Source organism: Micromonospora sp. CNZ295 (genome assembly GCF_004217535.1).
Map to the genome: position 1 here is coordinate 4,050,372 of NZ_SHKZ01000001.1, position 115,343 is coordinate 4,165,714.

The 115,343-nt window shown below is 72.2% G+C and carries 96 protein-coding genes and 1 pseudogene (2 of these 97 cut by a window edge); 44 read left to right on the forward strand and 53 right to left on the reverse strand.

Features of this window, described 5'->3' with window-relative positions:
* The 3 genes and pseudogenes from EV376_RS19030 to EV376_RS19040 form a co-directional block, all read left to right on the forward strand.
* A protein-coding gene (locus EV376_RS19030; protein ID WP_130324601.1) for a tyrosine-type recombinase/integrase crosses the window boundary here: on the forward strand, positions 1 to 66 show its 3' portion. It extends 885 nt beyond the left edge of the window; the window shows 66 of its 951 coding nt (coding positions 886-951); its start codon lies beyond the left edge, outside the window; it ends in the stop codon at positions 64 to 66.
* Complete coding sequence (locus EV376_RS19035; protein ID WP_130324599.1) at positions 63 to 1,052, forward strand: tyrosine-type recombinase/integrase; 990 nt, start codon at positions 63 to 65, stop codon at positions 1,050 to 1,052. Before EV376_RS19030 ends, EV376_RS19035 begins: the two co-directional genes overlap by 4 nt.
* A gap of 99 nt (positions 1,053 to 1,151) precedes the next feature.
* Positions 1,152 to 2,147, forward strand: a pseudogene (locus EV376_RS19040) (IS701 family transposase); the annotation flags it as partial.
* Positions 2,148 to 2,683: 536 nt separating this feature from the next.
* On the opposite strand, the gene EV376_RS19045 reads toward EV376_RS19040, so the two are convergent.
* Complete coding sequence (locus EV376_RS19045) at positions 2,684 to 5,212, reverse strand: GmrSD restriction endonuclease domain-containing protein (protein WP_130325117.1); 2,529 nt, start codon at positions 5,210 to 5,212, stop codon at positions 2,684 to 2,686.
* Positions 5,213 to 5,260: 48 nt separating this feature from the next.
* Positions 5,261 to 5,815, reverse strand: a complete 555-nt coding sequence (locus tag EV376_RS19050) for a Uma2 family endonuclease (protein ID WP_486482693.1) — start codon at positions 5,813 to 5,815, stop codon at positions 5,261 to 5,263.
* Between the two features lie 161 nt (positions 5,816 to 5,976).
* On the opposite strand from EV376_RS19050, the gene EV376_RS19055 reads away from it, so the two are divergent.
* The 6 genes from EV376_RS19055 (at position 5,977) to EV376_RS19080 (ending at position 19,189) form a co-directional block, all read left to right on the forward strand.
* Positions 5,977 to 12,396 (forward strand): DEAD/DEAH box helicase, encoded by a 6,420-nt coding sequence (locus EV376_RS19055; protein WP_130325119.1) that lies wholly within the window; start codon positions 5,977 to 5,979, stop codon positions 12,394 to 12,396.
* Positions 12,396 to 14,564 (forward strand): UvrD-helicase domain-containing protein, encoded by a 2,169-nt coding sequence (locus tag EV376_RS19060; RefSeq protein ID WP_130325121.1) that lies wholly within the window; start codon positions 12,396 to 12,398, stop codon positions 14,562 to 14,564. The genes EV376_RS19055 and EV376_RS19060 overlap by 1 nt, the downstream gene beginning before the upstream one ends.
* A 48-nt stretch (positions 14,565 to 14,612) precedes the next feature.
* Positions 14,613 to 15,878, forward strand: coding sequence for a serine/threonine-protein kinase (locus EV376_RS19065; protein WP_130325123.1), 1,266 nt, complete (start codon positions 14,613 to 14,615; stop codon positions 15,876 to 15,878).
* Positions 15,879 to 15,984: 106 nt separating this feature from the next.
* Positions 15,985 to 17,186, forward strand: a protein-coding gene (locus EV376_RS19070; RefSeq protein ID WP_486482694.1) for an IS3 family transposase whose coding sequence is annotated in 2 segments (ribosomal slippage) — positions 15,985 to 16,251 and positions 16,254 to 17,186 — 1,200 coding nt in all. Because the reading frame shifts where the segments join, the coding sequence is not laid out codon by codon here.
* A 572-nt stretch (positions 17,187 to 17,758) separates the two neighbouring features.
* The gene (locus EV376_RS19075) at positions 17,759 to 17,959 is read left to right on the forward strand and encodes a hypothetical protein (protein WP_130325125.1); all 201 of its coding nucleotides are present in this window, start codon (positions 17,759 to 17,761) and stop codon (positions 17,957 to 17,959) included.
* A gap of 108 nt (positions 17,960 to 18,067) precedes the next feature.
* Positions 18,068 to 19,189 (forward strand): hypothetical protein, encoded by a 1,122-nt coding sequence (locus EV376_RS19080; RefSeq protein WP_130325127.1) that lies wholly within the window; start codon positions 18,068 to 18,070, stop codon positions 19,187 to 19,189.
* Between the two features lie 520 nt (positions 19,190 to 19,709).
* On the opposite strand, the gene EV376_RS19085 is transcribed toward EV376_RS19080, so the two are convergent.
* Positions 19,710 to 20,285 carry a hypothetical protein gene (locus EV376_RS19085; RefSeq protein WP_130325129.1) on the reverse strand — a complete coding sequence of 192 codons (576 nt, stop codon included), beginning with the start codon at positions 20,283 to 20,285 and terminating at the stop codon, positions 19,710 to 19,712.
* Positions 20,286 to 20,575: 290 nt separating this feature from the next.
* Between EV376_RS19085 and EV376_RS30935 the strand changes: the two genes are divergently transcribed.
* Positions 20,576 to 21,406, forward strand: a complete 831-nt coding sequence (locus tag EV376_RS30935; RefSeq protein WP_486482695.1) for a hypothetical protein — start codon at positions 20,576 to 20,578, stop codon at positions 21,404 to 21,406.
* Between the two features lie 76 nt (positions 21,407 to 21,482).
* On the opposite strand, the gene EV376_RS19095 is transcribed toward EV376_RS30935, so the two are convergent.
* Positions 21,483 to 22,679 (reverse strand): FAD-dependent oxidoreductase, encoded by a 1,197-nt coding sequence (locus EV376_RS19095; protein ID WP_130325131.1) that lies wholly within the window; start codon positions 22,677 to 22,679, stop codon positions 21,483 to 21,485.
* A gap of 94 nt (positions 22,680 to 22,773) precedes the next feature.
* Positions 22,774 to 23,715, reverse strand: coding sequence for an RNA polymerase sigma-70 factor (locus EV376_RS19100; protein ID WP_130325132.1), 942 nt, complete (start codon positions 23,713 to 23,715; stop codon positions 22,774 to 22,776).
* Positions 23,716 to 23,872: 157 nt separating this feature from the next.
* Here EV376_RS19100 and EV376_RS19105 point away from each other — a divergent pair, with 157 nt between their 5' ends.
* The 3 genes from EV376_RS19105 to EV376_RS19115 are packed head-to-tail and all read left to right on the forward strand — an operon-like array spanning position 23,873 to position 27,094.
* Entirely contained in the window at positions 23,873 to 24,838 is a 966-nt protein-coding gene (locus EV376_RS19105; RefSeq protein ID WP_207228212.1) for a carbohydrate ABC transporter permease, read from the forward strand.
* Complete coding sequence (locus EV376_RS19110) at positions 24,835 to 25,665, forward strand: carbohydrate ABC transporter permease (RefSeq protein WP_130325136.1); 831 nt, start codon at positions 24,835 to 24,837, stop codon at positions 25,663 to 25,665. Before EV376_RS19105 ends, EV376_RS19110 begins: the two co-directional genes overlap by 4 nt.
* A gap of 19 nt (positions 25,666 to 25,684) precedes the next feature.
* Positions 25,685 to 27,094 (forward strand): ABC transporter substrate-binding protein, encoded by a 1,410-nt coding sequence (locus tag EV376_RS19115; RefSeq protein WP_130325138.1) that lies wholly within the window; start codon positions 25,685 to 25,687, stop codon positions 27,092 to 27,094.
* Positions 27,095 to 27,102: 8 nt separating this feature from the next.
* Here EV376_RS19115 and EV376_RS19120 read toward each other — a convergent pair whose 3' ends face one another.
* The 4 genes from EV376_RS19120 to EV376_RS19135 form a co-directional block, all read right to left on the reverse strand.
* Positions 27,103 to 27,957, reverse strand: a complete 855-nt coding sequence (locus EV376_RS19120) for a glycerophosphodiester phosphodiesterase family protein (RefSeq protein WP_130325140.1) — start codon at positions 27,955 to 27,957, stop codon at positions 27,103 to 27,105.
* A 140-nt stretch (positions 27,958 to 28,097) separates the two neighbouring features.
* The gene (locus EV376_RS19125; RefSeq protein WP_130325142.1) at positions 28,098 to 30,536 is read right to left on the reverse strand and encodes a M14 family zinc carboxypeptidase; all 2,439 of its coding nucleotides are present in this window, start codon (positions 30,534 to 30,536) and stop codon (positions 28,098 to 28,100) included.
* A gap of 290 nt (positions 30,537 to 30,826) precedes the next feature.
* Positions 30,827 to 36,901 (reverse strand): tetratricopeptide repeat protein, encoded by a 6,075-nt coding sequence (locus tag EV376_RS19130; RefSeq protein ID WP_130325143.1) that lies wholly within the window; start codon positions 36,899 to 36,901, stop codon positions 30,827 to 30,829.
* 22 nt (positions 36,902 to 36,923) lie between these two features.
* Positions 36,924 to 37,301 (reverse strand): CU044_2847 family protein, encoded by a 378-nt coding sequence (locus EV376_RS19135; RefSeq protein ID WP_130325145.1) that lies wholly within the window; start codon positions 37,299 to 37,301, stop codon positions 36,924 to 36,926.
* Between the two features lie 378 nt (positions 37,302 to 37,679).
* Here EV376_RS19135 and EV376_RS19140 point away from each other — a divergent pair, with 378 nt between their 5' ends.
* The 3 genes from EV376_RS19140 to EV376_RS19150 all read left to right on the forward strand — a co-directional run bounded on the left by EV376_RS19140 (position 37,680) and on the right by EV376_RS19150 (position 41,738).
* Positions 37,680 to 38,987 (forward strand): serine/threonine-protein kinase, encoded by a 1,308-nt coding sequence (locus EV376_RS19140; RefSeq protein ID WP_130325147.1) that lies wholly within the window; start codon positions 37,680 to 37,682, stop codon positions 38,985 to 38,987.
* Positions 38,988 to 39,149: 162 nt separating this feature from the next.
* Positions 39,150 to 40,712: a family 10 glycosylhydrolase gene (locus tag EV376_RS19145; protein ID WP_486482696.1), complete on the forward strand. Its 1,563-nt coding sequence runs from the start codon at positions 39,150 to 39,152 to the stop codon at positions 40,710 to 40,712.
* A 72-nt stretch (positions 40,713 to 40,784) separates the two neighbouring features.
* Positions 40,785 to 41,738, forward strand: a complete 954-nt coding sequence (locus tag EV376_RS19150) for a TAXI family TRAP transporter solute-binding subunit (protein WP_207228214.1) — start codon at positions 40,785 to 40,787, stop codon at positions 41,736 to 41,738.
* A 27-nt stretch (positions 41,739 to 41,765) separates the two neighbouring features.
* On the opposite strand, the gene EV376_RS19155 is transcribed toward EV376_RS19150, so the two are convergent.
* The gene (locus tag EV376_RS19155) at positions 41,766 to 43,223 is read right to left on the reverse strand and encodes a sensor histidine kinase (RefSeq protein WP_130325151.1); all 1,458 of its coding nucleotides are present in this window, start codon (positions 43,221 to 43,223) and stop codon (positions 41,766 to 41,768) included.
* Positions 43,224 to 43,229: 6 nt separating this feature from the next.
* Positions 43,230 to 43,913, reverse strand: a complete 684-nt coding sequence (locus EV376_RS19160; RefSeq protein ID WP_130325153.1) for a response regulator transcription factor — start codon at positions 43,911 to 43,913, stop codon at positions 43,230 to 43,232.
* A 141-nt stretch (positions 43,914 to 44,054) separates the two neighbouring features.
* On the opposite strand from EV376_RS19160, the gene EV376_RS19165 reads away from it, so the two are divergent.
* The 3 genes from EV376_RS19165 to EV376_RS19175 are packed head-to-tail and all read left to right on the forward strand — an operon-like array spanning position 44,055 to position 47,057.
* On the forward strand, positions 44,055 to 45,068 hold the full coding sequence (locus EV376_RS19165; RefSeq protein ID WP_130325155.1) for a tripartite tricarboxylate transporter substrate-binding protein: 1,014 nt from the start codon (positions 44,055 to 44,057) through the stop codon (positions 45,066 to 45,068).
* 1 nt (position 45,069) lies between these two features.
* The gene (locus EV376_RS19170; RefSeq protein ID WP_207228216.1) at positions 45,070 to 45,531 is read left to right on the forward strand and encodes a tripartite tricarboxylate transporter TctB family protein; all 462 of its coding nucleotides are present in this window, start codon (positions 45,070 to 45,072) and stop codon (positions 45,529 to 45,531) included.
* A 20-nt stretch (positions 45,532 to 45,551) separates the two neighbouring features.
* Positions 45,552 to 47,057 (forward strand): tripartite tricarboxylate transporter permease, encoded by a 1,506-nt coding sequence (locus tag EV376_RS19175; protein WP_130325159.1) that lies wholly within the window; start codon positions 45,552 to 45,554, stop codon positions 47,055 to 47,057.
* 109 nt (positions 47,058 to 47,166) lie between these two features.
* Here EV376_RS19175 and EV376_RS19180 read toward each other — a convergent pair whose 3' ends face one another.
* From EV376_RS19180 to EV376_RS19190, 3 genes are all read right to left on the reverse strand, one after another.
* Positions 47,167 to 49,191: a hypothetical protein gene (locus EV376_RS19180; protein WP_130325161.1), complete on the reverse strand. Its 2,025-nt coding sequence runs from the start codon at positions 49,189 to 49,191 to the stop codon at positions 47,167 to 47,169.
* An 84-nt stretch (positions 49,192 to 49,275) separates the two neighbouring features.
* Positions 49,276 to 49,956: an HAD-IA family hydrolase gene (locus tag EV376_RS19185; RefSeq protein WP_207228218.1), complete on the reverse strand. Its 681-nt coding sequence runs from the start codon at positions 49,954 to 49,956 to the stop codon at positions 49,276 to 49,278.
* Positions 49,953 to 50,372 carry an ATP-binding protein gene (locus tag EV376_RS19190; RefSeq protein WP_165438032.1) on the reverse strand — a complete coding sequence of 140 codons (420 nt, stop codon included), beginning with the start codon at positions 50,370 to 50,372 and terminating at the stop codon, positions 49,953 to 49,955. The genes EV376_RS19185 and EV376_RS19190 overlap by 4 nt, the downstream gene beginning before the upstream one ends.
* A gap of 201 nt (positions 50,373 to 50,573) precedes the next feature.
* Between EV376_RS19190 and EV376_RS19195 the strand changes: the two genes are divergently transcribed.
* Entirely contained in the window at positions 50,574 to 50,939 is a 366-nt protein-coding gene (locus EV376_RS19195; RefSeq protein ID WP_130325165.1) for an STAS domain-containing protein, read from the forward strand.
* Here EV376_RS19195 and EV376_RS19200 read toward each other — a convergent pair whose 3' ends face one another.
* Positions 50,940 to 52,196 carry a PP2C family protein-serine/threonine phosphatase gene (locus EV376_RS19200; RefSeq protein WP_486482697.1) on the reverse strand — a complete coding sequence of 419 codons (1,257 nt, stop codon included), beginning with the start codon at positions 52,194 to 52,196 and terminating at the stop codon, positions 50,940 to 50,942.
* Positions 52,197 to 52,539: 343 nt separating this feature from the next.
* Here EV376_RS19200 and EV376_RS19205 point away from each other — a divergent pair, with 343 nt between their 5' ends.
* From EV376_RS19205 to EV376_RS19215, 3 genes are all read left to right on the forward strand, one after another.
* The gene (locus tag EV376_RS19205; protein WP_130325167.1) at positions 52,540 to 53,358 is read left to right on the forward strand and encodes a basic amino acid ABC transporter substrate-binding protein; all 819 of its coding nucleotides are present in this window, start codon (positions 52,540 to 52,542) and stop codon (positions 53,356 to 53,358) included.
* A 67-nt stretch (positions 53,359 to 53,425) separates the two neighbouring features.
* Positions 53,426 to 54,220 carry an amino acid ABC transporter permease gene (locus tag EV376_RS19210; protein WP_130325169.1) on the forward strand — a complete coding sequence of 265 codons (795 nt, stop codon included), beginning with the start codon at positions 53,426 to 53,428 and terminating at the stop codon, positions 54,218 to 54,220.
* A gap of 5 nt (positions 54,221 to 54,225) precedes the next feature.
* The gene (locus EV376_RS19215; protein ID WP_130325171.1) at positions 54,226 to 55,065 is read left to right on the forward strand and encodes an amino acid ABC transporter ATP-binding protein; all 840 of its coding nucleotides are present in this window, start codon (positions 54,226 to 54,228) and stop codon (positions 55,063 to 55,065) included.
* 46 nt (positions 55,066 to 55,111) lie between these two features.
* Here the strand turns inward: EV376_RS19215 and EV376_RS19220 are convergent, their stop codons facing one another.
* A complete protein-coding gene (locus tag EV376_RS19220) occupies positions 55,112 to 56,356 on the reverse strand; it encodes an outer membrane protein assembly factor BamB family protein (RefSeq protein ID WP_130325173.1) in 1,245 nt (414 codons plus the stop codon).
* Between the two features lie 332 nt (positions 56,357 to 56,688).
* On the opposite strand from EV376_RS19220, the gene EV376_RS19225 reads away from it, so the two are divergent.
* Positions 56,689 to 56,982: a DUF1330 domain-containing protein gene (locus EV376_RS19225; protein ID WP_130325175.1), complete on the forward strand. Its 294-nt coding sequence runs from the start codon at positions 56,689 to 56,691 to the stop codon at positions 56,980 to 56,982.
* Positions 56,983 to 57,058: 76 nt separating this feature from the next.
* Here the strand turns inward: EV376_RS19225 and EV376_RS19230 are convergent, their stop codons facing one another.
* Both EV376_RS19230 and EV376_RS19235 read right to left on the reverse strand, forming a co-directional pair.
* Entirely contained in the window at positions 57,059 to 59,743 is a 2,685-nt protein-coding gene (locus tag EV376_RS19230; RefSeq protein ID WP_130325177.1) for a DUF6493 family protein, read from the reverse strand.
* Positions 59,736 to 61,082, reverse strand: a complete 1,347-nt coding sequence (locus tag EV376_RS19235; RefSeq protein WP_130325178.1) for an SWIM zinc finger family protein — start codon at positions 61,080 to 61,082, stop codon at positions 59,736 to 59,738. Before EV376_RS19235 ends, EV376_RS19230 begins: the two co-directional genes overlap by 8 nt.
* A gap of 302 nt (positions 61,083 to 61,384) precedes the next feature.
* Between EV376_RS19235 and EV376_RS19240 the strand changes: the two genes are divergently transcribed.
* Positions 61,385 to 61,771 (forward strand): DUF2267 domain-containing protein, encoded by a 387-nt coding sequence (locus tag EV376_RS19240; RefSeq protein ID WP_130325180.1) that lies wholly within the window; start codon positions 61,385 to 61,387, stop codon positions 61,769 to 61,771.
* A 26-nt stretch (positions 61,772 to 61,797) separates the two neighbouring features.
* Positions 61,798 to 62,187 carry a DUF2267 domain-containing protein gene (locus EV376_RS19245; RefSeq protein WP_130325182.1) on the forward strand — a complete coding sequence of 130 codons (390 nt, stop codon included), beginning with the start codon at positions 61,798 to 61,800 and terminating at the stop codon, positions 62,185 to 62,187.
* 9 nt (positions 62,188 to 62,196) lie between these two features.
* Here EV376_RS19245 and EV376_RS19250 read toward each other — a convergent pair whose 3' ends face one another.
* The 3 genes from EV376_RS19250 to EV376_RS19260 all read right to left on the reverse strand — a co-directional run bounded on the left by EV376_RS19250 (position 62,197) and on the right by EV376_RS19260 (position 65,090).
* On the reverse strand, positions 62,197 to 62,823 hold the full coding sequence (locus tag EV376_RS19250; RefSeq protein ID WP_130325184.1) for a response regulator transcription factor: 627 nt from the start codon (positions 62,821 to 62,823) through the stop codon (positions 62,197 to 62,199).
* Positions 62,820 to 64,100, reverse strand: coding sequence for a histidine kinase (locus EV376_RS19255; RefSeq protein ID WP_130325186.1), 1,281 nt, complete (start codon positions 64,098 to 64,100; stop codon positions 62,820 to 62,822). Before EV376_RS19255 ends, EV376_RS19250 begins: the two co-directional genes overlap by 4 nt.
* 63 nt (positions 64,101 to 64,163) lie before the next feature.
* Entirely contained in the window at positions 64,164 to 65,090 is a 927-nt protein-coding gene (locus EV376_RS19260) for a hypothetical protein (protein WP_130325188.1), read from the reverse strand.
* A gap of 208 nt (positions 65,091 to 65,298) precedes the next feature.
* On the opposite strand from EV376_RS19260, the gene EV376_RS19265 reads away from it, so the two are divergent.
* The 3 genes from EV376_RS19265 to EV376_RS19275 all read left to right on the forward strand — a co-directional run bounded on the left by EV376_RS19265 (position 65,299) and on the right by EV376_RS19275 (position 67,554).
* On the forward strand, positions 65,299 to 66,414 hold the full coding sequence (locus tag EV376_RS19265) for a sialidase family protein (RefSeq protein WP_130325190.1): 1,116 nt from the start codon (positions 65,299 to 65,301) through the stop codon (positions 66,412 to 66,414).
* A gap of 41 nt (positions 66,415 to 66,455) precedes the next feature.
* Positions 66,456 to 66,707, forward strand: a complete 252-nt coding sequence (locus tag EV376_RS19270) for a MoaD/ThiS family protein (RefSeq protein ID WP_486482698.1) — start codon at positions 66,456 to 66,458, stop codon at positions 66,705 to 66,707.
* Positions 66,708 to 66,915: 208 nt separating this feature from the next.
* Positions 66,916 to 67,554, forward strand: coding sequence for a DUF305 domain-containing protein (locus tag EV376_RS19275; protein WP_130325194.1), 639 nt, complete (start codon positions 66,916 to 66,918; stop codon positions 67,552 to 67,554).
* A gap of 72 nt (positions 67,555 to 67,626) precedes the next feature.
* Here EV376_RS19275 and EV376_RS19280 read toward each other — a convergent pair whose 3' ends face one another.
* The 11 genes from EV376_RS19280 to EV376_RS19330 all read right to left on the reverse strand — a co-directional run bounded on the left by EV376_RS19280 (position 67,627) and on the right by EV376_RS19330 (position 78,425).
* Positions 67,627 to 69,396, reverse strand: a complete 1,770-nt coding sequence (locus EV376_RS19280) for an LVIVD repeat-containing protein (protein WP_486482699.1) — start codon at positions 69,394 to 69,396, stop codon at positions 67,627 to 67,629.
* Positions 69,397 to 69,663: 267 nt separating this feature from the next.
* Positions 69,664 to 69,975 carry a DUF4326 domain-containing protein gene (locus EV376_RS19285; protein ID WP_130325196.1) on the reverse strand — a complete coding sequence of 104 codons (312 nt, stop codon included), beginning with the start codon at positions 69,973 to 69,975 and terminating at the stop codon, positions 69,664 to 69,666.
* Between the two features lie 19 nt (positions 69,976 to 69,994).
* Complete coding sequence (locus EV376_RS19290; RefSeq protein WP_130325198.1) at positions 69,995 to 70,456, reverse strand: DUF5709 domain-containing protein; 462 nt, start codon at positions 70,454 to 70,456, stop codon at positions 69,995 to 69,997.
* Between the two features lie 134 nt (positions 70,457 to 70,590).
* Complete coding sequence (locus tag EV376_RS19295; protein WP_486482907.1) at positions 70,591 to 71,751, reverse strand: D-alanyl-D-alanine carboxypeptidase family protein; 1,161 nt, start codon at positions 71,749 to 71,751, stop codon at positions 70,591 to 70,593.
* A gap of 280 nt (positions 71,752 to 72,031) precedes the next feature.
* A complete protein-coding gene (locus tag EV376_RS19300; protein ID WP_130325200.1) occupies positions 72,032 to 73,600 on the reverse strand; it encodes a GMC family oxidoreductase in 1,569 nt (522 codons plus the stop codon).
* Complete coding sequence (locus EV376_RS19305) at positions 73,597 to 74,223, reverse strand: DUF5987 family protein (protein ID WP_486482908.1); 627 nt, start codon at positions 74,221 to 74,223, stop codon at positions 73,597 to 73,599. Before EV376_RS19305 ends, EV376_RS19300 begins: the two co-directional genes overlap by 4 nt.
* Before the next feature lie 5 nt (positions 74,224 to 74,228).
* Complete coding sequence (locus EV376_RS19310; RefSeq protein ID WP_165438033.1) at positions 74,229 to 74,873, reverse strand: hypothetical protein; 645 nt, start codon at positions 74,871 to 74,873, stop codon at positions 74,229 to 74,231.
* Positions 74,874 to 74,896: 23 nt separating this feature from the next.
* Positions 74,897 to 75,826, reverse strand: a complete 930-nt coding sequence (locus tag EV376_RS19315; protein ID WP_130325204.1) for a hypothetical protein — start codon at positions 75,824 to 75,826, stop codon at positions 74,897 to 74,899.
* 26 nt (positions 75,827 to 75,852) lie between these two features.
* Positions 75,853 to 76,560, reverse strand: coding sequence for a GntR family transcriptional regulator (locus tag EV376_RS19320; RefSeq protein ID WP_207228220.1), 708 nt, complete (start codon positions 76,558 to 76,560; stop codon positions 75,853 to 75,855).
* A gap of 132 nt (positions 76,561 to 76,692) precedes the next feature.
* Positions 76,693 to 77,271, reverse strand: a complete 579-nt coding sequence (locus EV376_RS19325) for a DoxX family membrane protein (RefSeq protein ID WP_207228222.1) — start codon at positions 77,269 to 77,271, stop codon at positions 76,693 to 76,695.
* A gap of 188 nt (positions 77,272 to 77,459) precedes the next feature.
* Positions 77,460 to 78,425: a helix-turn-helix transcriptional regulator gene (locus EV376_RS19330; protein WP_130325208.1), complete on the reverse strand. Its 966-nt coding sequence runs from the start codon at positions 78,423 to 78,425 to the stop codon at positions 77,460 to 77,462.
* A 343-nt stretch (positions 78,426 to 78,768) separates the two neighbouring features.
* Between EV376_RS19330 and EV376_RS30940 the strand changes: the two genes are divergently transcribed.
* On the forward strand, positions 78,769 to 79,413 hold the full coding sequence (locus EV376_RS30940; RefSeq protein ID WP_486482700.1) for a hypothetical protein: 645 nt from the start codon (positions 78,769 to 78,771) through the stop codon (positions 79,411 to 79,413).
* A gap of 22 nt (positions 79,414 to 79,435) precedes the next feature.
* Here the strand turns inward: EV376_RS30940 and EV376_RS19340 are convergent, their stop codons facing one another.
* A complete protein-coding gene (locus tag EV376_RS19340; protein ID WP_130325210.1) occupies positions 79,436 to 80,413 on the reverse strand; it encodes a helix-turn-helix transcriptional regulator in 978 nt (325 codons plus the stop codon).
* A gap of 94 nt (positions 80,414 to 80,507) precedes the next feature.
* Positions 80,508 to 81,563 (reverse strand): diguanylate cyclase, encoded by a 1,056-nt coding sequence (locus EV376_RS19345; protein WP_130325212.1) that lies wholly within the window; start codon positions 81,561 to 81,563, stop codon positions 80,508 to 80,510.
* Between the two features lie 208 nt (positions 81,564 to 81,771).
* Here EV376_RS19345 and EV376_RS19350 point away from each other — a divergent pair, with 208 nt between their 5' ends.
* The 3 genes from EV376_RS19350 (at position 81,772) to EV376_RS19360 (ending at position 86,775) form a co-directional block, all read left to right on the forward strand.
* A complete protein-coding gene (locus EV376_RS19350; protein WP_486482701.1) occupies positions 81,772 to 83,412 on the forward strand; it encodes an alpha/beta fold hydrolase in 1,641 nt (546 codons plus the stop codon).
* Positions 83,413 to 83,491: 79 nt separating this feature from the next.
* Positions 83,492 to 85,009 (forward strand): glycerol kinase GlpK, encoded by a 1,518-nt coding sequence (gene glpK, locus EV376_RS19355; RefSeq protein ID WP_130325216.1) that lies wholly within the window; start codon positions 83,492 to 83,494, stop codon positions 85,007 to 85,009.
* 95 nt (positions 85,010 to 85,104) lie between these two features.
* Positions 85,105 to 86,775 carry a right-handed parallel beta-helix repeat-containing protein gene (locus tag EV376_RS19360; RefSeq protein ID WP_130325218.1) on the forward strand — a complete coding sequence of 557 codons (1,671 nt, stop codon included), beginning with the start codon at positions 85,105 to 85,107 and terminating at the stop codon, positions 86,773 to 86,775.
* 4 nt (positions 86,776 to 86,779) lie between these two features.
* Here EV376_RS19360 and EV376_RS19365 read toward each other — a convergent pair whose 3' ends face one another.
* The 8 genes from EV376_RS19365 to EV376_RS19400 form a co-directional block, all read right to left on the reverse strand.
* Positions 86,780 to 88,618, reverse strand: coding sequence for a glycoside hydrolase family 15 protein (locus tag EV376_RS19365; protein ID WP_130325220.1), 1,839 nt, complete (start codon positions 88,616 to 88,618; stop codon positions 86,780 to 86,782).
* A gap of 143 nt (positions 88,619 to 88,761) precedes the next feature.
* Complete coding sequence (locus EV376_RS30495; RefSeq protein ID WP_207228224.1) at positions 88,762 to 89,685, reverse strand: pectate lyase; 924 nt, start codon at positions 89,683 to 89,685, stop codon at positions 88,762 to 88,764.
* Positions 89,686 to 89,721: 36 nt separating this feature from the next.
* Complete coding sequence (locus EV376_RS19375) at positions 89,722 to 91,074, reverse strand: pectate lyase family protein (RefSeq protein ID WP_130325222.1); 1,353 nt, start codon at positions 91,072 to 91,074, stop codon at positions 89,722 to 89,724.
* Between the two features lie 172 nt (positions 91,075 to 91,246).
* Positions 91,247 to 92,461 (reverse strand): Gfo/Idh/MocA family oxidoreductase, encoded by a 1,215-nt coding sequence (locus EV376_RS19380; protein WP_130325224.1) that lies wholly within the window; start codon positions 92,459 to 92,461, stop codon positions 91,247 to 91,249.
* On the reverse strand, positions 92,458 to 93,948 hold the full coding sequence (locus EV376_RS19385) for a mannitol dehydrogenase family protein (RefSeq protein WP_130325226.1): 1,491 nt from the start codon (positions 93,946 to 93,948) through the stop codon (positions 92,458 to 92,460). Before EV376_RS19385 ends, EV376_RS19380 begins: the two co-directional genes overlap by 4 nt.
* On the reverse strand, positions 93,939 to 95,243 hold the full coding sequence (locus EV376_RS19390) for an enolase C-terminal domain-like protein (RefSeq protein WP_130325228.1): 1,305 nt from the start codon (positions 95,241 to 95,243) through the stop codon (positions 93,939 to 93,941). The genes EV376_RS19385 and EV376_RS19390 overlap by 10 nt, the downstream gene beginning before the upstream one ends.
* Entirely contained in the window at positions 95,240 to 96,661 is a 1,422-nt protein-coding gene (uxaC, locus tag EV376_RS19395; RefSeq protein WP_130325230.1) for a glucuronate isomerase, read from the reverse strand. The genes EV376_RS19390 and uxaC overlap by 4 nt, the downstream gene beginning before the upstream one ends.
* A 28-nt stretch (positions 96,662 to 96,689) precedes the next feature.
* The gene (locus EV376_RS19400) at positions 96,690 to 98,018 is read right to left on the reverse strand and encodes a Gfo/Idh/MocA family protein (RefSeq protein ID WP_130325232.1); all 1,329 of its coding nucleotides are present in this window, start codon (positions 98,016 to 98,018) and stop codon (positions 96,690 to 96,692) included.
* A 237-nt stretch (positions 98,019 to 98,255) separates the two neighbouring features.
* Here EV376_RS19400 and EV376_RS19405 point away from each other — a divergent pair, with 237 nt between their 5' ends.
* From EV376_RS19405 to EV376_RS19440, 8 genes are all read left to right on the forward strand, one after another.
* Positions 98,256 to 99,386 (forward strand): LacI family DNA-binding transcriptional regulator, encoded by a 1,131-nt coding sequence (locus tag EV376_RS19405; RefSeq protein ID WP_130325234.1) that lies wholly within the window; start codon positions 98,256 to 98,258, stop codon positions 99,384 to 99,386.
* 94 nt (positions 99,387 to 99,480) lie between these two features.
* Positions 99,481 to 100,758, forward strand: a complete 1,278-nt coding sequence (locus tag EV376_RS19410) for an ABC transporter substrate-binding protein (RefSeq protein WP_486482702.1) — start codon at positions 99,481 to 99,483, stop codon at positions 100,756 to 100,758.
* Positions 100,759 to 100,843: 85 nt separating this feature from the next.
* Complete coding sequence (locus tag EV376_RS19415; RefSeq protein WP_486482703.1) at positions 100,844 to 101,836, forward strand: carbohydrate ABC transporter permease; 993 nt, start codon at positions 100,844 to 100,846, stop codon at positions 101,834 to 101,836.
* The gene (locus tag EV376_RS19420) at positions 101,836 to 102,708 is read left to right on the forward strand and encodes a carbohydrate ABC transporter permease (protein WP_130325238.1); all 873 of its coding nucleotides are present in this window, start codon (positions 101,836 to 101,838) and stop codon (positions 102,706 to 102,708) included. Before EV376_RS19415 ends, EV376_RS19420 begins: the two co-directional genes overlap by 1 nt.
* Positions 102,705 to 103,319 carry a hypothetical protein gene (locus EV376_RS19425; protein WP_130325240.1) on the forward strand — a complete coding sequence of 205 codons (615 nt, stop codon included), beginning with the start codon at positions 102,705 to 102,707 and terminating at the stop codon, positions 103,317 to 103,319. The genes EV376_RS19420 and EV376_RS19425 overlap by 4 nt, the downstream gene beginning before the upstream one ends.
* Positions 103,316 to 104,167 carry a DUF6807 domain-containing protein gene (locus tag EV376_RS19430; protein ID WP_130325242.1) on the forward strand — a complete coding sequence of 284 codons (852 nt, stop codon included), beginning with the start codon at positions 103,316 to 103,318 and terminating at the stop codon, positions 104,165 to 104,167. Before EV376_RS19425 ends, EV376_RS19430 begins: the two co-directional genes overlap by 4 nt.
* Positions 104,164 to 105,150 (forward strand): sugar kinase, encoded by a 987-nt coding sequence (locus EV376_RS19435; protein ID WP_486482704.1) that lies wholly within the window; start codon positions 104,164 to 104,166, stop codon positions 105,148 to 105,150. Before EV376_RS19430 ends, EV376_RS19435 begins: the two co-directional genes overlap by 4 nt.
* Entirely contained in the window at positions 105,137 to 105,739 is a 603-nt protein-coding gene (locus EV376_RS19440; RefSeq protein ID WP_130325244.1) for a bifunctional 4-hydroxy-2-oxoglutarate aldolase/2-dehydro-3-deoxy-phosphogluconate aldolase, read from the forward strand. Before EV376_RS19435 ends, EV376_RS19440 begins: the two co-directional genes overlap by 14 nt.
* A 21-nt stretch (positions 105,740 to 105,760) precedes the next feature.
* Here the strand turns inward: EV376_RS19440 and EV376_RS19445 are convergent, their stop codons facing one another.
* The 4 genes from EV376_RS19445 to EV376_RS30260 all read right to left on the reverse strand — a co-directional run bounded on the left by EV376_RS19445 (position 105,761) and on the right by EV376_RS30260 (position 107,808).
* Complete coding sequence (locus EV376_RS19445) at positions 105,761 to 106,285, reverse strand: YetF domain-containing protein (protein WP_130325246.1); 525 nt, start codon at positions 106,283 to 106,285, stop codon at positions 105,761 to 105,763.
* 56 nt (positions 106,286 to 106,341) lie between these two features.
* Complete coding sequence (locus tag EV376_RS19450; RefSeq protein ID WP_130325248.1) at positions 106,342 to 107,016, reverse strand: ATP-binding protein; 675 nt, start codon at positions 107,014 to 107,016, stop codon at positions 106,342 to 106,344.
* Positions 107,013 to 107,534: a MarR family transcriptional regulator gene (locus EV376_RS19455; RefSeq protein ID WP_130325250.1), complete on the reverse strand. Its 522-nt coding sequence runs from the start codon at positions 107,532 to 107,534 to the stop codon at positions 107,013 to 107,015. The genes EV376_RS19450 and EV376_RS19455 overlap by 4 nt, the downstream gene beginning before the upstream one ends.
* Positions 107,535 to 107,637: 103 nt before the next feature.
* Entirely contained in the window at positions 107,638 to 107,808 is a 171-nt protein-coding gene (locus tag EV376_RS30260; protein WP_165438034.1) for a hypothetical protein, read from the reverse strand.
* A 139-nt stretch (positions 107,809 to 107,947) separates the two neighbouring features.
* Here EV376_RS30260 and EV376_RS19460 point away from each other — a divergent pair, with 139 nt between their 5' ends.
* Positions 107,948 to 108,352 (forward strand): DUF1622 domain-containing protein, encoded by a 405-nt coding sequence (locus EV376_RS19460; protein WP_130325252.1) that lies wholly within the window; start codon positions 107,948 to 107,950, stop codon positions 108,350 to 108,352.
* A 12-nt stretch (positions 108,353 to 108,364) separates the two neighbouring features.
* Here EV376_RS19460 and EV376_RS19465 read toward each other — a convergent pair whose 3' ends face one another.
* From EV376_RS19465 to EV376_RS19480, 5 genes are all read right to left on the reverse strand, one after another.
* Positions 108,365 to 108,790, reverse strand: coding sequence for a hypothetical protein (locus tag EV376_RS19465; RefSeq protein ID WP_130325254.1), 426 nt, complete (start codon positions 108,788 to 108,790; stop codon positions 108,365 to 108,367).
* A gap of 174 nt (positions 108,791 to 108,964) precedes the next feature.
* The gene (locus EV376_RS30265) at positions 108,965 to 109,123 is read right to left on the reverse strand and encodes a hypothetical protein (RefSeq protein WP_165438035.1); all 159 of its coding nucleotides are present in this window, start codon (positions 109,121 to 109,123) and stop codon (positions 108,965 to 108,967) included.
* A gap of 100 nt (positions 109,124 to 109,223) precedes the next feature.
* Positions 109,224 to 109,523: an STAS domain-containing protein gene (locus EV376_RS19470; protein ID WP_130325256.1), complete on the reverse strand. Its 300-nt coding sequence runs from the start codon at positions 109,521 to 109,523 to the stop codon at positions 109,224 to 109,226.
* 47 nt (positions 109,524 to 109,570) lie between these two features.
* Positions 109,571 to 110,158 carry an STAS domain-containing protein gene (locus tag EV376_RS19475; RefSeq protein WP_130325258.1) on the reverse strand — a complete coding sequence of 196 codons (588 nt, stop codon included), beginning with the start codon at positions 110,156 to 110,158 and terminating at the stop codon, positions 109,571 to 109,573.
* 167 nt (positions 110,159 to 110,325) lie between these two features.
* Positions 110,326 to 111,426, reverse strand: coding sequence for an L-dopachrome tautomerase-related protein (locus EV376_RS19480; protein WP_130325260.1), 1,101 nt, complete (start codon positions 111,424 to 111,426; stop codon positions 110,326 to 110,328).
* Positions 111,427 to 111,557: 131 nt separating this feature from the next.
* Between EV376_RS19480 and EV376_RS19485 the strand changes: the two genes are divergently transcribed.
* Positions 111,558 to 113,993, forward strand: a complete 2,436-nt coding sequence (locus EV376_RS19485; RefSeq protein ID WP_130325262.1) for a molybdopterin oxidoreductase family protein — start codon at positions 111,558 to 111,560, stop codon at positions 113,991 to 113,993.
* A 3-nt stretch (positions 113,994 to 113,996) separates the two neighbouring features.
* Positions 113,997 to 114,455 (forward strand): hypothetical protein, encoded by a 459-nt coding sequence (locus EV376_RS19490; protein ID WP_130325264.1) that lies wholly within the window; start codon positions 113,997 to 113,999, stop codon positions 114,453 to 114,455.
* A 6-nt stretch (positions 114,456 to 114,461) separates the two neighbouring features.
* Here EV376_RS19490 and EV376_RS19495 read toward each other — a convergent pair whose 3' ends face one another.
* Positions 114,462 to 114,701 (reverse strand): hypothetical protein, encoded by a 240-nt coding sequence (locus EV376_RS19495; protein ID WP_130325266.1) that lies wholly within the window; start codon positions 114,699 to 114,701, stop codon positions 114,462 to 114,464.
* A 208-nt stretch (positions 114,702 to 114,909) separates the two neighbouring features.
* Positions 114,910 to 115,343 carry the 3' end of a DNA polymerase IV gene (gene dinB, locus EV376_RS19500; RefSeq protein WP_130325268.1) on the reverse strand. It continues 754 nt past the right edge of the window, so 434 of the gene's 1,188 nt are visible here — the last part of the coding sequence; its start codon lies off the right edge, out of view; it ends in the stop codon at positions 114,910 to 114,912.

A 115,343-nucleotide genomic window follows, 5' to 3' on the forward strand; every position in this document is an offset into this window, starting at 1 on the left:
CAACGCCTCGACGCGGCAGTCCACCAGGACACGCCACCCGAGCGAGGCGAGGTGACCGGGCCGTGACCGCGCTCGCCCCGCTGCTGCAGGCGTTCTTCACCGACCGGCTGATGACCCAGTACGGCGCCAGCCCACACACCATCGCTTCCTACCGCGACACGCTGCGGCTGCTGCTCACCCACATCCACCAGCGGACCGGCAGGCTCCCCGCCCAGCTCGACCTGACCGACCTGGACGCCGTCACCATCGGCGAGTTCCTACACCACCTGGAAACGAAGCGCGGCAACGCCGTCGCCACCCGCAACAACCGGCTGGCCGCGATCCACTCCCTGTTCCGCTACGCCAGCCTGCACGCACCCGAACACGCCGACCTGATCAGCCGGGTCCTGGCCATCCAGACCAAACGGGCCACCACCACGATCGTGAGTTTCCTCAACCCCACCGAACTCGACGCGCTGCTGGCCGCACCCGACACCACGACCTGGCACGGCCGCCGAGATCACGCCCTTCTCGCACTGACCGCACAGACCGGACTACGCGTCGCGGAACTGACCGCGCTCACCGCCAGCGACCTCCAACTCGGCGTCGGCGCGCACGTCTACTGCCACGGCAAAGGCCGCAAGGACCGCTGCACCCCGCTGACCGCGCACACCGTCAGCGTCCTGACCACCTGGCTCACCGCCCACCGGCCAGCCGGCACCGACCCGCTGTTCGTCACCCGTCGCGGCACGCGGCTGTCCCATGACGCCGTCGCCGGCCTCGTCGCCAAACACACTGCCACCGCAGCTCGCACCTGCCCATCGCTGCAGGCCAAGAACGTCACCCCGCACACCCTGCGCCACACCGCAGCGATGAACTTGCTCCACGCCGGCGTCGACATCACCGTCATCGCGCTCTGGCTCGGCCACAAATCCCCAGCCACGACCCGCATCTACCTACACGCCGACCTGGCCCTCAAGGAACAAGCCATCGCCCGGACCACCCCGCCGAACACCGACCCCGCCCGCTACCAGGCCAGCGAGGACCTACTCGCCTTCCTCAAACAACTCTGACCTGGCCCCCACCAGCAGTTATGCCGCGTCCGACGGTGAGGACCCGAACAACCACACGACATTCCCGTCGGCCGCGGCATAACCGCCGGCTCGCCATAAGGTGTGCACACCGTCGGGGTGCAGCGGCAGTACACCGGCACGGCGGGGCGGGTGGAGAACGCGCAGGTCGCGGTCTACCTCGCCTACGCCGCGCCGGGCGGTTACACGTTGATCGACCGGGAGGTCTACCTGCCCAAGGCGTGGACCGATGATCCCGATCGGTGCGCCGCCGCCGGCATCCCGGCTGACGTCGGGTTCGCCACCAAGCTCGTCCTGGCCCGGCGGATGCTCACCCGCGCCCTGGAGGCCAACGTGCCGGCGGCGTGGGCCACCGCGGACGAGGCCTACGGCGGTGACCGGCAACTCCGCCGCGACCTGCAAGACCACGGGATCGGCCACGTCCTCGCCGTGGCCCGCAGCCACCGGGTCACCGCCCGTCCGGCCGACGGCCCGCTGCGCGCCGACCGGCTCGCCGCCGACCTACCCGCCCGAGCCTGGAACCGGCTCTCCGCCGGCGCCGGGTCGAAAGGCGCCCGCGACTACGACTGGGCCTGGATCGCCATCACCGCGCCCGCCGACGAGACCACCGGGCAGCACACCCTGCTGATCCGCCGCCGGATCAGCGACGGCGAGCTGGCCTTCTACCGCTGCTGGTCACCCCAACCAGTCCCGCTGCGCGTCCTCGTCCGGGTGGCCGGAACCCGATGGTCCATCGAGACCTGCTTCCAAACCGGCAAGACCATCGGCCTGGACGAACCCCAGGTCCGCCGCTGGCACGCCTGGCACCGCCACGTCACCCTCGTCATGCTCGCCCACGCGATCCTCACCGTGATCGCCGCCCGCGAACACGCTCACCACCGGCCAGCCGACCACCAGTCGATCCCGATGACCCTGCCCGAAATCCGCCGCCTGTTCGCGAAGCTGATCACCAACACCGTCCACCCGATCAGCCACTGGCTGACCTGGTCACACTGGCGACGCCAACACCAAGCACGCGCCCAGACCAGCCACTACCGCCGCCGCGCGCGGCCAATGCATCAACACGCATCTACATAACAAACCCGGGCTGCCGTACTAGTCAACGGTGATGAGCTGACCAGATGTCAGTGCTTTATCGACCTCGCCTTGGAGGAAGCCAAGACCCAGGTCAAGAAGATCCTCCTCGCCGGGATGGAGGACTGGACAGCTCTGGCCCAGTTCCCGGCCAAACCCTCGGGGGTGGAGGCTGGCACGTACGGAGGCGCTGGTAGCTGACGTACGGCCAGTCGTCTGAGTCCGGCGAGGTCGTGCTTAGCGGGGACCGGTGTTGAGGACCCAGGCGAGCGGCCTGGTCGCGCGGACCGAGTAGTGTTCGCCGTTCAGGCCGTGCATGGTGACCGTCGGTGCCTGGTCCTCGTCGACCCCACGGCACCGTATCCACCGCGCTTGGTCACGGTGCCCACGCCCTCGGAGCCGGGGGGAACGATCTCGACTGCGAGGAGTACGTCGGCCACCGGCAGCAGGATCGAGAGGACTTGCTAGCCGTCCGCCGCCCCATGTCATCACCCCGGTCGGTCGGACCGGTGGCGCCGTTCAGGTCGGTTAGCAAGCCTTTACACAGCGATTGTTTCGTCTGCCTCCTCGGACAGGTGCGCGTGCTCGTAGAACCACCGAAGGTGCTCCACGAGCCCTGCGGCGGCACTGCCATCGGCGAGAACGGTCAGCGGGAAGCCGGGGCGTAGCGCGAGCTTCGCTGCGGCGATGTTCACGCCGGGGACCTGGTTGAGTCGTTGCCGGAACTGCTCGCGCAGCGTGGCATCGTCGAACGGTGCCCGGTTGATCATGTGTTGGAAGACCACCTCGACCTTCCCGCTCGGGTAGAACGTCACAGGCCAGATGTCGCCGTCACGGTGGCCGCGCTCGCGGGCCATGAGGAAGCAGGAGGTTTCCGCCGCGCCACCGTAAAGCAGTGTGCCGCCCATCTCGATCCAGCGGTCGAGCAGCGCCAGCGTGGCCTCGGCAACGGCCTTGTCCTGCAACACACCGAGCTGCTCGGCGAAGCGGTCAGCGCGGGACTGACCCTCACCAGGCCGTGGCCGCGGCAGCCGCCGAGGTAACTCGTCGGGTGCCAGTCCGACCAGCTGGGCCAGCTCATCAAGGTCGATGCGTTGGGTCTGGTCGGCGCGACCGTGCCGGTCGAACACGACCGCTTCAGCTTGCAACACCGCGACCGGGTCGTCCGGGCGCCCGTCGGGCCACTGGAACCCGGTCGCCATCGTTCCCTCCGCCTGCAGAACCCGATGTGCGTTGGGCACCGGGACCGAGCGCAGGCGGTTGCCGACCGGCTGGGGCGCGGTGCCGATCAGCGCGGCGAGGTCCCCGTAGGTCGTCCAGGAGCCGGCCGGCAGAGCGGCAAGAGCGGCCTCCATGAGATCCCAGCGCACTTCGGACTGGTCGGTCGCCTGGGCAGTGGGCCCAGGCCACAGGTTGATGATCCGCTCGGCGAGCGCATCGGCGCGGGCATGGATCTGCGGCCGTCCCCAGCGCTCGCAGGTGACGATGTCACGTGTGAGGCGAACTCCACTCTTGGCGAGCTCAACACGCTTGACCGCGAACGGACTGTTGCCCAGCTCCACGTTGTACCCGGTCAGAGTCAGGTTGCCCAGCGTGTGCTTCAGAGCGTCGTGCACCTCGGCGACGTTCTCGTGCGGTTCGAGGTCCGCTGCGAGCATGCGCTGCCACTCCGGGCCGATCTTCTGCGGTAGCACGTGCTCGATGGTCAGCTTCGCCAGCGTAACCGGCTCCTTGCTGCCGTACGACTCCTCAAGCCAGCGCAACACCAGCGAACGTTGCGCCGCCCGTCCGTTGGTGTAGAACGGCAGCGACCGGACGGCATGACGGACATCGCCATCCGTCGCGTAGTACTTTCGGCCGGCGGACAGGTAGGCGTGCACCGCCTGGTCGACCGGCAGGTCCTTGTCCATCTCCGTGACGATCGACAGCAGGTTTCGGTTGATGTTCGCGGTGGCACGGCCGATCAGCAGCCGCCGGACGAGGAAACTCTCCACGTAACGCATCGCGGAGGCGACCTCTGCGTCGGTCGCGGTGCCCAGGCTGCGCCGATCCAGCAGGTGCAGCAGAACCGGATAGACGGTGGTGGTACCCCAGGCCTGCAGCCGTTCCAGCCGGAACCGTACGTCCCGGTCCTGCTCCTTCTCGGGACGCAGGATGAGTTCCAGCAGGTTGCCGAGGCGGGCGAACCGGCGCACCTCGGCCTCGATCTCGTCCTCGCTGGTCAGCCGGTCCAGCCGCGCCTGCTGCCGGGCGTACGTGTCGCCCTGAGTGATCCGTGGGTCGCGGTGTACCAGGTCCAGCCAGAACAGGAGTTCCATCTCGGACGAGCTGAGCCGCTCCTGCAAGGGCAGCCAGTGCGCGTCGTAGATGGCCTGGCTGCGAGTCGGCAGCCGCATGAACAGGTAGTTGCGCAGCAGGTCGGCCTGGGTGAGCTGGAGGCCAGTGTTGTTCAGCGACTCGAAGATCCGGTAGACGTTGTCGTCGGCGTGCGCGACGACCGAGACCATCGCCAAGCCGAAGATCACTGCGTCTTCCAGACGCTGTATCTGCTCCGCGAAGGCCGGTTCCGCCAGCTTCTTGCGGAAAAACTGGTATGCGGCGCCGACCGCGCCCCCGCCGGCCTGTGCGGAGGAATCCACACAGGCCCGGTACGCGTCGAGGTCTGCCTGGGTGGGAACGAGCTTCAACCGTCTGCTGGGCGCGTACTTGTTGATCAGATACTGGTCGGTGAGGCGGTCGCGGTGCTCGTCGCCTTCGTTGGCCACCCGATGATCCCGGATCGCGCAGAGCAGGATGGAGAGGGTCGTCAACCGCTGCTGCCCGTCGACCACGAGGAACTCGGTGACCCCGGCGGGACCGTTGTCGGGACTGGGCGCCAGCACCAGCGAGCCGATGAAATGGGTCGTCTTCGGGTTCTCGGCTCGGTCCTCGGCGAGCCGGACGATGTCCTCCCAGAGGCGTTCCAGTTGATGGTCCTGCCAGGAGTACGTGCGCTGGTAGAGCGGCACTTGGTATTGCTTCGTCCCTTCGAGTAGGCCCTGCAGGGTGGTCTCTGCCGCTGCGACCATCCCTCACCGCTCCGCGAAGATGTGGATACCCGATGTCGGTCTGCCCGATCAGGCGAGATCGTGCTCCACAGGGTCGGTGTTGAGGACCCAGGCGAGCGGCATGGTCGCACGGACGACGTAGTGCTCGCCGTCCAGGCGGTGCATGGTGACGGTCTGTGCCTGATCCTGGTCGACCATCCAGTACTGCGGGATGCCGGCGGCGGCGTACTCGCTGCGTTTGGTCACGGTGTCGATGCCCTCGGAGCCGGGAGAGATGATCTCGACGGCGAGGAGCACGTCGGTGACCGGTAACCAGACACCGTCGGCCTGTGCCTTGCTCCACACAACCAGGTCGGGGATGCGGCCGCCGACGCCGCCGTGCCGCCCCGGGATGCGCAGCCCGACCGCCTGGGCGATCCGGTCCGCCGGGACACCGCCCTGGGCGAGCCACACCATGAGCCGGGTCGCGATGATGGCATGGGCGTATCCCGGCGGCGGCATGATCGAGAGGACTCCCTCGGGGCTGATCTCGTACCGGTGGTGTTCGTCCGCGGCCATCATCGCGGTGAGGTCATCGAGCGTCACGACCGTGGGCATGTGCCTGCCAACCGCCTCTGAGCTCATGTGGGCATCGTACCGGCCGGGAGCCTCGGACCGAGTGCACCGCGAGCCTCGCCGGCTGCCGCCGCTGAGGGTGTCGCGAATCCGACTCGCCCTGCCATCGCGGCCGGTTGGCCAGGTCAGAGCCGGTAAGGAGTGAAGTAGCATGCGGCGGTGATCCGCTCATGAGACCCACGATCGCGGCCGACACCCTGCGCCGGACCCTCACGCAGTACCTGACGACCACCTTCGGCCTGACCGAGGAGGGCGTACGCCAGGGCCTGGAGGGCTTCCTCTCCCACCCGGAGCAGGGCATCTTCCGTGGCCCGTACCTGCGGATCCGCACCCCCTTCCGCCCAGCGGAGGGGGACTGGCGGGCGTGCCTGGACTGGGCGCCGGCCGACTTCACCCCCTACCTGCACCAGGCGAAGGCCTTCGCCCGGCTGTCGACCAGGGGAAAGGTGGCCGAACCGACCCTGATCACCACCGGCACCGGCTCCGGCAAGACCGAGTCCTTCCTGATTCCGGTCCTCGACCACTGCCGGCGCGAGCGGCAGCAGGGGAAGGCCGGCATCAAGGCGATCCTGCTGTACCCGATGAACGCCCTCGCCACCGACCAGACGCAGCGCATCAACGAGCTGCTCGCCGACCCGGCGCTGGCCGGGGTCACCGCCGGCCTCTACATCGGCGACGTCGCCGCCATCGAGTACCCGCACGTGTTCACCAAGCGGTCGGAGATGCGCCGCACCCCGCCGGACATCCTGATCACCAACTACAAGATGCTGGACCTGCTGCTCCAGCGCGCCGACGACCTGCCGCTGTGGGAGGGCGCCGAGCCGGCGTACGTGGTGCTGGACGAGTTCCACACCTACGACGGCGCGCAGGGCACCGACGTCGCGATGCTGCTGCGGCGGCTCGCCGCCGCGCTCGGTCTCGACCAGCCGGACCGGCCGCTCGGGCCGATCTGCCCGGTCGCCACCTCCGCCACCCTCGGCGAGGGCGGTGGCCGGGACGGCCGCACCGCGATCCGAGAGGTCGCCGAGCAGGTCTTCGGCGTCGCCTTCGACGGCGACTCACTGGTGGGGGAGGACCGGTACGAGCCGGGCGAGTTCATCACCCGCCAGGACTTCAACCTGCCGCTGCCCAGCCCCGAGCAGCTCGCCGCCGTCGACGACCGCAACGCCGAGCGGATGATGGCCGAGGTCGCCGAGCTGGTGGTCGGCGAGCCCTGCCTCCACGACCCCACCCGGCTCGGTGAGCTGCTGCGCCAGCATCCGCTGACCAAGGCGGTGCTCGACTCGCTGCAGGCGCGGCCGGGCACGCTCGACGAGATCATCGACGTGCTGCCCCGCAAGAACGCCACCGGCTGGGGCAGCGCCATGAAGACCCGCCCCGAGGTCACCGCGAAGGCCCTCGCTCGCTTCGTCGGCCTGCTGTCCATGGCGCAGAACCCGGACGCGCCGGGCCGTCCGCTGCTGAACATCGAGACCCACCTGTGGGTGCGCGCCGTGTCCCGGTTGCTGCGCGGCACCTCCCACCAGCCTGCCTTCGGCTGGTACGGGGAAGCACCGCGGGAGCCGGACCCGTTCGCGCCCGACGCGGACGTGGTGGTGGCCGACAACCGCTACCCCCGGCTGCCCGCCATCTACTGCCGGCACTGCGGCCGCTCCGGCTGGATGGCGCTGTCGCCGGAGAAGGACCCGCAGGAACTGGAGACCGACCCGGACAAGATCTACCGGGCCAGCGTCGGCCGGGACAAGCGCCGGGTCCGCGCGCTGGTCGCCGCCACCGCGGACGAGATCCGCCAGCGCCCCGCTGGGCTGCTGGTTCTGGAGTACGGCCGCCGGGTGCGCCCCTTCGACCCGCAGCGGGACCGGGAACCCAACGAAGACGAGATCCTCGTGCTCGGTGACCTCTCCGCGATCGACGCGGCGGAAAAGGACCGCTGCCCCTCCTGCCAGATGGACCACGGCATCCGCTTCCTCGGCGCCGGCCTGGCAACCCTCGCCTCGGTGGCGATCACCCAGCTCTTCACCGGCGGCGAGCTGGACGAGCGCGAGCAGAAGACGCTGCTCTTCAACGACTCCGTCCAGGACGCCGCGCACCGCGCCGGGTTCGTCGCCAACCGGTCGTACGCCTTCTCGTTGCGCTCGCTGCTGGCCGACCAGCTCACGTCCGGCGAGCCCGTCGGGCTGGACGAGCTTGTCGCGAAGATGGTCAAGGAGGCGGCGCAGCCGGAGATCCTCTCCACCGTCGTCCCGCCGGACCTGCACGACCAGCCGGGCGTCGACAAACTACTCGCCGGTGAACACACCGGCAGCCGGGAGACCTGGTCCCTGATCAGCGAACGGCTCGTCTTCGCCACCGTGATGGAGACCGGGCTGCGCTCCCGGCAGGGCCGCACCCTGGAGCTGACCCGCAGCATCGCCGTCGAGGTCGCCCTCGACGACCCCGCGACGGCCGCCGCGATCTGCCGCGACGTACACCTCACCGGCCCCGGCCAGCTCGGCGGCGAGCCACCCGACGACGCCCGCTACCTCGCCTTCCTGCGCGGCCTGCTGGAGCGGTTGCGGACCCGGGGCGCGGTCTACCACGAGTGGCTCGTGCCGTATCTGAGGCGGGGTGGCACCCGGTGGCAGGTCTGGGGTGGCCGCCCGGCCGGCATGCCCGCCTTCCCGAAGGGCGTGTCGGCGCCGGCGTTCCTGCTGGCGACGTCGAAGTCCCGCTCCGAGTTCGACGCGATCAACGCGCGCGGCAACTGGTACCAGGACTGGACCTCGCGGTGCCTCGGCATGGACTCCGGCGACACCGGCGCCTACCTGGCCCGGCTGCTGCCGGCCCTGGCCGCCGCCGGCATCGTCGCAGCGGGCGACACCGAGGACGGCAACACCGTGTACGGGCTGATGCCCGGCCACCTGCGGGTCACCCGGCTCGACGATGCGCAAGCCGTACGCGCGGGGGTCGGCTGCGACACCTGCCACTGGCAGCAGACCGCCCACCCCGACCGGATGGCCGACTGGGCCGACCAGCCGTGCCGGCAGTACCGCTGCCGGGGCCGGCTCCAGGCCGCCCACGACGACACCGCCCCGGACGACTACTACCGGCGGCTCTACCTGGAGAGCTCGGTCTTCCGGGTCGTCACCGGCGAGCACACCGGCATGCTGACCCGCGCCCAGCGGGAGACCGTGGAGAAGGAGTTCCGCGAAGGGCAGCGGTACACCGACCCGAACGTCCTCTCCTGCACGCCCACCCTGGAGATGGGAATCGACATCGGGGCCCTCTCCGCGGTCGTGCTGGCCTCCCTCCCGCACGGGCCGGCCAACTACGTGCAGCGGGCCGGTCGCGCCGGCCGCAAGAGCGGCAACGCCCTCGTGCTCACCCTGGTCGGCCGCAGCGAGCGGGACCGTTACTACCTGACCGAGCCGCGCGACATGATCGCCGGGCAGATCGTGCCGCCCGGCTGCTTCCTCTCCGCCGTGGAGATCCTCCGCCGGCAGTACCTGGCGCACCTGATCGACCTGGCTGCCCGCGGCCGGCTGCCCGGCGTACTGCCGATGCCCCGGCGGGCACACGTCCTGTTCGGCGCGAGCGGCTGGCTCACCAACCTCGCCGAAGCCGGCCGCCGCGACGGCGCCCGGCTGGTCGAGGACTTCCTGGCGCTCTTCGGGGACAAGGTCCTGCGGACCGCCGCCGACCAGCTACGCGAGTTCGCGATCGACGGGATCGTCCACCGGGTGAAGGAGGCCGACGAGGCCTGGGAGGAGCGACTGGCCGACCTGCGACGCCGGCTCCAGGAGATCGCAACCGCCCGCGGCACGCTCGTGCAGAGCGACCCGGACCACGCCCGCGAGATCAGGATGCTCAAGGCGGAGGAGGGCGCGGTCCGTCGCCGCCTGCGGGAGGTGAGCGCCGCCGCCGCGCACGGCACCCTGGTCGAGTTCGGGCTGCTGCCGAACTACGCGCTCATCGACAGCCGCACCGACCTGGAAGCCACCCTGACCTGGGAGGAACAGGCCGACGGCGACCGCCGGTTCCACAGCGAACTGCGCGAGTACGCCCGACCGGCCCGCCCGGCGTTGGTGGAGATCGCACCCGGCAACAGCTACTACGTCCGCGGCTACAAGCACGAGATCTCCGGACTCGACGTCGGCCCGCCCGACCGCCCCGCATATGAGCAGTGGCGGGTCTGCGCCCAGTGCGGCTACGTGCGCGCCCACCTTGCCAAGGAGGACACCAGCTCCTGCCCGCGCTGCGGGGACCGGGGCATCGCCGACCACGGGCGGCTCTTCCAGGTGCTCAGGCCGACCCGTGTTTACAGCCGCGACAAGCGCGACGACGCCCGGATCCGGGACGACAGCGACGATCGTGACCGCCGCTTCTACGCGACCACGGTCGCGGTCGACATCGACCCGGCGAAGGTTGAGTCGTCCTGGCGGCACGCCCGCGATACCTTCGGCGTCGACTACAGCCGGTACGCCATGATCCGCCACTTCAACCTCGGCGCCCAGCGCTATGACCGTGCCGCCGAGCTCTTCGCCGGCGACGAGGTGCGGATCAACCGGTTCCATACCTGCACCTCCTGCGGCGGCACCACTGTGGACGGTCGCCCGGCGGCCAGCCAGGAGCTCGCCGCCCAGGCGTCCGGCGCGACCGTCGTGCAGGGTGCCGAGCACCACCTGCCCTGGTGTCCGTACCGGCGCTCACCGGCGGCACCCGACACCCACGTCGACCTGATCCTCGCGCACCAACTGGAGACCGAGGCGCTGCGCATCCTCATCCCGGCGGCGACCGCGATGGTGCAGGAGCGACTGCTGTCCTTCGCCGCCGCGGTCCGCCTCGGCATCGCGGCCCAGTACGGCGGCGAGCCGGCCCACCTGCAGACTGTCCCGGCCACGATGCCCGACGGGCAGAGCGACGGCACCCGCAACTTCGTGGTCGTCTACGACACTCAGCCGCAAGGCACCGGCTACCTTCACCGCCTCGCCAAGCCGGAGGAGTTCCGGGCCGTCCTGGAGCTGGCCCGCCAGCGCATCGCCGACTGTGCCTGCCGGCACGAGGCGAAGCCGGTGTGCCACCGGTGCCTGCTGCGGTACGCCCGCAACGAGCACTTTGCGCTGATGAGCCGCGACGAGGCGCTGGGCATGCTTGACAAGCTCCTCGACACCTGGGACGTCGAGGAGGGCACCCGCACCGATGAGATCTCGCTGATCCACCAGGTGGAGAGTGAGCTGGAACTGCAGTTCCTCACCAAGCTGCTGAAGCTCGGTGAGACGCCGGGCTCCGGGCTGCGGGTCGACCCGCGCCGCGACCACGACGGCGCCAGGATCGCCGACCTGCGGTTCGTCAGGGACGGTGGGCAGAGCGTCACCCACTGGCAGATGAAGCTGCAGAACACCGTCAAGGGCACCCGACCGGATGTGCACTTCAAACGCCTCGACGCATCGTCACCGGAGGTGGCGGTCTACCTCGACGGCTTCAAGTACCACGCCACACCGCAGTACAACCGGCTGGCTGACGACGCGGAGAAGCGAGCCAGGTTGCGCGCCCACGGCTACCTGGTCTTCGCCGCCACCTGGGACGACGTCAAGACCTGGGGGAACACCGAAGGGCAGGGGCGGTGGACTCCGTACGGCGGACTCAGCAAGCAGACCGCTAGGAGCAAGTTCCGTGACATGCTTCCTGGTGCCGATCCCGTGGAGCTGGAGCAGACGATCTGGGTCAACCCCATTGATCAGCTCATGGGCTTCCTTGCCGACCCTGACCTGACCCGCTGGCAGCGGCGGGCGGAAGCCGCGCTGTGGGGCATGCTCAAGCAAGCCCGGGACAACAGCAGGACCGACTCCAGCGGAGTCGCGGAACGGTTGATCCCTGCTCTGCGCGGAGATCCCCTGCCCACGCCGGCCCCAGGGCGCATCGTGGTCGCTCGTGCCCGGGACAACGCGGACTGCCCGGTGACGATCGTCCTCGACGCGCGCACCCAGCCGTTGCCGACCTTTTCGGCGCTCGCGGTTCTCGATGACCTGCCCGCCGCGGTGGCGGGCGAGGGGCACAAGGATCGCTGGGCCGCCTGGCTCGCCTGGGGCAACGTCATTCAGTTCCTCACCAACGGCGGCGGGGACGCCGGCCAGCTCGCGGTCTCCACCGTCGCCGCTTTCGACCCGGCCTCCATGGCGGTCACCGAAGGAACTGGACTGGTTCTCACCCAGCGTGCACTGCCGCTGGACGAGGAGACCGCCACCTGGCTCGGTGTTGCGCCGCAGCAGGCCGGGCCGGCATCCGTCGACGACGAATCGCCGTGGCGGGACGTCCTGCGGTACGTGGACCCGGACGAAGCCACTCTGGAGGCGCTCGTACAGCAGCTCGCGCGGCAGGACCTGCCCACGCCGGTCGTCGGCTACGAGCTCGGCGACCAGGGTTGGCAGGCCGAGTTGGCCTGGCCCGAGCATCGGATCGCGATCGTGCTCACCGGCTCGTCAGGTGATCCGGAGATCGAGGATCGCGACCGCGCGTACGCCGAGGCAGGCTGGCACGCACGGACCGCCCGGGAGTGGTCGGCGGAGGAGCTGGCAGCACAGCTCATGTGGACGAGTGGGGGAGAGAGCTGATGAACACCGGAGCCACCCTGCGGATGCTGGACCGGGCCGACAAGGAGGTCATGAAGCTCACCCGCGCCGACATCGGGGCGGTCTACGAGTTCATGCACAAGTTCCGGCACAACCCGGAGAGCCCCGGGCTCAACCTCAAGTCGCTCAATGGCGACTCCCGGTTGATGTCCGCCCGCGTCAACAGGGACTACCGGGCGCTGCTCCTGCACATCGCCGACCGTGACTATCTGCTCGTCTCGGTCAAGCACCGCGGCGAGGTGTACGACGACCTGTCGCGGTACGCGTACCGGATCAACCGGGTCACCGGTGGGATTGAGGTCGTCGACCTGGCGCCGGTCGGCGACAGCATCGTCGGACGGGTGGTGCCGCCGGACGCCGAGCCGGAGCCCGCGCAGAAGCCACTCTTCGACGCGTACACCGACGCGCAGCTGCTGGAGCTGGGCGTTTCCGAGCCGCTGCTGCCGCAGATCCGCGAACTCACCACCGAGGCCGAGTTGCTCGAACTGCTCGACCGGGCACCCCAGCTCACCACCGACGTGCTCTTCGCACTCTTCGACGGCACTCCCTACGACGAGGTGCGCAAGCAGGTCACCGACCCGGTGCGCGCCGAGGAGCCGGTCGACCCGGAGGACTTCGAGGCGGCCGTGGAACGCCCGGCCACGCAGGTCACCTCGGACGACGAGGCGCTGCAGGCGGTCATCGGCGAGGCCTTCGAGCGGTGGCAGATCTTCCTGCACCCGACTCAGCGCAAGCTGGTCGAGAAGAAGTACAACGGCCCCGCCCGCGTCGGCGGCGGGCCCGGCACCGGCAAGACGATCGTCGCGCTGCACCGGGTCGCACACCTCGCCCGACAGTTGCCGCCCGGCACGGACAAGCCCATCCTGCTCACCACTTTCAACCGCAACCTCGCCGCCGATTTGCGCACCCGGCTGCTGGCCCTCGGTGGGCAGGAACTGGTGGCCCGCGTCGACATCGTCAACATCGATCGGCTGGCCAGCCGGGTCGTGACGGAGGCGAAGGCGGGCGGCAGCCGGCGGGTCGTCGACGACAACCAGGTCCCCGACCTGTGGGGCGAGTTTCTCCTGGAGACCGGTGAGACCGGGTGGGACGCGGAGTTCCTCGCCGCCGAGTGGACCCAGGTGATTCTCGGCCAGGTGCTCAACTCGCGGAACGAGTACTTCAAGGCACGCCGACCCAACCGGGGCCGCAGCCTGACCCGGGTCGAACGGGACCAGATCTGGCAGCTGACGGAGCGCTTCACCACCTGGCTCGAAGCTCGGGGCGTCTGGACGTGGCGCCAGGTCGCCCAGCGGGCAGCGCGCCTCGAGATGGACCGTGCGGCCGCCGGTGGCGAGTCCTCGGGTGGCTTCTACCGGCCGCGCTACCGGCATGTCGTGGTCGACGAGGCGCAGGACCTCAGCGCCGCCCACTGGAAGATGCTGCGGGCGATGGTCGCCCCCGGCCCGGACGACATGTTCCTCACCGGCGACACCCACCAGCGCATCTACGACAACCACGTCACGCTGGGCAGCCTCGGCATCAACATCCGTGGTCGCTCGTCCAGACTCACGCTGAGCTACCGCACAACGCGGCAGATCCTGGCCGACGCCCTCCAGATCATGACCGGCGAGGTGTACGACGACCTGGACGGCGGCGAGGAGGACCTGGCCGGCTACCGCTCGCTGCTGCGGGGAGCCCGACCGGTGTTCCGGGGCGCCCCGACCTGGTCGCAGGAGCGGGATCTGATCGCCGGGCAACTGCGAGCGTGGGACAACCCGACCGACGGTTCGGTGGCGATCTGCGTACCCACACGGGAACTGGCGGCGGACGTGATCAGCCGGCTGGAGGCCGACGGACTGCCGGCCGTCGAGATCGGCCCCGACGGCCCGAAGCAGCCCGATGGCATCCACGTCGGCACCATGCACCGATTCAAGGGCCTCGAATACCAGCGCATGATCATCGCCGCAGTCAGCGATGGCCTCGTGCCCCGGCAAATGATCAACCGGTATCGCGACACCGACCCGAAGCGTTACCAGCGTGAGCGCCAGCGGGACCGGTCCCTGCTCTTCGTCGCCGCCACCCGCCCCCGCGACGAGTTGGCGGTGTTCTGGCACGGCACGCCGAGCCCGTTCCTCACCAGTCGACTCGTGCAGCGACAGCTACCGTGAGGATCGGCCCCGGGAGGCGGGGCCGGCTCGAATGCCTTGGAGGCGAGCGTGCAAGCGGGGGACCGCATCGGGGACCGGTACGAGCTGACCTATCCGATCGGGCGCGGCGGGATGGGCCAGGTCTGGGCCGGCTTCGACGAGCGACTCGACCGCCCCGTGGCGATCAAGTTCCTCCGGCAGATGGAGGTGCCGGAGGACGAACGTGAGGTGGCGGTCAAGCGGTTCCGGCGCGAGGCGAGAACCACCGCCCGTCTTGAACACCCCGGCGTACCCGCCGTACACGACCTCGGTGAGCACGGCGAGGACCTCTACCTCGTCATGCAGCTCATCCGTGGGATCGTCCTCGCCGACCACATCGCCGAGCAGGAGCAACTAGCCGTGGGTGAGGCGGCCTCGATCGGCGCGCAGATCTGCTCCGTGCTCGCCGCGGCCCATGCCGCATCCCTTGTGCACCGCGACCTGAAGCCCCAGAACGTCATGATCACTCCCACTGGGACGGTGAAGGTTCTGGACTTCGGCGTCGCCGCCCTGCTCGGTCCGGCCGAGGCGTCGCGCCTCACCGCCACCGGTCGTACCCTCGGCACTCCCGCCTACATAGCTCCCGAACAGGCCACCGGTGGCCCGGTGGGACCTGCCACGGACCTTTACGCCCTGGGATGCGTGCTGTTCGAGATGCTTGCCGGGAGGCCACCGTACGAGGCCGCGAACGCGCCCGACATGCTGCGCCGACACCTTCACTCGCCGGTCCCGATCATCACCGATTACCGGTCGGACGTGCCGGACGACTTGGCGCATCTCGTGTTCTGCCTGCTCGCTAAGGAGCCTGGGGACCGGCCGGCCTCAGCCCTCGAAGTCGAGCAACTTCTGACACCCTTCCTCGGCGATCACGCCATGGCTGCGGCGATGCCGGCAGCGCTCGGTCCTCGGCCCGTGTCTGACGCCGTGCCAGCTCCGCGGACGCCTCTGGAGCTGACTGAGTTGCGGGCGAGGGCGCACGAACTGGCCGAGCAGGAGCGGTTCGTGCAGGCGGCCGGTGTGCTGGAGCAGGCCCTGCGTTCCATGCCTGCTACCGATCCGGCAGCGGCAGAGAAAGCCGTTCTACGTATGGATATCGCTAACCTGTACATGCTTGCCGGCAACTTCAGGTGTGCAGGAGCAGCCTTTGAGGCACTGGAGCAAGATCTGGACCAGTCAAAGGACGAGCAGGGCCTGGCAGAAGAGTGCCGCAGACAGGCAGCCGCCTGCCGGCTGGAGATGGGCTTGACCGGAACCGCAGCAACGCCCATTCGCCCTGGTTTGGACACGACCGCATAGCCCGTCTGGTCTGTGCCCCGTATGCTTGCGCGCCGCTCGATGGGTTTCCCCCTGAGATGTGGACACCCTGAGACTGGACGTTGGTCCAGAGGAAGGGGTGTCCCCGTTGGGGCGTCCATCGAAGTACACGGAAGAGTTTCAGCGTGACGCGGTTGACCTGGTGCGTTCGTCGGGTCGGCCGATCAATCAGGTCGCTCGTGAGTTGGGGATGAGTCACGAGACGCTGCGGAACTGGGTCCGTAAGCAGGAGCGGCAGACCGGCACGGGTTCGGCGTCGGGTGGGGAGACGCCGTCGGTGGCGGACAAGGACGCTGAGATCGCCCGGCTGCGGCGTGAGGTGGCTGAGTTGCGGCAGGAGAAGGAGATCCTGCGTAAGGCAGCCGCCTATTTCGCGAAGGAGATGGATCGGTGACCAGCCGCTTCCGGTTCATCTCCACCCACCGCGCCACCTGGAGCGTCAAGCGGCTGTGCCGGATCCTGGCCGTGTCCCGCGCCGGGTTCTACCGGTGGGCCGCCAGCGAGCCCGCCCGTCAGGCTCGCGTCGCCGCCGAGGACGCCCTGGCCGAGCAGATCACCCAGGTTCACGCCGACTCCGGCGGCACCTACGGCTCCCCACGGGTCACCGTCGAGCTGCACCACCAGGGCGTGCGGGTCAACCGCAAGCGGGTCGAGCGGATCATGCGGCAACGCGACGTGGTGGGCCGGCACCTACGCCGCCGTAAACGCACCACCATTCCGGATCCGGCCACCCCGCCGGCACCCGACCTCATCGGCCGGGACTTCACCGCCACCGCACCCGACCAACGGTGGTGCGGCGACATCACCTACCTACGCGTCGGCGCCGGCTGGCTCTACCTGGCCACCGTCATCGACATCGCCACCCGCCGACTGATCGGCTGGTCGATCAACACCCACATGCGCACCAGCCTGATCATCGACGCCCTCGACGCGGCGGTCGCCGCCCGCGGCGGCCGGGTCGACGGCGTGATCTTCCACAGCGACCGCGGAGCCCAGTACGGCAGCGCTGATTTCGCCGACGCCTGCCAACGGCACGGCATTCGCCGCTCCATGGGACGGATCGGCTCGTCGTACGACAACGCCCTGGCCGAGTCGTTCTTCGCCACCTGCAAGCGTGAACTCGACGTCGACCACCGACGGTGGGCCACCGAACCCGACGCCCGCCACGACGTGTTCCGATGGATCGCCTTCTACAACCACCGCCGCCGCCACTCCGCATTGGGCTACCTCAGCCCCGCCGACTACGAACAGACCCTCACACCGACTACGCTGCATCAGGTCGCGGCATAACCCGGTGTCCACATCCCGGGGGGAACCTCACGATACCTATGGGTCGGCGCGTGTCCAGGCAACTGGGAGTTGCTGCGCGAGGATCGCACCGTTCGCGACCGCCAGGAGGATCGAAAGGCTCATCACAGGCGGTGGTGGTGGCGACGGCGTTTTCGCCGAATGATGCTGATGGGCGACTCCGACGGCCCAGGAGTCTGGTTGTGCGGCCACGTGAACAACCACTCTTCGCGGCGTTCACAAAGGCGGACCATGCCCTTGGCGTAAACCCGAGCCAGTCCTTCCTGATTCTTGGAGTCGCGGACGGCAACGACGCCGGGGGCGATCTCGACAGCGCCTCGCCGAGCGTCCGTGCATCCAACCCCCCCTGCCTGCGGACGTGCTGGCGATGAACGCCTTCGACCTGTCGCCCGCGCAGATTCGCAACCGGCTGATCCTGCAGGCGCAGCGGGCGGCGCTGGCCGCCGTGACCGGACCGCAGCCGCCGGCGCGCCCACATGGCCACGCCGAGGCGGCCCCGTCAGCAGTGGCCCGGGTACCGGTTGTCCCATGCGTGTCCGTCGCCTCCCGGGGACGTGGTCCAGATCGCCGAGTCCGACTACCGGTACGCGGACGCTCCGCTCCGGCTGCGGATCGTCCGGGTCCGGCCGGACATCGGTGAGTGGTACGACGGCGAGTGGGCGTGGCTCGAAGGCGTCGAGATCTGCCCGAACGGCCAGGATGGGGCGGTCCGGCCGGTGCTGGCCCGGGTCGCCGCGCTGCGGCCGGAGAGGTGAGAGGTCAACGTAGGCCCGCGGCACCTGACACCGTCCTCGACGGGGCAGCAAGATTGTGCAGAACCTGGCAACCTTGCCAGGCGCTGAATCGCCCCGGGAGGACCTGCCATGACCGAAGCCACGAAGGACGCTGTCGACGACGACGCCGGAGACGATGCCGACCGGAAGGTTGTGGAGCATGAACGGGCCGAGATCCGGGAGTTCATCAAAGGGCTGAGCCCGGACGACATCAAGTCAGGCGGCTGGTTCACCAAGCTCATCGCCCAGAGCCTGCGCTCCTACACGGAGAAAGTCGACTGGCAGTACTTCCAGAAGCGGTACAAGGGCGTACCCGCGGATGCCATCGTCGATCAGCGGATCAAGATGGCGGCGCGGTACGCCGCGCTCGAAGGTGGGCTCTCCGCCGGGGCCTACTCGGCGGCTATCGTCGCCACCCTCGGGAGCTTTGGTGGTGCCTCGCCGGCGACTGTCCCGGCCGCTGTCGCGACCTTCATGGTCGACGTCGCGTACATCACCCGGCTCCAGCTCCGGCTGGCCTATGACATTGCAGTCCTCTACCGAGTCCCGCTAGACCTGTCCGACCCCGATGACATGTGGAAGCTCATCCGAGTGGCCTTCACGATCAAGGGCGGGGAAATGGCCCGCGAGGGCGTGGTCAAGGCGGTCCCGGTCGTAGTGCGACCGCTGATCAAGCGCTTCTACTCTGGGGCGGTCCTGAACGCCGCGAAGAGCGTCCCCATCGTCGGAAAGTTCCTCCTACAACGCAACGTCATCAAGATCGGTATCCCCGTGGTCGGCGTTCCCCTTGCGGTGGTCTTGAACCGCTATACGACGCTGCTCGCCGGGCGGCACGCGCGAGCCGTCTTCCGGAACGAGGCGCGGGTGATCGAACTCGCCGAGGGCCTGAGCAAGCGGAGTCAGCACCCCGAGTTGATGCTGTGGGTCGCGTGGCTCGTTATCACGGCGGACCACAAGATTGCGGACGACGAGACGCTGTTGATGCGGCACCTGGTGAGGCTGGTCCGGGATCAGCATCAGGTGATTGATAGACAGCTCGAGCATGTTGTCGACATCGACCCCGCCGAGGTGTGGCGACGCCTGGACGCCGAGCCAGGGGACCTGAGTGACGTCCTCGAGGCGGCCGACATCGTGGCCGCTGTGGATGGTGCCGCCAACGGTCTCGAGAAGGCGGTCATCTCCGAGCTTCGAGATCGCTGCCGCCGAGTCTGACGCACTGAGACGGAATGCTGACGGCGCTGATCAACCGAGCATCTCCATGACGGTCGTGTCGATTTCGGGACTGGCACGGTGTCGAGCGAGTTCGGCTCGGACCGGCCAGCGTCGCTTCCCGGCAGCCCGGCTCGGACGCCGCGGCCTGAACTTTGACGAGGTGTACGTCTTCCTCGACCGGGTCGCCGTCTACGACGTCTAGAGCCGACGGGAGACTCTGCGGATCAAGGTGGGGCTGCGCCGGTGGCGTCCGAGCAGGCCGAGGACGGCCGCCGGCGAGTGGACGGTACGTGGTCCACCTGCCCGTTGTCGCCGCCGACCACGACGGCGAGTGCTCTCGCCGGCTCCGCCGTTGACCGTTTCCTTGGCTTTCGGTTTGCCCCCGCTCCGCGAACACGGCGAGCGACGTCCGCTTCTCCGGCTTGCGTGGGGGATCTCGTCGGGCGTTGTCCGAACGAGATGAGACACCGGGATCCCTCGAATGCCAGCAGCGAGCGAGGGCCTGCGATCTCGAGCTGGGTTACGCCGCGCGGATGAGTTCCAACGCCTGGATTGCGATCTTCACTGATGCCGGCGGAAGGTGCGGGGCCTGCTCGTCACTCACCGGGGTTGGCGCACCTAACCGGACCTCCACGATCACGTTGGCGTCCAGTACCTCAACCATCGTATCCCCGGAGACCTCCTGGTAGCGTACGGCATCCGCCGCGATGTCGGAGCCGCCCTCGAAGGGTTGGGCCGCGCTAGCAGGGGCGCTCTGCTCGAACCCGGTGCGCGCTGCGTCCCTGCTGTCGAACGTCTGCACGCTCACAAACACGAACCCGCCCGCGTACCCGTCACCGCCGAAGAATCCCTGGACGCATCGGAAGTTGGGGCCCCGGTCATGGTCCGTCGGGGGCGTCGGCATCGCCTCGCGGAAGGCCGGGTTGGCAAGCGTGTAGTCGATGCGGTCGCAAAGGTCGGCCGGCACAGTGTGCATCAGGCCGGCCGGTACCGCAGCCGCCGGCTCATCGTCGCTGGCACAGCCGCTTAGCAGCAGGACGGGCACTGTGGCGCTGGCAGCTGCGATCAGCGCTGCTCGGGAAGGCAAGATCGTCACGGCGGGGGAGTGTGCCAGGCTAGTCGGGCTGCTGGCAACGTGCCGCGGACCCCTGGCTCGACCCGGTGACTCCGAGATGAGCGTCCGTAACCGCCGCCGTCGGCGACGCGCTGCCTGCTGCCAGTCCGAGCAGGCCAAGGGTGGCCCCCGGTGGGCGGACGGTACGGAGAGTGCTCACGTCGCCTGCGTCGCTGACGCAACCCGACGATCCGTCTTTCCAACTGCCCAACCTGCCGAGTGCGGTCGTGATCATCAGGCGGCTAACGTGCGCAGCACGGGAGGTGGTCAAGGTGGCACGCTGGGATGCCTGGTTCGAGGACGGGCAACTTGTCGTCCGGCGTGGGCGGTGGCTGCCGTGGCTGAAGGCGCAGGTCCGGTGGATACCGCTGGCCACGGTTCTTCACATCGGGTCGCTCACCGTGGCCGACCATGCGAAGCGGCGCGGGCAGGTCACCGTTCAGGACCCGTCGGCACCGCACCTGACCGAGGTCATCCCGGTCCGGTTCACGCCCGAGCAGTGGGAGATCGCCGGCTGGTTCGTGCGGGAACGGCAAGGGGCACCGACCGAACCGCCCCAGGAAGGGGACGTCCCGCCCCGCCCGGCTGCCGACGTTCCGGCACAGGCGCGGCGACGGGTGCAGCCGCTGGCCGCTCTGCAAGCCCACCTGGCGGCCAGGCCGGCGGCGCCGCCAGCCACCGCCGGTCCGACCCGGGAAGCCCCGCCGCACAGCGCGACTACTCCGATGATGCGGGCCGGCGACGGCAAGCGGTCGGTCTGGCTGTGGCAGCAGAACGGAGAGATCCACGCGTCTCTCGTTCCGGTGGGCAACACCATCCCGCGCAAGCTGAGCCCCGCCGATGTCGCCCAACTCCTGCTTGCTGACCCGGCCAGGGCGATGCCGGCGATCCGTGCGTTGACCGGCTTCGCCGACAGCCGGCAGGCGTTGGCCCGCCTGCGGAGCTGGCAGGCGGCGGATCGGGTCGTGGTCAACCTGAGTGCCTCCGACCTGGCCGGGCGGCGGGTCACCGAGGCCCTGCAGAAGCCGGGCCGCAGCAACCCGGACGGCACCGTCCGGACCGTGTCCGGCGGCCTGCCAAGTCTGAACAAGCGACGCCGTTGAGTCCGAGCCACGGAAACGCCAGGCGCATCCGACGCAGGCGCCTTCCCATCGAGGGCACCCGCTCCGCATCGTGCCCCTACGCCAGCGTCTTGATGGCCGAGCCTGCGCCGGCCCGCTCCTGCACAACGCGGCGGCGCCGGGCCGGCAGCCCGAGCGTCGGGTGGGCGACGCCCCAGGCCGCGCTCTTGCAGACCACTTCCTTGTAGACGGCGGCGAGCCGTCCGGTCAGGGCCGCCCGCTTGGCGCGGTCGTCGGCGGTGACGTACTGGATCAGACCCTCCTTGCGGCCCAGCGAGATGCACTGGTTGAAGTAGCGGATCGGCAGGTTCGGCAGCTTCCCGCCGGTCAGACGCGCCACGATCGCGTCGGCGGCCTGCCACGCGGTCGGACCTCCCGAGGCGCACGACATCCGCAGCGGCTTGTCCCCGGGGCCCATCGCCATGGCCGCGTCGCCGACGGCGTACACGTCGGGGTGGGAGACCGAGCGCATGGTCCCGTCGACGACGATCTGACCGATGCCGTTGATCTCCAGAGCGGTCGTCTTCGCGATCGGGTGGACCGCGAAGCCGGTGGTCCACACGGTGACCGCGGCGGGGATGGCGGTGCCGCCGGCGGTGGTGACGCGGTCGGCCTCGACACCGGTGACGGCGGTGTGCTCGTACACGGTGATCCCGAGCTTGCCGGCGACCTTCCGCAGGTGCTCGCGGCCCTTGGGGGAGAGCCAGTCGCCGAGGCCGCCGCGCACGGCGAGCGCGACGTCGAGGTCCGGGCGGGCCTCGGCGATCTCGGTCGCGGCCTCCACGCCGGTGAGACCGCCGCCGACGACCACCACGGTCTGGCCGGCGTCGAGGCGGGCCAGGCGTTCGCGCAGCCGGAGCGCTCCGGGCCGGCTGGTGATCTCGTACGCGTGCTCGGCGGTCCCGGGGACGCCGGCCGCGTTCCAGCCACTGCCGAGGGCGTAGACCAGCGTGTCGTAGGCGAGTTCCTCGGCACCGCTCGCGCCGGCGATGGCGACGGTCCTGCGGTCGACGTCGACGCCGGTGACCTTCGCGAGCCGCAGTTCGACGCCGGTGCCGGCGAACATCTCGCTGAGCGGCCGGGGCTTGAGGCCCTGGCCGGTCGCCAGCTGGTGCATGCGGACGCGTTCGACGAAGTCGGGCTCGGCGTTGACGAGGGTGACGGCGACGTCCTCGCGACGGAGCCGCTTGGCGAGGCGACCGGCGGCGAAGGCCCCGCTGTACCCGGCCCCCAGAACGACGATGCGGTGCTGCATTTCCCTGCTCCTGTCCTGCCGCGGTTGTGCCACCTGAACCGGGCCGCCCGCCGTTTCCTGACAGGAACGCGATATGAAGCACCTCACAGGGCGGTCAGAGGGTGAACAGGGGCTCCCCGTGGTCGGTGGCCGCCCAGCGCGCGGTCGCGCGTTCGAGCTTGTCGGGGTTGACCTGGTTGCGGACCGCGGCGATGCCCTCGGCGGTGACCTCCAGGCACATGACCCCGACGACGCGGCCGTCCACGACGGCGACGACGGCGGGCTCGCCGTTGGCGCTCCAGGCGTAGACCTCGGCTTGGCCGCCGAAGATGGCGCGCTTGCCCTCGCTCGGTTTGAACAGGCCCCGCAGGAACTTCGCGACCGCGACCGCGCCCTCGAACGCCTTGGCGCGGGCCGGGACCTTCCCGCCGCCGTCGCCGACCGAGACGGCGTCCTCGGTGAGCAGGCGTACGAGCCGGTCGACCTGGCCGCTGGCGGCGGCCGTCAGGAACTCCTCGACGACCCGCCGGGCGGCAGCGGCGTCGATCTCGGTACGGGTCTTGCCGCCTGCGACGTGCTTCTTGGCGCGGTGGAAGATCTGCTGGCTGGCGGCCTCGGTGAGGTCGAGGATCTCGGCGATCTCCCGGTGCTGGTAGTCGAAGGCCTCCCGCAGCACGTACACCGCCCGCTCGTTGGGGGAGAGGCGCTCAAGGAGGGCGAGGACCGCGTACGAGACCGATTCGCGCTGCTCGGCGGTGTCGGCCGGGCCGAGCATCGGGTCCCCAGCGAGCAGCGGCTCGGGAAGCCACTGGCCGACGTAGGTCTCGCGGCGAGCCCGCGCGGAGGTGAGCTGGTTGAGGCACAGGTTGGTGAGGACCTTCGTCAGCCAGGCCTCGGGCACCTCGACGCGGTCGACGTCGGCGGCCTGCCAGCGCAGGAACGTCTCCTGCACGGCATCCTCGGCCTCCGCGACGGAACCGAGGAGGCGGTAGGCGATGGCCGCCAGGCGCGGTCTGGCGGCCTCGAACCGGTCGACGTCGTTCGCGCTCCAGGGCATGGCTCGATCCTAGGCCGCGCGCCGGGCACCGATCTCGGGATGGTGACGACGCACTGGTCACGGGTGGGGAAGACGGCTGGTTGTGGAAAGAACTTCCAGCTCCGGGTGCTGCATGGAAGGATTTCTTTCGGCCGATGCCGTTGGTACTGTGCTGCCCGTGCATCCCCCTCCCACGGTCACCGCCCCACCGGATGGCCCCGCACCGACCTCGGAGTCCCCCCGCTCCACCGCCCGGAAAGGGAAGCCGGCGCGCTTCGCCGAATCCGGCCTCGGCTGGCTGCTGCTGCTGCCGTCGGTCGTGGTCTTCGCGCTGTTCGTGTTCTGGCCGCTGGGGCGGACGCTGTACCTGTCCGTGCACGGCAACGACCTCTTCGGAGCGCCGTCGGTGTACGTCGGCGCCGAGCACTACCGGGAGATGCTGTCCGCCGAGTTCGGCAAGGTGCTGGCCACGACGGGCCTGTTCACGCTGTTCTCCGTGGTGCCGGCCGTCCTGGGCGCGCTCTTCGTGGTGCTGCTGCTGGAGGCACGCATCCGCGGCGTACGGGTGCTGCGCACCGCGTTCGCGCTGCCGTTCGCGTTCTCGGTCGCGACCGCGTCGGTCGTCTTCGCCGTCATCTACAACCCCGCGATCGGCGTGGCGAACGGGGTGCTCGGATCCTTCGGGATCGACCGGGTCAACTGGCTCACCGATCCGGCGATCGCGCTACCCGCCGTCTGCGCCGCGACGGTGTGGATGAACCTCGGCTACAACGTCCTCGTGCTCTCCGCCGGCGTCGCGGCGATCTCACCCGAGGTGGTCGAGGCGGCGCGGCTGGACGGTGCGACCGGCTGGCGGCTGGCGTCCCGGATCACCGTTCCGCTGCTCTCCCCGCAGTTGTTCTTCCTGGTCGTGGTGTCCACGATCCACGCGTTGCAGAGCTTCGGACAGATCCACATCCTGACCAAGGGCGGCCCCGACCAGGCCACGACGACGCTGGTCTACTCGATCTACGAGAAGGCGTTCGCCTTCGGGTCCTCCGACTTCGGGTCAGCCAGCGCCCAGGCCGTGGTGCTGCTGATCGTCATGCTCGGCTGTACGGCTGTCCAGTTCGGCATCCTCGAGCGGCGGGTCCACTACCGATGAAAAAGTTCCGTTTCGGGCAGGCCGCCGTCTACGTCGTGCTCGGCCTGTTCCTGATCCCGGTCCTGTTCCCCATCTACTACGGCTTCGTCGGCGCCGTGATGGGCCCCGGTGACCTGGCGACCTACCCGCCCGCGCTGGTGCCGCACCAGCTGTACTGGCAGAACATCACCGACGTCTTCCGCTCGGTGCCGCTCGGCCGCTTCTACGTCAACTCGGCGGTCCAGGCCGGGGCCATCACGGTGGCGCAGATCGTCACCAGCATCCTGGCCGCGTACGCCTTCGCCTTCCTCCGCCTGCCGGCGAAGGCGGCGACGTTCGGCCTGTTCCTGGCCACCCTCATGGTGCCGTGGGAAGCGATCATCATCCCCAACTACCTGGCCATCTCCGGCTGGGGGCTGGCGCGGGGCGGGTTGACCTACCTCGGTCTCGTGCTGCCCTTCCTCGCCTCGGCGTTCGGCACGTTCCTGCTGCGCCAGGCCTTCCTGCAGTTCCCGAGCGAGCTGCGGGACGCCGCGGTGATCGACGGGTGCGGGCACTGGCGCCTGTTGTGGCGGGTCATCGTGCCGCTGTCCAAGCCGTCGATCGCGGCGGTCGGGGTCTATGTCTTCCTGTCGGCGTGGAACCAGTACTTCTGGCCGCTGATCCTGATCCGCGACTCCGAGTACCAGACCCTGCAGATCGGCATCTCCCAGCTCAACGACGCCGAGGCGGCGCAACCGGGCCTCGTCCTCGCCGGCGTCGCGCTGTCCCTGCTTCCCACGCTGGCCGTCGTGCTCTTCGGCCAGCGCTACATCGTCCGCGGCCTCACCGCCGGCGCGCTGCGTTAATTCGTCAAGAGGAGAACTGGTGAGACAACTCAAGCCCCGCCGGGCAATGACGGCATTCGTCGCCCTGGTAGCCGCCGCCGCGCTGACCGCGTGCGGTGGTTCCGGGTCCGGCACCGATTCCGGTCAGGACGCCCTCGAGGCGCCCGGCGCGGAGGTGCTCGAGAAGGCCACCGACAAGACCACCATCGAGTTCTGGCACGGGATGAAGGGCGCCAACGCCGAGGCGATCGACAAGCTGGTCGCCGAGTTCAACGCCCAGAGCGGTGGCAAGGTCGAGGTCAAGCCCATCTACCAGGGCAACTACGACGAGACCATCGCCAAGTACAAGGCCTCGGTGCAGCAGAAGAGCACTCCGGCGCTGGTGCAGATCTACGACATCGGCTCCCGCTTCATGGTCGACTCCAAGCAGACCGTGCCGATGCACAAGTTCATCGACAAGGACAAGTTCAACGCGGGCGACATCGAACCGAACATCGCCAACTACTACTCGATCGACGGCAAGCTGCAGTCGATGCCGTTCAACACGTCCACCCCGCTGCTGTACCTGAACAAGGAGGCTTTCGTCCGGGCCGGCCTCGACCCCGCGAAGCCGCCGCAGAACCTCGACGAGATCGGGGAGATGGCGAAGAAGCTGACCGTCAAGGACGCCGGCGGCAAGACCGTCCAGTACGGCTTCGGCGCCGCCATCTACGGCTGGCTGGTGGAGCAGCTGATCGCCACCGACGGCAAGGAGTACTGCGACAACGGCAACGGCCGCAAGGGCCTGGCCACGAAGGTGCAGTTCGACCAGGAGACCGGCGTGCGCGTCGCACAGTGGTGGGCGGACCTGGTGAAGGGCGGCTACGCGACGAACACCGGCCGCAAGACCGACGACGCCCAGGCCGCCTTCAAGGCCGGCACGGTGGCGATGCACCTGGAGTCCACCGGCGCCATGCGCGGCTACATCGAGGCGGCCAAGGGCAAGTTCACCGTGCTCACCGCGCCGTACCCGAAGGCGAGCGCCGCCTCGACGGGCGGGCCGATCATCGGCGGCGCCTCGCTGTGGATCAACGGCGTCGGGCACAGCGACAAGGAGAAGCGGGCCGCCTGGGAGTTCGTGAAGTTCGCCCTGACCCCGGCCCAGCAGGCCAAGTGGCACACCGGCACCGGGTACGTGCCGGTCAACGCCAAGGCGCTCGACGAGCAGATCGACAAGGACTGGGTGGCGCAGTACCCGCAGTTCAAGACCGCCGTGGACCAGCTGCACGCGCTGCCGCCGTCGGTCGCGTCGGCCGGCTGCCTGCTCGGCGTGATGCCGCAGGCGCGCAAGGCGTCGGAGGACGGCCTGGAGGCGGCGATCGTCGGTAGCAAGCCGGCCGACCAGGCCATGAAGGACGCCGCGGCGAGCGTGCAGGCCGCGATCGACAGCTACAACAAGTCGGTCAGCTGACCACAGCGTCACCGCCGAGGGGACACCTCGGGAAGCGGGGCCGGCTCCGTCGGAGCCGGCCCCGCTTCGTCGATGGGGCCGTGCAGCATGGTCCTCAGGGCGTACGGGTAGTCGGTGATCATGCCTTCGACGCCGAGGTCCAGGGCCCACCGCCAGAGCTCCGGCGAGTTGACCGTCCACGGCACCAGGGTCATGCCCGCCTCGATGACGCGGGCCGCCTCCTCGGGCCGCAGTCGGCGGATGTCCGGGTTGACCGAGAAGATCCACCCGGCGAGTTCGGTCAGCTGCCCGCCCGCCGGCACGTCGTAGCTGATCAGCGAGACCGGGACATCGGGCAGCTGCGGGTGGAAGTCCCGGAGCGCCTGCTCGTCGAAGGACCCGACGATCAGCGGCTGCAGGCGGTCGCCCGGCTCGATCCGGTCGCGACGCCGGCGCAGCCGAGCGACGACCGCCCGCGCCAGCCCGGGATGCACGGCGGGCGACTTCAGCTCGAGGTTCAGGCCGACCCGGTCTCCGATCAGGTCGAGCAGTTCGTCGAGGGTGAGGATCTGCTGGCCGGCGAAGTCCGCGTCGTACCACGCCCCGGCGTCGAGTTTCTTCAGTTCGGCCACGGTGAAGTCGCGCACGTTCCAGGGTGCGCGGTCCGGAAACACCAGCGCTGCGTCGGTGGTGCGGGCGAGCGTCACATCGTGGATGAGCACCAGCTCCCCGTCGGCGCTGAGCTGCACGTCGGTCTCGATGTAGTCGGCGCCGTCGGCGATCGCGAGCTCGAAGGCGGCCGCGGTGTTCTCCGGTGCCAGGCCCGACGATCCCCGGTGCGCGTACGTCGCGGCGCCCCGCCTCGATGCCGGATTCGTGTTCATTCAGGAACTCCGTGGTAGGGGGGTGACGGCGGCTGTCCCACTCAGGATCGGGCGGGCGACCGCCCGTCGGCGACGAGGAGTTGGCTCCGGTCCCGCCCGACATTCATGCCGGGCGGGACCGAACCGGACTGACGCCGTTGTCAGCCCTGGATCGCGGCGAGCGAACGCCGTAGTTCCTCGGCGAGGTCCGTCAGCGCCGCCGGGTCCGAGCTGTCCCGCTCGACGTTCTCCACCTGACGGATCAAGGCGGCGAGCACCGGGCGAGCGGCGTTGGCCCCTGGCCCATTGAGCAGGTTCTCCACCACCTCCAAGCGGGAAGCCACCGTCGAGGCGGTCGGCTCGGCCACCCGGCGGCCGTCGACCAGCTCGGCGAGCAGTTCCCGCGCCGGGGCCAGGCGCGGGTCGCCGGACGCACAGTACGAGCGAGGCTGCGCGTCAGCGACCACGGTGTCCGCCCGCGCGTCGAGGAGCAGCGGGATCATCCGGCGGTGCGCCTGCGCCAGGGACACCGCGACGCCGTCGGGCCGTTCCCGCACCGCGATCCGGTGCGTACGCAGCAACTCGGCGAGCTGCGTGTCGTACTGCTCGGCCGGAAGCAGGTAGCCGCAGACGTTGGTCTCCAGCGGCCGGGTCCCGTTCTCGTCGAGGTAGACGGTGCCCTGGCCGGCCTTCGCCTCGGCGGTCGACTGCGCGATGGCGGTGCTGATGTCGGCGCTGTGCCGGGTGAAGTGCCGCAACGTCGCGTCGAGCACGAAGTCGAAGGCGCGGACGGCCCGGTGGCGCAGGTTCAACGTCCGGTTCGGGTCGCCGGTCTGCTCCTCGAGCCGCCCGGCGATGGCCCCGGAGCGCACCTCGTTGAGCAGGCCCAGGGTGTTACGCAGCCCGGAGTAGTTGCGCATGATGGTCGCGTCGCCACGGGTCGCCAGCGTCGACCGCTGGGCGGTGTAGCCGACGGTGGTGGCACCGCCGATCAGCGCCTCCTGCACGAGGGCCTGCGCGTGGTCCTGGACGGGCTGGCCGACGTTCGGGTGCTGGGCCCAGTTCGGGACCACCGAGTGATCGCAGCAGTTGTGGCCGTCGAGCACGACCTCCGGCTGGTAGCGGTTCAGCACCTCGACCGCCGCCCGCGCCTCCGGGGACTGCAATGCGAGGTAGTCACGGTTGACGTCGAGACCCTGGGCGTTCTCGCGCCGTCCCGCGAAGCGTCCGTCCGGGTTGGCCGTCGGGTTCACGAGTACGGCGTGCTCGGCCAGCACCCTGGTGACGGCGGGATCCTCGGTCAGCGCGAGATCGCGGATGAACCCCAGGCACGACTCACGCGGCGTCCATTCGTTGCCGTGGACGGTGCAGTTCACGAAGAGGGTCGGGCGCTGGCGGATCTCCTGCTCGTCGGGGGCCGTCGGGTAGCCGATGCGGGCCAGCTGGATCGGCCGCCCTTCCACGCTGGTCCCGATCCGGTCGACGGCGACCCGCTCCGACCGCGTGTCGATGTCGGCGAGGAACTGCTGTTCCTGCGCGTACGTCGTCAGCTGCCCGCCACTGGCCTCGAACGGCGTGGGGGTGTCCGCGAAGGCGTTCGGCGGAGCGGTGACCACGAACGGTTGGGACCACGTCCCGGGGCCGAGCAGCGCCGACACCCCACGCACCCGGTAGCGGGCCGCCGCGCCGGGGGCGACCAGCGGGTCGGCGTACGCGGCCAGGGTCCAGGGCGACGCGATGAGCTTGCCGTCCCGCTCGACCTCGTACCAGTTCGCGCCGTCGACCTCGGCCCACCCGATGGAGATCTGCTTGGCGATCGGGCGGCTCTCGACCGACGGCGGGCCGGGGACGACCGGCTTGGCGACGATCCCGTCCGGGGCGCGCGGGGCGCTGCCGGCGGTCGCCACGCCCAGGTACGCCCACTCGGTCACCGTGTCGCCGCCGGTGGTGTGCCCGACCCCGATCCGGCCGCTCTGGTGCACGGAGTCGGTGACCTCGATCATCCAGCCGGCCGGCTCGTCGGCGCCGTACGGCCACACCTTGAACCGCAGCACGTTCTGCTGGCGCTGCAGCACCGTCTGGTACCACATGTTCGGCACCGGCGCGGCGGCCAGGTTCGGGCCGTTGCGCAGGGTGCTGAAGACGCCGTTGTGGTAGCGGTTGATGCGGTACCTCGCGCTACCCGACTCGCCACGGAAGTCCACGTAGTACGCGTTCTCCGCGCCCGCCGCGCCGCCGGCGTGCAGGAGCAGGACGTTCTGTGTACCCGAGGTCGAGAAGATCCGTACCAGAGCCGAGACCTCGACGTCCCCGCTGACCTCGCCCACGACGTCCGGGCTCAACGCCTGCCGGCCGGAGGTCGTGGCCCGGTGGACGAGCCGGGCCGGATCCGTCTGGACCAGGTACTCGGAGTTGCGCCACACGCTGGACCAGCCGGCGGGTGGCGCGCCGGGGGTCTGCCCCCGGAAGTCGATGGCGTGCGGCGGGGCGTCCGCGGCCGCCGCCGGCGCCGCGGCCACCGAAGAAAGGGGTACGAGGAGGGCGGTCATGAGGATGGCGGTGCGCCGGAGCCACCGCTTGACTGTGAACTGCGATCCCATGGGCAAACTTCCGTCGGGGGCACGGAGATGGGCGGACGCGCACGTCCTCCACGGCCGGATTCCGGCTCGGGTTCCACCTGTCGGGCGAGACTACGATCATCGTCGTGCCTGGTCAGGCGAGTGACTCACTCTTGAGGAACTCCTGAGACAACTACCGCCCCAATTGCGCCCAACGCCGACATGACGGGCGGCCGTGAGCGGCCGGCTTCGACGGCTAGCCGGCCGCGGCGACCGCCCGTGCCCCGGAGGTCCGACGCCCGGCCTTGCGGGTCGACCGCCGACGGAGGCCATCATTCGTCCCCACTGACCTCCGTTGGTTCTGACCGATCGGTGAGGTCTCCGGAGCGGGGCGCGGGTGGTCGCACGATATCGGGCGTGACGCCGTTCGGCCAGGAGTCCAGCAGCGCCTCGACGGCCTCCGGGGCGATCGTCCGTAGTTGGTCGTACAACGGCGTTTGCAGCACGTCAGTTGGCTGGAGCAGGGGTGCCGCGGCACGGAGTTCCGCGATCGCGCGGTCGGGGTCTCCGGCGATCAGGAAGGCTATGGCGCGGAACTCGGCGCGTCGGAAGGGCGTGATGCCGTTGTCGACGCCGTGGGTCAGTGCCTGTCCTGCCAGCGTCACGCTCTCGTCCCGGTCGACGGAATGGACGGCTACGGCGAGCAACACATCGGACTCAATAGGGCTGGGCGCGCCCAGGCGGATCGACTCCCGCAGCTCCACCGCCGCCTCCTCCACGCGGCCGCACAACAGGAGAGCCTCGCCCCGGTTGGCCTTGACCAGGCTGGATGTGGGGTTGATCGTCGCGGCCCGGGTGAGTGCCTCCAGAGCCTCCGCGTACCGGCCCATGTTGTTGAACACGATGGCGGCCATGCAGTGCGACCGGTAGTCGTCGGGATCGACGTCGATGCCGGTGGTGATCGTGGTTGCGGCCTCCTCGAAGTGGCCAGCGGCGCGGAGCGCCTCGGTGAGCACCTGGTAGCCGACGCTCGCGTCAGGTCGGTGTTCGACGGCTTCACGGCCGAGCGCGATCGCCTCGTCGTGGCGGTGCAGGGCTCCCAGCTTGAGTCCGAGGTTGGTCAGGTAGACGGGATTCTCCGGGGCGATCCGGAGCGCCTCCTTGTAGGCGACGACCGCCTCCTCGTGACGGCCCAGACTGCTGAGGATGTAGCCGTGCATCCCGTGTGTTTCATGGCCGGCGGGATCGAGTTCCACAGCCTTGCTGATCTCGTACCGGGCCTCCTCGGAACGCCCGGCCGCGTGGAGCGTCTCGGCGAGCATGCCGCGGCGATTCGCGTCATGGGGATTGCGTTCGACCGCCTTCCGGTACGCGTCCACCGCCTCGTCGAGGCGCCCGAGGCGACGCAGCACGCGGCCGAGATTCGTGAGGTAGAGCGGGTTGGACGGAGCCAGCTCGTGTGCCTGGCGGAGCGCCACCACGGCGTCCTCCTCGCGGCCGAGCCGGTCGAGGATGGCGCCGTGGATCGCGTGGGCGACGGGATCGGACCGGTCCATGGCCAGGGTGAACGTGATGGTCTCCAGGGCTTCGGCGGACCGGCCGGCCGCATCCAACGCCCCGGCGAGAGCACGATGGCGGATGGCGACATGCGGCTCCAGGGCGACCGCACGTCGGTACGCTTCCACCGCGTCGTTGTGCCGTCCACTCTGCTGCAGCGCGATACCGAGGTTGAACTGGTACTGCGCGGAGTCTGGTTGCCGTTCCACCGCGCGCTCGTGATCGGCGAGCGAGCCCCGCAGGCCTTCCTGGTACGCGGTGCGGAACGCCGAGGCGATCTGCTCGCTCCACCCGAGCTTGGACCGGAAGTGTTCCAGGATCGTGACGCCGTCCTCACGCTCGCCGGGCGGTCGGGTTTCACCCGCCTGCCGCACCAGCCTGAGGGCCAGCTCGTGGTGGTCGTTCTGTTGCGCGCCGACGGCGGCGTACCACCCGCTGAACTCATGCTCCGGGTATCGGAGGACGGCGTACGCACCACCGAGATAGAGCGCGGTGAAGTCGTCGTTGTCGAACCGGCCCTTGAGCCAGTCGAGCAGCGCAGCCGAATCGTGGAGCAGGTTGCTGTCCGGGTCACCGCTCGCCACACGTTCGGCGACCCACAGCGCCGCCTCGTGTGGGCCCCACAGGGGGTCGACCGCGATGCTCAGCCGGAGTATGCCCCGCGCGAGATCGGAACCGATCAGCATCGCGTTCTTGGCCGTGAACACCCGCCACGCCGTCCACCGCCGGGTCTCCGCGTAGGTGATCCACTCGGACAGGACCGACGCGACCTTCGAGATGCTGTCCAGCACGCTGTGGTCGACCGGCTCCGGCGGCCTCAGCCTCCCGTCCCGTACCTCGGCCTTCAGGTCGGCGAAGATTTCCCGAACGACCTGCCGGTACTCGGGGAACGACGTCTCCAGGAAATCGAGGGCGGCGACCTCATCCTCGGCCTCGACGTAACTCTCGAACTCGTCGCGTTGCTCGTCGAGCATCAGCTGGGCCAGCCGCTTGCCGACCCGCATCTCCATGGTGTCGTAGAACCACTGCGCGTGCTGGCGTGCCTCCGCCTCCGAGCGGACCGCGAGACCGAGTTCGGTGAGCAGATCCCGGTCGATGACGATGCCGGGGAGCTCGGGCGAGTCGTCCTCGATCGTCCCGCCGTCCTGCAGCCCCCGTGCCGTGGTCAGCAGACGCTCGACGACACTGCGGTCCACGGGCGCGCGCTGCAGGAACTCGAAGATGATCGGATAGCCGCCGTGCTGCCGTCGCGCCAGCGCGTCGAACGCATCCAGGTCGGGGGCGACTCCGGCGCGAGCGAGGCCGAGGACGAGCCGGTTGCGCCACATGGTCGGCATCTCGTGGGCGACCTCCTCGGTGGCCGCCGACAGGGCGCCGCCGCCCAGGGTCTTGCCGAGACTCAGCAGCGCCTCGCAGCGCAAGGCCCAGTCCAGCTCCGGAGCCCGCGCGACCGCCTCCAGACATCGCTGGCCGGCGTCGCCACTCTCGGCCAGCCGCATGAAGATGTCCGGCCAGGACAGGAAGCTGTCCTCCTGGCCGTCACGCACGAGGTTCATCATGAGGTTCTCCGCCGCGGGGAACCCGTGCCGGATCATGTCGGTGACCAGGTCCACGCGCGACTGCGCCGGATGTTCCTGGGCGGAGGCGAGCTCGATGAGGGACTCCTCGTCGGCGAGCCCCGCGTTGTACCGGAGCAGTACCTCGGCCATCCGCATCCGGATCCATTTGTGCACTCCCCGGTCGCTGTGCAGGTGCAACGCTGCGTTGCTTCCGTGCGGGTCGCGTACCTCGACCAGGGCGCAGATGTGCCGGACCTTGAGGTCGAGATCGATAGCGCCGTGGTTGAGTTGCGCCACCAGTAGGTCCCGGCCCGCCCGTCCCTGTCGGGCCAGCGCTCTGGCGAGGGCCTCCCGCATCGTCCAGTGCACGGAGGGGTTGCTCAGCAGCAGCGCCGCCTCGGGAATCGCCTCGGTGGCCCCGTCCTCGACAAGTGCGAGGGTGAGCTCCGCCCGATCCTTGTACTGCGGGTACGGGTTTGCGAGGAGCCGCAGTGCCGGTGCCGTGACATCGGGCACGGCGGCGCGGAGCATCTCGGCGTACAAGCGGCACCTGATACTCCAGGTCATCGTCCGGTCGTCGGCGACCTCGCGCACCCCGTCGACTCCAGCCGGGCCGCACTCGAGCAGCGCCCGGCCGACCTGGACCCGCGCCGTGACGACCAACTGCCGATTGCGCAGCAACCGAATGGCAGCGGCGACCGCCAGATGGGCGTGCGGGCGCAGCGCGGACAGGAACGCGGCCAGATCCTCCCGGGCCGCCGACTTCCGTTCCAGCATCCCGAGGACCATGTCGGTGGCCTGACGCGTATTGAGCGCGACCAGGCCGGCGATCAGCCGGAACCGGACATTCGGCGGGCAGCCCGGTGCGACAACCACGGCCCGCGCCACTCGTACCGCAGCCTCGTCCCGCGCTTCGAGGAGGCTCGCTACGATCTCGTAACTGATTTCCGATGCCGCGTCGCCGTGGCCCTGTTTCCGTTCTTCCTGGACGTCAGCGGCCTCGTCGATCCGCTGGTGGGCCCATGTTCGTAGCCGGCGTGACCGGGATCGGAGCAGGGTGCCCAGCGCGCTGACGGCCCGTCGCCGTTCAAACACCAACGGGGATTCGGTGCCCGCCAGGATCGCGTCGAGAACCGCCTGAGCGGTGGTGTCGTCATCGTAGGCGGGCGCCGCGGCGATGACCTGGGCGGCCAGCGTGCGCTGGGTCACCCAGGGGTCGTTGCCCTCGGAGATGATATGAGCAACGAGTGGCGCGGGATCGGGCACCAGAGCGGCCGCGGCGACGATGACCCGCGTCCAACTGGTGTCGAGCCAGCGGTGCCGATCGATGCACGCGAGTTGACCGTCTGGTGGCAGGTGCAGCACATAGGTGGCGAGCAGCATCTCGCGCAGGATCGGGTGGATGAACCGTACGGTCGGGCGCAGTGGGGCGTCCGCGGCCTCCACCAGGATGCCGTCGTACAGGAACTCCCACAGCACCGGCTCGACGGCATCGGCCCGGGCCCGGTTCGCCGCCGAGTTGGCGCTCATCCGGACGGCCGCCGTGGCGGCCACGGCGTCGTAGTGGGGATGACGCCGGATGGCGGCGCGAAGATCCGCTTTCACGATGTCCTCGGTGCCTCCCCGCCAGCTGTCCTGCAGGTTCCCGATGACCTCCGCGAGCAACTGCATGCGCAGCACCGGATCCGGCATCGCCTCGCTCTCCGCCGGCACCCGGTTGCCGTGCCAGCGTCCGGACAGCAGGTGGCGCGCGACGTCGTGATAGAGCTGGGGGAGAGTGCTCCTGCGGTAGTCGCGGTGCTGGAGCGGGTCGGCCAGCCGGCAGAGGAACGACAGCAGCAGTGGGACCTGGGCAAGCTGCGCCAGCTCGGCCCGGTCGGTGATCGAGCTCAGGAGCGAGTCCGCCGACTGCGGCCGCTCCCGCAACCAGGTCCGGACGAAGTTGACCGTCTCCCGGGGGGTGAACCCGACCAACTCGAAGTCCTCACGATTGCCGATCGCGATCTCCTCGATGATCGGCAATGCCGCCGGTCGTGAGCACATCAGCACCGCGTTGTTGAGTGAGAGGAGTGTGAGCAGGTTCCTCTTCAGACGTCGGTGATGGCCGGTCGGCATCTCGTCGAGACCGTCGAGGCAGATGAGCATGCGGCCGTCGACCAGGGCGCGCTCCACCGCCGCCAGATAACCGCGCTCGTCGTTCTGCTCGGTCAGGCCGCTCGACAGGTTGGCCGTCAGCAGGGTCCGCGCCAGGCTGCTGACGTCGCTGCCGCCCTCCCGGTCGTCGCCCAGGGTTGCGCAGGTGAGGCGGGCGGGGATGATGCAGTCGTCGACCGATCCGCCCTCGTCGAGGTGATGCAGCGCCTGCCGCGCGACCTGGGATGCCTGGTGCGCGATGAGCCATGATTTCCCGAATCCCGGGTCTCCGGACACGACCGTGAGCCCGGACAGGGGGCGTTGGCTGCGCCAACGCTGGCGGAACGACAGGTCGGTCACGCTCATGTCGCGCTTGCCGCTGTCCGGTAGCCGGCGACGTAGCCAGATGGTTTGGTGCAGCGCTGCGGCGTCGACGCCCTCCGGCAGTACGTCGTGGCGTGATTCCGCTTCGCGGATCACGGCTTCGGCTACCGCCCGTGTCGCGACCACCGGGTCGGGGCCCTTGAAGTCGCCCGTCTTCGCCGCCTGCCAGGTCGGGTTCGCCCGGTGATGGAGCTCGCTGAGTCCCCAGGTGGGGTGTTCGTATCGCTGCAGCTCCGACATGGCGACGACGTAAGCGCCGTACGGCTTTCCGGCGCCGCGGGTCGCCTTGACGTAGCCGACGATAGCGCCGGCGGCGATATCGAGCACGGGGCCGCCGCTCATGCCGGGATCCACCGTCGCCTGTTTGACTTTGATGACGTCCACGCCCTGCACCGGAATGATCCCCTCGTACTCGAGGCGGGCCAGGTCGGGAGCGAACGCGTGGCGTGGATCGATCGACTTGCTGTAGCCGAAGGCGAGCAACTCCGTCGCCGGCCCCGGGTGACCCATCAGGACACAGGGCGTGTCCTCGAAGGTGCCGGGAGCGGCGTCGAGAATCGCGAGATCGGGCAACGGATACGGCTCGACGCCGGGTGCGACCGTCGGCGGATGTTGCACGCGTACCACCAGCGGCCGTTCGATTCCCTGCCGGTCGGGCGCGAACACCCGGCGTTGGACGGCACGGTCCACGACATGCGCGGCGGTGACGGCCAGGCCGGGCGCGATGAAGAACGCGGTGCCCAGCAACTGCCCGGCGGCGTCGGTCAGCGGCACGGTCGCCTGGCGGACCAGTTCCTCAAGCCGTTTCGTCACTATTCGCCTCCGGCCCGAATTGCCACCGCAAGGTGACCTTCACCGATGCCTCGGCCGCGGCTGCGCCGAAGAGCACGAGGAGTTGGCCGGTGTTCGCGTTGAGGCCGAGCCCCAACTCGACCTCGGCCTCCCGGGGCGCCAATGGTCGTATGGCGTTGCTGATCAGCTGGCCCACCTCCTGGAGCGTGGCGGTGATAATCCGGAAATCGATCGAACGGAACCGGACGTCCTGGACGACCCCCACGTCCTCGTCCGCCTCGGCGAGGGCGTCGTCGGTGGTGCGGAGCAGTACGGTCCGGCCACTGGGCAGCCGAGCTTCGGCCCAGAAGACTTCCTGTACGGAATCACTCGTGGTGGTCATGCGGGACCTCCAGACCGGAGTCACACTTGCCGGAGTCGTGCCGGGACGTAATGCCGTTGTGGATCGAGACTCACATGAGAGCGCAGGAATGCGCCCGGCGGCGATTCCACGAACGGGCTGATCATCGTGTCAGAAAGTGAGAGACGTCATCCGATCAAACGATGATCAGCCAGATATCCGACAGGTGCTTGCCGCTGCTATCTGCGCTCAGCTAAGGCCCGGAAAGATCTGTCGTGGGTGGCGCACGGCGAGATGGCACCGGGACAGCCGTATCCGCGCACGCCGGAGCGCTCCGGCAGCGGCTACGACGAGGCGCGGCCGTCACCCGGACCCGGCGGCCGGGGCGTAAGAAAAGAACTCCCGGGGTACGGGGATCGAATGCCGGACGTGGGGGACCTGATCGGAGACCGCTACCGCCTGGCCGATCGGATCGCTGCCGGCGGCATGGGCGAGGTGTGGCGCGCCGTCGACGAGACGCTGAACCGCACCGTGGCCGTCAAGATGCTGCACACGCGGTTCATCGAGGAGGCCAGCGCCGGCGAGCGGTTCCGCCGCGAGGCGCGGGCCATGGCGGCGTTGCGGCATCCCGGCGTCGCGGAGGTCTACGACTACGGCGAAGCGCCGCTGCCCGGCGGGTCCGGGCTCGCCTACATCGTGATGGCGTACGTGCAGGGGCAGCCGCTGTCGGAGCGGATCGCCGAGCTGGGCCGGCTGGACGTCGCCGAGACGCTGTCGATCGTGGCGCAGACCGCCCGCGCCCTGCAGGCCGCCCACGACGTCGGCGTGGTCCACCGCGACGTGAAGCCGGGCAACCTGATCATCGAGCCGGACGGGCACGTCGTCCTCGTCGACTTCGGCATCGCGCACTCGCCGGAGGCGACGGCCCTGACGGCGGCGAACCAGGTGGTGGGCACCGCCCTGTACATCGCGCCGGAGCAACTGACCCGGAGCGCGATCACGCCGGCCGCCGACGTGTACGCCCTGGGCGCGGTCGCCTACCACTGCCTCGCCGGGCATCCGCCGTTCCCCGGCGAGAACCCGGTCGCCGTGGCCGTGCGCCGCCTCGACGAGGAGCCGCCCCCGCTGCCCGACGACGTCCCGGCGGCCGTACGCGACCTGGTCGCGACCGCGATGGCCCGGGACCCCGGTCACCGGTTCCCGACCGCCGCGGCCCTGGCCGCCACCGCGGAGGCGGTCGCCGGCTCGCCCGGTCCGCCGACGCTCCCGACGCTCCCAGTGGCGGCGCCGGCGGCCACCGTGACGCAGGCACCGGAGGGCCGTACGCACCGAGGGGTCGGCGGGCGGCGGGCGGTCACGGCGGTCGCGCTGGTCGTGCTGGCCACCGCGGCGGCCGCCGTGGCGCTGGCTGACCGGACCGGCTGGTCACCCGGCCCGTCCGGGGTGCCGTCGCCTTCCGTCGTCACGTCCCGGCCGGACTCCGGCGGGGGTGATCCGGCGAACGCTCCCAGCGGGGCGCGGACGGCGGAACCCGATCCGGACCGGAGCGCGCCCGCCGCCGACGCCTCCGAGCCGGCGACGGAACCGTCGAACGACCCGCCGGGTGCGACGCCGTCCGCCACGGCCCGCCCCACTGCGGCGCCGACCGCGACGACGGCCGAGCCGACGCCGGACGCGACGGGCGACCCGGACAGCGGTTCTCCGTCGCAGCCGGCCCCTACTCGCTGAACCGACGGCTGCCCGGCCTTCTGCCCGCCGGGCCGCGAAGCGGACGCCCGGAGCGGCCGCACGTCCCGATCCCTTGCCTCCGGAGCGGCGCGTAGCTTACCTTCGCCTTTACGGTAATCGCTGTAGTTATCCTTCAGCGCACCTTCCGCCATGGAGGGCACCTTGAGAAGACGAGTGCTAGCCGCCCTGTCCGCCACCGTCCTCGCGTTGAGCCTGGCCACCCCCGCGAACGCCGCCCCGGAGACCGAATCCACCCAGCAGTGGCGCAGCTACTGGGTCGACGCGTTCAACGAGGGCATCTACACCCCCGCACAGGTCACCAAGCTCGTGCAGGACGCCAAGAAGATCAACGCCAACGCCCTGATCGTCCAGATCGCCCGGCGCTACGACTGCTTCTGCAACCGGGCGCTCTACCCGCGCACCGACGCGGCGATCGCCCCGGCCCCCTACGACCCGCTGGACGAGGTGATCGCGCAGGGGCACGCGGCGGGCCTGGAGGTGCACGCCTGGGTCAACGTCAACACGATGTGGAACTCGGCCACCCCGCACTCATCACCCGAGCACGTCTTCAACAAGCACGGCCGGTCCGCCACCGGCGCCGACCGCTGGCTCAACAAGCGGTACGACGGCCTGGAACTGATGGGCGCCAACGCCTACATGGACCCGGCCAACCCGGCCGCGACCAACTACACCGTCTCGGCGATCCAGAGCATCGTTCGTGAGTACGACGTCGACGGCATCAACCTCGACTACGTGCGCTACCCCGACTTCAACTCCACCACCACGCACAGCGACTGGGGCTACAGCGAGACCTCGCTGGCCCGCTTCCGCGCCGCCACCGGCCGCACCGACACCCCGCTGCCCTCCGACCCGCAGTTCTCCGACTGGCGGCGCACCCAGATGACCAACCTGGTGCGCAAGATCTACCTCGGCATGTGGGAGGTCAACCCGCAGGCGCGCCTGTCCATGGACGGCATCACCTACAGCTTCGGCCCGCAGAGCATGGGCGGCTGGGAGAAGACCCGGCCGTACGCCGAGGTGCTGCAGGACTGGAAGGGCTGGCTGGCCGAGGGGATCATGGACACGGTCGTCGCCATGAACTACAAGCGCGACTGGATGCCCGACCAGAAGCAGATGTACGACGAGTGGACCGAGGTGCTCGCCGACTGGCAGGGCGACCGGCAGTCGGTGATCGGGCCGGCCCTGTACCTCAACGACATCCCGGACAGCATCGCGCAGGTGCGCCGGGCGCTGGCCCCGACCGCGGCGGGCAACACCGCCGCCGGCTGGAGCGGCTACTCGTACGCCAACCCGACCATGACCGGGGTCAACCAGCCGCTGTCGGTCCGCAACGCGGAGCGGGACCGGTTGGCCGAGGCGCTGACCACCGGTCCGGACGCCCCGTTCGCCGACGAGGCGGCGGTGCCGGTGATGCCGTGGAAGGCGACCCCCACCGAGGGGCACGTGTCCGGCCGCCTGGCGCTGCGCACCGGGGCGCCGCTGGATCAGGCGACCGTCACCCTGCGGCCGCTGACCACCGGCGGCGAGCCGATCGTCCGGCGTACCGACGGCGACGGCTGGTTCGGCTTCGTGCACCTGCGTCCCGGCACCTACCTGGTGCAGGTCGACCTGCCCAACCGCGTGGTCGGCCCGCCGGTCGCGGTGGCCCAGGTCCGCGCCGGCGGGATCGCCGAGGTCGACCTGACCCGGTACGTCAAGTTGTAGCGGCCCCCGTTCCCGCCCGTCCGCAACGCTCGGACGGGCGGGAACCGCCGCCGCCGTCCGTATCATCTCGGCATGGCGCCGACGGTACGGATCACCCGGCGGGCGGTGCTCGCGGCCGCCGGCGGGCTGCTCGCCGGTTGCTCCCGGCGGCCCGAGGCCGGCGCGGTGCACCTGCGCCTGGCCACCGGGCCGGCCGGCGCGGTGTACCGGCGCATCGGCGGCGCGCTGGCCGAACACATCGCCGAGCAGGTGCCCGGCGCCACGGTGACCACCGTGCCGAGCGGGGCGTCCACCGACAACATCCGGATGCTCCGGGCCGGCACGGTGCACCTCGGACTGACCAGCCTGGACGCGCTGATCGCCGCCGACGGCAGCACGCCCGAGGGACTGTCGGCGATCTGCCGGCTCTACGACAGCCACCTGCACCTCGTGGTCCTGGCCGGTTCGGCGATCGACGAGTTCGGCGACCTCGCCGGCCGGCGCGTCTCCCTCGGCGCCCGGGACTCGGGCACCGAGTTCACGTCCCTGCGGGTCCTGGAGATCGGCCGGGTGAACGCCGACGGCCGGTACCTCAGCCAGGCGGATTCGGCGGCGGCACTGCGCGACGGCGCGATCGACGCGATGTTCTCCCTGACCGGCGTCCCGACCCCCGCCATCACGGAGCTCGCGCAGCGGCACTCGATCCGGATGATCCCGTTGGACGCGCAGGCGGGCGCGCTCTTCACGGCGTACCCCGGTCCCTACGCACCGGCCATGATCCCCGCGACCGCGTACGCCGGTGTCCCCGCCACCCGCACGGTCGCCGTGCCGAACGTGCTCCTGGCGCGCAACGACCTGCCCGACGACCTGGTCTACGCCATCGCCGACACGATCTTCACGCACACCGGGTCCATCACCTCCGCGAGCCGCGACGACGCCGAAGCCGTTCCCGAGGCGTGGCACATCAACGTGCGTACCGGAATCTCCACCGGATCGGCGCCGCTGCATCCCGGCGCGGCCGCCTGGTTCCGCGACCACAAGCGCTGACCGCGGATCGGCGACCCGGCCCGGCCCTCAGGCCGGCGCCGGGGCCTCGGACGACGACGCCACCCGCGGCACGGCCGGCAACGCGACCACCGCGGCGAAGCCGTGCCCGGACCCGTCCGGACGCGGCAGGCCGTCCGCCAGCCGCAGCTCGCCGCCGGCCGCCCCGACCAGGTCGGCGCAGATCGCCAGTCCCAGGCCGGTGCCGGACACGTTCTGGTGCCGCGGTGACCGCCAGAACCGCCGCAGCGCCTGGGCCCGCTCGGCGACGTCGATCCCCTGCCCGTCGTCCCGAACCGCGATCGTCACCACGCCGGCGGCCGGATCGCCGGCGTCCGCGCCACCGGGAGCGGCCCGGGCGGTCACCTCCACCACCCGCGCGCCCGACAGCCGCAACGCGTTGCTGATCAGCTCGTCCAGGACGCTGCCCAGCCCGCCCGGCGGCTCCAGCAGCCGCAACCCCGGCGGCACGTCGACCGCCAGGCTCTGCCCGGCCTCCGCCGTCAGCGCCCGCCACCGGTTCACCCGGGTCGCCAGCACCGCGTCGAGATCGACCGGCGACGCCGTGCGCATGCTCTCCATCCGTGCGCTGGCCTGCAGCGAGTTCAACATCCGCTGCATCGCCTTCAGCTCGTCGACGGCGACGTCATACAGGTGCCGCCCGTCGGGGCGCAGCTGCGGCTCCAGGCTCTCCACGGCCAGCCGGAGACTGGTCAGCGGGTTGCGCAACTGGTGCGACGCGTCGGACACGAACGCCCGCTGCCGCTGCACGGCGTTCTCGACCGCGTCCATCATGGTGTTGAACGATTCCGCCAGCCGCCGCAGCTCGACCGGGCCGGCCTCGGCATCGGCCCGGATGGTGAGGTCGCCCTGGGAGATCCGGGAACTGGCCGCGTCCAGCTCCCGCACCGGCCGCAACACCCATGCCGACACCGGCCAGGCGACCGCCACCAGCGCGATCAACGGCAGCAGGCCGAGCCCGGCGAGCCGGGCCCAGCGCACGAGGATGCGCTCGCGCGTCCCGGACAGGTCGGAGATCGTCACGACGGCACCGACGACCTCGCTGTCCCGGCCGACCGGCTCCGCGACCACGAGCGCCGAGTCGTCCCACGGCGCCCATTCCCAGGACGGTTCCGACCGGGCCCCGGCCAGCGCCGCGGTCACCGTCCGGGCCACCGCCGGCTCGGCCCGCGCCGCCTCCTGGTACGCGTCGGCCGGTCCCAGCAGCACGGTGCCCGACGTGTCGATCAGCGCGGCCGGGATGCCGTAGAGCCGGTGGTAGCGCGTCAGCTCCTGGTGCAGCGCCTCGGTCCGCCCGGTCGCCAGCGCGGTCTCGGCCAGCGACGCGAACCGCCCGACGTCGCCCAGCCGGTCGACGTAGGTCTCCTGCATCTCCCGCTCGGCCACGGTGACACTCAGCGGCACCCCGAGCGCCGCGACGAGCAGCACCGCGAGCGGCACCAGGACGACGAGCAGGCGGCGGTGCACGGCACGTCAGCCGATCAGCTCCGGCTGGTCGGCCAGGAGCCGATAGCCGACCCCGTGGATCGTCCGGATGAGCACCGCCGGCCGCAGCTTCTGCCGCAGGGCCGCGATGTGGGTGTCCAGCGTGCGGCTCGAGGCCTCCCAGGTCGCGCCCCAGATCTGGTCGAGGATGACGTCCCGGCTCACCACGTTCGGCGCCCGGCGGGCCAGCAGCAGGAGCAGCTCGAACTCCTTGCGCGTCAGTGGCACGGGCGCGCCGCCGACGGTGACCTCCCGGGTGCCGACGCAGATCCGCATCGGGCCGAGGACGAGCGGCTCGTCCGGATGGCTCAGCGCCCGGGCCGCCCGGGTGCGTCGCAGGACGGCGTCGATCCGGGCCAGCAGCTCCGGGATGCCGAACGGCTTGACGATGTAGTCGTCGGCGCCGGCGCGCAGGCCACGGACCCGCTCGTGCTCCTCCGACCGCGCGGTCACGGCGATGACCGCGGTCTGCGGGCGGTCCCGCAGCCGGCGGATGACGTCGAGGCCGTCGCCGTCGGGCAGGTTCAGATCGACCAGGACCACATCGGACGGGGCGGCGCGGACCGCCTCGGCGGCGGTGGCGACGCGGTGCACCTCGAAGCCGGCCTGGACCAGGACGGTCACCAGACCCCGCGCCACGCGGTCGTCATCCTCGATGACGGTGATCCGCATACCGGCGAATTGTACGGCCCGGCGCAGCCCCTGTCGGCCCGTCAGTTCTTGGGATTTCTCTGACACCATCCGCGTCCCCGCCAGCCGAGACTGAGGCCCACGCACCGACGGATGCGCATGCGTGGAAGAGGAGGCCCCGACATGACAACGACCAGGCACCGGGCCGCCGCGCGGGTGATCGCCGCGTTCGGCGCCCTCTCGCTGCTGGCCGCCTGCTCCGGCAACGGCGGCGGCGGAGGCGACGCCGGGAACTACCCGGACCGGAACATCACCTTCGTCGTGCCGTTCAGCGCGGGCGGCCCGACCGACACCGTCACCCGCATGATCGCCGAGCCGATGGCCGCGAAGCTGGGCGCCAAGATTGTCGTGCAGAACGTCGAGGGCGCCGGCGGCACGGTCGGCGCCGGCGAGGTCGCGCGGGCCGAGCCCGACGGCTACACGGTGCTGATGCACCACATCGGCATGTCCACCGCGCCCGCCCTCTACAAGAACCTCGGCTACCAGCCGCTCGAGGACTTCGAGATGGTCGGGCTGGTCACCGAGGTGCCGATGACCATCGTCGCCCGCAAGGACTTCCCGCCCACGACGCTGCCGGACCTGGTGACCCACGTGAAGGCCAACGCCGGGAAGGTCACCCTCGCCAACGCCGGCGTCGGCGCCGCGTCGCACCTGTGCGGCCTGCTGTTCCAGGACGCCGTCGGCGTCAAGCTCCAGGAGGTCCCGTACAAGGGCACCGGCCCCGCGCTGACCGACCTCGTCGGCGGCCAGGTCGACTTCATGTGCGACCAGACGACCAACACCAGCGGGCAGATCTCGGCGGGTCAGATCAAGGCGTACGCGGTCACCACCCCGGAGCGGGTGAAGAGCCTGGCCGATCTGCCCACCACGGCCGAAGCCGGGTTGCCGCAGTTGCAGGTCAGCGTCTGGCACGGCCTCTACGTGCCGGCCGACACCCCGCAGGAGATCGTCGACAAGCTCTCCGAGGCGCTGAAGGTGGCGCTGGCCGACCAGGGTGTGGTCGACCAGATGGCCAAGCTGGGCACCGCGCCGGTGCCGGCGGAGGACGCGACCCCGCAGGCCCACCGGGCGCACCTCGAGGAGCAGCTCGGCACCTGGGCGAAGATCATCGCCGATGCCGGGGTCGAGGCCTCCTGAGGTGGAACGCCGACGGTCCTTTCCGGACGTCCTCGCCGGCGGAGTCTTCGTCCTCATCGGCGCCGCCTTCGTGGTGGGGTCGCTCAACTACGAGTTGGGCACCCCACTGCGGATGGGTCCGGGCTACTTCCCGCTGCTGATCGGCGTGATCCTGGCCGTGCTGGGCCTGCTGATCGTCGGCAAGGGGCTGGTCGCCGGCGAGGTGGTCGCGTTCGGGGCGGTCCCGTGGCGCGCGATCGGCGTCATCGTGGTCGCGGTCGTGTTCTTCGGCTACACCGTCCGGCGTCTCGGGTTCGTGCCGACCTCGGCGGTGACCGCCCTGCTCATCACCCTGGCCAGCCGGCAGGTGCGGTGGCTCACGGCGCTGGCCGTGGCCGCCGGGCTGACGGCGGCCAGCACGCTCATCTTCGTCGTCGGACTCCAGCTGCGGATCCCGCTGTGGGGCCCGTGGCTCTCGTTCTGACGCCCGGTCCGGATTGAGGCATGGAACTTCTCGACAACCTCGTGCTGGGCTTCTCGACCGCCTTCCTGGTCCAGAACGTCCTCTACTGCTTCGTGGGCGTGCTGCTCGGCACGGCGGTCGGCGTGCTGCCCGGCATCGGGCCGACCGCGACGGTGGCGATGCTGCTGCCGATCACGTTCAGCTTCGAGCCGGTGACCGCGCTGATCATGCTGGCCGGCATCTACTACGGCGCGCAGTACGGCGGCTCGACGACGGCCATCCTGATCAACCTGCCGGGTGAGTCGTCGGCGGCGGTCACCGCGCTCGACGGGCACGAGATGGCCCGGCAGGGCCGGGCCGGCCCGGCGCTGGCCGCCGCCGCGATCGGGTCCTTCATCGCGGGCACCCTGGCCACCGTCGCGCTGGCCGTCGCGGCCCCACCGCTGGCGCGGGTCGCGTTGCAGTTCGGCCCGGCGGACTACTTCTCGCTCGTGCTGTTCGGCCTGATCGTGTCGATCGCGCTGGCGCGCGGCAGCGCCCTCAAGGCCCTGGCGATGATCGCGCTCGGCATCCTGCTCGGGGTGGTCGGCCAGGATCTCTACACCGGCGTGCCCCGGTTCGTGTTCGACCAGCGCGAACTGTACGGCGGGATCGACTTCGTGTCGGTCGCCGTCGGCATGTTCGGGGTCGCCGAGATCCTGCGCAACCTGGAGAACGAGCAGACCCGCACGGCCGTCGTGAGCCGGGTACGGAACCTGTGGCCGACCCGCGAGGACCGGCGCCGGATGGCCGGCCCGATCCTGCGCGGCACCGGCCTGGGCAGTGCGCTCGGCGTCCTGCCCGGCGGCGGCCACGTGCTCGCCTCGTTCACCTCGTACGCGGTCGAGAAGCGCATCTCGAAGCGGCAGGAGGAGTTCGGGCGCGGGGCGATCGAGGGCGTCGCCGGCCCCGAGTCGGCGAACAACGCCGCCGCGCAGACGTCGTTCATCCCGCTGCTCACCCTGGGCCTGCCCGCCCACCCGGTGATGGCGCTGATGGTCGGCGCGTTCATCGTCCACGGCATCACCCCCGGACCGAACGTCATCACCGACGAGCCGGCGCTGTTCTGGGGCCTGATCGCCTCGATGTGGATCGGCAACGTGCTGCTCGTGCTGCTGAACCTGCCGCTGATCGGCGTCTGGGTGCGCATGCTGCGCATCCCGTACCAGGTGCTGTTCCCGATGATCATCCTGTTCGCCGCGATCGGCACCTACTCGCTGAGCTTCAACGCGTTCGACGTCTACGCGATCGGGTTCTTCGGGATCCTGGGCTACCTCCTGATCAAGTGCGGGTGCGAGCCGGCGCCCCTGCTGCTCGGCTTCGTCCTCGGCCCGCTGCTGGAGGAGAACCTGCGGCGCGCACTGATCATCTCGCGCGGTGACGCGTCGGTCTTCCTGACCCGCCCGATCTCCGCGGTGCTCCTGGTCCTGGCCGTGGCCGCGCTCGTCGTCGCCGTCCTCCCGGCGATCCGCAAGCGCCGCGAGGTGGTCTTCGCCGAGGACGAGTAGGAGAGCCGCACGACGGCCGGCGCGGAGGCCCGGGCCACGCCGGGCCTCGCGTCGACGCTGCGGGCCGGGGACCCCGGCCGCGCCGGGCGGGCGCGGCCGGGGTGACCCGTCACGGGCAGGGCCGTCCCGCGCAGACGTCGATGACCTTGCCGGTGAGCAGGAACGTCGCCTTCTGCAACTGCGCGCCCGGCTGGGCGCGCGGGAACTCGTGCGAGTCCTCGCCGAACTCCGGCCCGAGCGGGGCGAGGTTCGTCGGCGGCGGCGCGTACGCGGCCCCGCTGTTCCAGATCACGATCGCCGAGCCGCGGTACGGGTAGGCCCGGATCGGCTTGATCCCCCAGTACGGCCGCACGTCGAGGGACCAGCCGTCGGCGAGGGCCGGGGTGTGCAGGCGGGCGCCGATGGTGCGCGCCTGCACCTCGGCTGCGGCGGGGGAGACCTGCTGGTCGCCGAAGGCCACGTGCATCAGCACCTGGTGCGCGGGGGTACCCGGCAGCGGCCGGTCGGTCATGTGCTGGGCGTACCCGTTGGCCTCGGACCGGTCCCACAGCATCTGCAGCAGCGCGAAGATCAGCTGCTGGTCGACCTTGGCCGGGTAGTACCCGTCCATGATCTGCTGGAAGGGCGCGAAGTCGACGCTGCGCTGCAGCAGCGTGGAGTAGTTCATCGCCGGCACGCCGAGCACCGACCGGGTCCAGTCCTGGGCGACGGCGGTGAGCGCGCCGCCGTTGATGCCGCCCTGGCTGTTGCCGTCGTAGTGCAACCCGCCCGCCACGTCGATCAGCGGTCGTCCGTCGGCGTCCTGGAACGCCGGGTCGGCGGCGAACCCGCCCCGGTGGATCATCGTCCGGCCCAGGAACAGGAAGTTCAGGAAGCTCTGCTGCAGCCGGTCGGCCACCGCGGGGAAGGCGCTGAGGTCGGTGAAGGCGCCGGCGACGTACGGGACGTCGGCGGCGGCCATCCCGATCCAGCTGGTGGCGCAGAAGGTGAAGTTGTGGGTGGCGGACATGGTCTTGACGTTGCCGGCGTTGATCTCGGTCGGGCGGCCGAGCAGGCCGTGGCCGTAGAGCGAGAGGTGCGCCGGGGCGGCGGCGGAGGCGCTGCGCGGGATGTTGCAGACGAAGTCCGCCTTCAGGGTCGCGCCGGACGGCGTGGGCGGGGCGTCCGCCCGGGGCGGCGTGCCGTCGCCGCCGGCCGGTCCGTAGTGCAGCCGCGAGCCCGGCCCGCCGTCGCCGGTCAGGTAGGACGGCACGTCGACGGTGCCGGTCACCTGCCGGGCGATCCGCGCGTCCTGCTGCTCCGGGTAGTCGGTCACCTGGGTGACGGTGAACGACGGCGCCGCCCGGCCCAGGTCGGCGAACGCGCCGTCGCGGACGGCCAGCATCCGTCCGGTCAGGCCCTGCCGGCTGGCCACAGTGAAGTCCCAGGCGAGGTGGAGGCTGTGCCGCTTGACGCCGACGCGGGTCAGCTCGGCGAGGATCCGCTTGACCCGCGGGCCCCGGTGGTCCCGTGGGCCGAGGCCGTTGCCGGTGACGTACCCGCGGAACGCGGCCGGCGCCGGGATCAGCCTGCCGTCGCCGTCGCGCATGCCGCGCAGCGCCACGACGTACCGGGTGCCCTCGGCCAGGGCGACGGCCGGCCGGATGATGAGCAACTGCCGGTCGGGCTGGCCGGCGGCGTGGGCGTCCAGCTCCGCCCAGTACGGGGTGCGCTGTCCGGTGGCCGTGTTGAGCAGCACGATCGGCGCGTCCGGCGCCAGCGAGCGGCCGATGTCGGTGACCGGGGCGATCCCGGTGGCCGTCGCGTCGAGGCCGGGCACGCGCACCAGGATCGGCGAGCCGGGGCTGAACCCGTCCTGCCGGTTCCACTCGGTCGGGTCGATCGGGACGCCCTGCACGTTGGCGGGCATGGCGGAGGCCGCGAACCGCACCCGCTTGCCGGTGGGACTGGTGCGGTCGGGCACGGTGAAGTAGTCGTTCGGGAACGGCAGCAGGCACGCCGTCGGGTCGATCGGGTCACAGGCGTCGTGCGCGGGGGGCGCCGGAGGTCCGGCGGCGGCGCCGGTACCGAGCAGTACGGCACCGGCGGTCACCAGCACGGACACGGCGAGACGGAGCCGTCTGGGGGTGGTCACACGCATCTCCTTTGACGGTGGACGAAGTGGACGGGTCCACGAGCCGATGCGCAGGGGTGGCACGTGGTCTTCTTCCTACGCCGATCAAGGAGTCTCGGCAAGGGTCCCGTCGTCCGGTACGGAGAGCAGGTCGAGGACGTCGGCCGGCCGGTGGGCCACCAGCGGCACGTCCCGCACGTCCGGGGAGGTGACGCCCCAGCGGGCGTGCACCGCGACCGCTCCCGCCGCCTCGGCGCAGGCGAGGTCCACCGCCGCGTCGCCGACGTACGCGGTCTCGGCGACGTCGACGCCGAGCCGCCGGCAGGCCAGCCGCAGCCCGTCCGGCGCGGGCTTCGGCGCGGCGACCTCGTCACCGCAGACCATGACCGGGAACCGCCGGTCGAGCCCGGTACCGGCGAGGACACGGCTGGCGGTGCGGCGGGTGGCGGCGGTGAAGACGCCGAGCCGACAGCCGGCCCGGCGGAGACCGTCGACCAGGTCGATGACGCCGGGAAAGGGCCGTACGTCGGGGACCGTGGCCTCGAAGCGGCGGTGGAAACACTCGACGTCCGAGGCGGTGACGGGCCGGCCCAGGAAATGGGCCAGCACCACCGGCGTGGAACCGATGTGCCAGGTGGCCACGACGGTGGCCGGCGAGACGTCCGGCCCGCCGAGGGCGCGGATCGTGTCGGCGTACACGGCCGGGGCGATGGTCATCGTGTCGACCAGGGTGCCGTCGAGGTCGAACACGACCGCGGCCGGGGCGACGCGGGGCGGCCGGGTCACGCCCGGGGTCCAGGTAGGCCGGAGAGGTGTTTGGTGATGCGTAGCAGCACGTGGCCCGGTGGCCCGGCGGCGAAGGCGGCGGTGTCCGCGAGCGCGGCGATCAGGGGCAGCCCACGGCCGCCGATGGTGAGCGGGGCGGGCAGGTCGGCGTCGAGCCCGGCGCCGTCGGGAACGTTGCCGCGGTTGCCGACCTCGAGCAGGCAGACGTCGTCGTCGATCACGATGGTCAGGTCGACCGTGCTGTCCGGGTCGGCGTGCAGCACCGCGTTGGCGCATGCCTCGGTGATCAGCACGGCGAGATGGCCACAGGCGTCCTCGGCGGCGTCGGTGAGGCTCAGCAGGGTGGTGAGCATCTGGCGGGCGCGGGTCACCGAGGACGGTTGCCGCGGGAGTGACAGCGTCATGGCCACGCGCATCGCGCAGTTCCTCCTCTGCCCGTTGCGTGACCACGCCGGACCACTGTGCCACACGCCAGCGCGCTGAAGCGGCCTGAACCGGATGTGACCATTACTACCCCGGGTTGCTGAGCGTCGTGTCGGCTCAACGTACGCCGGTCGGCGGCGGCCCGCTCGCCGGCAGCATAGGGTGAGCGGGGTCATGGGCGTGGGGAGGTTGTCGTGGATCTGCTGTTGTCGGTCCGGCCGGGCCGGGGCTGCACCGTGCTCGAGGTGCACGGCGAGCTGGACATGGCGACGTCCCCGCACCTGCGCGAGGGTCTGCAACAGGTGCTCGACGCCGGTGACCGCGAGGTGGTGGTGGACCTGGCCGGGGTGGGGTTCATGGACTCCAGCGCGCTCGGCGCGCTGGTGGTGATGTTCAAGGCGTTCCGGGCGGCCGGCGGCCGGCTGTGTCTCGCCGCGGTGCAGCCCGCCGTGCGCAGCGTCCTCACGGTCACCTCGGTGGACCGGGCGATCCGGGTCTATGACAGCGTGCCGGCGGCCGAAGCCGACGTGCCGTCCACCGACGACGCGAACGGCCGGTAGTCAGTCGGGCTGCCCGGTGCTGGCGCGCGTCGGGTCGGCACCCGCGCGGGTCCGCCGATCCTCGCTGTGCCCGCCGTGCCAGTCGAGGATGAGCAGGGTGGCGTCGTCGGCCAGGGTCGGGCCGCTGGCCTCGAGCACGGCATCGGCCAACGCCCGGACGGCCTCGCGTGGATGCAGACCGGTGATCGACCGCAACATGGCCGGTAGATCCAGGTTGGCGGCGTTGCGCTCGCGCATGCCGTCGGTGACCACCACCAGGCGGTCGCCCGGTCGCAGCGTGATCTCGCCGGCGCGGTAACCGCTCTCGGCGAACATGCCCAGCGGGTAGTTGGCCGGTAGCCGCAGCGTCCGGGTGTTCCCGTCGCGTACCAGCAGCGGCGGCACGTGCCCGGCGTTGACCAGCGCGCACCCGCCGGTGCGCAGGTCGAGCCGGCCGAGGACCGCGGTGAGGTAGCTGCCCGGCACGGCGGTGTGTCCGGCCACGTCGACATTCGCGGCCTCGGCCTGCTCCACCAGGCCGGCACCGCGGCGGCGGTTGTTACGCAGCCTGCCCACGCCCAGGGTGGCCGTCAGCGCGCTGGCCACCCCGTGGCCCATCGCGTCGGTGACGCTGAAGTGCAGCATGTCGCGGGCGAGGCTGTAGTCGAAGGTGTCCCCGCCGATACTGGCGGCGGGTTCGAGCCAGCCGGCCAGGGTGAACGCACTGCCCTCACAGGTGAACGAGCTGGGCAGCAGGCGGCGCTGGATCTCCGCCGAGAGGGTGAACGGGGTCGTGCGTTGCCCCCACTCGAACAGGTCGGTGTACCGCCGGTTGGCGATTACCACGTACGCCAGCACGTGCGCCGTGCGGGCGATCTCCGCCAGTGCCGGCGGCTCGGGTTCGTCCGGCAGGACCATCTCCAGCAGGCCGATCGCCTCGCCACGGTCGGTCACCGGCGCCAACACCGTCCACCCGTCCGGCTGCGCGACAACCTGCACGGTCTGGCTGCGGAGCGTCTGCTCGCCGGGGCCGCCGTCGAACGGCAGCACCGTGGCGACCTCGTCACCCTCCCGGCGTCCCGCACCGGCCCGGTCGAGCGGCACGTGAGCCAACCGGACCAGGGCCCGGCCGCTGAGGTCCGCGATCAGGAACGCGACGCTCCGGGCCGCCAGGGCCACACCGAGTTCCCGGGTGACCGCCTCGACCGCCTCAACCGGGGAAGCGTTCTCCGCCGCGTCCAACATATGAGCCATGATCCGCGCTCGACTGCTCGCCACCGTCGGAGCCTACGAGACGCGCCGGTCGATGGGCACGCGCGAACGTACGCCCGGTGCGTGTCGAGCGGGGCCGCCTCCTGACCGGCGACGTCCAGCTCGTGGGTCACTCACCGAGCGTAACGATCTTGGTGCGCGGGGTTTCCGGGTTTCCGGTGCTGGCGGCGGGCGTCCGGTTGCGGGTCGACTGCCGGGTTTACCGACCGTGATGGCTACAGCATGGCCACAACCGGCCAACTTGATCTAGGTTGGGCGGGGCCGATCGGGTAGCGTCCCCTGGCACACCGTCTTTGCACCAACACGGGCGACCCGGCACGGGTTGCCGACATCGGGGAGGGACACCGCAGTGAGGTTCCACAGCGCAGTCCGCAAGGCTGGCTTGATCGCGGCGATCGCCGCCCTCGCCGTGAGCGCGGGATGCGCCAAGAAGGATGAGGGCGAGGTCCAGGAGAGCGGCGTCAAGCTCATCGAGGCGGGCAAGCTGACCGTCTGCACCCACCTGCCGTACGCGCCGTTCCAGTCGAAGGACACCAGCGGCAAGGTCGTCGGGTTCGACGTCGACGTGATGGACCTGGTCGCCAAGGAGCTGGGCGTCGAGCAGTCGATCGTCGACACCCCGTTCGAGGGGATCAAGTCCGGCCAGGACCTGAACACCGGCAAGTGCGACGCGGCCGCCGCCGGCATGACCATCACCGAGGAGCGGCAGAAGGTGATGGACTTCTCCGACCCGTACTTCGACGCGACGCAGGCGCTGCTGGTCAAGACCGGCAAGCCGTACAAGTCGCTCGACGACCTCAAGGGCAAGAAGCTCGGCATCCAGGCGTCGACCACCGGCCGCGACTACGCCAAGAAGTACGAGCAGGAGAAGGGCCTGCAGCTCGTCGAGTTCGAGGACCTCGCCGCCCTGCAGCAGGCCCTCGCCAACGGCCAGATCGAGGGCGCCATCAACGACCTGCCGGTCTGGACCGAGTACATCAAGGAGAACCCGGGCGGGTTCGAGGTGACCGCCGAGTTCGACACCGGCGAGCAGTACGGCGTCTCGGTCAAGAAGGACGGCAACCCGGAGCTGCTCAAGAAGATCAACGAGGTGCTGGCCAAGGCCAAGCAGGACGGCACCTACGACGAGATCTACGAGAAGTGGATCGGCAAGCAGCCGGCCAAGTGATCGGACCTCGTGGCAGGAGGGCGCGCGCCCGGCGCGCGCCCTCCCCGTGGGCAAGGAGCATCCAACCGTGAAGCTGCGACGCCGCCAGCGCGAGCGGCTGTCCCTCTGGCTCCAGTACCTGGCCTTCCTCGCCGTCGTCGCCGTGGTGATCTACGCGGCGGACTGGGGCCGGCTGAAGGAAGCGTTCTTCCGCGTCGACATCATCCAGTCGATGTTCCCGACGGTCATCACCGTCGCGCTGCGCAACACGGTCCTCTACACCCTGGGCGCGTTCGCCTTCGGGCTCGTGTTCGGCACCCTGCTCGCGCTGATGCGGCTGTCCCGGGTGGCCCCGTACCGCTGGGTGGCCACCGCGTACATCGAGCTGTTCCGGGGTCTGCCCGCGCTGCTGGTGCTCTTCCTCGTCGGGTACGGCATCCCCATCGCCTTCCCCGAGCGGGAGATTCCGGGCGGCGTGTTCGGTTCGATCGCGATCGGTCTGGGGTTGACCGCGGCGGCGTACATGGCCGAGACCATCCGCGCCGGCATCCAGGCCGTCCCGAAGGGGCAGATGGAGGCGGCCCGTACCCTCGGCATGTCGCACTTCACCGCGATGCGCACCATCGTCATCCCGCAGGCGTTCCGGATCGTGATCCCGCCGCTGACGAACGAGCTCATCCTGCTCACCAAGGACTCGTCGCTCGCGTACGTCCTCGGCGTGACGGCGTCGACCATCGAGATCACCAAGTTCGGCCGGGACACGCTGAACGACCGGGTCAACGCCACCCCGCTGCTGGTCGCCGGCTTCACCTACCTGATCATCACCCTGCCCCTGTCGCAGGTGGTACGACGCCTCGAACTCCGCTACGCCAAGGCTCGGTGATCCACATGACGACCACTCCGTCCCGGCCCGCCGTCGAGATCCGCGACCTGCACAAGTCGTTCGGCCCGATCGAGGTGCTCAAGGGCATCGACTTCGAGGTCGGGCACGGCGAGGTCGTCTGCGTCATCGGGCCGTCCGGTTCCGGCAAGTCGACGCTGCTGCGCTGCGTCAACCTGCTGGAGGAGCCCACCGCCGGCAAGATCTGGGTCAACGGGGTCGAGATGACCGACCCGGACGTCGAGATCGACTCGGTACGCCGCGGCATCGGGATGGTCTTCCAGTCGTTCAACCTCTTCCCGCACCTGACCGTGCTGGAGAACCTCACCGTCGCCCAGCGCAAGGTGCTGCGGCGCGGCCGCGCCGAGGCCGAGCGGATCGCGCGGGAGAACCTCGACCGGGTCGGCCTGGCCGAGAAGGCCAAGGCGTTCCCGGCCCAGCTCTCCGGCGGGCAGCAGCAGCGGGTGGCGATCGCCCGCTCGCTGTCGATGGAGCCCAAGCTGATGCTCTTCGACGAGCCGACCTCGGCCCTCGACCCGGAACTCGTCGGCGACGTGCTCACCGTCATGCGAACGCTCGCCGAGGAGGGCATGACGATGATGGTGGTCACCCACGAGATGGCGTTCGCCCGCGACGTCGCCGACCGCGTCGTGTTCATGGACGGCGGCGTCGTGGTCGAGCAGGGGCCGCCCCAGGAGGTGCTCGGCGCGCCCCGGCACGAACGGACCCGCTCCTTCCTGTCCCGGGTCCTCGACCCGACACACGTCGCGCAGCTCGGCGAGCCGGAACAGTCCCCGGAGCCGCCGGAGCCGCCGCGCCTGCCGGCCGACGACCGCCACAACCTGTGACCCTGCCGGCCGCCGCGGACGCGGCCAGCGGCCGCCGGTGTCGCCCTCACGCCGCGGGCGGCACCGCGAAGACCCCGTCCCCGCGGCCGATCTCCGCTATGCCCACGTACTCGTTGACCAGGAAGGGCGCGGCCCCGGCCGAGATCTCGCGGTCCGCGCCGGTGCGGGCGTCGAGCACCAGGGGACCGTTCTCCGTCGTGCCGTACACCGCGCCGTGCCAGGCCGCGGTGACGGCGGGGGCGATGCGGTTGGCCTTCTCGTCCGGCAGCCGCCACACTTCTTCGCCGGTCTTCGTGTCCATGGCGAACAGCAGCGGGCCGGAACACACGGTTATCGAGACCTGGTCGAACCGGCAGGTGTAGTCGAGCGTGGTGCGCGCCGGCTGCGGCTCACCGGCGCCGGTGCGGACGTCGGCGAACCGGTAGTAGCCCTTGCGGTAGTCCCGGCCGTCCACTCCGATGATCAGCAGGCGGCCGGGGCCGGCCGACTGTACGCGCAGCCGGGACGTGCTGGTTTCGGCGTCCGACCACTGTTCGCCGCCGTCGGCGATCCGGATCGCCATCGCCTTCCTGAAGTGCCGGCCCTCTTGCGCGACCCCGATCGCGAGGCCGTCCTCCACCACGGTGACGTGGAAGTCCTCCCGCTGCCAGCGCACCTTGCCGGTCTGCGGATCGATGCCGTAGACGGTGCCGCCCGTGCCGTAGGCGTCGAGGCCGCCGTTGAGGAGCAGCATCTCGTCGGAGGCGGCCACGACCGCGGGGCTGCCGGCGTAGACGGGGACCTCCACCGAGAACAGTTCCTTCCCGTCCTCCGCCGCCACCGCGTGGATCTCCAACGCCGGGCGGGACGGGGTCGTGCCGCTGCCCGGAACGGTCACCCCGAAGGGCACCAGGACGGCCGGTACGCCGCCCACCTCGGCCAGCAGCGGCCGGTGGGAGTGGGACGTCCACGGCTCCCGGTGACCCGTCACCGTGCCCACGATCTGCCCGGTGCTCGTGTCCACCCGCAGCAGCCCCTGCCTGGTGGGGACGTAGAGGGTGGTCTTGTAGAGCACCCCGGGCGGGTCTCGCCGAGCCTCGGCGAGCACCGCCACCTCGTCCGGCAGCCGTACGGCCGCCGCGGGATCGAACCGGGTCGGTGGATCGAACGTGCGCCGTTGCGGCTGGCTCGTCCCCGGCGAACCGGTTGCCGGGTCCGCGCCGGCATCAGGGGGGTTGTCGCACCCGGCTACCAGCAGTCCCGTCAGGATCGCGGTCGCCATCAGGAGCGACCGCCGTGTCCGTGGGTCCATGCGTCGCTCCCTTCGACCGGCCCCCAGGGGGCCATCGGGCGGAGTCGGTCGCGCTGCCAGCCGCCCGGCACGCCGTGCCGCGATGGACGACGGCCGAACGGCTTCCAACCTGCTCAGGTAGGCGGGACACCCGAGTCCGGCGGTCGACGACTCCGCTGTGGACAGACTACTGCCGCGGGTGCCGCGACGAACATCGTCGATGTGGTTGGTGCTGGCCTGGAGCGGATCTGCGGTCGTCTCGCCGTGGTGCCACCACCTGCCCGGCGCCCACCTTCGGGACGTGCGAGGATCGCGCTCGAGGTCGGACCGCGCGGGAGCAGGAGACACGGACGATGCCGAAGGCCTACTGGATCAACACGTTCCGGTCGATCACGGACCAGGACAAGCTGGCGGCGTACATCGAGCTGGCCGGGCCGGCGATGCGGGCCGCCGGCGGGGCGTTCCTGGCGCGCGGTCTGCCCGCCGCCGCCTTCGAGTCCGGCGTGGTGGAGCGCACCACGCTGATCGAGTTCGACAGCGTCGAGGCGGCGATCGCCGCGTACCAGAGCCCTGGCTACCAGGAGGCGCTGCGCGCTCTCGACGACGGCGCCGAGCGCGACCTCCGCATCATCGAAGCCGCTTCCTGACCGGCCCACCCCACCATCTTGGCGATCTTGCCCTGCCGCCCGGCCGAAACCTCAGGATCGGCGCGGCGCGGGCCGGTCAGGGGAGGGCGGGGTCGGGGTTGCGGGCGGCGAGTCGGCGGGCGGCTTCGGTCAGGCGGTTGCGGCTGGAGCTCGCGGCCAGCGCGGCCAGGCCGGGCAGGTCGGCCGCCGGGCCGCCGGCCGGAGCGGCGTTGGCGGCGAGGTCGACGAGGTCGGCCAGACCCGTCCGCGGCCCGGCCGGCAGCAGGACCGCCAGCGCCGCCGAGACCACCCGCCAGACCGCGTCGCGAGCGCCGGCCCGGTGGGCCTCGGTCAGCGGCTGGACCACCCGCTGCAGCACGATCCGGCCCGCCCCGGCGAGGCCTCCGATCTCGGAACCGACGCCGGTGCTGTCCCAGTCGGGGCGCGCGGCGAGTGTGCTGAGCGCGTCGCCGGCGGCCAGGCGCACCGTCTGTCGGTGGTTGGCGAGCGCGTACGCCAGGGTCGACGACATCGCCGGGCCGGCCGGGCCGTCGGCGGCCGCGAGCCCGGCGAGGAAGGCGGAGCCGAGGTTGCCCTGATCCACCATGGCGGCCAGGTACGGCTGGACGTGCGCGGCGATCGCCTCACGGTGTGACGGTGCGACCATCGGCCACAGCGCCAGGGCGGGGATCGGCCGGACCGTCCGGGCCCGTTCCCGAGCGCCGCGCGGATCGGCGAGTTCCGCCGGAAGGCCGGCCGGGTCCAGCATCGCGACACTCCGGCCACCCGCCTCCTCGATCCAGGTCTTCGGCTCGACTTCGGTCGCCAGCCAGGCGGCGAACCGGCGGCCCGCCGGCGAGACCAGGCGGGTGGCGGCCGTCCGGACGGCGCCGTCCACCTCGCGGGGCAGGCGCAGGACGGCCTGCGTCAGGTCGGCCTCCCCGGGTTGCCAGCCGTCCCGTTCGGCCTGCTGGAGAAGGTCGAGCACCCGGACCGGGTCGACGTGTCCGGCGACCGTGGCCGGCGTGGCCAGCAGCGCGGCCGGTGGGGCGCTGACCAGCCGCGCGGTGAGTTCGGTGACCCGGCGTTCCACGAACACCGTCACCGGATGCGGTTCGGGCCGGTGCCACGTGTGGTGCCATCCCGGATCCGGCGGCGCGTCGCGGCCGATGGCGGCGGCGACGAGGGACGGCCAGAGCCCGGGCCACTGCGGAAGCAACGGCGCCAGCACCCGCGCGGCCTCGGCCCGGTCCGCGCGTGCCGCCCGCGCCAGCCCGTCGAGCACCAACTCGTGCCGGACCGGATCGTCGTCACCGCGGCGCAGCAGGATCGCCAGTTCGCCGGCGAGTGCGCCGAGGTCCAGCGGTGGCGGCAGCTCGGCGGGTGGCTCCGCGACGAGTCGGGGAGCCGGTGCGGGGGCCGGCGCCGGTGCGCCGAGCAGCGCGGCGAGTCGTTGCGCCACGACACCCTCGAGCGCGGGAACCTCGGCCCGCAGCCGTCCGCGGGCCGCCTCCGACAGCGTCGGCAGTCGCGTCTGGACGAGGTCGGCGGTTCGTGCGGCGAGCTCGGGCACCGGATGGTGCAGCCCGACCAGCACGCCGTCCACCAGGTGCTCCAGAGGGAGCTTGCGCAACCAGGCGAGGTGGGCGCGGACGAGCTTCTTCTCCTGGCGGGACAGCATGCTGACGGTGATCTCGGTCAGCGTGGCCCGGTCCAGCTCGCTCGCCCGGTGCAGCGCCTGCAGCGACGTGTACGCGAACTCGGCGACCGTCGACATCGGAGCCGTCAGCAGGCCGGTGAGCTCCTGCCGGTGGCCGGCCAGCTCGTCGACGCCCGGCTCGAGCTGCTTGAGCAGGTCGAGGTACGGCTGCAGCAGTGCCTTGCGCCCGCCGGTGCGCAGGCGGCGCAGGCAGCCCGCGATGAGCACGGCGCGGTCGACCCGCCCGGCGGCGGTCAGTTCCAGCAGCGCCGGGGGCCAGGCCCGGCTGGCCACCCCGGTGGCGAACTCGACGGCGACCCGATCCTCGTCGAAGAGGTAGGGCAGGACGTGGTCCAGCCACGGGTCGGCGGCGAGGAACGAGGCGAGGGCTGGCCGGGGCGTGGCCACGTACTGTGCGACCGCGTGGGCCGTGTCCGGGGGCCCGGCGTCCACGGCACGCATGAGCGCCTCGGTGAAGGGCCACCGGTTCGGCCAGCGGCGGACCCGGGACCGCCGCATCATGCCGCGGGCCAGGGCCGCACCCCAGGTCGCCCCGCGTACGCGCAGCAGCGCCGGCACGATCTCGGCCTCGGCCCGCAGCGACGGGCCGGCGGACCACGGCCGGTGCAGGCGTTTGACCGCGTCGGTGGCCGTCGGCGCGCACGCCACGACGGCCAGCGCGTGGGCGGCGTGCCGACGTTCGGTCAGCCGCTTGGCGGCTTCGGCCGCCTGCCATTCGAGGCGGAACTTCTCGCGATCCCACCGGCGCTCCCGCTCGCGTGCCCGCTGGCGGCGCAGGTGCGCCATGATGCCCGCCGGATCGCGGGGCGGCGGTCCGTCGTTCGGGGACCAGAAGAAGGCGAAGCCGCCGGAGGTCGGCAGTTCCGGCTCGGGCTCGGGTTCCAGCGGCGGCGGGACGACCGGCTCCGGCTCGGCACCGGCCGGGGTGTGCGCCTCCAGCGCCGGCAGCAACGCCGCCCGCCCGGCGGCGTCCAGACCGGCCAGAACCTCGGCGAGCGCGTCGACGTCCGCGTCGTGGATCCGCGCGAACACGTCGCGCCGGATGTCGGTCCGGTCAGTCATCCTGCTGTCCCGCCTGCTCGACGACGAGGGCCGCCACGACGTGCTTGCACGGCCCGCGCCGGCCCTGGTGCTCGACCCACCAGGCGCAGGTGCAGGCGTACTCGTCGCCGCGCCGGTGCACCAGGTACCTGGACTCGCCGGAGGTCACCTCGACACCGGCCGCGGTCCGCCGCACGCCGCCGGACGCGGTCAGGATCCGGGCCGCGGCGAGCCGGGGATGGAGCGCGGCGACCAGATCGGCCCGGTACGGCAGCGGGCGGTGGAACGACGACGCCTCCGCCACGTCGTACCCGACCTGGCCGGCGGTGGCCAGCGCGGCGAGGGCGGAGCTGGCCCGCGCGGCGTCCCAGCCGGTACGCGCGGCGACCGAGGCACGGTCGATGACCGGATCGGTGGCCAGCAGCGCGGCCAGCGCGTCGGCGTCGGTGACGGCCGACCCGGACCCGAGGTCGGTCAGCAACTGACCGTCGCCGGCGAAGCCCTCGCTCGCGGCCGCGGACAGCAGGAGCGTGAACCGGGCCGTGCCGAAGCCCAGCACCCAGCCGCTTACCTGGGCGGATGCGCCGTTCACCGGCGGTGCGAAGAGGGTCACCGTCCGGGCCAGGGGGAGCAGCGGCCGCAGCACCGACAGCCGGAACCCGTCGGCGGCGCAGACGGCACCGGGCACCGGCCGGGTGGTGGACCGCCATCCGGAGCCGGCCGCCACCAGCCAGCGGGACTGCCGGCCGGTGCGCGCCGACAGCTCGGTCAGCAGCGCGACGGCGCGGGCGGCGTGGATCTCCAGTCGCGGGTCCATCGGCAGGGCGTGCGCCGCCACCTCGGCCAGGCCGCGTAGCCACCGGGTCGGCAGCGGCACCCGTTTCTCGACGATCCGGCCGTCGAGCGTCGACACGGCCAGTTCGTCCTCGCCCACCGCGACCCGCAACGGATCCTCGCCGCCGACCCGGGTCAGCGCCTCGTACAGGGGTGGGTTGATGTCCACGTTGGTGGTGCCGCGCCCCACCGGTGCGCCGTCGAGCTCCGCGGCGGTGAGGTCGAGCCGCCCGTACAGGCCACCGCAGGTCGACAGCGCCTCGAAGCGCAGCCGTTCGCCGTCGCCGGTGACCACCGGGTCGCGGCCGCGCGCCGGGTCCCGGGCCGGCCGGAAGTTCGCGCCGGCGATGTCCGCCAGCGCCAGCAGGCCGCCGGCGACCACCCGCGGCGTACGCAGGAAACCGGCGAAGATGCGCTGTTCGTCGACCCGGTCGGGTGCCGACGTGGCGAGGGCCAGCCTGCCGTCGGCCAGCGCCGACGGGCGCCGGTAGATGCGGGTGTCCACGGCGGACGCGGTCGCACTCACCTCGCGGGTCCCTCCGTTGGTGCCGGCGGATGATCACGCGAATGGTGCCATGGGACGGGAGCTCACGCTGCCCCGTGACGCGAACCCACGCCCTGCGGGGCCCTGGTCGGCGGCGTCGTGACCGGGGCGGGGGCTCCATTCGCCGGAGGTGGGCGGACCCCGTCATCGGCGACCACGGCGGTCCGTTCCACGACAAGCGGGACGTACCTGGACAGGCTAAGCCGGGTTCGCCGCGCGGTGATCGGCCGTTTGCCGCCGGGAGCCAGGGGTAGCCAGCCCTGTCCGGAGGGGAGGACGGGTGCATGGTCGAGCTGCAGTTCTTCGAGAAGGTGGCCGCGCGGGCGGGCGTTCCGTCGGACACGGCGAGGTCGCTGACCGAGGCCACGCTGCGGACCCTCGCCGAGCGGATCAGCGGCGGTGAGGCGGCGGACCTGGCCGATCGCGTGCCGTACGAACTCCGCGATCTTTTGATCAAGGGCACGGAGGAGCCGGAGGCGTTCGGGTACGACGAGTTCCTGCAACGGGTGGCCCTACGCGCGGGCGTGGACCGCTACTCCGCCGAGATCGGCGCGCGGGCGGTCCTGCAGACCCTGCCCCGCCCGGTCGGGCGCGCCGAGTTCCAGGAGGCGATGGCGCAGTTGCCGAGGGAGATCCGCGCCCTGGCGACGCCGGTGCCCCGTGAGCCCTGACCGGCCTGCGACCGGAAGGATGACCAGTGGACTACGCCGAGTTCCTCGAGGCGGTGGGGAAGCGGGCCGGGCTGCTGCCGGCGGAGGCGGCCATCCTCACCCGGGCCACGCTCACGACCCTGTCGGAGCGGCTCAGCGGCGACGAGGCCGGCGACGTGGCCGGGCAGCTCCCGGAGGAGCTCCGTGGGTGCTTCCGCAAGGGCGTGGACTTCGCGGAACCGCTCGACCTCGTGCAGTTCCGCAGCGAGATCGGGGCCCGGGCGGGAATGGACGGCGAGCGGGCCGGTGAGGCCGCCCGAGCGGTGCTGACGACCCTCCACGAGGCGGTGAGCGCCGACGAGGCCGCGGACCTGGAAGCCGAGCTGCCGAGGGACATCCGGGCACTGCTCCATCCGGCCGGCGACGGCGAGGCGTGACCGGGCCGGTCAGGCGCCGTGGGCGAACAGGGCCAGGCGTACCCGGTTCGGGCTGCCGGTCTTCGTCATCAGGCTGGTGATGTGGGTCTTGACCGTCGTGACGCCGATGTGGAGGCGCTCGGCGATCTCCGCGTTGGACAGGCCCTCGGCGACGAGATCCAGCACCTCCTGCTCGCGGGCGGTCAGCCCGTCGACCGGCCGGGGCGCCCCGGCGCGGGCGTGCACCGCGCGCTGCACCAGGCGCCGCAGGACATCCGTGCTGAACGGGCTGCCGCCGGTCGCGGCCCGCCGGATGCCGTCCAGCAGGTCCGTCGGCGGGGCGTCCTTGAGGAGGAACCCGCACGCGCCGGCGCCCAGCGCCGGGTAGAGGTGGTCGTCGTCGCCGAAGGTGGTCAGCACCACGACCCGCGTGCCGGGCCGCTCGGCGAGGATCCGGCTGGTCGCGGTGATCCCGTCGACACCCGGCATGCGCAGATCCATCACGACGACGTCGGGGACGAGCCGCGCGGCGAGCGAGATCGCCTCCCGGCCGTTGTCGGCCTCGCCGACGACCTCGATGTCGGGCTGGGCCTCGCACAGCATGCGCAGGCCCGCGCGGATCAGGTGCTGGTCGTCGACCAGCAGGACGCGGATCATGCCGGCCCCACCGGACCCCGCGGCCCCACCGGCCCGAGCGGCCCCACCGGGCCCCTCGGCTCCGGCGTCGGCGAGGGCGGCACCGTTCCGGCGGCGGGCGCCGGCACGGCGGCCGGGGCCGGCAGGACGGTACGCACCCGCCAGCCCGAGCCGGTCGGGCCGGCCTCCAACCGGCCGCCGAGCACCTCGACGCGCTCGCGCATCCCGGTGATGCCGTGGCCGCCGCCGGACGGCATCACCGCCGGCACCCGGCCCCGGCCGTCGTCCACGACCGACCAGTGGACGGCCCCGTCGACCACCCGGACCGACAGGCGCGCCAGCGCGGACGTGCCGGCGTGCTTGGCCACGTTGGTCAGCGCCTCCTGGGTCAGCCGTAGCACCGCGAGACCCCGCACCGCGTCGAGCGACACGATCCCCGGGTCGATCTCGGCCTCGACGGCGACACCGGCCCGCCGGGCCCGGTCGACCGCCGCGCCGAGCGCCGCCGGAAGCGCCGACGGCTCGATCGCGGTCAGCGCCGCGTCGCCGCGTACCCCATCGGGGTCGCGCAGGACCGCGACCAACCGGCGCAGGTCGGCCAGCGCGGCCGTGCCGGTGCCGTGCACGTCGTCGAACACCTCGGCCACCCGCGGATCCAGATCGGTCAGCACGTGCCGGGCCACCCCGATCCGCAGCACCATCGACGCCACGTGGTGGGCGACCACGTCGTGCAGCTCGCGGGCGATCGCGCTGCGTTCGTCGGCCCGCGCGGCCCGGCTCTCCGACTCGCGCCGGCTCCGGTCCGCCGCCGCCCGCTCCTCGGCCTGCCGGGCCAGCTCCTGGGTGGTCCGGATGACCAGGCCGAGCAGCAGCGGGATGCCGACCTCCACCAGCAGGCCGAAGACGCCGGAGAGGACCCGCCGCAGCGGGTCCCCGATCGAGTCGGTCAGGTCGACCACGGCCAGCAGCCCGGCGGCCAGCCAGATCGTCCGCCGCCGGTCCGTCCGCATGGTCAGCTCGAACAGCGCCCAGCTGGCGCCCACCTGGTTGATCGTGAGGTCGTCGATCAGGCAGATCGCCACCGCCAGCAGCGCCGTCTGCACCAGCAGGTTGACCAGCACCCGACGGTGGAACGCCAACCCGGCGGCGAACGCCGGCACCGCGAGGGCCCACTGGGTGCCGGTCGGCGGCACCCCGTCGTGGCCGCTGAGGACCAGGTAGCCGACGCCGCTGAGGTCGAGCAGGAGCATCCGTACGAGGCTGTCGCGCGCGTCGAACAGCCGGCCCGCCCACCCCATGGGATCAGCCTAGGCGCTGCGGACCGGGGGCACGAGCGGCCACCGGTCGGCCCGGCGCGGCGGTCACGCCACCAGCTCCACGGCCGGGCGGCGCCGGGCCACCACCAGAGCGGCGGCGGCCGCGGTCGCCACCACCAGGGCGGCCGCGGCCGCCAGGGTGAGCGCGTCCGGTCGCAGCAACGGCTGCCCGCGCAGCGCCTGCGCGGTGACCAGCAGCGTCAGTCCGCCGTACGCGGCACCCGCGACGAGCAGCAGCCGTGCCTGCGTACGTGCGTCCAGCCGGGCACCGGCGAACCGCCTCAGCAGGATCGCCAGCAGCGGCAGCGCCTGCAACGCGTGCATCCCCACGAAGTGCCCGATCCGCAGGTCCCCGCCGGTCGTGCTCCACCCGACCAGGGGCAGGCCCGGCCCGCCGTCCGGGACACCCACGCTGTGCGCCCCGGCGATCCCCGCCACGCCCGGGTCCTGGCCCGGCAGCACCATCGGCAGCGCCACGGCCATGCCGAGCAGGGTCAGCCCGAGCCCGAGCGCCACCGCGTACCGGGCGGACCGGTCCGCCAGCCGCTGACGCAGCACGACGATCCCGATCAACAGGTGCGCGGCGAACAGCACCATGATGGCCGCGCCCATCAGCTGCCACAGGGCGGCGTTCAGCGGGGTGGTCTCGTTGTAGTGGCTGGCGGTGCCGCGCAGCACCTGGCCAACGATGATCATCATCTCCACCACCGACACCCCGACGATGACCGTCGCCGCCCGCTCCGCGACGCGACTGCGGCGCGGCAGCAGCGAGAGCATCCAGGCCAGCGTGCCGCCGTACAGCACGAAGGACACCGAGAACTTCAACGGCTTGAGCCAGATCGGCACGCCGGTGAGCATCCGGGGGTCGGCGACGACACCGACCGCGGAGACGACGGCGAGCGCCGCCATCGCCGAGACGAAGACCATCAGTGGGCGGTGCCAGTGTCCCGCCCGGCGCAGCGAAATAGTCATACCTGCAGGCTGCTGCGCCGGGGAGCGGAGTGCGCCCGACCTCGGGCCCCGGTCGCGACCGCCGGTCGGAGCGTCGCCTCCTACCGCGGTAGGAGATCGACACGTTGGTTTGTCGTACCCCGGGGTTAAGACTGGCCAGGACCGATGAGTTTCGGCGTCGCCGGCGGTCTGTCCCGCCGTACCGTCGACACAACGGAAGGACGAGGAGATGAGCGGCGTACGAGTGCTCGTGGGCACACGCAAGGGCGCGTTCACACTGACGGCCGACGGCCGGCGCGACGACTGGACGGTCGACGGGCCGCACTTCGGCGGCTGGGAGATCTACCACCTGACCGGGTCGCCGGCCGACCCGGACCGGCTCTACGCGTCCCAGTCCGGGGGCTGGTTCGGGCAGCTGATCCAGCGCTCCGACGACGGTGGCCGGACGTGGAATCCGGTCGGCAACGACTTCGCGTACGCGGGCGAGGTGGGCCAGCACCTGTGGTACGACGGCACCCCGCGCCCGTGGGAGTTCAAGCGCGTCTGGCACCTCGAGCCGTCCCGTGACGACCCCGACACCGTGTACGCGGGCGCCGAGGACGCCGCCCTCTACCTGTCCAACGACGGCGGCCAGAAGTGGACCGAGCTCACCGCCCTGCGGACCCACCAGACCGGTCCGACCTGGCAGCCCGGCGCCGGTGGCCTGTGCCTGCACACGATCATCCTGGATCCGGTCCACAAGGACCGGATCTACGTGGCCATCTCGGCGGCGGGCGCGTTCCGCAGCGACGACGGCGGCGCCAGTTGGCTGCCGATCAACAAGGGCCTGCGCTCCGGCGAGATCCCCGACCAGGACGCCGAGGTCGGGCACTGCGTGCACCACATCACCCAGCACCCGTCCCGGCCGGACACGCTCTTCATGCAGAAGCACTGGGACGTCCTGCGCAGCGACGACGCGGGTGGCACCTGGCGCGAGGTCAGCGGCGACCTCCCGTCCGACTTCGGGTTCCCGATCGCCGTGCACGCGCACGAGCCGGAGACCATCTACGTCGTCCCGATCAAGAGCGACTCGGAGCACTACCCGCCGGAGGGCAAGCTGCGCGTCTACCGCAGCCGGACGGGCGGCGAGAGCTGGGAGCCGCTGACGAACGGCCTGCCGCAGTCGCACTGCTACGTCAACGTGCTGCGCGACGCCATGGCCGTCGACACGCTCGACCCGTGCGGGGTCTACTTCGGCACCACCGGCGGCCAGGTCTACCACTCGGCGGACGGCGGTGACAGCTGGGCGCCGATCGTCCGTGACCTGCCGCCCGTGCTCTCCGTGGAAGTCCAGGTGCTGCGGTGATCCGGGTCGTTCTCCCGGCCCATTTGAAAAACCTGGCGCACGTGACCGGCGAGCTGCGGCTCGAGCTGCCCGGGCCGGTGACCCAGCGCTCGGTGCTGGACACGATCGAGCAGCGGTACCCGATGCTGCTCGGCACGATCCGCGACCGCCACAGCGGCAAGCGCCGCGCGTTCGTCCGGTTCTACGCCTGCGAGCAGGACCTGTCCAACGACCCACCCGACACCCCGCTGCCCGAGGAGGTCGTCGCCGGAAAGGAGCCGTTCATCATCCTCGGAGCCATGGCCGGCGGATAGCTCTCGCGCTGGCCCGGGGGAGCGGGCACCCGACCGGCCGGTAGGCCGGTCCGGTCGTTCGGTCGGATCGCCATCCGTTGGCCGGTCGCCGATCCGTCCGTCGCCGGTCGGTGCCCTGGTGAGGCCGGCGGACATGAGGCACTATGGCCTTCACTTCTGCGCAGCTCAAGCTCGGATTGGTACGGAAACCATGCCGCTGTCTCGTCGCGTGATCATCTCAGCCGCGGTCGCCGCCGTCGCCGTCGGGTCGGGCGTGGCCGTCGCGCTGTGGCCCGACGACGAGCCGGCGTACCGTCCGCCGAGTTCGCGCGTGGTCCAGCCGGGCGCACCGGGTCAACCGGGCCGGACCCTGTCGGACAAGGACGTGGCGCAGCTGTCGTCGCCGGGGTTCACCGCGGCCGACACCCTCTTCATCCAGGGCATGATCCCGCACCACGAGCAGGCGTTGAAGATGACGGCGCTGGTGCCGGACCGGACGACCAACCCGGATCTGGCGCTGCTCGCCAAGCGGATCGACCTGTCGCAGCGGGATGAGATCACGCGGATGCGGGGCTGGCTCACGGAGCGGGGCGTGCCGACCGCGGGACACGCGGCCCACCAGCTGATGCCCGGGATGCTCACCGACGAGCAGTTCGGGCAGCTCGAGCGGGCGCGCAACGCGGAGTTCGACCGGCTCTTCCTGACCTTCATGATCAGCCACCACGAGGGAGCGCTCGCGATGGTGCGGGAGCTCTACGCGGCCGGCGGTGGGCTCGAGCCGACCACCGACCAGTTCGCCCGGGAGGTCGACGCCGACCAGACCATCGAGATCCGCCGGATGCGGGAGCTGCTCGCCAAGACGCGTTGACGTCCCGCGCAGAGGGGAGGGGCGCCTCGGCTCGACGGCTTCGAGCCGAGGCGCCCCTCGTTGCGGGGACGGCTACAGCGACGCCGCCAGGTCCAGGACCGCCTCCTTCAGCGCCCGGTGCTCGGGAGCACCGAGCTTGTTGGACAGTGCCCGCAGCTGCGCGACAGCGGCGGACCGCTTACCGTCGGCCGCGAACCGCTCGGCCCGCTCCAGGAACATGTCGACCTGGAACATCAGCGGGTGGCCGATGGCGTCGGCCCGCACCGCCTGGTCGTAGTGGGCCCGCGCGACCGCGAAGCTCGGCGTCCAGGTGATCTTCGGCTGGTGCTGCGCGTTGAACTCGTCGAACCGCACCTGCGCGGCCGCCTCGATCTCCGCCGCCGACAGGTGCGCGCTGGGCTTCAGCGCGAACGTGTCGAGACCACGGGCGATCTCGTTGCCGAACAGGTGGCCGTTGTACCAGTACGCCGACCAGAACCCGCCGAGCACGAGCGCGTTCGGGTTGATCGGGCCGCGGTCGTAGAACGCGATCTCCTGCGGGTTGGCGGAGTCGGTGAAGTCGAACACCGAGAGTCCGCCCTGGTACCAGGCCTGGACCATGATGTCGCGGCCGGGCACCGGGATCAGCGAACCGTTGTGCGCCACGCAGTTCTCCTGCAGCGCCTGGGGAACGGGCAGCTTGAAGTAGCTCTTGAACTCCATCTCCCCGTCGACGATGTCGAAGATGGCGTTGGCGCCCCACTCGGGCTGGTCGGTGTCGCGGCAGCGCGCGGCGGTACCGCCACCCCACTCGTCGGTGAAGATCACCTTGGTGCCGTCGTTGTTGAACGTCGCCGAGTGCCAGTACGCGAAGTTCGGGTCGGAGACCTCGTCGATCCGGACCGGGTTCGCCGGATCCGAGATGTCGATCAGGATCCCGTTGCCCTGGCACGCGCCGGCGGCCAGGCCGATCTCCGGGTAGGCGGTGATGTCGTGGCAGGCGTTGGTGTTCGGCGACGGCGACCAGGTCGAGCCGGACGGGTGGCGCGGCGTCTGCGGGCCGTTCTGCAGGCCGTCGATCCGGCCGGTCTCCGGGTCGGTGAAGAGCCTCGGCTCGTTCACCACGGCGGCCTGCTCGGGCGCCGCCACCGGAACCTTGATGACCTCGATCCGCCACCGTGACGGGTTCTCGCCCGACGCGGTGTCGTTGTTGCAGCCGGCCATCGTGGACGCCGGGCGCACCGAGGTGGTGCCCGAGACGTAGACGTAGACGTTGCTGGCGTCCTGCGGGTCGGTCACCACGGTGTGCGTGTGCGAGCCGCGGCAGAGCTGAACGGCCGCGACCTGCACCGGGTTGAGCACGTCGCTGACGTCGAACACCCGGACGCCCTGGAAGCGGGTGCCGGCGGTCGGGTCCGTGCCGCAGTCGACCCGCCCGCGCGACTCCTCCACCGACATGAAGAGCAGGTTGCCGTGGACCGAGATGTCGCCCTGCCCACCCGGGCACACGACGCTGGTGACCAGCGCCGGGTCGGCGGGGTCGGAGATGTCGACGATGTTGAAGCCGTTGAAGTTGCCGAGGAAGGCGTACTTGCCGCCGAGGGCGAAGTCCGACGCCACGTACGAGAAGTTGCCGGGGTTCGCCGGGTCGACGAAACCGGCGGGCTTGTCGCGGTGCGCCAGGTGCTCCAGGTTGCTGATCGCGGACTGTGCGTCGAGCCACCCGGCACCGAGTCCGATGCGCGGGTCGGGCTCCGCCGCCGATGCCGTGCCCGGCAGCAGGCCGGCCACGAGCAGCCCTGCGGCCAGCAGGGCGAGCGTTTGTCGGCCTCTGCGGGGCCGGGACGGAGATCGAGCTGTCATATGCCTGCCTTTCGATCGAAAGACTGACGCCGTCCAGGTGGTGGGACGCGCCGTGTGAGTAAGGACCGTACTGGCGACCAGTCGTTCAGCGTCTCCGCCGTTTGGCCGGAGAGGACACCGAACGGGAGCGTTCACAACGCGGTGCGCAGCGGGTTGCGACAGGTACCGGAACGGGGCGGCGACATCGCCGCCGGATGTTCGCCATTCGTCGAATCGCTGGGTGGGCCGTGCCGCGGCGTCCCCGGCCCGCACCTCGAACCGGCCCGCTCACCGGAGCGAGTCGGCGAGCTCTGCGATGACCTCGGCGTGGCAGCGCTCCGGCACACACCAGCAACCGAGCCGGCGTCCCCGCAGCCCGGGGAGGAGGGCGAGGAGATCGGGCCGGCCGAGCAGGTACGCGCGGTACTTCTCGACGACCTCCTCGCGGGTGCCGTCGCGGCCGGGGCGGTACGGGCAGGACAGCGGGGAAGCCGGCAGGTGCCAGCCACCGCGGTGCATGGCGCGTCCGACGTAGACGACGTCCGCGTACGCCGGATCGTCGCGGTGACCCTTCAGGTTGACGACGGTCGTCCTCGGCACGGCACTCGACCCGCCGACGTCAGCGGAACGGGCCCTCGCCCGGGCCGTCCGGGTCGGCGACCAGGTGCATCGCCGCCTCCTCGGCACTGGCGGCGCCGCCGTCGATCCCGGCGTCCCAGGCGACCGGCTCGGCCTCGTCGTCCTCGCGCAGGCCCTCGTCGTACGCGACCAGGCGGCCGGCACGCACCTCGCGCTCGTACCCCCGGCGGGTCAGCTCGTCCTCGTCGTCGGTCGTGTCCGCGTACGGGTCGACGTCGGGCTCCTCCTGGGCCAGCAACTGCGCGAGCGACTCGCCCGCCCGCTGCTCGGCGACGGTCGTGCCGAAGCGGTTCGCCGCCGTCCAGTGGTCGGCCGCGACGATGCCGGTGTCGAGCGGATCGTGGACGCGGTCGTCGTCCAGCGTGTCCGAGGCGTCCAGAACCCCGTCGTCCTCGGCGACGTTCCAGCCGTCGACGGCGTCGGTCCGGTCGGTCTGGCTCATGGTCGTCGCTCCTTCCGCCCGATCCCCGCGCTCGCCCTCAGCTTATGGCGCGGCGGCCGGCCCGGCATCGGGGCGATGGGAAGCGTTAACAGGGGATCCTTCCCCTACCGGAGACGTCAAGAAGGGCCCCGTCCTCACCGGCGGGCGCGGCGGCGGCCGGCGACCACGCCGAGCAGGACGGCCAGGAGGACGGCACCGAAGCCGAGGGCGATCGGCGCGACCGGCGTCGACGATCCACCGGCCCCGGCGCCCTCACCGCCGGCGGCGACCACGAGCCGGTCGTCCTTGCGCTTCTTCTCCTCGGGCGGCACCAACTGGCCGACCGACTTGTCCGGGGCGAGGCCGAAGCCCCAGTTCAGCAGCGCGGTCGCCTCACCCAGGCTGCCCAGCGGGGCGGTCTCCGCCCCGAGCAGGGTCACCACGAGCGTCCGGCCGTCGCGCTCGGCGATGCCGACGTACGTCTGCCGGGCCAGGTCGGTGAAGCCCGTCTTGCCGCCGAGCATGCCGGGGTAGCGGCCCATGAGCCCGTTGTCTCCGGTCAGGGCGAGCGCGGGCCGGCCCGGCTGCGCCGACACCTGCGCCGCCCGGGTGCCCAGGTAGCGGCGGAAGTCCTCGCGGGCGAAGGCCGCGCGGGTGATCAGCGCGAGGTCGTAGGCGCTGGTGTACTGGCCGGGTCCGTCCAGCCCGGACGGGGTCGCGGCGTGGGTCTGGTTGGCGCGCAACCGACGTGCCTCGTCGTTCATCACCTGCACACCGCCCGCCCGTCCGGCGGCACCGCCGCCGACCCGGGCCAGCACGTTGGCGGCGTCGTTGCCGGATTCGAGGAGCAGCCCCAGCCACAGGTCCTCGACCGTGTACCGGCCGCCCGCGACGACGCCCATCAACGAGCTCTCCGGGTCGAGGTCGCGCAGGTCGTCGCGCTTGACCTCGACGACCTGGTTCGGGTCGAGGCGGGGCATCAGGGCGGCGGCCAGCAGCAGCTTCTGCACGCTGGCCGGGGTCCGGTGCTGGTGCGGCCCACAGCCACCCAGGACCTGGCCGCTGCCCAGGTCGGCCACCACCCAGGAGGTGGCGGTGACCGCCGGCACCCGCGGCGCGCCGGCCGGGGCGGCCAGCCCCGGGGTGGCCAGCGCCGCCCCGCCGACCTCGGCGTCCGCCCGTTCGACCGGTGGGGGCGACGGCGCGGCGGGCGGGCGTACCGGTGGCTCCACAGTGGGGCATGGCCGGTGGGCGGCGCCCGCCGGCGTGCCGGTCACCGCCGCGCCGACGGACGACGCGAGGACGGTGCCCGCCAGCACGGCGACGACCCGGACCGGAAGCGTGACGCGAGTATGCAGCACGTAACGGACGGTAGTGCCGGTCGGTGCGGGCCCGTGGCGGTTGGGGAAAGCGCGGCGTATCGACGCTCGGGTGCGCCCTGGGCTGGGACGCCCCGCCTGTTCGCCATCGGTGCGGACGTCGGCAACCGCCGCCAATCCGGCCGTTTTCGCTGGCCAGGCCGGCCTTGCGTCGCTTCGGCCGAGTCGTGGGGCGCGTCCCGGATGGGCCGGAAATTGCTCCCCTCGTGCGCCGGAATCAGCTCGGTGGGGGGATTTCCCGGCGCCGGGTGACGCCCAGGGCGGCCAGCCGGGCGATGATCGCGACGCTGGCCCGCTCGGCGAGCGCCGCCACGGTGAGCGACGGGTTGACCGTCAGCGCCGCCGGAACGGCGGCGGCATCCGTGACGAACAGGTCGGGGTGGCCGCGCAGCTCGTGGTCGGGGGTGAGCGCGGAGGTCGCCGGGTCGTCGCCGAGCCGACAGCTGCCCAGGGGATGCGCGGTGACCACCCCACCGACCTCCTCCGTCCACGGCTGCACGCGTGCCAGGTCGCCGAAGATGCGCCGCACGGCGTCGTCCGACCGGGCCCACCCGCCGTGGGTGGCCGGCGACGGGAGGTACGCGAAGCCGCCCCGGCCCAGGCCCGGTGCGACGCGGGTGAACGACCCGGTCAGCGGGGCCGCTCCGAAGGTTCCCTCGTTGGCGTCCTCGGTCATGGCGAGAACGGTCAGCCAGGAGCGCCATCGGGAGCGCAGGTCCTTCTTCGCCGGCCCGTACCAGCCGGGCGCGTCCGCGAGCACGTTGGTCAGCGCGGGGAACGCGAGCTGCTGCAGGCCGAACCGGCTGAACTCGGGACGCCCGCCGTCGAGGTAGTCGTACGTCATCGCGGTGATCGACCGGCCGATGTGGTGGGCGTCGTACGCCTGCTCCGGGGTGCGTCGCAGCCCGAGCCGGCCGGCGACGGCGGCCTCGTCGACGTCGGCGACGCTGATCCGGTCCCCGTTTCCGGACAGGTGCCGGCCGACGGCCGCCGGCACACCGCCGAGCAGCGGCGCAGACCGCCGCAGCACGACCGGGGTGCCGACCGCGCCCGCCGCCAGGACCACGACCCGTGCCTCGACGAAGCCCGCCGACCGGACGACCCGGTAGTCGTCCGGGTCCACGACCGTGTAGGTGACGCGGTAAGGGTGGTCGGGCGCGCCGGTGGGGGAGATGGTCTGCACCTCGTGCAGCGGCCGGACGTCCGCGCCGTGCGCCGCCGCCCCGGGCAGGTAGGTGAGCGCCATGGACCGTTTCGCGTCGACGTGGCAGCCGGAGAGCATCCAGTTGCAGTTGGTGCACCGCGGCAGGTCGACCGCGACGGGGACCGGGTTGGCGGTGTGGCCGGTGTGCCGGCACGCGGCGGCGAAGACCCCGCCGGCGTACGAGACGTCCGGCCAGTCGGGCGTCGAGACCGGGAGCGCCGCCTCGACGCGGTGGTAGTACGGGTCCAGGGCGGCGCGGGTGATCGCCGCCGGCCACAACCGCCGCCCGGTGCCGCCGGTACGGCCGAAGGTGGCCGAGGGCGCGCGCAGCGAGGCGGCGAAGTAGACGACGCTCGAGCCGCCGACGCAGTTGCCGGCGATGACGGTCAGGCCGTCGCCCTGGATGGTGTCGACGACCCGGGTGAACGTGCCCAGTCGCATGCTGTGGCGTACGTCGGCCGCGCTCAGGTGCGGTCCGCGTTCCAGCACGACGGTCCGGGCGCCGGCGGCGGCGGCGTAGTAGGCGGGGATGGCGCCGCCGAAGCCGGAGCCGATCACCACCACGTCGTAGCGTTCGGTCATCGCGGGCTCCCCTCTCGAGTGGTGTCCGGGTGCCGGTCGGCGAGCGCCAGCCGGTAGGAGAACTCGGGGTAGCGCCAGAAACCGTCCGGATCGGGTGCCGGGAAGCCGAGGGTGGCCAGCCCGGGATGCCGGTCACGGACGGCCTGCGCGGTGGGCAGGTGCGCCGCGGCGTCGAAGGCCAGGCTGGCGGCGAGGGCCAGCACGGCCCACAGGTCGCGGTCCGGGTCGTCGCGCTGGAACAGGCGCGCCACCACGGCCGACCGGTGCCGGTACGGCAGCGCCACGAACGCCGGCAGCAGGGGCGACGGGAGGAGCCCGTGGCTGACCGCGTACGCGAAGGCGCGGGCGTTGAGGAGGACGGCGACCAGGGGCAGCAGCGGTCCGGCCCCGGCACCGGTGAGCAGGGTCCGGAACCCGGCGTCGGCGCCGCCCGGGCCGGTGGCCACCCCGGCGACGGCGACGTCACCGGGGAACCGTTTGGCACCGGGGATCAGCGTGTCGGTGAACGCGTCGAGCGTGTCCACCGTGGCGGCCGACGTCGCCGCCGCGGCCCGGGGCGCCGGGCCGAGCAGGGGCAGCGCGGCGCCGGTGAGCGTGGCGGTGAGCAGCCGGCGGCGGTCCATCCCGCTCACCGGCACCGGGTGCTGTCCGGCAGGGTCACGGTCAGGCCCGTCTCGCCGGGGGACGCGCCGTAGGCGGCGAGGGCACGGGCCAGGTCGGGGAAGTCGTGGGCGAGGGCGGCGACCACGTCGCCGATGCCGGCGGTGCGGCCGGCGACGCGGAAGTTCGTCAGGCGCAGCGCCGTCCGACCCTGCCGGCGGTCGAACCAGTAGCTGCCGTCCCAGGCGACGTACGGGGTGGCGCCGGTCGTGGACTGGACGCTCCAGTGGTCCTGCTGCCAGTACCGGCAGGTGGTGGCGGCGAGGGCGAACCGGGACGGCTCGGCCAGCAGGAAGCGCAGCGCGCCGCCGTTGTCGGCGGTGATGTCCCGCTTGGCGTACTCGACGCAGAGCGGCTCGGTGAACCACAGCCAGAGCGGCGGCCACTCGGCCTCGCCGAAGCGGTGGACGACGCAGCCCTCGGCGAACGGCGGGGGCGTGTAGCCGCCGGCGGTCGCGGTGCTGGTCCGGGCGGCGGCGGGCGGTGTGGCGTGCGCCGGGCCGGCGGTGGCGGCGAGCAGGGCGGCGACACAGGTGACGGTGGCGAGGGTACGGCGCATGGCGGTCTGCCTCTCGGGGGAGCGGGCCGAACGGTGGACCAGTGGCTGAGCCACTGCGGACACGATGGATGGCGGCCTCAGCGCAGGCCGACCTCGGCGTGCGCCGTGCCCTGCAGGCGCCACCGCCGCTCGGGTCGCCAGCCGGCACCGGTGCGGCGTTCCAGCAGGATCTCGGCATCGGCGCGTTCGGAGTTGTGGCAGACGCACCGGGAGCCGTCGGGGTCGGTGAACTCCACGCTGAGGGTCCGCTCGGCGGGCTGCCGGACCGTCGCCGACAGGCGGAGGTCCCCGTGCCGGCCGGTCACCCGCCACTCGGGCAGGGTCAACACCCCGCGGAACCGCAGCGCCGCGACGAGCGGATCGCCGTCCGGCCAGTCCGCGCCGTCGAGGCGGAGCCGGACGAACGGGAGGACGGGCAGGTGCCGCCAGCCGCGGCGCTTCGCCACCGCGGCCACGACCTCCAGCACATCTCCGCCGCCGAGGTCGGCGTGCAGCCAGCCCCAGCGTCGTGCCATGCCGTGCCCGAAGATGCGTCCGGTCGCGCCCGGGGCGTCGGTGAGCCGCACGAGACGGTCGCCGTAGCGCAGCTCGCCGTCGTGCAGCGCCCGGGGCGCCGGCACGATCTGCGCGGCCGGCAGCAGGCCGTGCCGCCACGCCCAGCGCGGGAACGTGTAGATCGGCCGGCTCCCGTCCCGCCAGCGCACGTCCCAGGAGACGTCCTCGACCCGGCCGGTGAACCGGTCCCGGGTCATCCGGACGTCGCCGGTGGCGAACACGGCGCCGCCCGGCCGCCACGGCAGGTGCGGCAGGCGGCGCAGCAGCGGCCGGCCGTCCGGTGGGAAGACGCCGACCAGGCCGTGCGCGTACGGGGCGGTGCCGCCGGTGGGGGCGACCAGCTCGTGGTGCAGCCAGAGGCCGGTCCCGGTCACCGGGTCGGTGATCGTGGTGTACCAGATCTCCTTGCGCCCGGCCTGGCCACGCCACCGGGATGCCAGCAGGTCGTCCACGTCCCACGCTCCTCACAGTCAAGGGGTCAGTGCTCGCCGAGCATCAGCTGCCGCGTCCGCGCCAGGTACGTCCCGGCGGCCGCCCGCGCGGCGTCCGGGTCTCCCGCGCAGACGGCGTCGACGAGCGGCGCCAGGCGGGCGCCGGCCGTCGCCGGGACCGCGAACGGCGCCCGGAACAGCGACCGCACCTCCAGGTACGCCTTCAGCAGCGAGTTGACCAGCAGCTCGTACACCCGGTTGCCGGCCGCCGCCGCGAGCATCCGGTGCACCTCGGCCTCGGCGAGCTGGGCGGCGTCGGCGTCGCGCGCCGCGGTCACGACCGCCACCTGCGCCCGCAGCGCGTCCGCCTGCCCGGCGGTGCGGTGGGTGGCGGCGTGGGCCGCGACGAGGGCGCCGACCTCCTGGCGGACCTCGAAGATCTCGGCGAGCAGGCGGCCGTCGGCGCCCTCGCCGAGGGCGTGCGCCAGCAGCATCGGCAGCAGGTCGGGGCCGCCGTGGCGGCGGTAGTCCAGCACGGTCGTGCCGACGCCGTGCCGGGTCTCCACCAGCCCCGCCTGGGCGAGCCGCACCAGCGCGTGCTTGAGCGAGGTGCGGGTCACGCCGTACGCCGCCGCCAGGTCGCGCTCCGGCGGCAGCCGGGTGCCGGCCGGGTACCGCTGGGCCAGGACGTCGTCCCGAAGCCGGTTGACCAGGGCGTCGACGAGGGTGTCGTGGGCGATCGGGGTGCCGGTCACGGATGCCGTCCTCCGGATTGGACCAGTGGCTCAGCCACTTTGGATGACGGACACTCTGCCATCGACGGCGGCTGATGGCAAGACGGCGATGGGGCACCGCCGCCGGCGGTGCCCCATCGGGTGCGAAGGTGGTTACTTGAGGAAGGGCAGCTTCTGCACGATCGGGAGCTTCTCCCAGAACTTGCCGAGGCCGAGGGTCTTGCCGGCGCCGATCAGGGCCAGGCCGACCAGGACCGCGGCGAAGATGAGGTGCTCGTCCATGAAGGGGTTGGTCTCGGGGGGAAGCGCCACCGACCACATCATCACGTAGAGGGTCGCGCCCGCCGCGGCGGCGATCCGCATGCCGATGCCGAGGGTGAGGGCCAGGCCGATGCCGAGCAGGCCGAGCATGAACGCCCAGTTGGCGAACGCGGTGCCGGCCAGGTCCTGGTAGAGCCCGGCGAACGGGCCCTCGGCGCCGCTGAGGAAGCCCTTGGTCGGGTTGCCGCCCTCGACCCAGGCGCGCTCGGCCGGGGTGGCGAATCCGAGGCCGAAGACCTTGTCGATGAAGGCCCACAGGAACGTCCAGCCGATCGCCAGCCGGACGCCGGCGAACACGTAACGGGCGGCCTTGTGGGTGGTGGCGGCGGCCGTCTCGGTCCTGGCGGTGCCGACCGCAGGAGCGGTCGTCTCCGGGGTGTACCGCTCGGCAATCGCGGTCATGGCGTCCACGTCCTCTCATCTTCCGGTGTGCCCCCGTTGGGCACACACCAATTCCACCGCGATGAAGGGGTGGGTAGCAGGGGCGGTGGTCCGCCTTCCGGCGAGCAAGGGTCCCGTCCCGGTCGGGACCTTCGGCCCTGCGCCGGCCGCCACCACCGGAACTCGGCAGTCGTGGTCGGGCTCGGTCCCGCGGACGGTCAGCGGTACAGGGTGCGGCTCGGCGGTACGCCGAAGGCCGCCCGGTACCGGGCGGTGAACCGGCTGTGGCTGAGGAACCCCCAGCGCAGGGCGATGCGGGACACCGTCTCGCGCTCCGGGTCGGCGCGCAGGAGATCCTGGTGGGCCCGGTGCAGCCGGATCCCGCGCAGGTACGCCATCGGCGTCGTGTCCAGGTGGGTCCGGAAGGCGAGTTGGACGGCTCGCGGGGTGACGTTGGCGGCGGCGGCGATGTCGGCGGCGCCGATGTTCTGCTCGGCGTGCTGTTCCATGAAGGCCAGGGCCCGGCGGACCGTTGCGGCGCCCGCGTCCCGCCGGTCCTGGGCGGTGGCGTCGCCGGCGACGGCGTCGGTGACGATCGTCAGCGCGGCGGCCGCGACCATGCGGACGGCCGCGTCCACCACGAGCGGCTGGCCCGCCGTCTCCGGGTTGCCGAGCACCGTCTCCCGCAGGTACGCGGTGGTCGTCCGCCAGTGCCGGACCAGGTGCGGCGGGGCGGGACCGAGCGCGGCGAACCGTAGCCGCGGCGCCGGCCCGCCCGACGCGGCGCCCGCCACCTGGGTGAGCAGGTCGAGGTCCAGCACGCAGGTGGTGATCGCTCCGGCCGGCCAGCGTACGGAGCACGGATGCCGGGGCGGTGCGAGGAGGAAGGCGTCGCCGGCCTCGAACCGGTGCGGCTCGTCGCCGACGGTCCGGTCGATCCGGGTGGTGACCGCCTGGCAGATCACCAGCGCCTCCGGTCCGTCCACGTCGAGTTCGAGGTCACCGGAGTGCGCGGCCTGTGCGAGGCGTACCGGACCCAGGTCGACGCGGTGCTGCCAGAGCCGGGGGTGGTCCGTCCCGACCCGGACGCGGACCGACGTGCCGTAGGACTCGGCCAGGTGGTCCTGGATCAGGGCTGGATCGCGGCTGTCGAACCGGTGCGTGACGGGCGCCTGTGCACTCACTCCGCCTCCCCGCGGAACAAGCAACCTGTGGCCCGCGAAACGGGAATCCCGCGTCGCGCAATTGTCTCGCCACGCAGTGTACGCGGATGCGGCGCGGGCGGCAGCGGGACGGGAAAGCCCTTGCCGTGCGGTGCGCCGCACTCCGCCGGTGAACCGGGCTCGGCTTCGCAAACGGGCTAGACCCCGCGCCGCTCGTGCTAGGCGGCGTCGGGCGTCAACAGTGAATCTTGAGCGGGTACGCGTAGCGCTCCGTCCGTCCACACCGGTGCGTGGTGTGGCGTCCGGTTGGTGCCCGGGTCCGGCGGAGCGCCGACTCAGGCCGACGCGGAATGGGGTGGGGACAGTGGACAGAGGCACGCAACAGATCGCCCGGGCGGTGGCCGCGCGGACGGTACGCCGACTGGTCCGGGATGCCGGTACCGGCGCCCTCGACGCTCGGGCCGCCGAGTTGGAGAGCTGCCTGCGGACCGTCGTGCGTGACCTGCTCACCGACCGGCCGGCGCGATCGGACCACCTGCTGGCACTCTGCCGGGACCTCCGGATGAGCCGCGCCGCGTTCGACGCGCTCGGCCACCACCTGCTCACCACGCTGCTGCCGCACCGGGTCGGGCCGGACGCGCTGATCCGGGTAGGAGCCCTGCTCACCGACGTCCGGGCGCGGCTCGAGCCGGAACCGTCCACGTCGCCCAACAGCGGCCCGACCCGCGGTGGCCGCCCCGCGGCCAACAGCGGCGCCCGGCGCTACCGGCCGGAGCGGCTGCCGGAGCACCTGCCCAGCACACCCGGATGGGAGTGCACGACGTGCGGGGTGGACTGGCCGTGCGCCACCAAGCAGAGCCAACTGCTGGCCGAGTACGGCGGCGCCAGCGCCGGCCTCGCGGTCTATCTCGGCTCCTGCCTGGTCGCCGCCGCCCAGGACCTGCCCGCGCTGCCGCTGTCCCGGGCACGTACCCGGTTCCTGGGCTGGCTGCCCCGGACCCGGTTCTGAGTCCGGCGAGCGCCCTACCCGGTCAGCTCCGCAGGGTGTGGCTCGGCGGGACGCCGAACTCGGCCCGGTACAGCCGGGTGAAGCGGCTGTGGCCGGCGAAACCCCAGCGCGCCGCGACCGCACTGACCGTGGTCGCCCGTGGATCGGCCGCGAGGAGTTCGCGGTGCGCCTCGTGCAGGCGGGCCCGCCGCAGGTACGCGGTGGGGGTCGTGCCGATGTGCCGGCGGAACGCGAGCTGCACGGCCCGGATGCTCACCCGGGCGGCGGCGGCGAGGTCGGCGACGGTCAGGTCCAGGTCGGGGTGCTCGTCGATGACCGCCATGGCCCGGTGCGCCGTGCGCAGGCTGGCGTCGCGGCGGTCCTGGACGGTCGGTTCGGTCACGGCGGTGGTGGGGAACGCCGCCAGGGTGGCGGCGACGAGCAGCCGTGCCGCGTTCGCGACGAGCAGCGGACTGGTTCGCACGTCCGGGATCGCGAGCACCCCGTAGCGGACGTAGGCGTAGGTGCGCCGCCACGCGGCGGCGGCGTTCCGCGACAGTGGACGGGAGTCGAGGAAGACCACCGGCGCGCCGCCGGGTTCCGCCGCGGCCACCTCCTGCACCAGGCCGGGAGCGAGGACGGCGCCGTAGCCGGCCGCGTCGCGGACCGTGGCCGCGTACGGTTGACCCGGTGGCGCGGCGAGGAAGACCTCCCCCGGGACGTGCCGGTGGTGCCGGCCGCTCCCGCGGAACCCGACCTGCCCCGCGGTGAGGACGCCGACGTGGAAGGCCGCCAGCGGCTCGGCCTCCGCCTCGAAGTCCATCCGGAACGTCAGCTCCTCGAGCCGGACCGGGCCAAGCCGGGCGTCGGCGACCCGCATGACCTGCGGCCCGTCGCGGGCGGTGAGCCGCACGCGACCGTAGCGGCGGCTCAGGTGGATCTGTACGGCCTCGGCCCCGGTGACCTCCAGCGCCGGGCGGAGCAGCCCGGAGGGCGGCGGCGACCCGTCGCCGTGCGGCATTCAGGCGTCCGCGCGGGATGGGCGGCCGGGAGCCGGGCCGCCGACGGACCAGGGACCACCGACCGTCGGACCGGTGTCAGCCATGCGACACACCCTACGCCGTCGCGCGCGGAACCGGGCCCGGTGCCGGTGCTGCCCCGGCCCACGGCACGCCCAGGGGGCCCGGCTGGCGGGGTGCCGGCAGCCCGGCGCCCTCGACCCGGTGGCGCTCCTGCTTGACCCGGTACAGGCGTTGGTCGGCGGCCTGCATCAGCGCCTCCAGGGTCGTCCCGTCGTACGGCGCGGTGGCCCACCCGATGCTGACGCTGGCCTGCTGACCGACCGCGGCGTCGACGCGGGCGGCCACCGACTGCGCCAGGGCGGCGTCGGCGTCGGCCAGGACCACGACGAACTCGTCCCCACCGATGCGGGCGACCACGTCGTCCGCGCGCACCGTCCGGCGTACGGCGGCCACGGTCGACTGCAGCAACTGGTCACCGACGGCGTGCCCATGCAGGTCGTTGACCTGCTTGAAGTCATCCAGGTCGAGGCAGAGCAGCGACGGGCCGGGCCGACACCGGGGCGCGAACAGGGTCGCGGCGAACTCGGCGAGACCACGCCGGTTGAGCGCTCCGGTGAGCGGGTCCAGGGTGGCCAGGGCGCGCAGCTGGGAGCGCTGCCGGGCCAGCTTGCGGGCCTGCGTGGAGCAGACCGAGATCAGTCCCACCATGCCGGCGACGTTGATGAAGAGGTGGCCGGGCCGCAACGGTTGGCCCATCGCGGCCACCACGACGTACGTGCCGACGATCAGCACCTCGACCGCGATCATCAGCCGCAGGCGGGGGGTCTGGGTGGCGACGAAGACCGTGGTGGTCAGGAAGCCCAGTGCGGCGGGGGCGTCGGCGCCGCCGTCCCAGTGCGCGCCGAGAGCCACCGCGGCGAGCGTGACCAGCAGGATGCTGAACGAGACCCGGTACCCCACCGTCTTCCTGGTCACCCGCCGGGCGGCCCACAGGCCGACCACGCCCGCCGCTATCCCGGCGAAGTACACGGCCAGCATCCGGTCACGGTTCGGCTGGTCGAGGGTCAGCAGGCAGTAGAGGACGGCGACCCCGTGTGAGACCACGTGCAGGGCCGCGCTGAGCCGCATGCGGCGGCGGCGCTCGTTCACCGACTACCCTCCGCACATACCGCGCCCGGTTTGCGTTGCCGGGGTGACGCACGAGCGAAATCGGTCGAAGTGGCGGGGTCCCTTGGCGAGGCCGCTCCGACGTGGCACCGTGCCACCTGCACATTGAATGGTGTGGCGGAGGTCACCGTCAAGACCCATTGCCGGGAATGGACACCGAGAGTCACGGCGACCGGGCATTCTACGCATGATGCGACTCAACGGGCCCGGCCGTCATGGTGCCGGACTGCTGCTGCTCGCGGCGGTGCCGCCGATGGTGGAGATGGCGGCCCTGGTCGCGCTCGGGTTCTTCGCCGCCCAACCGCTGGCGCCCCAGGCGACCGCGGTCTGGCCGTACGACTCGTACCACGATCTGCGCTGGCTGCTCGTCTACCACAACTCCTGGACGACGTTCGTGCTCGGCCTGGTGGCCGTCGTCGTCGCTCGCGGCCTGCTGACCGCCTGGCTGACCGCGCTGGCCTGGCCCGAGGAGCAACCCCGGCCGCCGGCGCGCTGGCTGGTGCGGCGCAACCTGGAGGTCGCGGCGATCGCCATCCTGATCATCTCGCCGTGGGCGGCGATCTCCGTCGCGTTCTCCGCGGTCGCGCTCTCCTGGTACCTGTTCGCCTCCGTGGTCCCGATGATCCTCATCGCGCCGTTCCTCCAGCGGGCGGGCGTCGTGCACCGCTGGTGGAAGGGCCTGCCCTCGGTCGCGCTGCTGGGCTGGTCGCTGCTGAACTTCGTGGTCCTCACCCTGGCCGGCGCCGTGATCATGACCGTGCCGGACTGGTTGCGGATCCTGGTGGCCGGGCTGGCCGGCGTGGTGAACGGCCTGCTCTGGCGGCGCACGGTGCTCGCCGCCGTGCGGCACCAGAGCCGGGTCCGCTGGGCGCGGGTGCCGGTGGCGCCGATCGCGATCGTCCTGACGATGGTCGCCGCGGTCGGGGCGCCGCCGCTGATCGGGGTCGCCTCCGGCACGACGGGCGTCTGGACCCCGCCGTTCGTCCGGCAGCCGCTGCCGGAGCGGGTGCCGCACGCGGTGATCGTCCTGGCCGGCTTCGACTCGAGCTGGGACGGCGAGCCGGCGGTGGACCCCCGCGTGCAGCGCTTCTCGTACGCCGGGATCGACGCCTCGGGCCGCCCCCTGCCGTACCGGTCGAAGGACACCCACCGGTCGCTGGACTCCAGCGCGGCGCTGCTCGACGCACAGGTCAACGCCCTGCACAAGCGGACCGGCCGGCAGGTCGCGCTGGCGGGGGAGAGCGAGGGCGCCCTGGTCATCCGAACCTATCTGGACAAGCTGCCGGACCGGCCGGTGTCGGCGGCGCTGCTGTTCAGCCCGCTCATCTGGCCTGCCCGTGCCTACTACCCGCCGCCCGGGTACGAGGGGTGGGGGGTGGCGGCGGGCTGGGAGCTGCGGGCCATCGCGGCCGTGACGAACCTGTTCAACAAGGTCGACACCGGGCCGGACGAGCCGTTCATCCGGTCCGTGATCGTCGAGGCGCCGTTCTACCGCAACCGCATCCTCTGCCCGGCGCCCGGCGTCCGCATGATCGCGTTCCTGCCGCTGGTCGGCGCGGCCGAGGCACCGCCCGGCGAGTACAGCCGGATCCCCGTCGTCGAGGTCCCCGCCCTGCACGGTGGCCTGCTCAACCGGAGCGACGTCTACGACGAGGCCGTCGACTTCCTGGCCGGCGAGCCGGTGGACCAGCCTCTCGGCGTCTACGAGGTGCTGCAGCGGCTCAGCGCGGCCTGGCAGGCGCCGCCGCTCGTCCTCGACCTCAACCCGCTCTGGACCGACATCCGGGAAGGGGACCCGGCGCTGAGCGGCCGGATCTGCGAGGCCCGCTGACCGGCGTGCCGCCGGGTTGCGCCACCCGGGCCCGGTCGCGTCTGATCGACGGATCCCCTACGCAGAGGAGACCTCCCGGATGGCTGACTTCGTCGGCGCGGTGGACCAGGGCACCACCAGCACCCGCTTCATGATCTTCGACCACGGTGGCAACGAGATCGGCCGCCACCAGCTCGAGCACCAGCAGATCCTGCCGCGGGCCGGGTGGGTCGAGCACAACCCGGTGGAGATCTGGGAGCGGACGCAGACCGTCATCCAGACGGCGATGAACGAACGCGGCCTCGCGGCCGCCGACCTCGCCGCGCTGGGCGTCACCAACCAGCGCGAGACCACGGTGGTGTGGAACCGGCGCACCGGCCGGCCGTACTACAACGCCATCGTCTGGCAGGACACCCGTACCGACCGGATCGCCGCGGCGCTGGAACGCGAGGGCAAGGGCGACGTGATCCGCCGCCGGGCCGGCCTGCCGCCGGCGACCTACTTCGCCGGCGGCAAGATCCAGTGGATCCTGGAGAACGTCGACGGCGTCCGGGCGGCCGCCGAGCGCGGCGAGGCCGTCTTCGGCACCACCGACACCTGGCTGCTCTGGAACCTCACCGGCGGCACCGACGGCGGCGTGCACGTCACCGACCCGACCAACGCCAGCCGCACCATGCTGATGGACCTGGAGACGCTGGACTGGGACGACGAGCTGCTGTCCTTCTTCGGCATCCCCCGCGCCATGCTGCCGCGCATCCGGCCCTCGTCGGACCCGGCCTCGTACGGGACCACCGCCCCGCACGGCCCGTTCACCGGCCCGGTTCCGCTCACCGGCGACCTCGGCGACCAGCAGGCGGCCACCGTCGGGCAGGTCTGCTTCGCCCCCGGCGAGGCGAAGAACACCTACGGCACCGGCAACTTCATGCTGCTCAGCACCGGCACCGACATCGTCCGGTCCCGGTCCGGCCTGCTCACCACGGTCTGCTACCGGTTCGGCGACCAGGCGCCGGTCTACGCCCTGGAGGGCTCGATCGCCGTCACCGGCTCGGCCGTGCAGTGGCTGCGCGACCAGCTCAAGATCATCAGCAGTGCGGCGCAGAGTGAGATCCTCGCCCGCCAGGTGGACGACAACGGCGGGGTGTACTTCGTACCGGCGTTCTCCGGGCTGTTCGCGCCGTACTGGCGCTCCGACGCGCGGGGCGCGATCGTCGGCCTGTCCCGCTACAACACCGATGCCCACATCGCCCGCGCCACGCTCGAGTCGATCTGCTACCAGAGCCGGGACGTCGCCGAGGCCATGGAGCGGGACTCCGGCGTACGCCTGGAGTGCCTGAAGGTCGACGGCGGCGTCACCGTCAACGACCTGTGCATGCAGTTGCAGGCCGACATCCTGGGCGTGCCGGTGAGCCGCCCGGTGGTGGCCGAGACCACCGCGCTCGGCGCCGCCTACGCCGCCGGCCTCGCCGTCGGCTTCTGGCAGAACACCGACGAGCTGCGCGAGAACTGGAACGAGAGCCGGCGCTGGCAGCCCACCTGGTCGGCCGAGCAGCGGGAGAGCGGGTACGCCCGCTGGAAGAAGGCCGTGCAGCGCACCCTCGACTGGGTCGACGTCGACTGAGCGCACCGGGTTGACCGGGCACTTCCCCGACCGCAGGCGTCAAGAAGGGGCCCTTCCATCGGTTTTTCCGCATCGCGAGTGGGAACGCCCGGTCCGTGTCGCAGCACGATCTGTCCACCGCCGTGCCGAGGCGGCTCACGCCCGTGGCCGGCGCGCCGCTGTGGTGCGACGCCCGCGACCACGGGCTGAAGGGCGACGGCGTGACAAACGACCAGCCCGCCCTCGCGGCGCTGGTGGACCGGCTCGGCGAAGGGTACGCGGCCGACGGGCGGGCACGGGTGATCTACTGCCCGCCCGGCATCTACTCGATCCGCGACGCCGGAACGGTGTGGCGCAGCGGCGTGTCGCTGATCGGCGCCGGCCCGGCGGCGACCCGGTTCCTGCTCAGCAACGCGGGAGACCGGTCCAACCCGGTGCCGCTGGCGTACTGGACGACCGTGCAGCACGGCGCGGACCGGGACCGGCACGTCGCCGAGTGCACCTTCGCCGACTTCGAGATCGACGGCTCCGGTGTGGCGATGACCGAGTACAGCTACCTCGCCAAGGGCCTCGGCCTGCAGTACGTCGTCCGGGGCCTGTTCCGCAACCTGTACATCCACCACACCGGCGCCACCGGGCTCGGCTGCGACTTCCTGCAGGACACGCTGATCGACGGGGTCGTGGTGGTCGGCTGCGGGCGCCTGGACAACGGCCTGCAGATGGGCGGCGCCGGCATCGGTATCGGCGTGGGCGGCTGGGGCGAGATCGAGCGCTGCACCATCGCCAACTGCACCACGATCGGCAACGGCACCAACGGGATCTTCCTGGAGCTGCAGAAACCGGACTGGACGCCGCCGCGCGGCTACCGGATCGTCGGCTGCCACAGCCAGGCCAACCGGTTCGGCATCTCCGACTGGGGCGCCGACGGACTGGTCGTCTCGGCCTGCACCCTGACCGGCAACCTGGAGGCGGGCTTCGACGTCTCCGCCAACGGCACCGCCGGCGTCGCCGGCCGCGGTGGGCTGCTGGTCGACTGCGTCATCGACCGCAACGTCGGCGACGGCATCAGCATGGGCAACACGCCGGGCCCGTACACGATCCGGGGCAACCGGATCTCCGGCAACGGCGGGTACGGCTACCACGAACACGACCTCGGCAACGGCTACCGGGGCCCGGCCAGGGCCGTGGTGATCGAGGGCAACGACCTCGCCGACAACAGCCTGGACGCGATCCGGGTCGACCGCCCCATGGTCGACGCGTTCGTGGTGGGCAACCGGATCCGGGACAACGGCCGCCGCTGCGCCCCGGCCGGCAGCGGATCCGGGGCCTCGGTCCGGTACGGGCGCAAGAGCATGACCGACGTCGGGGCGGACTGGCCGCCCGACGGGCACCGGGGCAAGGTGCTGCGGGTCGGCAGCCGCACCGCGGTGGTGGCCGGCAACACCGCCACCCAGCTCATCCTCGCCGAGTCGCGGCCGGACGCCGCCACCGCCTGGAACGAGGACGTGCCGCCGCCGGGCAGCCGGTACGACCTGCCGGCCCCGCCGGCACCGCGGGCCGGGATCACGATCAACGCGGCGGTGGACGCCGCGACGGTGCGCGGCAACCGGGTGTGGGACAGCGGCCACGACACCCAGACGTACGGGCTGTGGGTGACCGGGCGGGGCAGCTGCGTGGACTGCCGGATCGAGGACAACGACCTGGCCGGCAACGCCGGGGAGGACGTCCGCCTGGACACCCCGCCGGTGGGCGGCCGGTGGAGCCGCAACCACACCGACGACGGCTGACGGCCTACCGCCGCCACCCCCGGGCGTCGAGCAGCTGGTCCAGCGTCACCGCGGTGGTGATCAGGGCCAGGTGGCTGAACGCCTGCGGGAAGTTGCCGATCTGCTGCCCGGTCAGGGCGATCTCCTCCGCGTACAGGCGCAGGTGGTTGCTGAACGTGAACATCTTCTCGAACACCAGACGGGCATCCTCCAGCCGGCCGGAGCAGGCCAGCGCGGCCACGTACCAGAAGGTGCACATGTTGAACGTGCCCTCGTCGCCGGGCAGCCCGTCCGGCGCCTCCGACGGCTTGTACCGGTGCACCAGGCTGTCCGAGACCAGGCCCTCGTCGATCGCGTGGAGCGTGGACTGCCACAGCGGATCGCTCGGCGTGATGAACCCGACCGACGGCATGATGAGCAGCGAGGCGTCGAGCACGTCCTCCCCGTACGCCTGCACGAACGCGCGGCGGCCCCGGTGGTAGCCCCGCGCCATGATCTGGTTGTAGATGGCGTCCCGGTGCTGGTACCAGCGGGACAGGTCGGCGGGCCGGCCGGAGCGGAAGGCGAGCCGGATCGCCCGGTCGAACGCCACCCACGACATCAGCCGGCCGAACGTGTAGTCGCGGGGGTGGCTGCGGCTCTCCCAGATGCCCGCGTCGGGCTGGTCCCAGTTGTCGCAGAGCCAGTCGACCATCCGCACCGTGCTGCGCCAGACCTGGTGCGAGGCGCGGATGCCCTGCTCGTCGGCGAGCAGCATGGCGTCCAGGGCCTCGCCGTGGATGTCGAGCTGGAGCTGGTCGGCCGCGCCGTTGCCGATGCGCACCGGCCCCGAACCGAGATAGCCCTCCAGGTGGTCGAGGACCTCCTCGTGCAGGTCGGAGGAGCCGTCCACCCGGTACATGATCTTCAGCGGCGCGGCGCTGTTGCCGGCCTCGCGGACCCGCTCGTCGAGCCAGTCGGTGTACCGGGTGGCCTCCTCGGTGAAGCCCAGGCCGAGCAGGGCGCGCACCGAGAAGGAGGTGTCGCGGATCCAGGTGTAGCGGTAGTCCCAGTTGCGGGCGCCCCCGAGCTCCTCCGGCAGCGAGGCGGTCGGTGCGGCGATCATCGCGCCGGTCGGCGCGTACGTCATCAGCTTCAGGGTGATCGCCGACCGCTCCACCATGTCCCGCCACCGGCCGGTGTACCGGGACCGCTCGAGCCACCGGCGCCAGTAGTCGCGGGTCGCCTCGAACAGCTCCTGGATCTCGCCGAAGGGGATGATCCGCGGTCCGTCCGGGCAGGCGGTCTCCATGACGACCGCCGCGCTGTCGTTCTCGTGCATGGTGGTGAAGGCGAGCAGGTCCGCGTCGAGATCCTGGATCGTCTCGACCGGGAGGGTCCGCCCGTCGGGACGGGACAGGTGCAGGGTCAGGCTCCCCGACGGGGCGCGAAAGACGGCGCCGTCGGGCAGGATGGCGAGTTCGTGCTGTTCCCGGCCGTAGTCGAACCGGGGGCGGCACAGGGTGCGGAAGCGCATGTCGCCGCGGACCATGTTGATGATCCGCACGATCCGGTGCCGGTCGGTGGCCTGCTCGCCGGTCACCGGCATGAAGTCGACGATTTCGCCGACGCCGTCGGCGCTGATGAACCGGGTGATCAGGATCGGGGTGTCGGGCAGGTAGAGCTGCTTGCTCACGTACCGCACGCCGTCCGGCACGATCGAGAAGTAGCCGCCGCGCACCCGGTCCAGGAGCCCGGCGAAGATGCTCGGCGAGTCGAACCGCGGGGCACAGAACCAATCGATCGTTCCCTTGCGGGTGACCAGGGCGGCGGTCTGGAGGTCACCGATGAGGCCGTGGTCCTCGATGGCCGGGTACTCCTCCAAAGCCGGCCTCCCCGCTCGCTCACGACACCCTCGACCGGAGGCTAGACCGGCACGTCGCGAGTCGGCCGCGGATCCGGGGACGGGCCACCCGGACGGGGGGACGCGGTGCCCGGCGGCCGGCGCCGCCGGGCACCGCCGGCGCCCTACCGCCAGGTGATGTCCGAGGCCGAGTAGCGGCAGTTGACGCCGTCCGCTCCGGAGCCGATCTCCGTCGGCTCGTCGCCCTTGGGCACACCCCGGTACTTGACGCAGATCCGCGTCTTCCGGTCGGGGTCGTCGAGGACGGTGATCCGGCTGAACCGGGCGGTGTCGCCCCAGTTGGTGTTGATGCCGGCCAGCGCGCCGGTGCGCGTCGCGGTGACGTTGTCCATCACGACGTGCCGCTGGTACGACGTCGAGCAGTTGCCGCAGGCCCGGTAGAGCTTGCCGGCGTTCTCCACCCGGAAGTTGCGGATGTAGACGGTGCCCGAGCCGTTGTGCTGGAACACCTTGTCGCTGGCCGCGCGGGCGCCCCCGCCGTCGACGGTGTACGTGGTGCCGCCGCGGAAGGTCGCGGCGTCCTCGCCGTTGACGAACCCGCGGATGGTGCTGCCGCTGGTCTCGATCCGCAGCGTGTACCAGGTGCCGGTGCCGGCGCCGACGGACGCCGATCCGATGACCCGGATCTGGCTGCCGTTGACGGCTTGGAGCTCCGCCCGGCCGGAGCCGAGCAGCGCCAGCCGGTACATCTTGGTGCTGCCGGCCGCGCGGGCGGCCAACCCGACCAGGCTGCTGGAGGAGCCGAACGACAGCGGCTTGACCCGGGCCTGGACCTGGTAGTCGGTCCAGCTGGTCTGGCCGGCGAACTGGCGGGCCAGTTCGCTGTCCGCCTTGGACTGGCGGAGCACGCCGGAGCCGTCGGTGACGACCGACCAGTCGCCGCCGGACTTCGACCAGCCGCCGGCGTCGCCGTCGTCGAAGTTGTCGGTGAAGACCGTCGCGGCGAAGGCCGACGAGAGGCCGACGGCCAGGACGGTGGCGGTGACCGCCGCGGCCAGCGCCCGTCGGGGCGTACGTCTCAGGTGCACGGTTCTCTCCCGGGGCGGTGGTGGACGGGGAGCGGTTCAGCGGAGCAGGCGGTCGGCGCCGGCGAACGCGCCGACCACGAACGGCACGGCCACGGCGGGTAGCACCGGCCCGTGCCGCAGGACGGGTGTCCAGCCGGCGTCGCCGGACAGGTCCGGCTCGTGCTCGGCGTTGTACGCGGCGACCAGGTCGACCGGGCGGGCCCGCCCTCCGGCCGGGTCGACGACGTTGCCCCGGGTGGTGACCGCGGTGCCACCCCAGTCGTGGAGCAGGTCCGCGGCGGTGATCCCGGCACCGAGCGTGAAGTGGTTGTTCTCGACGTGGGTGGCCGACTGGACGCCCACCCCGATGGCGTACTCGAAGCCGTCGCCGGCGAGCCGGTAGTGGTTGTTGTAGACATCGACCTGGCCGAAGCGGACCCGGGGCAGTCGCTGCAGGGTGCCGTCGAAGAGGTTGTGGTGCAGGGTGACGTTCAGCCGCCCGACGTCCGGGCCGACCGTGTTCGACGAGCCGATCAGCAGCACCTTGTCCCGCCCGACGAACCGGTTCCAGGACGCGGTGACCAGGCTCGCGGTGTGGGTGACGTCCAGCGAGCCGTCGTGCACCTGGTACGGCCGGCCGAAGTACACCGGCTGGGCGCTGTCCGGGTTGTCGCCGTCGGTGAAGGTGTTGTGGTCGATCCAGACGTTCTCGCTGCGGCGTACGGAGACCTGGTCGAACTGCGAGTTCCAGTTGCCGGCGTCGCCGTCGGTGGGGGACCAGGCGGGGAAGCAGTCCCGGGCGTCGTCGAAGGTCAGGTTGCGGACGATCACGTTGTCCGCGCTGTCGATCATCAGGGTCAGCCCCCTGAACCGGGCCCCGCCCAGCCCGATGATGGTGGTGTTCGGGCCGACGTTGATCTGGGTCTGCCGGGTCTGGTTCGCCACCGAGCGGACCCGGGCCGCCTCCAGGGGCCCGCTGGGCGCCACCCGCCCCCACACCCCCGGGTCGTACGCGGCGAGGTACGCGGCCAGCGAGTACTCCGGGTCGGCCAGGTCGGCGCACTCCAGCACCGTGCCGTCGGCGGCCTCGAAGCCGTTCACCTCGCCGTCCACGTAGATGATCTTCGGGGTCGCGTTGGCGCGGTTCGTCGCGTTGTCGCCGCCGAGCGCGTCGACCAGCTCGGCGCGGGTGGCGACGACGTGCACCTGGTCGGAGGCGGCCGCCGCGCCGCCGGTGGTCCCCGGCCCGGCGGCGGCCCAGCCGTCGGCGGCCGGCAGGGCCTGCCGGCCGAGCATCCGGGCGACCGGTCCGAGCCGGTCCCCGGTGGCCTCCGGAGCGGCCACCGCCGCACCGGGCACCAGCACCAGCGTCGCGACGACCAGCGTCGCGGCCACTCCGGGTCTCCGCATGATTCCACCGCCTGTTCCTGTCGTAGGGTCCAACAGGAGTACGGTAGGTTTTCTCATCAAATAGAATCAATGCACTGGATGTGCAGGTTCGTTGCAGTTGTCGGACCCAGCGCGGACCGCCCCCGTCAGGAGTTGTCGGGGTAGGGCAGCGGACATCCGATTCGTCCGGCCGTCACCTCACGAGATCGTTTGCACGCGTTTGCGGTTCCACGGCGTCCGACAGGCGCACCCGGTGCGGCTCCGCCGCCCACGGCACGCCGAACTCGGACGGCAGCTCACCGCGCTCGGCGGCGTGCCGCAGCACCTCGTTCACGCCCCGGATGGTGAGCACCCGGTCCAGGCCCGCACCGCCGGCGCTCACCCGGTCCGCGGTCAGCAGCGCCGGGTCCGGCGCCGACCGGATGACGTCGAGCAGCGCGGTGAACGGCGCGGTCCGCGTCAGCGGGGCGATCAGCGGCACCCGGCCCGGGTCGGCCCGGTGGTCGAGCAGGTTCTCCAGCAGGCCGCGGCGGCCCGGCACGCTACGGGCCACGACGTCGCCCGGCAGCGCCAGCCGGTCGGTCGGGTACTCCAGCACGGCGCGGCCGGCGGGACCGGTGACGATCACCTCCCCGGGGATGAACTCCTCCCCGGCGAGGGTCACCGCCGCCACCACCGGCGGTCCCGCGCGGGGGGTCATCCGCAGCACGGCGGTGTCGTCCACCTCGATCGGCCGGACCCGGTAGCGCTCCAGCTCGACCAGCTCCGGCTCGACCGGCCCGCCGGCGGCCACCGCGGCGACCGCCAGGCACTGCATCACCGCGTGCGCGAGCGGGTTGGCCAGGACGCCGTCCAGCACCGGCCGGCCGTGCAGGCTGCGCCGGCCGGCCCAGGGCGCGCGGGCGTAGTAGCCGTCGGAGCGCTGCCAGGCGGCGACCGTCGCGATCCGGGTGAGCGGGCCCAGCCGGCCCGCCGCCACCGCTCCGGCCAGCTCGGCCAGGGCCGCCGAGCCGAGCGCCTGGAACCCCACCTGGCAGGCCCGGCCGGTGTCGACCAGGGCGGCGGCCAGCTCCCGGTGCTCCGCCGTGGACAGCACCGGCGGCTTCTCCAGCAGCAGGTCCGCACCGGCGGCCAGCGCGTCGAGGGCGATCGGCAGGTGGGTGTGCGGCGGGGTGCACACCACCACCACGTCGGGGCGCAACGCCCGCAGCATCTCCCGGTGGTCGGTGAACAGGGCGGCGCCCTCGGGCACCGGTGCCGCCGGGTCCGCCTCGACCGGGCGGACGTCCACCAGCGCGGCCAGCGTCACCCGGCCGGCGGCGTGCAGCGGGGCGATCGCCCGCCGGTGCCAGCGGCCGTGCCCGTTCGCCCCGACCACGACGACCCGGGGCACGTCCCGGCCGGTCACCGGGCCCCCGCCAGCGTCGCGGCGACCCCGTGCCGGCCCAGGTCGGCCAGCCAGGCGGTGACATCGGCCCGGACCTCGTCGTCCCCGGCCACCTCCGCCGGAAACACGTCGCGGAGCCCGAACAGCGCGTCGACCGCCCCCGCCGGGGTGGGCGGCGCGGCGGCCAGCGCCGACCGGATGCGCTCGGCGAGGGGGTCGGCCAGCGGGAGCGCGGCGCCGTCGTCGGCCGTGCCGGCGGCGAACCGGATCCAGGCGGCCACCACCAGCGCCGCCCAGCGTGCCGGCCGGCCCTGCTCCCGCAGGTCGACGATGGTGTGCAGGATCCGCTGCGGCAGCTTCTGCGAGCCGTCCGAGGCAACCTGGAGCGTGCGGTAATGGATGGCCGGGTTGGCGAACCGCTCCAGCACCTCCTCGCCGTACGCGACGACCGAGACGCCCTCCGGCGGAGTGAAGCTCGCCGCGACGTCCTCGGCGACCAGCCGCCGCAGGACCGTGGCGAGATGCGGCAGGGCGAGAGCCTCGGCGACTGTCTCCCGGCCGGCCAGCGCCCCGAGGTACGCCGCCGCCGAGTGCACCCCGTTGAGGGCGCGCAGCTTGAGCCGCTCCCAGGGGCCGGCGTCGGCGGTGAGGACCGCCCCGGCGCGCTCCCAGGCCGGCCGGCCGCCGGGGAACTCGTCCTCGATCACCCACTGCCGGTACGGTTCGGCCGCCACCGCCGCCAGGTCGGCCACCCCGAGCGCGTCGCACGCCGCGTCGAGGGTCTGTCGGGTGCTGGCCGGCACGATCCGGTCCACCATGGTGCCGGGGAACGTGACGCACTCGTCGATCCAGCCGGCCAGCGGCTCGGGCACCCGCGCGTACGCCACCGACTGCTCGACCAGGCCGCGTAGCCGGCGGCCGTTAGCGGGCAGGTTGTCGCAGCTGACCAGCGCCAGCGGCGGGCCCTGCGCGGCGGCGCGGGCCAGCAGCCCGCGCAGCAGCAGGCCGGGCACGGTGGTCGGCGGCCGGTCCCCGCGCAGGTCCGCGGCGACCTCGGCGTCCGGGCGCAGCCGCCCGGTGACCGGGTCCAGATGGTGCGCCTTCTCCGTCACGGTCAGCGTGACCACCCGGATGGCCGGGTCGGCCAGCAGGGCCACCACCCCGGCCGGGTCACCGGCCGCGTGCCGCACCGCGGTGAGGGCGGCCACCACCCGGGTGTCGGTGCCCTGCCCGCTGGTGGTGGTGACGCTGAACAGGTGGTCCTGCGCGGCGAGGGCCGCCACCACCTCGCGGCTGCGCGGGGCGACGCCGACGATGCCCCAGTCCCCGCCGGCCGCCGCCATCGCCTCCTCGGTGTAGACGGCCTGGTGGGCGCGGTGGAACGCGCCGAGCCCGAGATGGACGATGCCGGCCCGCGCCGAGCCGGGCGGCAGCAGCGGGCGGCTGGCCGGCGGCACCCGGCGCAGCGTGTCGAGGCCGAGCCGGTCGGCGCCCACGGTCACCGCCATGCCGGGCCGTCCGGGAAGCGGTAGGTGGCGACCGACTCCGACTTCATCAACGTGCTGTACCCGGGCGCCTCGGGCAGTAGGTAGCGCCCGTCGCGGGTGCGCACCGGGTCGACGAAGTGCTCGTGCAGGTGGTCGACGTACTCGACCATCCGGCCGTCCAGGCTCGTGCCGACCCGCAGGTAGTCGAAGACCGCCAGGTGCTGCACGTACTCGCAGAGGCCGACGCCACCGGCGTGCGGGCAGACCGGCACCCCGAACTTCGCGGCCAGCAGCAGCTCGGCGAGCACCTCGTTGACGCCGCCGACGCGGCACGCGTCGATCTGCATCACCCCGATCGCCTCGGCCTGGAGGAGCTGCTTGAAGATGACCCGGTTGGCGGCGACCTCACCGGTGGCCACCCGGCACCGGCCCCCGGTGAGGTCGGTGACCGCCCGGGCGATCCGGGCGTGGCCGAGCACGTCGTCGGCGTGCGTGGGCTCCTCGATCCAGTACGGGTCCACCTCGGCCAGCGCGGTCATGTTGGTGATCGCCTCGTCGACGTCCCACACCTGGTTGGCGTCCATCATCAGCAGCGCGTCGGGACCGATCTCGGCACGGATGATCCGGGCCCGCCGCAGGTCGTCCTCCGGCGGCCCGCCCACCTTCATCTTCATCGCCCGCCAGCCCTGCGCGTACGCCGCGCGGGTCAGCGCCCGGACCTTCTCGTCCGGGTAGCCCAGCCACCCCACCGAGGTGGTGTACGAGGGGAAGCCGTCGCGGGCCAGCCCGGCGTGCCGCTCCGCCAGCCCGACCAGGCCCTTGTCCAGGATGGCCGCCGCCTCGTCCGGGGTGAGCGCGTCGGTGATGTGGTGGAAGTCGACGCTGGCCACCAGCTCGTCGGTGGGCAGGTCGGCGAGCAGCCGCCACAGCGGCTTGCCGGCGAGTCGGGCCCGCAGGTCCCACACCGCGTTGACCAGCGCCCCGGTGGCCATGTGGATGACCCCCTTCTCGGGGCCCAGCCAGCGCAGCTGCACGTCGGCGGTGAGCGAGCGCCAGAACCCGACCGGCTCGGCGACGATGTCCTCGACGGTGCGGCCGGCGACGTGGTGGGCGAGGGCCCGCACCGCGGCGCAGGTGATCTCGTTGCCCCGGCCGTTGGTGAAGGTGAACCCGGCGCCGGTCACGCCGGCGTCGGTGCGCAGCTCCACGTAGCTGGCCGAGTAGTCGCCCCGGTTGATCGCGTCCGAGCCGTCGCCGGCCGCGGCGGTGGGGAAGCGGACGTCGTGCACGTCGACGTCGGTGATCCGCACACTCACGCTGACCTCCCGACCCGGAACACGGTCTTCGGCAGCCGGTACGCGAGGTCGACGATGGTCTCGGCGGCCTCGTCCTCCGGCATCCGCTCCTCGGTGACCAGGCGGGCGAGGTACGCGGCGTCGACCCGGCGGGCCACGTCGTGGCGTACCGGGATGGAGCAGAACGCGCGGGTGTCGTCGACGAAACCGGCGGTGTTGTAGAAGCCCGCCGACTCGGTGACCGACTCGCGGAACCGGCGCAGCACCTCCGGCGAGTCCAGGAACCACCAGGGCGCGCCGAGGTAGAGGGCCGCGTACCCGCCGGCCAGTGGGGCCAGCTCCCGGGTGAAGGTGTACTCGTCGAGGGTGTAGAGCACCACCCGCAGCCGGGGATCGTTGCCGTGCGCGTCCAGCAGCGGGGTGAGCGCGTGCAGGTACTCGGTGGCCTGCGGCAGGTCGCCGCCGACGTCCCGGCCGTGCCGCGCGTACAGCCAACGGTTGTGGTTGCGCACCGCGCCGGGATGCAACTGCAGCACCAGGCCGTCGTCCAGCGACATGCGGGCGAACTCGAGCAGCATGTGCGCCCGGAACGCCTCCGCGTCGGCCGCGTCGGCGAGGCCGCGCCGGCCCCGGTCGTACAGCTCGGCCGCCTCGCGTGGGGTCAGATCCAGGGTGCGGGCGGTGGGGTGGCCGTGGTCGGAGGAGGTCGCGCCGGCCGCGACGAACGCCGCGCGGCGCTGCCGCAGCGCCGCCAGGTAGCCCGCGTACGTGCCGGTGTCCTCGCCGGAGACCTCGGCGAGCCGGTCCACGTTGGCCGCCCAGCCGTCGAACTCCATGTCCACCACGTTGTCGGGCCGGAACGTGGTGATCACCCGACCGCCCGGCCCGCCCCACCCGTCGGCCGCGAGCTTCGCGTGCTGCCCGAGGTCGTCCAGCGGCGACTCGGTGGTGGCGAGCACCTCGATGCCGAACCGCTCGAACAGCGCCCGGGGCCGGAACGCCGGCTCGGCCAGCCGCGCGGTCAGCTCGTCGTAGACGGCGTCGGCGGTGGCCGGCGACAGCGGGGTGGTCACCCCGAACACGTCGGTGAAGGTCTGCTCCAGCCAGAGCCGGGACGGGGTGCCCCGGAACAGGTGCCAGCGCGCGGCGAAGCGGCGCCAGATGGCCCGCCCGTCGGTCTCGGTCGGGCTGCCGTCGACCGTCGGCACGCCCAGGTCGGCCGGCGGCACGCCCTGGCTGAGCAGCATCCGGGTGAGGTAGTGGTCGGGAACGATCAGCAGGCGCGCCGGGTCGGGGAAGGGCCGGTCCTCGGCCAGGATCGCCGGGTCGACGTGCCCGTGCGGGGAGATGATCGGCTGGGGCGCCGCCAGCGCGTACAGCCGGCGGGCCACCGCCCGCTGCGCGGGGTCGGCGGGGAAGAGCAGGTCGGGTGTGGGCACGGATGGGACTCCTCGGACGGGTCGCGGCTCAGGTGAGGTCGAGCAGGTCGGCGACCCGGACCGGGGCGCCGGTGGTGAGGGAGCGGTTGGCGGCGAGGCCGGTGAGCAGGGCGAGCGCGCCGTCGCGGGCGGTCGCGGCGCGGCCCATCGGGTCCGGCTCGCCGCCGAGCAGCACCCGGGTCATCCGGATGTCGGCGCCGCCGTGCCCGGTGCGGGTGTGGCCCGCCACGGGGATCCGGGTGGGGGGTTGCCAGAACGGGCGCAGGGTGAGCGTGGCACCGCCGGCCTCGGCGGCGGCCTCGTCGCCGTGCAGCGCCGCGCCCTTGAGCGCGCGGGCCGCGGCGGGGCTCACGTGGTCGCTCTCGACCACCTCCAGCTCGACGCGGCCCCGGCTGCCGTTGACCATCACCCGGTAGCCCTCGTAGGGGGCGTAGGCGGTCAGGTGGTAGGTCATGGTGGCGCCGGTGGAGTAGCGCACCAGCACCGCCATGTCGTCCTCGATGCTCACCCCGGGTGCGAAGACGTTGCGGTCGCGCTGGTAGCCGTCCTCACCCTCCGCGTCGAGGTACAGCTCGCGCAGCTTGGGGTGGGCGGCCAGGTGCAGCGCGAACGGGTCGTCGGCGGCGGCGGGGGAGCCGTGCGCCCGCTGGTAGTCGCGCGCGTAGCCGTGGCGCCGGCCGGCCTCGCCGTAGAAGAACAGCCGGCCGGCGGCGAAGACCTGCACCGGTACGGCGTCCAGCCACCAGTTGACCAGGTCGAAGTGGTGGCCGGCCTTGTGCACCAGCAGCCCGCCGGAGTGCGCCTTGTCCCGGTGCCAGCGCCGGAAGTAGTCGGCGCCGTGCCGGACGTCGAGGAGCCACTCGAAGTGGACCGACCCGATCTCGCCGACCGCCCCGTCGGCGAGCAGCCGGCGCAGCTGCTCGTGCAGCGGGTTGTAGCGGTAGTTGAACGCCACCCGCACCTGCCGGCCGGTCTCGGCGACGGCGGCGAGGATCCGCCGGCAGCCGGCCGCGTCCACGGTCATCGGCTTCTCGGTGACCACGTCGCAGCCGGCGCGTAGCGCGGTCTCGATGTGCGCGGCGTGCGTGTCGTCGACGCTGGTCACCAGGAGCACGTCGACGCGCTCCTTGGCGAGCATGGCGGCCAGCTCCCCGGCCCGGTACGTCGGCACGGGCGGGTGGCCCAGCTCGCCGAGCCAGCGGTTGTGCGCGTCCATCCGGGCCTGGTTGAGGTCGGCGAACGCGACCAGCTCGGCGGTGTCCGCGTGGTCGCGCACCAGGGCCCGGACGAACATCTCGGCCCGCGAGCCGGTGCCCACCAGGGCGTGGCGGACCCGCTCACCGGTCCTGGACGACATGGCGGCCACCCCCGAATTCTGCAAAGGTTTGCAGCCGAAATAACCATGCGGGCCCCGGCGACGTCAACGATCGATGTCAAACCGGCGCCTTAGATCCGGATTACGTCCTATTTGGGCCCATGATGGGAGCGCGGTCGAAACACGACCGTAACCATCGACCGTTGACACCAGCACAACCGTTTGCATTAATTGGCGGCACCTGACGTGACCCCAGCCACACTGGACGAAGGGCCCGCCGTGCCAGCCACCATCCGAGACGTCGCCCGGGCCTCCGGTGTGCACATCTCCACGGTCTCCCGCACGTTCTCGGCCCCGCACCTGGTCAACCCGGAGACCCGCAGTCGCGTGCTGGCGGTCGCCGAGGAGCTCGGCTACCGCCCCAACCGCGCGGCCCGCGCCCTGATCACCGGCCGCACGCACAACCTGGGCCTGATCATCGCCGACATCGCCAACCCGTTCTTCCCGCCGCTGATCAAGGCCGCCGAGAGCCAGGCCCGGCAACGCGACTACCACGTCTTCGTGGCCGACACCAACGAGGACCCGATCGCCGAGGAGGAGCTCGTCCACGCGCTCGCCAAGCAGGTCGACGGGGTCCTGCTGTGCAGCCCACGGATGAGCAACAGCCTGATCGAGCAGCTCAGCCGGGAGGTGCCGCTCGTGGTGATCAACCGGCAGGTCGCCGGGCTGCCCTGCGTCACCATGGACGTCGGCCAGGGCGCGCGCTCCGCGGTGGAGCACCTGCTCACCCTGGGGCACCGGCGGCTCGCGCTGCTCAGCGGGCCGCGCGGGTCGTGGACCAGCCGCGAGATCCGCCGCGCGGCGGGCGCCGCCGCCCGCTCGGGTGGGGCCGAGCTGACCATCCTCGGCCCCAACCAGCCCACCGAGACCGGCGGCGGCGCGCTCGCCGAGCAGGTGCGCCGCAACGAGGTCACCGCCGTGCTGGCCTACAACGACCTGATGGCCATCGGTCTGATCGAAGGACTCGACACCCTCGGGATGCGCGTCCCGCAGGACGTCAGCGTCGTCGGGATCGACGACATCGCCCTGAGCCGGCTCACCCGGCCCAAGTTGACGACGGTGGCCACGCCGACCGCGGCCGCCGGCCGGACGGCCGTCGACATGCTCCTGTCCACCGACAGCGTCGTCGCTCGGGGATCCCGTGGCGGCGGCCGGAGCGGCCCCACCGACGACCGTCGCACCACCGCACAGGTAATGCTCCGGACCGAACTGGTCATCCGCGACTCGACCGCAGCCGCGCCGGCTGACGGTCGGCACCGCCCCGGCGCCCAGGTGGTTGTCCCGGGCCCGCATCGCCCTGCGGGCCCGGGCCGCCCAGCCGCGGCCACCGGTGGCGTCGTCGCCTCCTAACGCCAAGGAGTGAGCGCACATGCACCCCGCAACATCCCCCACCGCGGGCACGCCGGCCGTGCCCGCTCACCGTACCCCCGTCCCTCGCCGACGGTTGTTCCGCGGTCTCCTGGCCGCGGCCGTCGCCCTACCCCTCGCTCTCGGCGCCGCGGCCTGCGGCGACGACGAGAGCGGCAGCGATCCCGACGCACCGGTCACCATCGAGTTCTTCTGGTGGGGCGGCGAGGCCCGGGCCAAGGCCACCGAGGAGGCGCTCAAGCTCTACATGAGCAAGCACTCCAACGTCACCATCACCCCGACCTGGCAGGCCTTCGACGGCTACTACGACAAGCTGGCGACGATCTCGGCCGGCGGCAACGCCCCGGACATCTTCCAGATCGACGACAACGGCCTGGGCGAGTACGCCGGCCGCAACGTGACGCTGGACCTGACCGACCTGGTCGAGGACAACAAGATCGACCTCCGGAAGCACCACCCCGAGCTGACCAAGTACGGCCAGGTCGACGGCAAGCAGGTCGCGATCGCGTCCGGGGAGAACACCCCGGCCATGATCTACGACAAGGGCAAGCTCGCCGAGCTGGGCGTCAGCGAGCCGCAGGAGGGCTGGACCTACGAGCAGTTCTTCGACTGGGCCGCGCAGGTGACGCAGAAGGGCGGCGGCAAGTACTGGGGCACGATGGACCCGAGCTCCGACTACAAGGCCCTGTGGCTGTGGCTGCGGACCCAGGGCAAGGAGTTCTACAACGGCAAGCAGCTGGGCTTCACCGAGGCCGACCTGGCCACCTGGTTCAAGCTCTGGCAGGACGCCCGGGGCAAGAACGCCACCCCGCCGGCGGACATCGTGCACGAGGCGGTCACCGGCAGCGTCTCCACCCAGCTCGTGGTGACCGGCAAGGCGGCCACCTCCTTCATGTGGTCGAACCAGCTCTCCGAGCTGCAGAAGGGCACCAAGAGCCAGCTCGGCATGGCGCCGTACCCCGGTGACGTGAAGGGCCAGTGGCCGCGGGCCTCGCTCTACTGGGCCGCGTCCCGCGCCACCAAGCACCGCGAGGTCGTCGCCGACATCATCAACTTCCTGGTCAACGACCCGGAGGCCGCCAAGATCCTCGGCACCGACCGTGGCCTGCCGGCCAACCTCGACGTGCGCAAGACGCTCGAGGCGGAGATCACCGACGACTCGATGAAGGCGACCTTCGCGTTCGAGAACGGGCTGGCCGAGAAGTTCGGGCCCGCCCCGCCGGTGCCGCCGAAGGGCCACAGCGGCCTGCGTAACAAGCTGCGCGACATCGCCGAGAGCGTCACCTACGGCAAGGCGACGCCCGAGGCCGCCGCCAAGCAGTTCTTCGCCGAGGCTGCCGCCGCACTGGCCTGATCCGGGTGCGGGGCCCACGTACCGGAGCTCGGGCGTGGGCCCCGCGCCAAGTGGCGAGGCCGGTCTTTGAGAGGAGCACCGACCCGTGGCGCTGACCACGACCCAGCAGTCGGCCACCGGCGCGGCGGCGCAGCCCGCCGGGGCCGGCAAGCGGACGCGGCGGCCGCCCGCCGCCCGCCGACTGCGCCGCCAGGAGGGCCTGGCCGGCTACGTCTTCCTGTCGCCCTGGCTGCTCGGTCTGATGGCGATCACCGCGTTCCCCATGCTGTTCTCGCTCTACCTGAGCTTCACCAACTACGACACGCTGGCGAGTTGGGACCAGGTCGAGTGGGTCGGCCTGGACAACTACCGGCGGATGTTCACCGAGGACCCGTCGTACTGGCACGCCGTCCGGGTGACGCTGACCTACGCGCTGATCGCGGTGCCGCTCAAGCTGGCCGCCGCGCTCGGCGTCGCGCTGCTGCTCAACCGCGAGCGCCGCGGCGTCGGCCTGTTCCGCAGCCTGTTCTACCTGCCGTCGCTGCTCGGCGGGAGCGTGGCGCTGGCCCTGGTCTGGCGGGCCATGTTCAGCGGCGACGGCGCGTTCAACGACCTGCTCGCCTTCTTCGGCATCCAGGGCAGGCCGTGGGTGAACGACCCGACGTGGGCGCTGGAGACGGTGATGGTCCTGGCGATCTGGCAGTTCGGGGCGCCGATGGTGATCTTCCTGGCCGGTCTCAAGCAGGTCCCGGCCGAACTGTACGAGGCCGCCTCGGTGGACGGCGCCGGGAAGGCCCGCCAGTTCTGGCACATCACCCTGCCGATGCTCTCGCCGGTGATCTTCTTCAACCTGGTCCTCGAGACGATCAACGGATTCCAGGGCTTCACCTCGGCGTTCGTGATCAGCAACGGGACCGGCGGCCCGGTGTACTCCACCCTGCTCTACACCCTGCACATCTACAACGAAGGCTTCACCGAGTTCCGGATGGGGTACGCCTCCGCGCTCTCCTGGGTCTTCCTCGTCGCGATCGGCCTGATCACGGCGGTCTTCTTCACCACCGGCCGGTTCTGGGTGCACTACGCGGACGGAGAGAACTGATGACAGTCCCGGCAGCCACCGCGGTCGGGCCCCGCCCGTCCGGAGCGCTCCGCGGGGTGGTACGCGTCGTCGTCCTGGTCGCGATCCTCGGGTTCGTCCTCTACCCCCTGCTGTGGATGCTCGGCTCCTCGCTGAAGTCACCGACTGAGGTGGCCAGCAACCTCTCGGTCCTCCCGACCGAACCGACCTGGGCCAACTACCCGGACGGCTGGAGCTACATCGAGGGCATCAGCTTCGGCCGCTTCTTCCTGAACAGCACCGTGATCGCGCTGGCCACGGTCGTCGCGAACGCCGTGTCCTGCCTGGTCGCCGCGTTCGCGTTCGCCCGGCTGCACTTCCGCGGCCGGAAGGCGTGGTTCGCGGTCATGATCGGCACGCTCCTGCTGCCCAGCCACGTGCTGATCATCCCGCAGTACGTCATGTTCAACTACTTCGGCTGGATCGACACGCCGCTGCCGCTGATCGTGCCGAAGCTGCTGGCCACCGAGGCGTTCTTCGTGTTCCTGATGGTCCAGTTCATGCGGGGCATCCCGCGCGAACTGGACGACGCCGCGAAGATCGACGGCTGCTCCCCGTACGGGGTGTTCCGGCACGTGATCCTGCCGCTGGCCCGGCCGGCGATCGTCACCACGGCCATCTTCTCGTTCATCTGGACCTGGAACGACTTCTTCACCCAGCTCGTCTACCTGCCCAGCCCGAAGAGCTACACGGTGCCGATCGGCCTGCGGCTGTTCATCGACTCCAGCGGCCAGACGTCGCTCGGGCCGATGTTCGCCATGTCGGTGCTGTCCCTGCTGCCGGTGTTCCTGTTCTTCCTGGCCTTCCAGCGCCTGCTCGTGCAGGGCATCAACACCAGCGGGCTCAAGGGATGAGCCGCGGCGACGGGCGCCCGCAGCGGGACTGGCGGGACCTGCTCACCGACGCCACCGACCTGGCCCTGCTCGGCATCCTGCTGACCCTGGCCGCGGCGCCCGTGCTCACCGCCGGGGCGGCGGTCGCCACCGCCAGCGCCGCCGTGCACGACCGGCTCGCGACCGGCGGCTGGCCGCCGGTACGGGAGAGCCTCGCCCGCTTCGGCCGGGCCCTGCTGCCCGGGCTCGGCGCGACCGTGGTGACGCTGGCCGCCCTCGGCCTGCTCGCCCTCGACGCCGCCGCCCTGGCCGACGGCCGGGTACCGGGCGGTGGCCCGGTGCTGCTCGCCACCGCCCTGGTCGCGGCCGCGCTCGCCGGATACGCCGGGCTGGCGGTCGTGCAGGTGGGCCGCGCCGGCGGGCGGGGCTGGCGGGCCGCCGCCCGGGCCGCGGCCGAGACGTGCCGCGCCAACCCGGCCACCTGGGCCGCCGCCGGCGGGGTCGTCGCCCTCGCCGCGCTGCTCGCCGTCCTGGTCACCCCGGTCGCCGTGCCGATCCTCGCCGGGTACGCGCTGGCCGCGCTGCACGCCGTCGCGCGGCGCGCCGTCCTCGTCCCGGCGGTGAAGCGGTGACCGACGACGCGTACCTGCACGTCGGCGACCAGCCGGTGGCCCGGTACCTGCTCGACCCGCCACTGGACGCCCACGACGGGCGGCGTCCGTACCTGCATCCGGTGCGCACGCTCGCCGGAACGGTGGTCACCGACGAGCTGCCGGCGGACCACCGGTGGCACAACGGCGCGTCGCTGGCCGTGCCGGACGTGGCCGGCAGCAACCTGTGGGGCGGCCGGACGTACCGCCGCGCGGACGGCTACCAGTGGCGCGACGATCACGGCCGCATCGTCCACACCGGGTGGGCGGCCCGCGACCCGCACCGCCTCGCGCACCACCTCGAGTGGCGGGACCGGCACGGCGGGGTGCTGCTCGCCGAGCGGCGTGAGCTGACCGCCACCCCGGTCACCCCGACGGCGTGGGCGCTCGACCTGGCGTACACCCTGACCGCGCCGGACGACCGGACCGTGACGCTCGGCAGCCCGGCCACGAACGGCCGGCCGGGCGGTGCCGGCTACGGCGGCTTCTTCTGGCGGGCGACCGGCAGCGCCGGACCGGCCCACACCTTCACCGCGGCGGCCGACGGCGAGGAGGCGGTGAACGGCAGCGCCGAGCCGTGGCTCGCGTTCACCGGCACCGGGCCGGGCGGGTCCGCGTACACCCTGGTCTTCACCGGCCTCGGCGACGGCGACCGGTGGTTCGTGCGGACCTCGATGTACCCGGGGATCGGCGTCGCCTTCGCCTTCGAGCGCCCGCGGGTCATCGCGGCCGGCGCCACCCGCGCCGGCCGGCACCGCGTCGTGGTCGCCGACGGGCGGCTGGACCGGGCGGCCGCCGCCGGGCTGGCGGCCGCGGCGGTGCCCGGGTGATCGGCCCGGACGTGGTGACGGTCGGCGAGACCATGGTGGTGCTCGCCCCCGACCCGCCCGGCCCGCTGGCCCGCGCCGGCACGCTCGCGGTCGGCGTCGGCGGCGCGGAGTCCAACGTGGCCGCCTACCTGGCCCGCCTCGGCCACCGGGCGGCCTGGGCCAGCCGGGTCGGCGACGACCCGTTCGGGCGTCTGGTGGTGGCGCAGCTGGCCGCCGCCGGGGTGGACGTCGCCGCCGTGACCGTCGACCCGGACGCCCCCACCGGCCTGTACGTGAAGGACCCGGCACCGGAGGGCACCCGGGTCCACTACTACCGGGCCGGGTCGGCGGCGGCCCGGCTCGACCGGACCGTCCTCGACGACTCGCGGCTGGCCGGCGCCCGCGTGCTGCACCTGTCCGGGATCACCGCCGCCCTGTCCGACTCCTGCCGGGACCTGGTCGCCCACGCGCTGACCCGCCAGCCGCTGCTGCCCGGCACCCTGGTCAGCTTCGACGTGAACCACCGTGCCGGGCTCTGGCCGGCGGACCGGGCGGCGCCCGTGCTGCGCCGGCTCGCCGACCGCGCCGACGTCGTCTTCGTCGGGCTGGACGAGGCGGCGCGGTTGTGGGGCTGCGCCGACCCGGTGGAGGTCCGGCGGGTCCTGCCGGCGCCCTCGACGGTGGTGGTGAAGGACGGCGCGGTCGGCGCAACCATGCTGCAGCGGCACGGCCCGTCCACCGTGGTGCCCGCGCTGCCGGTCCGGGTGGTCGAACCGGTCGGTGCCGGCGACGCGTTCGCCGCCGGCTACCTGTCCGCCCTGCTGCGCGGGCTCGATCCGGTGTCCCGCCTGCGCTACGGCCACCTGCTCGCCGGGCACGCGCTGCGGGTACCCGGCGACACGGCCGTACTGCCCGGCCGGGACCGGCTCGACGCGCTGGCCGCGCTGCCCGCGCAGCGGTGGGCCACCCTGGACCTGACGGAGGTGGACGATGCGCGCGCCTGACCCGACGTCCCTGTTCGACGGCGTGCGGGTCCTGGTGATCCTGCGGGACCTGCCGGCCGGCGAGACCCTCCGGCTCGCCAGCCGGGCCTGGGACCTCGGCATCGACGTCGTGGAGGTGCCGATCCGGACCCCGGAGGCGTTGCCCGCGCTGCGGGGCGTCGTCGCGGCCGCCCGGGAGCGGGGCCGGGCGGTGGGTGCCGGCACCGTCCAAACCGCCGACCAGGTGGCCGCCGCCGCGGACGCGGGCGCCGCGTTCACCGTCGCGCCGGGGCTGGACCTCGCGGTCGCCGACGCCGCCACCGCGCGCGGCCTGCCCCACCTGCCCGGCGTCGCCACCCCCAGCGAGGCTCAGGCGGCGCTGCGGCACGGACTGCGCTGGCTCAAGGCCTTCCCGGCGGTGAGCCTCGGCCCCGCCTGGTTCCGGGCGGTCGCCGGCCCGCTGCCTGAGCTGCGCTTCGTCGCCACCGGCGGGATCGACGCCGGCAACGCCGGGGACTTCCTGGCCGCCGGCGCCCGGGTGGTCGGGGTGGGCTCGGCCCTGGCCGACCCGCGCCAGGTCGACCGGCTGGCCGAACTGGCGCGGGGCTAGGGCTGCCGGCGCGGGCGGCGGTCAAGCGGCACCCCGCCCGCCGGACGTCCCGCCTTCGCCACCGCCGGACCGGGTGATGACGCTGAACTGGCCGTCCGACTCCATCCGGACCTCGCGGACGTCGGTCAGCTCGTCGACGCCCTGTTCCCGCAGCTTCGCGTACAGTTCGTCCTCGCTGACCAGCTCGCGGCGCATGTTGCGGTGCAGCATCCGGCCGTCGCGCACCAGCACCAGCGAGTTCGGCCGGATCAACCGGGCAGCCGGGCGCCAGCGGTAGGCGACGGCGTCGAGGACGTACGCCCACGCGATGATCACCGCGACCAGCACCACGCCGTCGGCGAGCGAGCTGTAGTCGTTGGCCATGCCGTTCTGCGCGGCGTCGGCGATCAGCACGATGACCAGCAGGTCGGTCATGCCGGTGGTGCCGCTCTCCCGCTTCAGCAGGACGCGGAGCAGGAAGAACAGCGCCAGGTACATGACGCTGCCCCGGACGACGATCTCCAGCAGCGGAGTGTCCGGCGTGAACACGTCCCGCCAGTCGACCACGGCTGCGGCTACCCGCCACCGCCGCCGTCATGCCACCCCCTCGGCCGCCCGCCCGCTCAACCGTCCGTGATGACGGCCCAGGTCGTCTTGCCGTCGCCGACGGTCAGGAAACCCCAGTCGGAGGCCAGGGCGGCGACGATCGGGATGCCCCGGCCGCGCTCGGCGAGCAGGTCCCCGTCGCGGCTCGGATCCGGCCGGTCGGCGACCCGGTCGCGGACGCTGACCCGGACCCCTCCGGTCAGCTCCACCAGCGTGACGTCGAGCTCGGTGCCGGCGTGCTGCACGGCGTTGCTGACCAGCTCCGACGTGATGATGGTGGTCCGCTCCACCACCCCTGGGCGGCCCCACGCGCGACAGTGCTCGGCCACCAGCCGCCGCGCGGCGGCGGGGGAGTCCGGGTGCGCGGGCAGGCCCAGGTGCGCCCGGCGCAGTCCCGGACCGGCCGGGGCGGGCAGGAACGCGGCGGTGTGCGTCGGCGGGTCGACGACCAGTGCCGGGCCGCCGTTCCGGGTCCCGGCCCACGCGGCGATCATCGCGCCGACCGGCGCGACGGCGGACGCGGACAGCTCCCGCACGTCGATGACCAGGGCCAGCGGGGCGTCGGCGTCGGCGTCCCGCAGGACCGCGGCCAGCACCGGCGCCGCGTCGGGCGGGCACCCGCCGGCGAGCAGGATTCGGGTGGACCCGGCGCGGAGGTCCCGCCGGAACGCCCACCGGAGCGGGCCGCTCATGCGCGGGCCGTCGGTGGCCGGCCGCACCGTTCCCAGTGTCGCCGCCACTGCCGCTCGTCCGGTTCACCGGCCGCCGTCACCAGCGCCTCGATCGACTCCACCAGGCCGCTGTCCGGGTGCAGCCCGGTCGCCGCCACGAGGCGTCGCAGCTCGGCGGCGCGGTGGCGGACCACCTCACCGACCAGATGCTTGCCGGCCCCGGTGAGGCTGAGCCAGGACACCCGGCGGTCGGTCTCGCCCGTCTGCCGGGCCACCAGGCCGCGCCGGACCAGGCGGTCACAGGTGCGCGTCACGGTGGACGGGTGGACGTGCAGCGCCGCGGCGAGGTCGACCGCCCGGACCGGCCCCCGGGACGCCAGGAGGACGAGGGTCCGGTACTGCGACATCGTGAGGTCGACGTCGAGGGCGCCCAGCGTGCGGACCGTGATGCCGACCAGCGAGCGGCTCAGCGCCGAGAGCGCATCCACCAGTGCCGGGTCCGCGGTCGCGGGCTCCGCCGGCTCCACCCGAGGTCGCATCGGGCAATGATTGCATGCATACACGCAGCGCCGCCCCGGGGGAGGGCGTCCGGGCCCGCGGGGACGGTCGTCCAACCCGGCGCCGGCGGGCCCGGTGAAGCTGTCACTGCTCGTCGTCGACGGGCTCGGTACGGCCGTCCCGTGTGACGGTCGGCTCCAGGTGCTCGTCCGGCTGGGGAGCCTGCGCCATCGTGTGGTGCGGATCGCCGTCGGGCGAGAACAGCACCCGGTCGGTCTTCGGGCTCTTCTCCCGGCCCTCCTCCGGCTCCGTCACAGCCACTCTCCCTCCGGTCGGGTCGCGTCTCCTCACGCTATGCCCCGCGCCGGGGCCCCGAATCGGCTTCCGCCCTTTGCGACGCGATCGGGTGGGGCGACCCGGCATGCCGGGTCCGTTGCGGGCCGGACGCGCTGGGATGGATGGCATGCTCGGCGAGCGGTGGCTGTCGGACACGGTGGATCTCCTGGTGCGGGTGGTGGAGGCCGCCGGCATCCTGATCATCTTCATCGGCGCGATGGTGGCGCTGGTGCGTTTCGTCATGGTCGGGCTCCGGGAGCGACGGACCCGCGCGTTCGTGCCGGTACGGCTCTCCCTCGGGCGGTACCTGGCCCTCGGCCTGGAGTTCCAGCTCGCCGCGGACATCCTCCGCACCGCCGTCGCCCCCACGCTGCGGGAGATCGCCGAGCTGGCCGCCGTCGCGGCGATCCGCACCGGCTTGAACTTCTTCCTCGCCATCGAGATCCGGCGGGAACGCCGCGAGATCGCCGAGGCCGGCCGGCTCCGGTCCGCGGACCCGGCGGACGCCTCGTCGAGTCCCTGAGGTCACGCCGCCTCACCACACGGTGACCCGGGTGGCCGTCACCGCCTTCTGCCCGTCGAACGCCCGGTACGGGTGCAGGTCGCCCAGGGGGCGCCGAGCGGCCAGGTCGCCGTACGAGAACAGGACGACGGTGCCCTCGACGGTGACCAGCTGCGGTGGCGTCGCCTCGACGGCCTGCCGGGTCAGCACGAGCAACGTGCCGTCGGTCAGGTCGACGTCCCGGACGACGAACCCGCCGTCGTCGACGACCCGGTCCACGGCGGCGGTCACGGTGAGCCGGTCGCCGATCGCGGCGCGGGCGAGGGTGCTCGGCGGACTGGTGGCCGCCGGCCGGCGCGCCGATTCGGGGGTCCGGTCGCCGCCGCAGCCGCCCGACAACAAGACGGCGACAAGCGTCGCGGCGATCGTTGCCCGGCGGAGAGGATGCTGGCGGGCCATGCTGATCACCTGCCTTCGGCGGCGGTGAAGTGCTCCTGTCACCAGGAATGACCCGCGGTGTGACGTCCGCCGCGCGGGCAGGTGAAAGTTGGATGACAGGTGGCGGTGTCCGCTGGAGGCGTGGTCACCGCGTGCCGCTCGCGGCGATGAGCCGCCCCGGGCCGGGTCAGCGGGTCAGCGCTTCGCCTGCCGCTTGGCCAACTCCGGCTCGGTGCCCTTGCCGACGCGGCGCAACGCGTCCCGCAGCTGGTCCTCGGTCATCTTCGAGTTGCCCTCGATGCCCGCGCTGTGGGCCTGCTGGCGGAGTTCGTGGAGCTGTTCCCGGTTGCCCATGTCGGCCTCCCCGACGATCCGCGACGCGAGACGAGCCCTCGTGTCGCTCGGACCGGTTGCCTTCCCGGCGGTTCCGGGCGCAAACCGCCACCGCCGGTGGTCAGCGGAGCAGTTCGTCCGCGCCGGCGATGGTCATCCGCTGGCGCACCGGAGGCGACGCGCGCACGACCCGCACCATCGTCCCGGTGCGCTCCGCCTCCAGGGCGGCGGCGGTGATCGCCGCGGCGGCGGACGGCTCGACGTCGACGATGCCGGACAGGTCGAGGTGGACCTCCCGGGGCCGGTCCCGAAGCACCCGGTGCAGGGCGTCGCGGAAGGCGTGGATGTCGTCGCCGCGCATGCTGCCCCGCAGCACCAGGACCACCACACCGGCGGACAGGATCGTCATGGTGATCGACATCGACGCCACGGGGACCTCCAGGTCGAAGCGGGGCTCGTCGCCCGGGATCAGGACCGGCGCCGGGACGCCGTCGACCCGGTCCGGCCGGTGACCTGGGCGACCGCCTCGGCGCGGCTGTCGTGGATCGGGAACACCACGTCCAGCCCCATGGTCCGCAGGACGGTGCGCAGGAACGGGGACGGTGCGGCGAGGCTGAGGGTGCTCCCGCGGGCAGCGGCATCACGGTGGGCCCGGACGAGCAGGCCCAGCCCGGTCGAGTCGATCAGGTGCACGTGGGTCAGGTCCACGACGACGTGCCCGCCCATCTCGGTGGCGTGGCGCAGCGCGGTGCGCAGGGTGTCCTCGCCATCGATGTCGACGTCGCCGGCGCAGGTGATCACGGTGACGTCGCCCTGGTGGTCGATGCCGAGGATCCCGCCGCTCCCGGGCCCGTCCGGCGCCGCTCCGGCGGACCGGGACGCCAGCGTGCAGTGGGCGCAGCGGTGGTGGCCGTCGGCGAGCGGCGAGCCGCTCCAGCCGTGGTCGGAGACCAGGGCCCAGACCAGGCCGGCATCCGCCGGAGCCGTGACGACGACGGTGTCACCGCACACGTCGCAGACCAGCGTCGTGCACGCGTCGCTCCGGACTACGGTCATCGGCGGGTCCTCCTTCGCTTGCGGGCCCACCGGTGCGGCGGCGCCGCCTCCGCCGGGCCCGCGACGCCCCCGTTCAGCCCACAACCTGCCGGCCAGGATTCGCGATCACCCTGCGACAGGATGACGGTCATGTGACAAATCCGGTCCTGCCGGGCGTCTCGCCCCGGCTACCGCAGCCGTACGGGGCTGGCGTCGATCCGGGTCCGGAACAGGGCGTACGGGCGGCGCCGCAGATCCTTCCCGCCCTGGTACGTCGGCTGCCGGTGCAGCTGGTTCGCGGTCACGTACAGGTACCCGTCGGCGGCGACCGACAGCGTGTCGGGCCACAGCAGCCGCGGATCGTGCACCACGGTCTCGTACTCCCCGTCGGGCCGACGGCGAAGCACGGCGTTGTGCTCGTACGAGGTGAGGTAGAGCCGCCCCGCGTCGTCGGTCTCCAGGCCGTCGGACCCACCACCCTTGTCGCCCTCGTCGACCACCGTGGCCACGACCTCCTCCTCCGCGCGGCCCCGATCGGCGAGGGCGTCGATGGCGACGCTGTACCAGCGGCGGGAGGCGAGCGGCCAGTAGAACAGCCGGGCGCCGTCGGCCGAGATCGCGATGCCGTCGGAGCCCATCGCCAGCGGCTTCGCCGGCCCGTCGCCGGGGCGCCGCAGCAGCGGCCGTCCCTCGACCACCGGGCGGAAGGTGGCCAGCGGCTCGGCCCTGGTGGACGGATGGTCGTGCAGCCGCCGCCAGGAGTCGCCGGTGGCCAGGTCGACCACGATGATCCCGTTGGCGCCGGAGTCGGACGAGTCGGTGATGAAGGCGATCCCGGCGTCGCCGCGCCGCAGGTCGAAGCGCACGTCGTCGAGGTACGTGCTGGACAGCGCGACGTCGGTGGGGAACGTGATCACCTGAGCGACCGTGTCGCTGGCCAGGTCGACCCGGACCAGCTTCGGCCCGCCCGGCTTCGTGGGCTGGAACAGCGGGCTGCCGGTGTCGAGCACCCACAGCCGGTCGGCGGGGTCCACCACGACGCTCTGCACCGAGACGAAGGCGCCCTCGTCGTCGTCGCCCGACGGGCTGTTCCACCGCTGGTCGGGATAGGGGACCTCGGCGCCACCGCGCAGCTCCACCACGGTCGCGGCCACCTCGTCGCCCCACTTGGGGAAGTTCACGAAGATCCGGCCGGTATGCGAGACACTGACCCCGGTCGGCATCGGCCCGGTGAAGGTGTGTACCAGCTCCAGCTCGCCGACGGCCGCGTCGGTCACCGGCCCGTTCATCCGCTGCTCCTGACGTCGGTGCGGCCAGTCGTTCCCGGCGGCCGGTGGCCCAAACGCTCCGCGCGGGTGTGGACCGGCGGTGGGCGGAGAAGAAGACAAGCAGGTTCGACCGGTGCCGAAGGGAGGATGCCGTGGTTGACCGGATCGCGGACCCGTGGGGCGAGCGCACCCCGTACGGGCCCGGGGAGCGGTGGCCGGTCCGGGTGGACGGGTACCTCGAGGACGGCCTGCGCGAGGCGGACGTGGACCGGTGGGTGCAGTCCGCCTCGATCCTGCACTCCAATGGCGACGCCCTGGACATCGCCGTCAAGCACGGCCGCATCGTCGGCGTGCGGGGCCGGGCGGTCGACCGGGTCAACCGGGGCCGCGTCGACCCGAAGGACCTGTACGGCTGGCAGGCGAACAACAGCCCGGACCGGCTGACCCGCCCGCTGGTCCGGGACGGTGACCGCCTGGTCGAGACCGACTGGGACACCGCGATGGGCCGGATCGTGGCCCGCTCCCGGGAACTGCGCGACGGGCCGGGCGGCTGGGGGCACTTCGGCTTCTACACCAGCGGACAGCTGTTCCTGGAGGAGTACTACGCCCTCGGCGTCATCGGCAAGGCCGGCCTCGGCACCCCGCACATGGACGGCAACACCCGGCTGTGCACGGCCACCGCCGCCGCCGCGCTGAAGGCCTCCTTCGGCACCGACGGGCAGCCCGGGTCGTACACCGACGTGGACCACTGCGACGCGATCGCGCTGTGGGGTCACAACGTGGCCGAGACCCAGACGGTGCTGTGGATGCGGATGCTCGACCGGCGGCGCGGGCCGAACCGGCCCGCGATGCTGGCGGTCGACCCCCGGTCCACGGCGGTCGCCCGGGAGGCGGACGTGCACCTCGCGGTGCGCTCCGGCACCAACCTGGCGCTGCTCAACGGGCTGCTGCGCGAGATCGTCCGGCGCGGCTGGTACGACCGTGACTACGTCGAGGCGCACACGCTCGGCCTCGACGAGCTGTGCCGGATCGTCGACGGTTACCCGCCCCGGCGGGTAGCGGACATCTGCGGCGTACCGGCCGCCGACGTGGAGCGGGGCGCCGAGCTGCTCGGCGCGTCCCGGCGGCTGCTGTCGACGGTGCTCCAGGGCTTCTACCAGTCCAACCAGGCGACCGCCGCCTCCTGCGCGGTGAACAACCTGCACCTGCTGCGCGGGATGATCGGCCGCCCGGGCGCCGGCATCTACCAGATGAACGGGCAGCCGACCGCGCAGAACACCCGGGAGACCGGCGCCGACGGGGACCTGCCCGGCCTGCGCAACTGGGAGAACAGCGAGCACATCGCCCAGCTCGCCCGGCTGTGGAACGTCGCCGCGGACACCATCCCGCACTGGGCGCCACCCACCCACGCCATGCAGATCTTCCGGTACGCCGAGCAGGGTTCGATCAAGCTGCTCTGGATCTCGGCCACGAACCCGGCGGTGTCCCTGCCGGACCTCGCCCGGATCCGGCGGATCCTGGCGAAGCCGGAGTTGTTCGTGGTGGTCCAGGATCTCTTCCTGACCGAGACCGCGGAGCTGGCCGACGTCGTGCTGCCCGCCGCCACCTGGGGCGAGAAGACCGGCACGTTCACCAGCGTCGACCGCACGGTGCACCTCTCGGAGAAGGCCGTCGACCCGCCCGGCGAGGCCCGTCCGGACCTGGACATCTTCCTCGACTACGCGCGCCGGATGGACTTCCGCGACCGGGACGGGAACCCGCTGATCCGGTGGACCGGGCCGGAGGAGGTGTTCGAGGCGTGGAAGGAGTGCTCACGCGGCCGGCCCTGCGACTACACCGGCATCACCTACCAGCGGCTGCGCGGCGGTTCCGGCATCCAGTGGCCGTGCGACGAGGAGCATCCCGACGGCGCGGAGCGGCTCTACACCGACGGTGTCTTCAACACCGACCCGGACTACTGCGAGACGTTCGGCCACGACCTCGCCACCGGCGCGGAGTACACCGAGAGCGAGTACCGGGCGAAGGAGCCGCGCGGGCGGGCCTTCCTGCACGCCACCGACTACCAGCCGTCGCCCGAGGTGCCCGACGACGAGCACCCGCTGCTGCTCACCACCGGCCGCACCGTCTACCAGTTCCACACCCGTACGAAGACGGGCCGGGCCCCGCAGCTCGACGCCGCCGCCCCCGACGTGTGGGTGGAGTTCCACCCCGACGACGCCGAGCGTCTCGGCATCGTCGAGGGCGACCTGGTGGGGATCTCGTCGGCGCGCGGCGGGATCGAGGCCCGCGCCCGGATCAGCGGCATCCGCCCCGGGGTCGTCTTCGTGCCGTTCCACTACGGCTACTTCGACACCGACCCGGCGCGCCGGACGCCCCGCGCCGCCAACGAGCTGACCATCACCGCCTGGGACCCGGTCTCCAAGCAGCCGCTGTTCAAGGTCGCCGCCGTCGCCGCCGCGAAGCTCGCCGACGGGCGGGGCGCTCGGTCGCCGGCCCCCACCGTCGGCGGCAGCGCCCCGCTGCCCGGCGCGGACGTGCCGGCCACGGCCGGCGGGCCGGCGGCCGCCGCCACCAGCCGGAAGGAGTGAGCCGTGCACCTCGCCCACTACCTCGGTCTCCTGCACCGCGCACAGACCAACCTGGCGGTCGCCTTCCGGGAGGTGGCCGCCGCGCACGCGGAGGAGCCCGACGTCCACCACCTGTGCGAGCGGCAGGCGCAGCGCTGCGACGAGCACGCCCGACGCCTGCAGCGGTTCGCGGTGCGCTACTCCGAGGACGCCCCGGCCGAGCCGGACCGGCTGCACTCGCAGCTGTTCACCGGCACCCGCAGCGGCGGCATCGGGCTGCTGCGCGACCTCCACGACCTCTACCTGATGGCCGCCGAGTGCGACATGGCGTGGACCGTCGTCGGCCAGGCCGCGTACGGTGCCCGCGACGAGGAGCTGCTGGCCGTCGTGAAGCGGTGCGAGGCGGAGACGGCGGTGCAGCTGAAGTGGCTGCGGACGCGGATGAAGCAGGCCGCGCCGCAGGCCCTCGTCGTCGCCGGGTAGGCGTGCTCAGAAGGTGCGGTGGCGCGGGTGCGGGATCCACCCGAGGAACCGTTCCCGCAGGGCGCCCGGCGGCGACCGCAGGTCCGCCGTGGCGGCGGTCAGGCAGGCCGCCAGGTAGACGCTGAGGTTCGCCGGCTGCGGCCCGTACTCCCGCAACAGCAGCTGCCGGCGGATCGGGCACGGCCAGCTCTGCCCGCAGTCCCGGCACTCCCAGGCGGGAGTGGCGGGTTCGTGACGCTCCGACACGGCTCACCTCCGCCGAGCGGGTGCCGCCGGGGGTGGCGGTCCGGGGCTCGCGGCTACCTAACGACGGTGGACCAGCCGCCGTTCCGGCGGCCCGACCGTCGGGCCGCCGGCTCGGACCGAGCGGCGGACCCGCGATCCCCCGATGGCGTACGCGCATCGTCCGACCACCGGCCGGCGTGCGCCGAGACGAGGAGCCGGGTGCCCCGGATCAGTCGGGCAGCAGCGGCATCTCCAGCCCCGGGGCGCGGCCGAGCAGCGTCGCCCGGGTCAGCGCGGTCGAGCCGAAGCGGCTGCGTACCGCGTCGACGGCGGCGTCCAGGTCGGCGCCCGGGTCCCGCTCGAAGGGCAGCGGGGGCTGCACCGGCGCGTCGTCCAGGTTGCCGACCGAGACGCCGATCAGGGTGACGCCCCGCCGGTCGATCTCCGGCAGCGCCGCGCGCAGCAGTGACCGCGCGGTGGCCAGCAGCGGTGCCGTGTCGGCGGTGGCCTTGCGCAGCGTGTGCGAGCGGGTCGCCCGCGCGTAGTCGGCGAACCGCAGTCGCAGCACCACGGTGCGGCCGGAGCGGGACGCGGCCCGCATCCGGCGGGTCACCCGGTCGACCAGCCCGGCGAGGGTCGCGTCGAGGTCGGCGGGGGAGTGCG

What these genes read in the sequence shown, in the direction of transcription:
- EV376_RS19045 (WP_130325117.1), bottom strand. Translation starts at nt 5,212, where the DNA reads ATGGTCGCAGCGGCAGAGACCACCCTGCAGGGCCTACTCGAAGGGACG.
- EV376_RS19050 (WP_486482693.1), bottom strand. Translation starts at nt 5,815, where the DNA reads ATGAGCTCAGAGGCGGTTGGCAGGCACATGCCCACGGTCGTGACGCTC.
- EV376_RS19055 (WP_130325119.1), top strand. Translation starts at nt 5,977, where the DNA reads ATGAGACCCACGATCGCGGCCGACACCCTGCGCCGGACCCTCACGCAG.
- EV376_RS19060 (WP_130325121.1), top strand. Translation starts at nt 12,396, where the DNA reads ATGAACACCGGAGCCACCCTGCGGATGCTGGACCGGGCCGACAAGGAG.
- EV376_RS19080 (WP_130325127.1), top strand. Translation starts at nt 18,068, where the DNA reads ATGACCGAAGCCACGAAGGACGCTGTCGACGACGACGCCGGAGACGAT.
- EV376_RS19095 (WP_130325131.1), bottom strand. Translation starts at nt 22,679, where the DNA reads ATGCAGCACCGCATCGTCGTTCTGGGGGCCGGGTACAGCGGGGCCTTC.
- EV376_RS19100 (WP_130325132.1), bottom strand. Translation starts at nt 23,715, where the DNA reads ATGCCCTGGAGCGCGAACGACGTCGACCGGTTCGAGGCCGCCAGACCG.
- EV376_RS19110 (WP_130325136.1), top strand. Translation starts at nt 24,835, where the DNA reads ATGAAAAAGTTCCGTTTCGGGCAGGCCGCCGTCTACGTCGTGCTCGGC.
- EV376_RS19120 (WP_130325140.1), bottom strand. Translation starts at nt 27,957, where the DNA reads ATGAACACGAATCCGGCATCGAGGCGGGGCGCCGCGACGTACGCGCAC.
- EV376_RS19125 (WP_130325142.1), bottom strand. Translation starts at nt 30,536, where the DNA reads ATGGGATCGCAGTTCACAGTCAAGCGGTGGCTCCGGCGCACCGCCATC.
- EV376_RS19135 (WP_130325145.1), bottom strand. Translation starts at nt 37,301, where the DNA reads ATGACCACCACGAGTGATTCCGTACAGGAAGTCTTCTGGGCCGAAGCT.
- EV376_RS19140 (WP_130325147.1), top strand. Translation starts at nt 37,680, where the DNA reads ATGCCGGACGTGGGGGACCTGATCGGAGACCGCTACCGCCTGGCCGAT.
- EV376_RS19150 (WP_207228214.1), top strand. Translation starts at nt 40,785, where the DNA reads ATGGCGCCGACGGTACGGATCACCCGGCGGGCGGTGCTCGCGGCCGCC.
- EV376_RS19160 (WP_130325153.1), bottom strand. Translation starts at nt 43,913, where the DNA reads ATGCGGATCACCGTCATCGAGGATGACGACCGCGTGGCGCGGGGTCTG.
- EV376_RS19165 (WP_130325155.1), top strand. Translation starts at nt 44,055, where the DNA reads ATGACAACGACCAGGCACCGGGCCGCCGCGCGGGTGATCGCCGCGTTC.
- EV376_RS19175 (WP_130325159.1), top strand. Translation starts at nt 45,552, where the DNA reads ATGGAACTTCTCGACAACCTCGTGCTGGGCTTCTCGACCGCCTTCCTG.
- EV376_RS19190 (WP_165438032.1), bottom strand. Translation starts at nt 50,372, where the DNA reads ATGCGCGTGGCCATGACGCTGTCACTCCCGCGGCAACCGTCCTCGGTG.
- EV376_RS19215 (WP_130325171.1), top strand. Translation starts at nt 54,226, where the DNA reads ATGACGACCACTCCGTCCCGGCCCGCCGTCGAGATCCGCGACCTGCAC.
- EV376_RS19220 (WP_130325173.1), bottom strand. Translation starts at nt 56,356, where the DNA reads ATGGACCCACGGACACGGCGGTCGCTCCTGATGGCGACCGCGATCCTG.
- EV376_RS19225 (WP_130325175.1), top strand. Translation starts at nt 56,689, where the DNA reads ATGCCGAAGGCCTACTGGATCAACACGTTCCGGTCGATCACGGACCAG.
- EV376_RS19230 (WP_130325177.1), bottom strand. Translation starts at nt 59,743, where the DNA reads ATGACTGACCGGACCGACATCCGGCGCGACGTGTTCGCGCGGATCCAC.
- EV376_RS19240 (WP_130325180.1), top strand. Translation starts at nt 61,385, where the DNA reads ATGGTCGAGCTGCAGTTCTTCGAGAAGGTGGCCGCGCGGGCGGGCGTT.
- EV376_RS19250 (WP_130325184.1), bottom strand. Translation starts at nt 62,823, where the DNA reads ATGATCCGCGTCCTGCTGGTCGACGACCAGCACCTGATCCGCGCGGGC.
- EV376_RS19255 (WP_130325186.1), bottom strand. Translation starts at nt 64,100, where the DNA reads ATGGGGTGGGCGGGCCGGCTGTTCGACGCGCGCGACAGCCTCGTACGG.
- EV376_RS19260 (WP_130325188.1), bottom strand. Translation starts at nt 65,090, where the DNA reads ATGACTATTTCGCTGCGCCGGGCGGGACACTGGCACCGCCCACTGATG.
- EV376_RS19265 (WP_130325190.1), top strand. Translation starts at nt 65,299, where the DNA reads ATGAGCGGCGTACGAGTGCTCGTGGGCACACGCAAGGGCGCGTTCACA.
- EV376_RS19280 (WP_486482699.1), bottom strand. Translation starts at nt 69,396, where the DNA reads ATGACAGCTCGATCTCCGTCCCGGCCCCGCAGAGGCCGACAAACGCTC.
- EV376_RS19290 (WP_130325198.1), bottom strand. Translation starts at nt 70,456, where the DNA reads ATGAGCCAGACCGACCGGACCGACGCCGTCGACGGCTGGAACGTCGCC.
- EV376_RS19300 (WP_130325200.1), bottom strand. Translation starts at nt 73,600, where the DNA reads ATGACCGAACGCTACGACGTGGTGGTGATCGGCTCCGGCTTCGGCGGC.
- EV376_RS19305 (WP_486482908.1), bottom strand. Translation starts at nt 74,223, where the DNA reads ATGGACCGCCGCCGGCTGCTCACCGCCACGCTCACCGGCGCCGCGCTG.
- EV376_RS19340 (WP_130325210.1), bottom strand. Translation starts at nt 80,413, where the DNA reads ATGCCGCACGGCGACGGGTCGCCGCCGCCCTCCGGGCTGCTCCGCCCG.
- EV376_RS19350 (WP_486482701.1), top strand. Translation starts at nt 81,772, where the DNA reads ATGCGACTCAACGGGCCCGGCCGTCATGGTGCCGGACTGCTGCTGCTC.
- glpK (WP_130325216.1), top strand. Translation starts at nt 83,492, where the DNA reads ATGGCTGACTTCGTCGGCGCGGTGGACCAGGGCACCACCAGCACCCGC.
- EV376_RS19375 (WP_130325222.1), bottom strand. Translation starts at nt 91,074, where the DNA reads ATGCGGAGACCCGGAGTGGCCGCGACGCTGGTCGTCGCGACGCTGGTG.
- EV376_RS19385 (WP_130325226.1), bottom strand. Translation starts at nt 93,948, where the DNA reads ATGGCGGTGACCGTGGGCGCCGACCGGCTCGGCCTCGACACGCTGCGC.
- EV376_RS19400 (WP_130325232.1), bottom strand. Translation starts at nt 98,018, where the DNA reads ATGTCGTCCAGGACCGGTGAGCGGGTCCGCCACGCCCTGGTGGGCACC.
- EV376_RS19420 (WP_130325238.1), top strand. Translation starts at nt 101,836, where the DNA reads ATGACAGTCCCGGCAGCCACCGCGGTCGGGCCCCGCCCGTCCGGAGCG.
- EV376_RS19425 (WP_130325240.1), top strand. Translation starts at nt 102,705, where the DNA reads ATGAGCCGCGGCGACGGGCGCCCGCAGCGGGACTGGCGGGACCTGCTC.
- EV376_RS19440 (WP_130325244.1), top strand. Translation starts at nt 105,137, where the DNA reads ATGCGCGCGCCTGACCCGACGTCCCTGTTCGACGGCGTGCGGGTCCTG.
- EV376_RS19450 (WP_130325248.1), bottom strand. Translation starts at nt 107,016, where the DNA reads ATGAGCGGCCCGCTCCGGTGGGCGTTCCGGCGGGACCTCCGCGCCGGG.
- EV376_RS19455 (WP_130325250.1), bottom strand. Translation starts at nt 107,534, where the DNA reads ATGCGACCTCGGGTGGAGCCGGCGGAGCCCGCGACCGCGGACCCGGCA.
- EV376_RS19460 (WP_130325252.1), top strand. Translation starts at nt 107,948, where the DNA reads ATGGATGGCATGCTCGGCGAGCGGTGGCTGTCGGACACGGTGGATCTC.
- EV376_RS19465 (WP_130325254.1), bottom strand. Translation starts at nt 108,790, where the DNA reads ATGGCCCGCCAGCATCCTCTCCGCCGGGCAACGATCGCCGCGACGCTT.
- EV376_RS30265 (WP_165438035.1), bottom strand. Translation starts at nt 109,123, where the DNA reads ATGGGCAACCGGGAACAGCTCCACGAACTCCGCCAGCAGGCCCACAGC.
- EV376_RS19470 (WP_130325256.1), bottom strand. Translation starts at nt 109,523, where the DNA reads ATGTCGATCACCATGACGATCCTGTCCGCCGGTGTGGTGGTCCTGGTG.
- EV376_RS19475 (WP_130325258.1), bottom strand. Translation starts at nt 110,158, where the DNA reads ATGACCGTAGTCCGGAGCGACGCGTGCACGACGCTGGTCTGCGACGTG.
- EV376_RS19480 (WP_130325260.1), bottom strand. Translation starts at nt 111,426, where the DNA reads ATGAACGGGCCGGTGACCGACGCGGCCGTCGGCGAGCTGGAGCTGGTA.